This is a genomic window from Paraburkholderia fynbosensis, assembly GCF_902859935.1.
Lineage (GTDB): Bacteria > Pseudomonadota > Gammaproteobacteria > Burkholderiales > Burkholderiaceae > Paraburkholderia > Paraburkholderia fynbosensis.
The window spans coordinates 286,962-385,133 of record NZ_CADIKI010000006.1 but is presented as its reverse complement, the minus strand read 5'-3'; the positions used below and the strand labels follow the sequence as shown (position 1 = coordinate 385,133).

The window sequence follows — 98,172 nt, the reverse complement described above, 5'->3', positions numbered from 1 at the left end:
GATGTTCACGCCGATCTTCGTGATCGCGCGCACGGCCGGCTGGAGTGCGCACATCATCGAGCAGCGTATCGACAACAAGATCATCCGGCCGAGCGCGAATTACACCGGACCCGACGATCTGCCGTTCGTGCCGCTTGCCAAACGCGTCTGACGCAACGGTGCTCGAAAGCGCATCTGTCAGCCGTTGAACGCGTAGCAGCAAATAAAGCAGCAAGGCCGCCGCGCAAGCGTTTCTTCTGCGTCGCGTCCTCTGAGCGTGATGCAATGAAGTTGGGCCTTGGCTTGCCGATACCCCGGGTCAAGGCCGCCTTTTTACGTGGCCGCAGCGGCGGCATAGTCGGCCGCTCGCCCAACGTAGCATGCAACGCATTCGAACGAACGGCCGCAAGCCAGCGAGCTAAACTACAACCATTGCCTGACCGGTCCGCAACCGAAGCGTCACCTGACAAGACGCGGCTGAGCGTGACCGATGCCGCCGTCGTCCCCGGCTCATTACTGTTGGTTCCTAAGCCATGAATACTGCAAACCGCAAACGCCTTCCCGGCACCCAGCTCGATTTCTTCGACACGCGTGCCGCGGTCGACGCGATCCGGCCCGGCGCGTACGACACGCTGCCGTACACGTCGCGCGTGCTGGCCGAAAATCTCGTGCGCCGCTGCGATCCGGCGACGCTCACCGCGTCGCTCGAGCAGATCATTGAGCGCAAGCGCGAGCTGGATTTTCCGTGGTTTCCGGCGCGCGTGGTGTGTCATGACATTCTCGGCCAGACCGCGCTAGTCGACCTCGCCGGCCTGCGCGATGCGATCGCCGCGCAAGGCGGCGACCCGGCGCTGGTCAATCCGGTGGTGCCGACGCAACTCGTGGTCGATCATTCGCTCGCGGTCGAATGCGGCGGTTTCGATCCGGATGCGTTCGCCAAGAACCGCGCGATCGAAGATCGCCGCAATGAAGACCGTTTCGATTTCATCAACTGGACCAAGCGCGCGTTTCAGAATGTCGACGTGATTCCGCCCGGCAACGGCATCCTGCATCAGATCAATCTCGAACGCATGAGCCCGGTCGTGCAGGTGAAAGACGGCGTGGCGTTCCCCGATACGCTGGTCGGCACCGATTCGCATACGCCGATGGTGGACGCGCTCGGCGTGATCGCGATCGGCGTGGGCGGGCTCGAAGCGGAAAGCGTGATGCTCGGCCGCGCGTCGTATATGCGCTTGCCGGATATCGTCGGCGTGGAGCTGACGGGCAAGCCGGGCGAGGGCATTACCGCCACCGACGTGGTGCTGTCGCTGACCGAATTCCTGCGCAAGGAAAAGGTGGTCGGCGCGTACCTCGAATTCTATGGCGAAGGCACGAGCAAGCTGACGCTCGGCGACCGCGCGACCATCGCCAACATGGCGCCCGAATTCGGCGCGACGGCCGCGATGTTCTACATCGACGAGCAGACCATCAAGTATCTGAAGCTCACGGGCCGCGATGATCAACTCGTCGAGCTCGTGCAAGCGTATGCGAAAGAAACCGGCCTGTGGGCCGACACGCTGAAGCACGCCCAGTATGAACGGGTGCTGACGTTCGATCTGTCGAGCGTGGTGCGTACATTGGCCGGGCCGTCGAATCCGCATCGCCGCTTGCCGGTTTCGGAACTGGCGGCGCGCGGCATCAGCGGCAAGGTGGAGAACGAGCCGGGACTGATGCCCGACGGCGCGGTGATCATCGCCGCGATCACCAGCTGCACGAACACCAACAACCCGCGCAACATGATCGCCGCCGGCCTGATCGCGCGCAACGCGAACCGTCGCGGACTGACGCGCAGGCCGTGGGCGAAGACCTCGCTTGCGCCGGGCTCGAAGGCGGTCACGTTGTATCTCGAGGAGGCGGGGCTGCTGCCCGAGCTGGAGAAGCTCGGCTTCGGCGTGGTCGCGTATGCGTGCACATCGTGCAATGGCATGTCGGGTGCCCTTGATCCGATGATCCAGAAAGAAGTGGTCGAGCGCGATCTGTATGCGACCGCCGTGCTGTCGGGCAACCGCAACTTCGACGGCCGCATTCATCCGTACGCGAAGCAGGCGTTTCTCGCCTCGCCGCCGCTGGTCGTCGCGTATGCGATTGCGGGCACGATCCGCTTCGACATCGAGAAAGACGTGCTCGGCATCGACGCCGACGGCCATGCCGTGACGCTGAAGGACATCTGGCCGTCGGATGAAGAGATCGACGCGATCGTCGCGTCGAGCGTGAAGCCGGAGCAGTTCCGCAAGGTGTACGAACCGATGTTCACGGCCTCCGTCGATTCAGGCGAACGAGCCAACCCGCTGTACGACTGGCGCGAGATGAGCACCTACATTCGCCGTCCGCCGTATTGGGAAGGGGCGCTTGCCGGTGAGCGCACGCTCAGGGGCATGCGCCCGCTGGCGGTGCTCGGAGACAACATCACGACGGACCACCTGTCGCCGTCGAACGCGATTCTGCCGGACAGCGCGAGCGGCGAATACCTCGCGAAAATGGGCCTGCCGGAAGAGGACTTCAATTCCTATGCGACTCACCGTGGCGATCATTTGACCGCGCAGCGCGCGACCTTTGCGAACCCGACGCTGAAGAACGAGATGGTGCTCGAGGATGGCAAGGTGAAAGCCGGATCGCTCGCGCGCATCGAGCCCGACGGCAAGGTTACGCGCATGTGGGAAGCGATCGAAACGTATATGGAACGCAAGCAGCCGCTGATCGTGATTGCCGGTGCCGACTACGGGCAGGGTTCGTCGCGCGACTGGGCGGCGAAGGGCGTGCGTCTGGCAGGCGCGGAAGCGATCGTCGCGGAAGGGTTCGAGCGTATTCACCGCACGAACCTCGTAGGCATGGGCGTGTTGCCGCTGGAGTTCAAACCCGGTGTGAACCGCCTCACGCTCGGCATCGACGGCACGGAGACGTTCGACGTGATCGGCGAGCGTAAGCCGCGTGCGGATCTGACGCTGGTGATTCAGCGCAGGGACGGTCAGCGCGTCGAGGTGCCGGTGACGTGCCGGCTCGATACCGCCGAGGAGGTTTCCATCTACGAAGCCGGCGGCGTGTTGCAACGCTTTGCGCAGGACTTTCTCGAGTCGTCGAAGGCGGCGGCTTGAGCGGGTTTATTTGCGTTTGATCGGTTCGATTTGATTGCGTCGCTGGTATCTCCGCAGCACGGCGAAGCAGTGATGAACATAATGCAGCATGGGCGGTGTGGCTTTCTTCTCAGGCCACGCCGCTCGCTCACATCAGGACAGGACATTCATGGCCCATAAACCGCAGATCAAGATTGCGGCCACCTACATGCGTGGCGGCACCAGCAAAGGCGTGTTCTTCCGCCTGCAGGATTTGCCCGAGGCGGCTCAGGTATCCGGCGCCGCGCGCGACGCGCTGCTGATGCGCGTGATCGGCAGCCCCGATCCGTATGGCAAGCAGATCGACGGCATGGGCGGCGCGACGTCGAGCACCAGCAAGACGGTGATCATCGCTAAAAGCAGCCGGCCCGATCACGACGTGGATTACCTGTTCGGCCAGGTATCGATCGACAAAGCCTTCGTCGACTGGAGCGGCAATTGCGGCAATCTTTCCGCCGCCGTCGGGCCGTTCGCGATCAGCGCGGGGCTCGTCGACGCGAGCCGCATTCCGCGCGACGGCGTGGCCGCCGTGCGCATCTGGCAGGCCAACATCGGGAAGACGATCATCGGGCACGTGCCGATGAGCGATGGGGCCGTGCAGGAAACCGGCGAGTTCGAACTCGACGGCGTGACCTTTCCCGCGGCGGAAGTCCCGCTCGAATTCATGGACCCGGCTGCGGAGGAAGAGGGCGCGGGCGGCTCGATGTTCCCCACCGGCAATCTGGTCGACGACCTCGACGTGCCCGGCGTCGGCACGCTCAAGGCGACGATGATCAACGCGGGCATTCCAACCATCTTCGTGGAGGCACACGCGATCGGCTACACGGGCACGGAGTTGCAGGACGCGATCAATAGCGACGAGAAGGCGCTTGCGATGTTCGAAACCATCCGCGCGCACGGCGCGCTGCGCATGGGTCTCATCAAGCATCTCGACGAGATCGCGACGCGGCAGCATACGCCGAAGGTCGCGTTCGTCGCGAAGCCGGCCGATTACGTGGCGTCGAGCGGCAAACGCGTCGGTGCGGGCGACATCGATCTGCTCGTGCGGGCGATGTCGATGGGCAAGCTGCATCACGCGATGATGGGCACGGCGGCGGTAGCGATCGGCACGGCGGCGGCGATTTCGGGCACGCTCGTGAATCTGGCGGCGGGCGGCGGCGAGCGTGAGGCGGTGCGCTTCGGGCATCCGTCGGGCACGCTGCGGGTGGGTGCGCAAGCGAGCCGCCGGGATGGCGAATGGACGGTGACGAAGGCCATGATGAGCCGCAGCGCGCGCGTGTTGATGGAAGGGTGGGTGCGGGTGCCGCAGGAGGGATGAGCCCCGGCTGCCTGGCGTACCGCTCAGGCATGTGATCGCTACACGGTTGCGGAGGGCTCCATGAAAGTCAAAAGAATCGTTGCGAATATCGGCACGCAAGCGGTGGATGATGCAAAGCGTTTTTACCAGCAGATATTCGGCCTCGATCTGCTGATGGATCTTGGCTGGATCGCAACGTACGGGTCTTCCGAAACGATGACTGTGCAGATCAGCTTCGCGTCACAGGGAGGATCGGACACGCCTGTGCCCGATCTGTCGATCGAAGTCGACGATCTAGCCGCCGCGCTCGAACGCGTGAAGGGGGCGGCCATTCCGATCGAGTATGGACCGGTCGACGAACCGTGGGGCGTGCGGCGCTTCTTTGTGCGCGATCCGTTTGGCAAGCTCGTCAATGTGCTTGTGCACGTGTGACATGACGTGCAGTGTGGATCGCGCTGGCCTGTCGTTCACGCTTGCACTGCAGCCGCCGCCGCAAAAGCCCTGAAATTCTCGGGCGTGGCGAAGGCCAGATACTGTTGCTGCATTTCTTCCGTCAGTACTTCGATCATCATGCTGTCTTCGATCCACGATTCGATCACATAGAAGAAGTTGTGACCGCACGTTCGGAGGAATTTGAAGTGTTCGATATACATCAGTGCCGGCCGCCGATGAAAGGACGAGCTTCGCGACATCTCATCGGAGAGCCGGGCGAGCGTTGTCGGCTTAGAGCGGGTGAAGCTTGCCGTTGAGATCCATCGACCACTTCGATCCATCTCCAAACGTGAGGACGCCGTTTATCGCGTCGATATGAGTCGGCTTGCCGACCGGCTCTTTGTCTTTTCCGGCTCCGCCGACCACACGCGCCATGTCGGCGGAAGTCATTTCTTCATGGCGATGCAGTTCATCGATCCTGATTGCTTTCATGACGGTTCTCCTAAGGAAGGTTGCCTGATGAGCACGTTTATCGGTGCTCTCAGGCTGCATCGCATAGGCTGTGCCAATCACGCCTCATGGGCATCCATGCTGGATGAACAAGGGGCGTCGCCATGTTGAACCGGTAGTTCAATGCAAGAGTGGTGTAGCGCACCCAACAGTTGAAAAAATCCGCTGTCGGTGCGCGTGCGACAAGTTAGGGGCTCGAACGATTGCGCGGGCAGATAGGAACACCCGATCGCGTCGTTTTCCGTCTGCCGCCCGGCCCTCCCCCAACCACCCACACTCAATTCACATCCACCAGCACTCTCCCCTGAAACTTCCCGGCGAGCATGTCCGCGGCCGCGTCACGCACTTCAGCCAACGCGACCGTTTTCGACGTAATCCCGTCGAGCACCGACAGGGGCAAATCCCGCACGATCCGCTGCCATGCGTTGATCCGCTCTTTCGACGGCAACATGACCGAGTCCACGCCGATCAGTTTGACGCCGCGCAGAATGAAGGGCATGACGGTGGTCGGCAAATCGGCGCCGCCGGCCAGTCCGCACGCGGCGACGACGCCGCCGTAGTTCATCTCGGCCAGCACGCGCGCGAGCACTTTCGACCCGACCGTGTCGATTGCCGCGGCCCAGCGCTGGGCTTCCAGCGCGCGCGGCGGCTCGGCCCACTCGGGCCCGTCGATCACTTCCTGCGCGCCGAGGCGCTTCACGTAGTCGTGCTTGGCAGGATTGCCCGTGAGGGCGCTGACGTGATACCCGAGCTTGCTCAGGATCGCGACGGCCACGCTCCCCACGCCGCCAGCCGCGCCCGTCACCAGAACCGGGCCGCTTTGCGGCGTGATGCCCGCCGCTTCGAGCGCATTCACGCAGAGCATGCCGGTGAAGCCCGCGGTGCCGATCATCATTGCCTGCCGCGTGCTCAAGCCGGCCGGCAGCGGCACGAGCCAGTCGCCGCGCACGCGCTGGTACTGGCTGTAGCCGCCCCAGTATTTCTCGCCGACGCTCCAGCCGGTGAGCACGACTTTCTGGCCCACGTCGAGATTCGGATTGGCGGTTTCGACCACTGTCCCCGCGAAATCGACACCGGGCACGAGTGGCCATGTTTTGACGATCTTCCCCGTGCCGGTGACCGCGAGCGCGTCCTTGAAGTTGATCGTCGAAAAGTCGATCTTGACGAGCGTGTCCTCGTTGGGCAGCGCGTCGAACGACAGTGTTTCGATCGTGGCCTTGGTCTTCCTGTCTTCTTCGCGAAGCAGCATTGCGTTGAAAGTCTGTACCGACATATGAGTGATCCCCCAGTAGTTCAAAAGGAAAAGATTGTGGTTCGCGACATCAGCGGGCGAAGCGCCGGTCGCGCCATTGGATGGCTTCGCGCATGCCCTGTTCGCGTGCGACCGCCATGAACGCCTTCTTGTCGGGTGAACCGACGGATTCGATCGCGTGGTCGAGATCGAGCGCGTGTTGCAGCGCGGCCTTCATGCCGCGCGCTTCGAAACTGTGATTGATCGCGGCCTTCGTCACGCGCACGAGGTTGGGGTCGATCACCGACATGGTGTGCGCGATCCGCAGCGCTTCGCCGACATGCTCGCCTTCCGGCACGATGCGATTGACGAGCCCCAGTTCGCGCGCGGACTGCGCATCGATACGGTCGAGCCCGGTCAGGATGATTTCCTTTGCCTGTTTCGGGTTGGTCATCCACGGCAGCAGCATCGTGACGATGCCCGCGCCGAACTTCAATTCGGGCTCGCCGAAGATCGCATCGGGTGCGGCGACCGTGATATCGCAGGCTAGCGCGATCTCGAACGCGCCCGCGAGACACGCGCCGTGCACCGCTGCGATGGTCGGCTTCGGCGAATCCCAGAAACGCATGGTGGTGTCGAAATCGCGCGCGAGGATTTCGCGCCACACCGCTTCGCCCTCGGGCCGTGCTTCCATCTGTTCCTTCAGATCGAATCCCGACGAGAACGCTTTGCCCGCGCCGCTGATCACGATCGCCTTGACGCTGTCGTCGGCCTCGGCGAGATCGAGCGCGGCGTTGATCTCCGTGAGCGACAGCTTGCCTAGCGCGTTCAGCCGTTCCGGCCGATTGAGCGTGATGTGCGCGACGTTCTGTTCAGCGGTGTAAAGCAGAGTGGAAAATTGAGTCATTGATCTGTTTTCCTATTGAACGTGACGAGTGAGCGGCACGAGCGTGCCAGTCGCCACCATGCTGCGCAATTCGCGGCGATCCGCTTTGCCAGTGCGGCCGACCGGCAGCGCATCGGCCTCGTAGAAGAAATCGGGAACCTTGTATTTTTCGAGCTTCAGACAAAGAAACGCGCGCAACGCGCCGACGTCCAGCACATTGCCCGAGCAGGGCACGACCAGCGCGTGAATCCGTTCGCCGAGAATGTCGTCGGGCGCGCCTACCGCCATCGCGGCGCCTACGCCTTCGAACATCGTGATGGCCTGCTCGATCTCCATCGGCGTGACCTTGTTGCCGCCGCGCACGATCAATTCCTTCTGACGCCCCATCAATTGCACGTCGCCATCTGCGGTGGTGACCGCCAGGTCGCCGGTGCGGAACCACGTGTGCACGAAGGCAGCGGCAGTGAGTTGCGGCTCGTCGAGATAACCGCGCATCAGATACGGGCTACGCAACTGCAATTCGCCTATCGTGCCGGGCGGCACGCGCGTTTGCGTTTCATCGACGACGCGATATTCGACGTGGCTCGACGGCAAGCCGAGCGACGTCGGCTTCGTGCGCCGATAGTTCGGAAACTGGAAGAAGTCGCAGGTCGAAGTTTCAGTGAGGCCGAAAATGTTGATGAGGTCCGCGTTCGGAAACAGGGTTTCGATCTGAGTGGCGAGCTGTTCGCTTAGCTGTTCGCCGCCGGTGAGAATCTGCCGCAGGTCGGGACATGCGAATGCGTGCGCATTGCGGCTGGCCGTGGGCACCGCCGCAAGCAGCGCGCGCAGCATGGTAGGCACGACGCCGACCCGATGGATGGTCCGCTCGCGCAATTGCGCAAGCAGCAGTGCCGGTTCGAACTTCTGCGGCAACACGAGGGTGCCGCCGCCCAGCAGCGTCAGCAGGCTGACCCAGATGCCGAAACTGAACGTGATGTTCAGTAGCAGCAAGGTGCGCTCGGTCTTGCGGAAGTGGATCATCGCGTCGATCGAGAGCAGCTTCGCGGAGAACGCCTGATGGGTGACCACGACGCCTTTGGGCGCGCCCGTCGAGCCGGATGTGAAGATGATCAGTGCGGCGTCGTCGAGTTGCGCGCGTGGCGCGGGTGCGCTGGCGTTCGCGCCGATGCGTTCGATCGCGTCCTGTTCGCCGCTGAATGCCTGCGGAACGTCGACAGCGAAGCGCGCCTGTGTCCTGTCCAGAATCCGCGCGGTGACGGCCTCAGGCGACGTGCGGTGAATCGGCACCGCGACGCAGCCCGCAAGCCATACACCGAGCAATCCGGCGAAGTCATGCGGCTGATTCGACACCCGCACGTGCACCGGCTCGTTTCTGTCGACGCCGAGCTTGCCGAGCGCGGCCGCGAGCGCCGTCGCGGTGTCGAGCAGGCCCTCGTAGGTGACGGCTGCGCTGGGCGCGTCGATTGCGAGCGCGCCCTGATGCTGGCGGCACGCTGCTGCAATGAGCGCGCCGAGGTTGCCTATGTTGTTCATGATGAGTCGTCTTGAATAGGAGTTCGATTGAACCGGAGGCCGTTCAGAAGCCGGCCGACAGGCCGCTCAATGCCCGAACATGAGCAGCGTTGCGCCCATCACCGCGAACATCACGAAGAAGATGATGACCGTGAAGCCCATGACCCGTCCCATCCCGACACCCGCGATGGCGAGCAGCGGAATGACCCACATCGGCTGGATCATGTCGGCGACGCCCTCGCCAAGCGCGACCGAAATCGCCACCGCGCTTTGCGACACGTGCAGATGTTCGGCGGCGGGTACGACGAACGGCGCCTGCACGATCCAGTGACCGCCCGCGCTCGGCACGAACATGCTGATCAGTGTGGACGACACGAAGCTCCAGAAGGGCAGCGTCTGCGTGGTGGAAAACCCGATGAACCACTGCGCGATCACATCCGCGAGACCGGTGGCCGTCATGATCCCCATGATGCCGCCGTAGATCGGGAACTGCAGCAGGATTGGGCCCGCCACGCGCGCGGCGTTGTTGATTGCGCGCAGATAGGCCTTCGGGGTCCAGTGCGTGACGAGGCCGAGCAGCAGGAAGATCATCACCAGCATGTTCAGGTCCATCGTGAACGCATTGCGCGCCACCTTCAATCCGATATATCCCACCCCCAACGCGACGAGCACGAGATTGAGCAGCCACGCGTTGTCGAGTTTGCCGGCGACCGTTCTGGCTGGCGCTTCGTCGGACTGGACGGTGTCCTCGGCGATCAGGCGCGCCGGGTCGGCAACGATCGACTCATGCTCACGCGGCATCATGATGCGAAACACCACCGGCACGGCGACGGCCAGCACGAGCACCGGAATGTAGTTGAGCGGGGAGAACAGGAAGTCTTTCATCGGCAGCACGTCGCCGGTGACTTTCTCGATCAGGTTCATCGGCGAACCGCGCGTCGCGCTCAAGAGCGCAATCGAACTCGATATGCCGCACACGTAGAAGGACCAGCCCGCGTAAGCGGCGGCGACGAGCCAGGCGAAATCGACGCGAATCCGCTTGGCGATTTCGCGCGCGAACAGCGCCGATACGACGAGGCCGACGGCCCAGTTCAGCATGCCGCCCACCATCGACACGAAAAACGTGAGCGTCATCGCGCCGGCTGCGGTGGTCGGCAACGAGGCGATGCGGCGTAACAGTTTCGATACCGGCTTCGAGGTGGAGAGCGCGTGGCCGGTGACCAGTGTGAGCGCGACGAGAAAAGCGAAGCTGGCGATCTTGAACACGCCGTCGTACCAGCTTGTCAGCACCTCGGGAACCGAGGCTTTCGGCGCGATGGCGAAGGCGAGCGCGCAGGTCAGAACGGTGAGCAGGATCGCGATGACGAACGGGTCGGGCATCACGCGCTCGACGAGGACCACGCACAGCCGGGTGATTCTCTGTAGACCGAAAGACCCTGCCCGGTTGCTGCTGGCGAGCGGGCGCGCATCCGCGTTCAACTTTTCCATGTCGTGTCTCCGTTGTCTTACTCCAGTCCATGCAGTGCAGGCAGGTCCGCTGAAGCCCTGCCCGCCGTCGATGCCGGTTTGTAGACGACCGGTCAGTTAGGATTTATAGCCACTAGTTGACTGGTCGTCTACAAAAAACTATAGTGGCTCGGGTAAGTCCCGATCACGTGACATGACGGGACCATCGAGACAACAATGGCGCGTCGCGCAGGCCGGGCGAAAGAACGGGCCGGAGGAGGCAGGATGGAGGACAGGCTGGATGCTGCGGGCACGGCGAATACGGCGAACGCAGCCGCGATCGCGGCGCGGGCGAATCGCGCCGTGCTGGTGATCGCCGTGGCTCAACTGCTGGGCACATCGCTATGGTTCAGCGCGAATGGCGCGATGCACGACCTGCAGACAGCATGGCAATTGAACGCATCCGGGATCGGCTGGCTGACGAATGCGGTGCAGGCCGGCTTTATCGTCGGCACATTGCTCTCGGCGACGACAGGACTCGCGGACCGTGTCTCTGCCAGCAAGGTATTTGCGGTGTGCGGCGTGCTCGGCGCCACGCTCAACGCGCTGTTTGCGCTCTGCAGCAGCGGACTGGCTTCGGCAATCGGGTTCCGCTTCGGCGTGGGGGTCGCGCTGGCCGGCATCTATCCGCTGGGAATGAAGCTGCTGGTGTCGTGGGACCCGCGCCGTGCCGCGCAAACACTCGCGTTGCTGGTCGCCATGCTGACACTCGGTACGGCATCGGTGCATGCGATACGGGCGTTGTTTGCGACCGTTCCCTGGCAGACCGTGGTGCTGGCGTCGTCGGTGCTCGCGGTGATCGGCGCGCTGCTGGTCTTCGTGCTCGGCGAAGGACCGCACGCGCGACGCGCCGGCAACCGGCGCGCGGGGTTGTCGGCGGGCGTGGGGCAAGTCCTGCGCATCAGCGAGTTTCGCGCGGCCGCGCTCGGCTACTTCGGGCATATGTGGGAGCTGTATGCGTTCTGGACGCTCACGCCGCTGCTGGTGCAGCGGGCTTTCGCAGGCAGCGCGCAGGTGTCCGCAAGTGCCGTCGCGCTCTGGTCGTTTCTGATCATCGCGATCGGCGCGATAGGATGCCTGCTCGGCGGCAGGCTCAGCAAGTCGATCGGCAGCGCGCGCACCGCCGCGCTCGCGTTGACGATATCGGGCACGCTGTGCGCCGTCTACCCGTTGTCGTCGGCGTTGGGTACTGCGGGGCAACTCGCGCTGTTGCTGGTGTGGGGCATCAGCGTGATCGCCGATTCGCCGCAGTTCTCCGCCTTGTCGGTCAAGGCTTGTCCCGCCGATAAGATCGGCGGCGCGCTGACCTTGCAGAACAGCTTTGGCTTTTTCCTGTCGGCGTGTTCGATCCTGTGGTCGACGAGTGCCTATCATTCGCTCGATGCACGGGTCGCCTGGCTGCTGCTGCCCGGCCCGATCATCGGCTTGATCGCGATGAGGCCGCTGCTTCGCAAGCGGCCGCCATGGTGAACGGCATGTGACGTGCTTGCCGACCAGCGCACGCCCAGGCAACGCAAGTACACATTCGCAGACTTCAGCAGTTTCAGCAGTCAATGACGAGAGGACATAAAAATGGCGACCGCAACAACTAGGCGCGACAACGGCCGACGCGCCGAACTGATACGCATCGGCGTAGCCATCCTCACGGAGAAGGGCTTCTACAACTTCTCGCTAGACGAGCTGGTCGCGTTGGCTGGGGTGCCTAAGGGCTCGTTTCACTACTACTTCAATAGCAAGGACGCGTACGCGCTGGAAGTGATCGAGAGCTATGCCGCGTACTTTGCACGCAAGCTCGACCGGCATCTCGGCGACACCACGCTCGATCCGATCAAGCGCATCGAAGCGTTCGCCGAAGACGCGGCCAGCGGCATGGAGCGCTTCGACTTCAAGCGCGGCTGTCTGGTAGGCAATCTCAGTCAGGAACTCGCCGCGCTCGATGAAACGTTTCGCGCGGCGTTGCTGAACGTGATTCAGGACTGGCGCCGGCGCATCCAGGCCTGTCTCGACGAGGCCAAGGAGGCTGGCCAGATTCGCGCGGATGCGGATACGGCGGCGCTCGCCCGGTTCTTCTGGAATGCGTGGGAAGGCGCGGTGTTGTGCTCGAAACTGGAGAAGTCACGCGCGCCGCTGGACGACGCGAGCGAGGCGTTCATCGCACAACTGACATGCGCGGCGAAACGCGTGGAGCACCGGGATTTTTTGAAGTGATGCCCGTGCCGCAGGGTGGTGTCATCATGGACGACAGCACATCGGGCAGCGCACACTTTGCCGCATGCCCCACGCCCAACCCGGCGGCGTCGGGCGTACGCGCCACTTACTTGCTGCTTACTTCCCGCCGTGCTTCGCCTGCCACCGGCGCATGAAGGCGATCTCATCGTGCTGCGCCTTGATGATGTTCTGCGCGAGGCGCTTGATCTCCGGGTCCTTGCCGTATTTCAACTCCACCTGCGCCATTTCGATCGCCCCCTGATGATGCGGAATCATGTGGGCGACGAAGTCCTTGTCGGCGTCCCCCACATAATCGGGGGCGCTCATGTCCTGCATCATTTTGTCGTCGGCGGCCTTGAACGCTTGCGTCGATTCGCCTGAATCCGCATGCTCCGAGCCGGACATGTGCATGCCGTGCATCGCGGGCGCTTGCTGCGCGTGGACCGGCATGGCCGCCACGGCGAACGTCAAGCCGCTGAACAAACAAAGAGCACGAAATGCGCGAAGGTTTTTCATAGTGGGATGTCCGTTGGTAAGGAGTGTCTCGAGTGATCTGCTGCCGGGAAGCGAAAGTTTAACCAGGCGCCGTGTGTTCCCGCAGGCATGCCGTTCAATTACCTGGAGAGGGATGAAAACCCGCCACCTCGATCATCTTGATGAGCCGCTGCCGGGACAGCGTCGAGATGACCTCGACGCGCTTGAGGGCGACGTCGAAGTCGAGCTCCGCGGCAGGGTCGAGACGGGTGACGGCGCGGCTGATTGCATTGGCGCATCCACCACACGCCATGTCGGGGATTGAAAATTCCATTTCCTGCTCCTGTCAGAAACCAGGCTCAAGCGTGGACCTTCCCACTGCGGTAAGGTCAAGCCCCTCTGACGAATGCCAGACGCCGAGCCGCGCAATCCAACCGACGGCGTGAAAGCTGTCAGCGAGCCAGTTCGATCGAGCAAGCGTCGGTGTGAGCGCGCCCGCGGCGCCTGCCGCATCAGACCGGGGCGCCGTGCGCGTCTGGTTCCTTGCAAGACTGCGCTACGGTGCTAACCGTGTCGTGGCGCAGCGCGCACATTTTATTTCACGGAATTTTTATACCGTCCCCAGCAATCGTTTCGCGGCCTTTATGGCGATGTCCCTAGAGTGGGCGACTGGCGTTTTGCCGTAAAGAAAGCAACGGATTTTGCTGGAGGCGGTATGGCATTCGATCAGACGAAGGGAAACGTGCGCGTCGAAGCGCGCGTGTTTCCCGCTCCGGGTCAGCGGTTCAAAGGCGCACTGCGCGTCGCGGTCACCCGGCGCGACAAGCAGATTCAGCGGATCACCGAACGCGGTTGCGGCCGCCCGGTGCGCAGCTTGGCAGCGGCGATGACGCTGGCCGAGCTCGAAGCTCGCCGCTTGCTGGGACTCGGCCTGTCATGAGACCGTCGTCGAGATCCATCATGAAGTTTCGTGGGCTGTGCAAGGTCGTCGCCATTGCCTTCGTCACCAATCAGGTGCTCACGACCATCTTCACCTATGCCGCGCAGCAGCTCGACTCGGCGCTGCCGCATGACACGATCTGGCTGTTCAGTTGCGTGACGTCGGGACTGGTGACGCTCTGGCTGCAAGCCGATGCGCGGCGCGCGTTCAGTTTCGCGCGCGAGAAGGGGTTCGTGAAAAAGAGCGGCGAAAAAAGCGGCGGGGCGGGGCAGCAGGTGCAAATCGCCGAAGACTGTCCGAAACGCTGGCTGGTGATCCTGCATATCGAGTTGAATCCTGCTGCGATGCAGACGTAGGCAGGCTGAGCAGAGCAGAGCGTCGGCAAGTGCAGGCCTATAATAAAAAGCCGCGTCGCGGGCTCACGACTCGCGAATCAGCCGGGCTGGAGAGTCCGCTGCCCGCCAACCGTACCGCTACTGCAAAGAGGCCGACAGCATGTATATCGCCATGAACCGCTTCAAAGTGACGCCTGGGTCCGAGGCCGCCTTCGAACATCTGTGGACGTCTCGTGACACACATCTGAAAGAGGTTCCGGGCTTCGTGGAATTTCATCTGCTGAGGGGACCGCAGAAGGAAGATCACGTTCTGTATTCCAGCCATACGATCTGGCGCGACCACGCGGCGTTCGAAGCGTGGACGAAATCGGAAGCCTTTCGCGCCGCGCATCGGAGCGCGGGCAACGAAAACCGCGTGCTCTATCTCGGGCACCCGGAATTCGAGGGCTTCGAAGTTATCCAGACAGTGAAGTAGTCGCTTTCAGGCAGTGTCCCGCATTGCACTCGCTATGGTCTCGGGAGTGGGCGGGACGTCGGCCTGGCCCAGGTTTAATTCAGCGCGTCATTTCACCCAGCACGGGGAACGTCTCCGCTGCCGTCAAGCAACCCGCACCAATCTCCGCTTCGACCGGACGGACGCGATCCAAACGCCCTTGCGTCCCAGCACGATTTCGCTCGCTGCGCGTCCGCCTGAGAGTCGCGCGGACGCGCCATTTTCTCCTTTTGACATTGCTTGACGGCCGGTTTTCAAGGCTATCTGGATAATCTGGTCCGGCGCGAAGGTTCGAGCAACGTCCCGGCTGAACCGGCCACACCTACTTTTTTCAATAGATCGCATTACTTATCGAGTGGGGATAGCCGTGAAAATCACGGATTGCCGCGCGCCTGCCTGATGGCGCGCCGTTACCGTTCGGCGCGAGCGTATACGAGGGCCCGACTCGGCGGTCGCGGGCAATTCGAACCAGTGGCTGGTCGGGGCGTCGTCGAGCATGACGCGCATTGCGCTGTGCGCGCAGTGGATTTCGGCGGGCACGATGGGTGCGGGCACGGTAAACGGAATCGCGACGTTCACGATGAGCTACCAGTGAACGCGTTGCGTAGGGAGCCTATGCGCGTGTGCCGACGCGCAAATCGTGCATACGGTATTCTTTTACGACTCGAACGGCGAGTGGGTGCTTGTTGCGAGGCAAGCACCGAGCGTTGCACGCCACGCCACCGAAGCGTGCTTGCAAAGCGCGTGCGTCATGTAAGGCAGGCACGTCGCTCACCAGGCCCACGCAGCCCGACAAAGCTCACGAAAGGAAACAAACATGAAAGCCGTCAAGATCGGTTCGCCTGCCAGCGTGGCGAACCTCCAGGTGGTCGATCTCCCCGATCCCGGTCAACCCGCGGCGGGCCAGATTCGCGTGCGCATTCACGCGAATTCGTTGAACTTCCACGACTTTGGCGTGGTGAACGGCAACCTGCCTGCTGAAGCGGGCCGCATTCCGATGGCGGACGGCGCGGGCGTCGTCGAAGCAGTCGGCGAGGGCGTCAGCGGCTTCAACGCGGGCGATCACGTCGTGTCGTGCTTCTTCCCATTCTGGGAAAACGGCCCGCCGGCAATCGCCGATTTCTCGACCACGCCTGGCGACGGCGTCGATGGTTACGCACGCGAAGTCGTCGTCCTGCCAAGCCGCTACTTCACGCACGCGCCGCGCGGCTACAGTCACGCCGAAGCCGCCACGCTGACCACGGCCGGGCTGACCGCGTGGCGCGCGCTGGTCGTCGACGGGCAGTTGAAGGCGGGCAGCACAGTGCTCGTACTCGGCACGGGCGGCGTGTCGATCTTCGGCTTGCAGATCGCCAAGGCGATGGGCGCGTCGGTGATCGCGACGTCGTCATCGGAGGCGAAACTGGCAAAGCTGCGCGAGCTCGGGGCGGAACACACGATCAACTATCGCGACAATCCCGAGTGGGGCAAGCAGGTTCGTCAGTTGACGGGCGGGCGCGGTGTCGATCACGTGATCGAAGTGGGCGGTCCGGGCACTTTGCCGCAATCGATCACCGCTTGCCGGATCGGCGGCCATATTGCGCTGATCGGCGTGTTGACCGGACGCGCGGGCCCGGTGCCGACGGCGGCGTTGATGGCGAGGCAGCAGCGTTTGCAGGGGTTGATCGTCGGCAGCCGCCAGGATCAGCTCGACATGATTCGCGCGCTGGAAGTGACGGGCATCAAGCCGGTGATCGACAGCACGTTCACGCTCGACAAGCTCGGTGACGCCTTCAGGCACGAGGAATCGGGCGCTCACTTCGGGAAAATCTGCGTGGCCGTGTGAGTTGTGCACTCGGCAGGCGAGCGTGGCGCGCCAAGGTTCGCGGTGCCACGCCCGCTTCTGCCGCCATTGACATGAGCGGCGGCGCGCAATGCTCCGCTAGCCACACCTCGCAAGCTCGGCGAAGCTGATGCTGGTCGCCTCGCATGCTTGAGTAAAAGCCGCGTCGTAGTTCGTGAAAAAGACGGTGCGGGTTCGGGCCAGCGTCTTGAACAGATCGGCGAGCACGGCGCGTGCGCTCGCATCGAGTCCGGCGACCGGCTCATCTGCAATCACCACGCTGGTTTCGCCAAGCGCGGCTGCCGTCAGGAAAAACTTCTTGCGGCTGCCGAACGACATCTGCTCGAAGCGCTTGTCGAGATGTGGTGTGAGACCGAAGCGATCGGCCAGATCGAGCGTGTCGCTCCCGACAGTCGTCTTTCTCTCCGACGCCACATAGCTCAGGTACTCGCGGCCAGTTCGGTCCGGCGAGGGCATGCAATCTTCAGGTACATACGTGAGCACGCCCTTCGCGGCGAGCGGCGCACTGCGCAGCGAATGGCCACCGAGCCACACTTCGCCAGCGTCGGCTACCAGCGTGCCGGCGAGGATGCCGAGCAGGGTCGATTTGCCGGTGCCAGATTCATCGTTTAACGCGATGCATCCCGACGCGACGTCGTAATGCAGGTCCTCGAAGATGACGCGTTCGCTGTACTGCTTGCTGAGGTGGTCGAATCGAAGCATGAGTTGGAGCGTGGGTCGGCGCGGCAAGGGCGCGTCGATGAGGTTGGCGGGTCGGCGTCGCGCCAGTGTAGCAGCGCCACGCGCGCCGATGCGCCCAGGTGTCGCGCTTGAATTCCCGCATCGGATCGTGAAGGCGATACCGGCGCTCGGTCATCAAGTTACGCGATGGCGCGCCGTTAATGACAGGAAACGACGGGAGACCGAAAGCGAGACCCGTAGTGTGCCCCCTTGCCACGCCTTTTTTTCCTTTAATCCTCAACGAACCCGCCGACCGCCACTCATGCATACTGCCGCCGGCACCCAGGCCCCGCCCTCCCGCGCCGAACTCCGGCGCATCATCATCGCGATCGTGATCGGCAACGGCTTCGTTGCTTATGACTTCACCGTCTATAGCTTTTCGGCCGTGATGATCGGCAAGCTGTTCTTCCCGTCGAGCAGTCCCGCGGCGTCGCTGTTGCTGTCGCTCGCCACCTTCGGCGCGGGCTTCGTGATGCGCCCACTCGGCGCGCTGATGATCGGCCACATCGCCGACAGCCGCGGCCGCAAGGCCGGTCTCACGGTATCGCTCGCACTGATGACGTTCGGCACGTGGCTAACCGCGTGCCTGCCGGGCTATGCGTCGATCGGTCCGGCGGCGACCGCGCTGATGGTGCTCGCGCGGCTGATGCAGGGGCTCGCGGCGGGCGGCGAGATCGGCCCCGCATCGGCCTCGCTGATGGAGTCGGCGGGTGACCGGCAGCGCTGCTTCATGGTGAGCTGGCGCGGCGCGAGCCAGGGCGCGGCCGCATTCGCCGCCGCGCTGGTCGGCGCGAGCACCACGGCGTTGCTGTCGCCCGCGGCGATGCTCGACTGGGGGTGGCGCGTCCCGTTCGCGCTGGGCGGCCTGATCGGCCCGGTCGGCTGGTATCTGCGACGCCGCATGCCGGCGGCCGTGCCGCGCCAGCGCGTGCGGCTCGACCCGCGGCGGCTGTTCGCGGAGCACCGGCGAGCACTCGTCTGCGGCATGCTGATGATGGCTGCGCCGTCGGTGGGTATCTACATCACCGTGTTCTACATGCCGGCCTACCTGGTTCGTACGCTGCATCGGCCGCCGGCGATCAGTTTGCTGACGGCCTGCCTGTCGGGCCTCGTGATTCTCGTGGTGACGCCGCTGGTCGCACGCGCGGCCGACCGGTTCGCGAGCCGCAAGACCTTGCAATACGCGTCGCTGTGGGCGTCGCTGCTGGCGGCGTGGCTCGCGTTCCGTGCACTGACCCACGGCGCGGGCGACCTCGCCGCGCTCGTCATCATCACCGCGTACGTGGCGCTGGCCGTCAACAACGCGGGCGCGGGTTCGGTGCTGATGATGGAGGCGTTCCCGGCGCAGCGGCGCGCGGCCGGGCTGTCGCTGATCTACAGCAGCGGCGTGGTTTTGTTCGGCGGCTTTTCGCCGTTTCTCGTCACATGGCTGATCGAGCGCACGGGCGATCCGATGATTCCGGCCTGGTATCTGATGGGCGCGACCGTGCTGACGCTGATCGCGCTGAAATCGTTTCCGGAGCAGGCGGCGCCCCTTGCCCGCGCCGACAGCCGCGCGGCCCGGCCATCCGTCTGAGCGCTACGCCGGCTGATGACGCTGCAGGTCCAGCGCGCGCACACGCATGTCCTGCGGGCTCATGTCGAAGGCGCGGCGAAACGCGCGGGTGAAATCGGACGCGCTGTTGAAGCCGAGTCCGTAGGCAATTTCCACGACGTGCCGATGCGGAAACCGGACCAGTTCGTCCGCCGCTTCCCGCAACCGGCGATGGCGGATATAGGCGCCGAGGCCGCCTTCATGCTCGAACCAGCGGTAGATCGTCGCGCGTTTCAGTTGCAGCGCCGCGACCACGCTGGTCGGCGTGAGGTCGGGCTGATGCAGGTTGGCTTCGACGTGACGGCGCACCCGTCCCATCAACGCGGCCTGCAGCGCGGCACGGTCCGTGCCGCTCAGATGCGCCGCCTTGCGAAAAGCCGCGAGCAGCAACTGCGCGCCGGTGTGCAGCGCCTCGATGGCGGCGGCCGGTTCGAGCGAGGGGATTTCGCGGGCGACCGCCGCGAGATGCTCGAGCACGACGCCCGCCAGCGGCGCCTCTTTCCGAACGATGCGGCCGTGAATCCCTGCGCCGTCGCGCCAGTCCTCGTCGACGAGCGCGGCCGGCACGAACAGGCTGAGTAGCCGGCTCTCGGGGCGTTCGGCGCGAAACGGCTGGTTCAGATCGAACGCGACGATGCCCTGCACCGAGCCCGGATCGCTGCGCTTCTTGCGCATGCCCGTCACGTGGCCGACTTCTCCGTCGAGAAAGAGCTGGAATACGTAATCGCGCCGCGTGTCGGTGGACACGCGGGCTACCGAGCGTTCCAGCAGCATCGGATCGGTGCGGCAGTCCGTCAACACCATCCCGCCGACCGCATAGAGGTCGATTTCACCGCGAAAGCCCCGCGTAAGTTGCTCCTTCGACGGCGGCGCGTCGACCACGTGCCCCACGCGCTGACGCCAGGCGAGGAATTGCTCGTCTGGCGCGAGTCCGCGCGTGCTGAAACGGCTCGTCGAAATGATCGAGCGAGAATCGGCGGCGGCAGCCGCGGCCAAGTGGGGCGGCAGTGAACGCTGGTTCATGAATCGGTTGGGGCGGCCAGCTAACGGTGGTTAACAGCGGTTAACAGCGGTTCCGGCGACGGGACGGCGGCAAGAGCCGATCAACGAATATTTTCTCGCCCGAGCGTCAAATATTGAGACAGATGGTAAAGCGTAACAAAAAAGCTGCGATATCGTCGCACGATTAGATTGCAGGTCGGTTTCGCCGACGGCGCCGCAGATTGGCTGGCTGACGCCCCGCACCGGAATCGCAACTGCGCAGACAAGCGCCGGCCCGTCGGGTACGGCGCAATGGGCGGCGTCCACGCTTTGCCAGCAGGCAAGACACGGGGTATGAACGATGAGCGGCACGATCAAGCAAGCGACCGCGCAACGCGGCGGGCGGCGTCCGGCCAATCTGGTGGACAGCCAGTTGGAACATCTTGAGAACATGGTCGAGTACGTCACGCGCGGGGGCGCGGTGCCATTGCAGCATGGATTCGACCACGAGTATTGGGAGAAACGCGTCCGGGCGCTCGAAGAGACGCATGAACTGATTGCGAGCCAGCGACAGCGGATCGCCAGACTGCTGGAAAGGCTGGCGAGCGAAGCGCGGACCGGGCTGAAGCGGCGTACGGCCGCCTGAGCCGGCTAAGGGATGGAGTGCGAGGGCCGACGTCGCAAAGCAGAGGAGAACCCTATCGATGCGGGCTAGCGTCGATCATAAAAATCGTAGGACCTGAGAGAAAGTGGCGATGATGCGAACGCGCCCACAGAGGCGCGTCGCTCATCTGCCCTGACCTGAAAGACAACTGGCCGCGTGATCCATGCGGTTCGCCGGGTGGCCCGGGTCGCGGGCGTATCGTCGACGTCAATAAAGTTACCCTCCGCTGTTTGCCGCCGAAGGCGCGCCGCGCTTCGTCTCGCGAGTATCGTTCGCAATAGGCCGGTGCCCTCGCGTAAAGAAAACGGGGCATCATGGCCTACCGCTTATTTTAAAGGGCATTCAAAAAAACTCAGACCAAAGTAACTCTGACCGCTTTAATTGGGGTGCGGTTAAATATAGCTATTCAAACCACGCAGATAATTTAACGCTGATAAACTGTGCGCCGGAGCAGTGCGGTAATGCCTCTCAAATCTTCGCCCCGTCTCGTCCATTCCGGCGACGCAAAACCCCGGAATGACGGCAGAAACAGGCCTTTTCCGTGATTCGGAAGACGCAATCACCCGACATACTGTCACTGGTGAATGCGGCAAAAAGGGACGCATGCCTGGTTCTCCTTTTCTTCCACGCACGCGCGGTGTTTATCGCTTCAGCCGATTTTCCCGCCACTCTCCACCTCCCTGATTTTGACAAGTATTGGGGCTTGCCTTTCGAGCCCGTTTTTGGAAGTGACTTATGAAGCCGGGAAACAATTCGCTTGAGAAACGACGCACACGCAAGATCACCGTCGCGGTGATGGCAGTGCTCATCGCGGTATTGCTCGCGTTGGGCTTCTGGCATTCCCGACAGCGCGCGGCGCAGGCGGCGCCGGCACTGACCGGCGTGGCGAGCCAGATGCGCCAGGATCCGTCCGCATGGACGCACGAAGAGAAAGACGCGTCGGAGATGCTGCGCGATATTCACGACGCCAGGGTAGCCGCGATCGGCGTGAGCCCAAGCGCGATCCTCGTGTCGACCCGTGACGGCGCGAAATATTTCGTCACCGACCACAACGCGACGTTCTCGCACGCGTTGCTGCTCGGCGAACCCAAATCCGCCGAGGCGACGCCGTATCAACTCGTGTGGCTGCCCGATGCGGACATCCGCACCGACGGCGCGCGCCTGACGCAGGCGTTGGACGACGTGCGCGACGCCATCAGCGTGCTGTTGCCGCTGTTGCTGATCGGCGGCATGGTGTGGTTCATGCGGCGCGAAATGAAGGGCGGCGCGAAGCTGCTGAGCGAAACGCCCGCGCTGCGCTTCGACGACGTGATCGGCGCGGGTGAAGCGAAAGCCGCGCTCGCCGACATTCGCGGCTATCTGTCCGACCCGAAACAGTTCACGTCGATGGGCGTGCGCGCGCCGTGCGGCATTTTGATGGTGGGCGGCCCGGGCGTCGGCAAGACGCGGCTCGCGCAGGCGCTGGCCGGCGAGTGCGGCGCGAGCTTCATTTCGATTACCGGCAGCTACTTCAGCGCGAAGTACTACGGCGTCGGCATCCAGAAGGTCAAGCATCTGTTCGAACTGGCGCGCAAGAATGCGCCCACGGTGATCTTCATCGACGAAGCAGACGGTCTCGCGAAACGCACGGATACCGGCGGCGGCCCCGTCGAAGCCGAGAGCAACCGGATCATCAATCAGTTGCTGGCGGAAATGGACGGCTTCGCGTCGAACGAAGGGGTCATCATCGTCGCTGCGACCAACCATCCCGACAATCTCGACGAGGCATTGCGCCGGCCAGGCCGGTTCGATCGCACCGTGCAGGTTCGTTTGCCCGATCGCGAAGACCGCGCCAAGATTTTCCGCTTCTACGCGGATAAGCTGAAGTCGAAGTCCGCAAATATCGACTATGACCAGCTCGCGCGGCTGACCACGGGCCTCTCGCCGGCCACGGTCGCGATGGTGGTGAACCAGGCGGGGCTGGTCGCGCGCAAAGCCGGCGATACGGAAATCGCCGCGAAGCATTTCATGGAAGCGATCAAGATTGCGCGTATCGGCGACGTGAGCGGCGCCGAGCGCGCGCTCAGCGAAGACGAACGCACGCGCATCGCGGTGCATGAAGCGGGACATGGACTGGTTGCCGCGCTGCTAGGCACCGGCGTGCTGGAAGAGGTGACGATTCTGCCGCGCGGCGGCGCGTTGGGCGTCGCGCTCATCACCAAGGCGCAGGACAAGCATCTGTACCGTGAGACCGAAATCCGCAACGAGATCCAGGTACTGCTCGGCGGGCGTAACGCGGAAATTCTGACGTTCTCCGAAGCATCGAGCGGCGCCGCATCGGATTTGCAGGAGGCGTCGCGGATCAGCCTCGACATGGTGTCGAAGTTCGGCTTCAACAGCGACGGCGATCTGTTCAGCCTCGCGGCGCTGCCGTCGCAGTACGCGGGCTTGCAGATGAAGAGCGCAATCGAGCATGCGAACGTACTGCTCAAGGAATTGAACGAGCTTTGCTACAACCTGCTGCATGCGTACGAGCCGGTGCTGCGCGCGATCGCCGACGAACTGCTGGACCATGAAACCGTCCCTGGCGAAACGGTCTACCGGTTGATCAAGGAACACAAGAGCACGCTCAAGATCGTGCACGAGCCGGCCGCGGCTTGAGCGTGAACGCCGCCTGCTGAACGCGGCTTCAATGTCGACGGGCGCGCAAGCGCGGACCTGTACACTCTTGACGGCTGAGCGCTTGCTGCCTCGAACCTGGTCTTTCGAGCGTCGTCGCTCGCTACGCGAAGTCGGACGGTCCGGGGTCAGGCACGCCCGGCGTGTCGGTATCGCCTAACGGGGAGTCGTCGCCTTCATCTTTTTCCGGCACGGGGTCCTCGCCCTTGTGCGGCAACGGCTGATCGACGCCGGGTTCGACCGGCGTCGGAATCGCATCTCCAATCGGTTTGGACACTTCGGTGGGCGGGCTGCCCGGGTCTTCGTCGGCCCGCCGCTCGTGCTCGTCATGCTCGTTCGGGACATTTGCGGTGTTTGCCACGACGCTCTCCGGTTGATGAGATTGAACGATATGCCGCAAGCCGCGTTCCACGACCCGGATGACGTCTCGACGTCGGGCTCTACGCGGCGCGAACGCTCATGCAGCGTCGGAGGCAGTGCTGTCCTCGCGCGGCGCGCGCTCATTGGGGGGCTTCAACGCAGAGGGCGGTTGCGCCGCAACCGGGCGCGCCGCGTGCGCGGGAGACTTGCGCCGCGTCTTCAATCGGAGAATCGGCTCCTCGAGCAGCCGCCAGGACAGCACCGCTATCGCCAGCGAGATTGCAAACGACGCTGCAATGCCCGCCGCGTGCGCCCACATCGGCACCGTGCCGCCGAAAAACGCCGCGGCGTGATGGTTGCGGCTCAGATCGGGAATCAGATTGTGATAGAGGTAAAAGCCATAGCTGATGCGTCCGAAGCTCACCAGCCAGCCCGTTTCGAGCATACCGATGACAACCGCATTGCGGCAGCACGCAATCGAGCCGACCAGCGCCGCGATGCACACGCCATACACCGCGCTGATGACGGTGAACAACATCGGGTTGTCCAGTTCGCTCCACCGCGGCTCGGTCGCGCACAAGCCCACGAGGGCGAGACTCAAAGCGAACAGTGTCATGCCGCGTCCGAGCCAGGCCCGCAGGGCGCTTTGCTCGCGGGCGATCATCAGACCGCTGATCCCACCCAATGCCAGCAGCCAGAAATTGGTCAACGGATGCGTGTAGATCGTGATCTCGTCCCACTGCGCGGCGCGCATCGCCAGCAGGGAAATCAGTCCGAGCACGACGATCGTCCAGCACACCGCGCGATGCCGGCGCACGGCAACCAGCAGCAATAGCGGCGCCACCACGAGATAAAACTGCTCCTCGATCGCGAGACTCCACAAATGCGAGTAGCGCCCCGGCCAGTAACGCAACACCGAACCGATCCAGAAGTTCGAGAGGTACGCGAAATGAAACGGCATACCGCTCGCGAGTTCGGGGCTCGCAAGACCGAACGCCATCAGTACGGACATCACCACCAGCATCAGGTAGTAGATCGGAAAGATGCGTAGGGTCCGGCGAAACAGAAAGCGCCTGAGTTCGGCGCCGAACCGGCTGGCACCTGCTTCGATGCGCACGCGTTGCGAGGAAAGAATGCCGATGATCAAAAAGCCGCTCAGCGCGAAGAAGATCCATACACCGAGATGCCCGATCTCGCCGATGTCTCCAAACAGCCGGTGCTGAAAAAATACCATCAGCACTGCGATGGCGCGCAATCCGTCGAAGCCGGCAATTTTATTGTTCATGTGGTTGTCTTCCAGAGCGAAGGCGTGCGCGGCGCGCAGCCGTTCAGGGCGGTAGTGGAAGGACCGGTGTGCCCGGCGACGGCGAAGCCTGGCCGCGGCGAAAAGAGGGCGTCGTCATGACGCCTGGCGAGCCGGCCGTTCGAGGTTCGGCTGGCAACGTGTCCGGTCCACATGAGTGGCCGCCGCCGGAAGAGGGCATCGCGCAACTGACGCGCGAGCGCCGGCGGGCAAGCATGCAACCATCGTACGATGAAAAAAAACGAAAAAAATCGTAGCGCGCGTTCGGCGATTTTTTTTCCGCGGTCATGACCGGTCATACGCACGAGTTGCGCGCGAAACCCGCAAAACTTGCCGCGAACCGAAGACGCGATGCCTCAGTATTACCGCACGCCGACAGCGCGATTTCAGATTGCCGTCTTGAGCAACGCAATGAAAGGCCCGGTGTCGGCGCGCGTTGGCAGCGCGCACGAGGCTCGCCGGACGAATTGTTGTCATGATGTTCCGCCGAAGGGCGGCGGCTCATGGATCATTGCTCATGGCCGCTTTTCCCGGCGCGCCGCTCGCGCCATTCCCCGAGAGCCTGAATGGACATTCGTCGCGGCCGTTCCGAAGCAAGTCCCGCGAGGGGGCGCTCGATCGAAGTGGATTTCTTCTGCGGCGTCGTGCTGATCGTCATCGTGCTGGACCACATTCCAGGCAGCACGTTGACGCACCTGATGTTGCATGTGTACGCGTTGTGCGACTCCGCGGAAGTGTTCGTGTTCGTCGGCGGCTATGCGTCGGCTGCCGGGGTCGCCGCCGGCGCGCTGCTTTCGCTCGCGGCGCGAGCGGTATGTGCCTCGCCCTCCGGCGAGCCGCTCGCGATGCGTTGCGCGGAATTCGCGGGCGCCGTGCTGTCTCCTGAACTCATTGCGTTGCCGACTGCCGGCGCGCAGATCGAATCCGCGGCCATGGTGCACGCGACCGCGCCCGGCAATCAGCAGGGCGGCGAGTATTGCCGCATCACCGGGCGTATCGAGGGGTCTTGGCGCACTCGACAATTGGGTGACACGCTGGTTGCCGCCCGAGACCTTGACGGCGACCGACATCGCCGCGGCGACCAATGCACGCTCACGGCCTTTGTGCCGCTATCCGCTGTTTGCGCGCTACCTCGGCAAAGGCAATGTGAATCTTGCGGGCAGCTTCCAGTGTGCCTTGAGATGAAAGGGCTGCAGGCCTGGCGGCGTGCAGGCTGCGGCCGGATAGAGTGATTTGCAAAACCTGCCGTTGGGTTGAAAGGCTGACAAGTCGGCCCGATGCCCTCGGGTCGCCGCAAGCTTGCCGCAGAAAACAGAAAGGCGACGGCGCCACCATCGGCGTCGTCGCCTGTTCGAAGTGAGCGGATGAGCAAGGCGGTTGCGCTGCCTCGCTACCGCTTCGGCCACGGCTTACTGGCCTTTCTGCATCGTGCCGCCGCCACTGTTCATGTCGTTCGTGCCGGTGCCGCTGCGCGTGCCCTGGTTCATACCGTTGTTCATGCCACTATTCGAGCGGTTCATCGACGGGCTATTGGGCGTTGCACCCGTGCCGGTGCCGACGCCGCCACCGGTGCCGGTCACGCCCGGCGAGCCATAGCCCGAATTGTTCGGGTTCTTCATCGAGCCTGCGCCGACGCCGGGTGTGGCAGTCCCGCCCGCGCCGCCCGTGGTGCCGCCGCCCGCGCCTATGCCGTTACCGCCGCCTGCACCGGCGCCGGCGCCGCCGCCCGCCCCGCCACCGCCCGCCCCGCCACCGCCCCCCGCTTGCGCGTAGGCGCCGCCCGACAGTGCCATCACGAGCACCGAAGCGAAAATCGTCCTGGTCATGGGTTTCATGATTACCTCCAGAGAATCGGGTTGATATCACGCAAGCGTCCTCGCTTACATGAATCAAACGCGCAAGCGGTGTGCCTCAGTCGGCGTGCGAAAGACGAGGCCGCAACACGCTGGCCGCTTCTTTTTGGGCCGCGCTACGCGCATGCGGCGTGCCCGCGCGAAGCGCTCGACGCAGGACTGCCTCTCGCCAGATCAATACGGAACCCGAACTATCTTGCAGTGCAGCGAAGCGGCGGCTCGGCCTCGCCAGGCTGCTTCGTCGCACGGCATGGAACGCCACGATGGCCGCACGCTTTTCCGACGCCGCCCCCCGGCGCGCTGCACGCTTTCGCACTTTCCATTACATTGCGGGTGCGGTCGAATATATGCACCGCTCCTTCCAATCCCATCACGGTGTCTGCCATCCTCGAATCCATGCAGCCAATCGTCTCGGTCACGAATCTGTCGAAAACCTATGCCAGCGGTTTTCACGCACTCAAAAACATCAACCTGGCCATCGACCGCGGAGAAATTTTTGCCTTGCTCGGGCCGAACGGCGCGGGCAAAACGACCCTCATCAGCATCATCTGCGGCATCGTCAACGCAAGCGAAGGGAGGGTGACGGTGGACGGCCGCGACATCGCGACGGACTATCGCGGCGCGCGTTCGCTGATCGGCCTCGTGCCGCAGGAGTTGACCACCGACTCGTTCGAAACCGTCTGGGCGACCGTCTCGTTCAGCCGCGGGCTGTTTGGCAAGCCGAAGAACCCCGCCTACATCGAGAAGGTGTTGCGCGACCTGTCGCTATGGGAAAAGCGTGACAGCAAGATCATCACGCTGTCGGGCGGCATGAAGCGTCGCGTGCTGATCGCCAAGGCGCTTTCGCACGAACCGCGCGTGCTGTTCCTCGACGAACCGACCGCCGGCGTGGACGTCGAGTTGCGGCGCGACATGTGGAAGCTGGTGCGCTCGCTCGCCGAAAGCGGCGTGACGATCATCCTCACCACGCACTACATCGACGAAGCGGAGGAGATGGCCGACCGCATCGGCGTGATCAACGCGGGCGAGATCATGCTGGTCGAAGAGAAAACGGAACTGATGCGCAAGCTCGGCAAGAAGCAGCTGACGCTGCAACTGGAGAGCCCGCTCGCGCACGTGCCGGCGTCGCTGGCCGGTTACGCGCTGGCGGTCGCGAAAGACGGCAACGAACTGATCTACACATACGAAGGCGAGGGCGGCCGCACCGACATCATCGCGCTGCTCAAAGCGCTCGATGACGCCGGCATCCGCTTCAAGGACCTGCATACCACGCAGAGTTCGCTCGAAGACATCTTTGTCAGTCTGCTCCGAGGTGACCAATGAATATCTACGCGATGCGCGCAATCTACAAGTTCGAGATGGCGCGCACCTGGCGCACGCTGATGCAAAGCATCATCGCGCCGGTGATCTCGACTTCGCTTTATTTTGTCGTGTTCGGCTCGGCCATCGGCTCGCGCATCAAGGAAGTGGACGGCATCAGTTACGGCGCGTTCATCGTGCCGGGGCTGATCATGCTGTCGCTGTTGTCGCAAAGCATTTCGAACGCATCGTTCGGGATTTACTTCCCGCGTTTTACCGGCACGATCTACGAGTTGCTGTCGGCGCCGGTGTCGTATCTGGAGATCGTCGTGAGCTATGTGGGCGCGGCGGCCACCAAGTCGATCCTGCTCGGCCTGATCATTCTCGCGACCGCGGGACTGTTCGTGCCGTTGCAAATCCAGCACCCGTTGTGGATGGTGCTGTTTCTGGTGCTGACGGCGGTCACGTTCAGTCTGCTTGGGTTCATCATCGGCATATGGGCGGATGGCTTCGAGAAGCTGCAGATCGTGCCGTTGCTGATCGTCACGCCGCTGACCTTCCTTGGCGGCACCTTTTATTCGGTCAACATTCTGCCACCGTTCTGGCGTGTCGTGACGCTGTTCAATCCGATCGTCTATCTGGTCAGCGGTTTTCGCTGGAGCTTCTTCGGTCTCGCCGATGTGAACGTCGAGTTGAGCCTCGGCATGACGGTGCTGTTTCTCCTGGTGTTCCTCCTGATCGTCCATTGGATCTTCAGGACCGGCTACCGGCTCAAGAGCTGATCGACGTGGCGTGCGAGACTGGCCGGCAACTTCACCACGGAGCCGATAGCCAACATGTCCGTCGATTTGAGTCTGATTGAGCGCAGCGCGTGCGATGTCGTCGAGTTGCTGCGCGAGGAAGCGGTGAGTCCGCATGATCTGCTCGACACGCTGGCCGTGCAAGTGGCGCGCATCGAGCCGCGGGTCAATGCGCTGCCCACGCTGTGCTTCGAGCGCGCGCACGCGCATGCCGACTGCACAACCGTGCGATGCGCTCGGCGCAGCGCACACGTGCCGAACTGTTCCACAAGATGAACGCGCTGCTGCAACGCTACGATGTGCTGATCTGTCCGGCGTCGATCGTGCTGCCGTTTCCGGTCGAAGCACGCGACATACGCGAAGCCGCCGGCCAGCACTTCGGCACCTACATCGACTGGCTGGCGATCACCTATGCGTTGACGCTCACCGGCATGCCGGTCATTGCGATTCCGTGCGGGATGAGCGCGAGCGGTCTGCCGGTGGGGATACAGATCGTCGGCAAGGTGCGTGGTGAGGCGGCGTTGCTGTCGGCGGCGCGCGCGATCGAGGAGATCATCGGTACGTGGGCGACCGGTAAGCCGGAAGTCCACTGAACGTTCGGCGGACGGGCAGGCGAGAGGCTCATGCCGCCTGCTGCCCGAACGAGATAACGGCGTGACGGCATTCGCCGCCACGCCGTTAGCAGTCCACTAAGACACATACGCCTGCGCGACGTTGATCAACTGCACGCGATTACGCACGTTGAACAACTGCCGCAACCGGCGCAGGTGATAGTCGACGTTATGCGGCGACAATCCGAGGAAATAGGCGATTTCCTTATCCCGCTGACCCTGCACCACCGCCTTCAGCACCGCGTGCTGCAACTCGCTCAACGCGACGCGCTGCTGCTGCGCGGGCGCAATACCGATCACGGTCTTCGCATGCGTCCAGATGAATTCGTGAATCGAGTGTGCGAACATCAACGTTTCGGCGACGATCGATTCGGTCATCCAGCGCGGGTTGCCGACCTCCGAGTTGAAGCACAGGCTCGCGCTCAGCTCCGGCTCGGGCAGCGGCATCTGCGTGAGAATCCCGCTCTTGCGGCCGGTCGCCTCCAGCAGGTCGATCAGCCCGCCCAGGCGCTCGCTGCGCATTTGCGCGCGCGGCAGACCGGCGCGCATGTCGACGGTGTTCCATAGAAACGGCAGGCCGGTCGGCGACGCGAGCGCGACGCGCGGGTCCAGCTCGAAATAGCGCTCGCGGAAGTAGCGTGTGAGCCAGGTCTGCGACTCGTAGCTGGTCAGCGCAAACATCGTCTTGTGATGCGACGACGTGCGCGTGGCCGTATAGCTGAACGAGTCGAAGCCAAGCTGCCTGATGCGCCGCCGCACGAATTCGATGCGGTCCTGCGCACTGCCGAACCGCCCCAGCGGACTTATGAACGGCGCGGCTCGCCGCGCGGCGGGCAGGGGCGTGCCGATCTCCTCCTCGGTGAAGAGGGTGAGAAAGCCATTGGGCGCCGCAGCGTTGGCGGCGCGGGACGATGCTCTCGATCCTTCAGCCGCGTGGACTGATTTCACGGCTTGCCGCGCGGCGGCCGGGTAGGCCGGGTGTGCGGAAGCCGCTGACTTGTATGCTGCCGACGCTTGCCCGGCTTCACCTTGCGGCGGGCCGGCCAGCCAGTGCGGCAGCGTATCGCATTCGTGTTCCATGAAACGGTAGCTCCGGCGTTCGAAACGCGTGAAAGACGACAACCTGAATGATTAGCTATTTCCAGAAATTACGGTAGCCGGTTCCTTGCTATCATTTTCGCGATCTTGCGCTGACTCTTGTGCTGACAGCGGACCGGCAACGCGGGTATGGCGGGCTTTCTCCTTGCATACGGCACCTCCTTGGAAATGGATGTGATGGCACGAATTCCGAAGCTGACAACGACGCTCGCCTACGACCGCTACATGGCTGGCCAGAGACTGGTGTCGAGCGTGGACCGCCCGTGGCGTCACCTCGTCTTGCGCTCCTATCTCGAACCGGTCGAGCAGGAACTGCTCGAAGCGCCAGGCCTGCAGGACCTCACGCTGATGACACTCGCGAGCGGCGCCGAGCATCTCGAACGCAATCTGAACGGACGCTGGGAGCGCGCCGACCTGCGCGTGGGCGACGTCTGGTTCGTGCCGTCCTCGCCGATTTCGTGGCGCTGGCGCTCGATCGGCGACGAGCCGCTGTCCACCGTGCACTTGCACATCGAGCGTGGCCTCATCGACAGCGTCGCCGAACAGATGGAACTCGGCGGCTCACCCGAACTGTCGCTGGGCGACGCGATGCGTTTTCGCGATCCGTTGATCGCCACGATGCTCGGCGCGTTGCATCGCGCTGCCGCTGATCCGTCCGACTCGCGTCTCTACGTCGACGCGCTGGCTCACGCGCTCGCCGCGCATCTGTTGCAGCATTATTCGCGCGGCCGTCCCGCCCCCGGCCGGCTGCCGATACAACCCGAACGGCTGGTGCCGCGCCGGATTCGCCGTGTGACCGACTACATTCGCGCCAATCTGGCCTCCGATCTGAGCATCGGCGAACTGGCCGGGCAGGCCGGGCTAAGCAGTTTTCATTTTGCGCGAGTGTTTCGCCGCGAGGCCGGCGAGACACCCCATCAGTTCGTCACGCGCTTGCGGCTCGAGGAAGCGGCGCGGCAGCTGCGCGCCACCGATCAGACCGTGTTGCAGATTGCGATTGCGGTTGGTTTCGAGAGTGCCAGTCATTTCTCCGTGCAGTTCAAGCGTGGCTATGGCGTGACACCGCGCGCCTACCGGCTGCGCGGCTGAGGTACAGATACCGCGGGATAGCGCGGCGTGACGCGGGCGGCGCTCAGCGAGGCGGCAGATCGGGTTGAGGCGGCCATTGGCGGTGGACGGCGGCGGCAAGCCTGGCCGCGTTCGGCGCCCGCGACGCGTTTATCTCGTCATATGTCTCGTCTGCGGCGCTGGCCGTTGCCGCCGCTTGCACCGGTTTTATCATGCGGCGCCGCGCTGGTGACGACGTGCTGCGCTACGATTCACGGCCAGCCGCGCGGATTCATCGCGAGGCGTTAGCGAGGTTCATGCGAACCAAGGCCTCTGGTGGGAATCACGCGCAATGCGCAGTGTGCTTCGCATTGCGTGGCTTGCAAACTACGAACTTTCGTGGCGACAGGCTGGCAAGACCTGGCATGACGATGCCGTGCGCATTTTCCACGCGCTGGCCACGGCGCGGCAGTTGCAGGTCTAACTGGCCTGACCGGCGCGCAAGCAACTGTACCTGTCGAAGCCTTGCACCGGACGACAGAATGGTGCGCGCTCGGCCTCGCCAGCCAACCCTCCCGGTCAACCCCTCACAACGGATACCTTGCGATGACCCGACTCCGAATCACCTCCTGCGGCCATGAGTTCATCGCCGAAACCCATCCTGATGCGCCGCACACGGTGGCCGCGTTCCTCAAGCTGCTGCCGTATCGCCAGAAGATCATTCACGTGCGCTGGAGCGGCGAAGGCTGTTGGGTTCCGCTCGGCGATTTCAAGCTGGAGAACGACAGCGTGGCGGTGGGCTTCGAGAACCACACGAGCCACCCGTCGGTCGGCGACATCCTGTTCTACCCGGGCGGCTACAGCGAGACCGAGATCATCCTCGCGTACGGTTCGTGTTGCTTCGCGAGCAAGCTGGGGCAGCTGGCGGGCAATCACTTCCTGACTATCGTCGAAGGCCGCGACAAGCTGCGCGAACTCGGCACCAAGGTGCTGTGGGAAGGGGCGCAGGAAGTGCTGTTCGAGAAGATCTGAAACGGGCGCGCGGCCCGTCCATCTTGAACCCTGGTTAATTTTCGTCCGCCAGATCGCGCATACTGGAGGCGCGGGAGCGGCCGGCCGAGCGCTCACGATCTGCCTCGCGAGCGCGGTTTGCAGCCACTGTGGTCGCGTTGCGCAGGGAGCGGCACACCTATTTTTCGCCGCGCTGCGGCACCAGGTCTCCTAGATGACAGACTCGCACGTACCCCCGTTGACTGCCTTCGCCGCCCAGTTGCGCTCGCAACAGGTCGATCTGACCGAACGCTGGATGAAGGCCGTCTTTCGCGATGCCGAACTGACCGAATCCGACCGGCTGACCTACGAACAACTGGCCGATCACATCCCCAACATCCTCGACGAAATCTGCAGCGTGCTGGAGAACCAGAACCTCGACCACGTGGAGGATGCAATCGAGCGCGACGCACGCCTGCACGGCAAAACGCGCTGGACGCAGGGCTACCGGATCGACGAACTGGTGCGCGAGCTCGATCTGTTCCGGCAGATGCTGGCGGGCGCGATCGTCGAATTCAGCGAAGCGCGGCCGTCTTTCACGCGGCGTCACGAGGAGCGCGCGCGGCATTTCATCGACGAGGCCGTCAGCTTTGTCACGCTGACGTCGATCCGCGAAGTCGTCAGCGAGCGCGACCGGACGATCGACGACTACACCGGCCGGCTCGAACGCGCGAATCACGAACTGACGCTCAAGCAGCGGCTGGTCGGCGATCTGCATGAGTCGCGCATGCAGATCACGCGCAGCGTCGTGCACGATCTGCGCAACTTCCTCAATGTGTTTTCGATGGCGCTGCAACTGATCAGCCGCGCGCCAGCGAGGATCGACACCGCGCTTGCGCTGGCGAACCGCCAGGCCGCCGACATGAAAGCGCTCGTGGATGAACTGGTCGAATACTCGGTTGTCCTCGGCGACAGCAGTCCGCTGGTGCTGGAGCATTTCGCGCTGCGCGAGCTGTTCGACGAACTGGTGAGCGCGTGCGCGCCCGTGATCGAAGCGAAAGGGCTGCGCCTTCAGAGCGCGTTCGACGGCGCGCTGGACGAGGTCGTGTCCAACCGGCTGAAGCTCAAGCAGATCGCGCTCAACCTGCTGACCAACGCGGCGAAATACACGAAGGCCGGTCAGATCGAATTGACGATGATCGCCACGCAGGGCGAGCACTGGCGTCTGCGTGTGTCGGATACCGGCGTGGGAATCGGCGCGTCCGATCGGGAGCGCGTGTTCAAGGAATTCGAGCGCGCCACCGACGACGACATTCCGGGCGTCGGCCTGGGTCTCGCGATCGTCAAGGAATTGTGCCGGGTGCTCGAGGGCGACATTCGTTTCGATTCCCGGGAAGGCGAGGGGACCATTTTCGAGATCACCTTTCCGATGCGCTTGCAGGCGCCGGGTGCCTGAAGCGGTCGCTGGCGCTTTTCCTTCCGTTGCCCTGTGCCGGGTCCGATGACCTAGGTCCATCTTTTTACTCTGAGACGAATTCAGAGCGCGTCCTAAAGCGACCTAAGAACACAAAGCTCAAATTAAGAAATGTGGCAGCTTTCATCTTAGTACCGCTATGCCGTTTTTCTTAATTGAGCTAAAAAGTTCTCTTTTAAGAGTAGTCGTATTTCCCAATCCGATTCTGTCGAAGACACTGACCACTTCGCTTTTGCCGGCCAAGTGGAAGCGCGCTGCATTCCTGAGTCATGGCGTGTTCAGACTCATTGCTTAGGATGGCGTAGGAAAAATCTTGGCGAGTGAGTCTCGATAAAAAGATTGGGAGCCATGTTGAACAAGACATATCAAATCGTATGGAACAGAACCACCCGCACCTATGTCGCCGCCTCCGAGGTCGCCAGGCGGCGAGGCGCGTCCGGCGTCTCGGTGTGCCGGGCGCTGACGGCCGCCTGTGCTGGTCTTTTGGGCGCGCTGACGTTGTCGCAGGCGGCCCGCGCCGACGATTGCACGCCGCAGACGCAGGGTTGCATCAACCTCGCGCAGGCGTCGACGACGCAAGTGGCAAGCCCGGCCAGCCCGGCTGCCACTGACGCGGCGATGTCCGCGGAAACCGCTGCCGCGATCAACAACGCCAGCGTGTTCGCCGGCACGCCGGCGGACGTGGGCGGCAGCGCAGCAAGTCAGCCGATCATGATGCTGGCGGCGGCGACCCCCACGCCGGTGACCGATTACATCTCCGTGAGCCCCAATGTCGTTCAGGGGAGCAGCACCAGCGCATCGAACGCGCTGAACGCGATGGCGATCGGCCCCGTGGCCGCGGCAACCGGCATCAATGCGCTGGCCGTCGGCGGGGGCTCGGCGGCCGGGAGCGACGGCTCGACCGCGGTCGGCTCCTCGGCGGGCGCGCTGTCGGTGAATTCGACGGTCGTCGGCGCGGGAGCGACGGTCGGCGCACTGTCGGACAACTCCATCGCGCTCGGCTACAACGCCCGTTCGAGCGGGCTCAACAGCGCGTCGATCGGCGGGCTCGCGAGCGCGACGTCGGTCGGCGCGGTGGCGATCGGCTATAACTCGTTCGTCCGGCAGACGGCGACGAACGGGCTGGCCATGGGCTCCGGTGCGACGGCCACCGCGGCGGATGCGGTGGCGTTGGGCGCGGGCTCGATGGCGGATCGCGCAAACGTGGTCTCGGTGGGCAACGGTACGCTGAACCGGCAGATCGGCTATCTCGCGGCCGGCACCCAGGCCACCGACGCGGTCAACGTCGGCCAGCTCGCCGGCGTGGCTGCGGCGCTCGGCGGCGGCGCGTCGATCGACTCGAACGGCGCGGTGCTCGCGCCGTCCTACACGGTGGGCGGTGCGACTTATCATGACGTTGGCGCGGCACTGGCTGCGGCCGCGTCGGACGGCGTGAGCGCGAGCGCCGATGCCTTGCGCTACGACACGGCGGCGCACGACATCGCGACGCTCGGCAATCGGGACACGGCCGTCAAGCTCACCCATATCGCGGACGGCACGCTCAGCGCCGACAGTTCCGATGCCGTGACCGGCGCGCAGTTGTATGGCGTCGATCAGGCGGTCACGCAAAATTCGACGGCTATTACCAACATCACCAACAACGTCAGCAATATCGCCGACGGGACCTTGGGCCTGCTCCGGCAGGATCCGGTCTCGCGCGATCTGAGCGTCGCGAAGGACACGGAAGGCGTGCATGTCGACTTCACGGGCCAGAGCGGCCCGCGCGAGCTGCTCGGCGTCGCAGCGGGGACGACGGCGGGCTCCGCGGTCAATCTAGGGCAACTCGGTCCGGTCGTCGAGTCGCTCGGAGGCGGCGCAACGGTCAATCCGGACGGCACGATCCAGAAGCCGGTCTACAGCATCGGTGGAACCACGTATGGCGACGTCGGCGCGGCGCTCGCGGCAGCCGTCGCGACAAGTGTGGGCGCGGGCGCCGATGCGCTCCAGTACGACTCGGCGGCGCATGACAAGGTCACGCTGGGCAACCCGCCCGTGCCGGTCCAGCTCACCAACGTGCGCGCGGCCAGTCTCGCCGCCGATAGCTCGGACGCCGTCAACGGCGGGCAGCTGTTCAGCACGAATGAAGCCGTCGCGCAGAACACCGGCAGCATCACGAACCTCGACCAGCGCACCACGACGATCGAAGGGGACGTGAGCAACATCACGAACCAGATCACGAACGGCGAGATCGGTCTCATCCAGCAGGATCAGGCGTCGCGCGACCTCAGCGTGGCCAAAGACACGGACGGCGCCCGCGTCGATTTCACCGGCACGGCCGGCGCGCGAGAACTGACCGGCATTGCGGCGGGCACGGCGGATTCGTCGGCGGTCAATCTCGGCCAGGTCAGACCGATGGTGGCCGCGTTGGGCGGCGGCGCGCAGATCAACGCGGACGGATCGGTGAGCGGCCCCACGTATCACGTGCAGGGCGGCACACAGGCCAACGTCGGCGATGCGCTCGGCTCGCTCGACAGCGGACTCGCCACGTTGCAGCAGAACATGGCGACGGGCGGCATCGGCATGGTTACGCAAGATGCGGCGACCCGCGTGATCAACGTCGGCGCGGCGACCGATGGTTCGCTGATCAACATGGCCGGCACGGCGGGCAACCGGGTCGTCACCGGTGTGGCGGCGGGTGCGGTCGGTCCGTCGAGCACCGATGCGCTCAACGGTGCTCAACTGTATTCGCAGGCGGCGAGCACGGCGGTGGCGCTCGGCGGCGGGGCGACGGTCAATCCGGACGGCACGATGACCGCGCCGTCATATAAGGTGGGCGGTACGGTCGTGAACAATGTCGGCAGCGCGCTGACCAATCTCGATGGCCGCGTGACGCAGAACAGCACGGATATCGCCGGTTTGCAGAGCACCCTCGTCAACCTCAACGGTGCGGTCGCGAATGCGGTTCAATACGACAGCTCGGCCCACGACAAGCTCACGCTCGGCGGCACGGCTGCCAATGCGCCGAAGGTGCAGTTGACCAATCTGAAGGATGGCGAACTATCGGCCACCAGTAGCGACGCCGTGACTGGCGCGCAACTCTGGAGTACGAACCAGCAACTCGGCAGCCTCAATCAGGTCATCAACAATATTCAGACGACTGGCGACACGTACGTATCCGTCAACAGTTCCGGCAATGCGGCGCAGGCGATCGGCAATGGGTCAGTCGCGATCGGCGGCGGCGCGAAGGCATCGGCGCCGAACTCGGTGGCGATCGGCGAGGGCTCGGTGGCCGATCAGACGGGCACGGTGTCGGTGGGCTCGGCCGGCAACGAGCGCCGCATCACCAACGTCGCGGCGGGCCAGGCGCCTGCCGACGCCGTGAACATGCAGCAGTTCCAGGGCGGCATGAACGAGGTCGCGCGCAATGCGTATTCAGGCACCGCGTCGGCTATCGCGCTGTCCATGGTTCCGGAGGTCGATGCAACGAAGAACCTCGCGCTGGGTGTCGCGACGGCTGGCTACAAGGGATATCAGGCGGTGGCGGTGGCCTTGTCCGCGCGCGTCACGTCGAATCTGAAGGTGAAAGTCGGCGCGGGCGTCAGTTCCGCTACGACGACAGTCGGCGCCGGCGCATCGTACCAGTGGTAAGGGGAAGGACTTGCGACGCGCCTCGCCGGCGCGTGTCGATACGCAGCGACGTGAATGGGCGCATGGCGGGACGCCGCGATGCGCCCATTCACGCGCTTCGCCGACACCCCGCCGCCTGAGCGGCCGGGGTGCCGCCAGGGTGCTACTTGAACAGCTTCATCGCCTGCGAGATCGTATTGACCACGCCCCATGCCAGCGGCAGCGTCACGTACAGCCAGAAGATGGCGAGCTTCGCCTTGCTGGTCTGAGGTACGGTTTGAGTGTGAGCGGTCGACATGCGGATCTCCTTAAGCGCCCTTGGCGAGTTGTGCGTCGGTCATGTGGTGCTTGTCGTCCACACGCTTGACCAGCAGGTTGCAGACAAAGCCGATCACCAGCAGCACGACCATGATATGAATGGTCATCGTGTAGGCATCGGCTTTCGCGACGCCATTCGCGACTTCATACGCGCGGATGTAGTTCACGAGCACCGGACCGGCGATGCCCGCGGCGGCCCACGCCGTCAGCAGACGGCCGTGAATGCCGCCGACGAAGGCCGTGCCGAACATGTCCGCGAGGTACGCGGGCACCGTCGCGAAACCGCCGCCATACATCGACAGGATCACGCAGTAGGCGAGCACGAACAGCGCGATCTGGCCGGAAGCCGCGAAACCCGGCACGAGGTAGTACAGCACCGCGCCGAGCGCGAAGAAGATGAAGTAGGTGTTCTTGCGGCCGATCCAGTCCGATGCCGAGGCCCACACGAAACGGCCGCCCATGTTGAACAGCGACAAAAGGCCGACGAAGCCGGCTGCCGCAGCGGCCGTCACCGTGTTCTTGAAGCTTTCCTGGATCATCACCGAGGCCTGACCGAGAATGCCGATGCCCGCCGTCACGTTGAGGAACAGCACCAGCCAGATCAGATAGAACTGCGGCGTCTTCAATGCCTGGTCGATGTGCACGTGGTTACGCGAAATCATCTTGTTCTGACTCGTCGCGGGCGGCGTCCAGCCGGCCGGTTTCCAGTCGGGGGCCGGCACGCGGATCGCGAGTGCGCCGATCGACATAGAGATGAAGTACGCGATGCCGAGCACGACGAAGGTCTCGGCCACGCCGACGCTGGTCGCGCTGCGGAAGTGGTTCATCAACGCCACCGACAGCGGCGCAGCGATCATCGCGCCGCCGCCGAAGCCCATGATCGCCATGCCGGTCGCCATGCCGCGGCGGTCCGGGAACCAGCGGATCAGCGTCGATACCGGCGACACATAACCGAGCCCGAGCCCGATTCCGCCGATCACGCCATAGCCGAGATACAACAGCGCGATCTGATGCAGGTACACGCCGAGTGCGGAGACGAGGAAGCCACCGCCGAAGCAGCAGGCGGCGGTAAACATCGTGCGGCGGGGGCCGACGTGTTCGAGCCATTTGCCGGCAAAGGCCGCCGACAAGCCGAGGAACACGATCGCCAGCGAAAAGATCCAGCCGAGCGCGGTCAGCGACCAGTCATCGGCGGCCGATTGCGTAATGCCGATGACTTTGGTCAGCGGGCCGTTGAACACGGAGAACGCATACGCCTGGCCGATACACAGATGCACGGCAAGGGCGGCGGGCGGAACCATCCAGCGCGAAAAACCCGGCTTCGCGATGGTGGCCTGTTTCGAAAAGAATGGGGCGGAGCTTGGCTGGCCGCCTGGCTCGGTAATGCTGCTCATCGTCGGTCTCCGGTGAGGAAAGCTTTGTTATCGGCGTTTCATACACAATGCTTGAGGCGGCGCAGTGTAAAGGTTGCGGACTCTCGCGTCATCGATATATGCAATTTATTTTCATGTGACTCGGCCAAATTCATGAGGAATTTTGCTTTGCCGAACGATAGGACGCGACGTTGGCCTTTGCAATATGAGGCGCCAAGACATAAGGCATTATCCTGGTGAAATGCGACGGCAATCTGTCGATGCACGGCAGGGTTCCGCGCAACGGCGGCCGAGGGCGCGAAAGCAAACGGGCCGGCGGTGGCAGCTGCGCCACGCCGGCCCGTTGTTCCGGGCGATTACGGATTGCCGGGTATCAGGCGACGCCGCGCCCCGTCTTCATTCTGGCCGCCACGAGCACCGAGATCAGGCAGCCGATCGCCAGATACGCGGCCACCGGATGCCACGAGCCGCCAGCGAAGCTGACCAGCGCCACCGCGATGAACGGCGCGAAGCCGCCGCCGACCACGCTCGCCACCTGATACCCGACACCCGCGCCGCTATAGCGGTACTCGGTGCCGAACAGTTCGGTGAACATCGGTTGCTGCACGCTCACCACCATGTCGTGCGCAATGTTCGCGAGCATCACCGCGAAGACTACGATCCACACCGTCGAGCGCGCGTCGAGTGCGAGGAAGAACGGCACCGCGCTGAACATGCCGACCAGCGCGCCGATGATGTACACGCGGCGGCGGCCGAAGCGGTCCGCCAGCAACGCAAAGCACGGAATCGTCACGCAGCTCACCGCGCCGACCAACAGGCCGATCGTCAGAAAGAATTCGCGCGGCATGTGCAGATTCGCCGTCGAGTAGTTCAGGGCGAACGCCGTCACAATGTACATCGTGAACAGCTCGGCAAGACGCAGCGCGATGATCAGCAGGAACGCCTTCGGATGCCGCAGCAGCGCTTCGACGATCGGCAGCCGAGCGCGGCGCTCGCCGCGCTCACGCACTTTTTCGACGAACTCCTTCGACTCTTCCATGCTCGAGCGGATCCACAGCGCGATCAGCACGAGCACCACGCTGAAGAGAAACGGCAAACGCCAGCCCCAGCTCAGGAACGACGCGTTGTCCATCGAACGGCTGATCAGCGCCACGAGGCCGGTCGACAGCACGAGGCCCACGCCATAGCCGACCTGCACGCCGCTGCTGTAGAACGCCTTCTTCTTTTCCGGCGCGCTTTCGACTGCCATCAACGCCGCGCCGCCCCATTCGCCGCCGACCGCGAAGCCCTGAATCGCGCGCAAGCTCACGAGCAGCACAGGCGCCCACCAGCCGATCGTCGAAAAGGCCGGCAGCAGCCCGATTGCCGCGGTTGACAGACCCATCATCATCACCGTGAAGACCAGCATGCGCTTGCGGCCGAGGCGGTCGCCGTAGTGGCCGAACACGAAGCCGCCGAGCGGACGGAACAGGAAGCCGACGCCGAAGGTCGCGAACGCCGCGAGCGTGCCCATCGCCGGGCTGACTTTTGGGAAGAATTCGGCGTTGAACACCAGCGCCGCGACGATGCCATACAGCAGAAAGTCGTACCAGTCGACCACGGCGCCGACGAAACTGCCGAGCGCCGCCTTGCGCGCATGGCTGCGTGCTAGCTGGTGATCGGCCATCGTGGCTGTCGGGAGGGTGGTGCTCATTGTCGTTGTCTCCTTGACATGCTCGGATTGCTGAGTGCGATCGGGCGGGGCGGCAGGGCCGCCGTCGATCCGCTCAGAATGTCCCGAAGGTTAATGATGCGAAGCGGACCTCACAATCCGCACGGAGGTGGAACTGCGCGATCATCGGACGCGCGTGCGCGCATAGCGCGCGTTTCGCGCGTTTACACGGAGCGTCGGCGCAGGATTGTGTGCCCGGATCGAAGCGGCCAGCCGGCAAACCGGCCGGGTGGACACGTGCTAACGTGATGAATACGAGCGTTACGTGAAAACAACATATCTTGATATACTACATACCGAATATTGAAAAATGCGGCGATGCAGCATATGATTGAGTCATTCGTTCACTCAATCGTCTGGAGTTGCAAATGCAGTTCGTGTCTCTTTTGCTGTTCGCCATTGCTGTCGTGGGTTTGGGCGCCTCCGCCACCGTTCTGTTGACCGACTGGATTCCGCAATCGGTCGCGAACCTTGCATCGCAACACGGCCGCTTCATCGGCTTGGGCGAGCAACCACGCGAGGCGACGTCGTATCGCGCGCATGTTCAATCCGAGGCGATGAATGTCGTCAGAACTTCAAACTGAAACAGTGGCAACACCGCTGACCTTGTCGTTGCAGCCGATCGGCGCGAGCGCGAGCTTGCGTGATCAGGCGTACGCGATGCTGCGCCAGGCGATCGCCGACGCGGATATATACCAGAATCGCGAAGAAATCCGCCTCGACGAGCGCGTGCTGAGCGAATCGCTCGGCGTGAGCCGCACGCCGGTGCGCGAAGCGATGACACTACTCGAGCAGGAAGGCTTTCTTCGCATGGTGCCGCGGCGCGGTATTTATATCGTGCGCAAGAGCAAGCGCGAAATCGTCGAGATGATCCAGATGTGGGCAGCGCTCGAAAGCATGGCAGCGCGGCTTGCCACGCTGCACGCCACGGACGAGGAAATCGCCCGTTTGCGTCACATGTTCGACAATTTCCGCGACGCGACGCCGGCCGAGCATATCGCCGAGTATTCGGACGCCAACATCGCGTTTCACCAGGCGATCGTCGAGTTGTCGAAGTCGCAGATCATTCTGGACACAATCAAGAACATCTTCATCCACGTGCGGGCGATCCGTCGCATGACGATTTCGCAGAGCGACCGCGCGTCGCGCTCGATCGTCGATCATCTGCGGATCATCGAGGCGCTGGAACAACGTGATACCGAGCTGGCCGAGCGGCTCGTGCGTCAGCACTCGCTGGATCTCGCGGCGTTCGTCGAGGCGAATTGCGATTTTCTGGATTGATGGTGTGAGCGGTTGATCGGCGTTGCCGACGACAAGGCCTGCGGTGTGCAAACACCGCAGGCCTTTTTGTTTGTGCGCTGCTCCCGGCACAGGGATAACCCATGCTTGACGACATCAGAAATATGGTATGTGATATATCAACGTTTTCGAATCAGCAATAGGCCAAGTCAGTATTTTCCCGAGCGGTAGTGAACACTGCTAGCGTCTTTTCACTGCAAAGCCTTGACCGGCAAGGCGCTACAGCAAGTGTTTCGTCGCACGCACATCTTGAAATTGGCCTTGATCGAAGTTGATATATCACATACCGTATGTGACAGGCCTGAACCGGCCTTAGGCGCTAGAGCAAAGACACAGGAGACCGCCATGTCTGCAGGTGTTTCATCGCTGAATCCGATGGTGGGCAGCACGACGGCCGACGACACGCACAGGCAGAAGACGCGCAATGCTGGTGTCATCGCGGGCGGACACCGGTTCGCCGACATGCTCGGCGGCCAAGGCGAGGAAGTGCGCGATCCCGCGCAGATCGCCGGCGCGTGGCAGCGCGCTCGCGAAGCGAATCATCGTACCGGCCGTTCGGCGGTCGTCAATGTCTGGGTCGCCCCGCGCGAGCACGCGCCGGGCACGAAGAACCAGAGCATGTACAAGTAAATCGCAAGGCCTTCTGGAGACATGACATGGGCAAAGCACTCGACGGTGTACGCATTCTCGATTTCACGCATGTGCAATCGGGACCGACCTGCACGCAATTGCTGGCATGGTTCGGCGCGGATGTGATCAAGGTGGAGCGGGCCGGCGCAGGCGACATCACGCGCGAGCAGTTGCGCGATATTCCCGACGTGGACAGCCTGTATTTCACGATGCTCAACCACAACAAGCGTTCGGTCACGATCGATACGAAGAACCCTGAAGGCAAACTGGTGCTCGAAGCGCTGATCCAGAAATGCGACGTGCTGGTCGAGAACTTCGCGCCGGGCGCGCTGGATCGCATGGGCTTCACGTGGGAGCGGATCCAGGAACTGAATCCGCGCATGATCGTCGCGTCGGTAAAGGGCTTCGGTCCTGGACCTTATGAGGACTGCAAGGTCTACGAGAACGTCGCACAGTGTGCGGGCGGTGCGGCGTCGACCACCGGCTTCGACGACGGGCCACCGGTCGTAAGCGGCGCGCAGATCGGCGACAGCGGTACGGGTTTGCATCTGGCGCTCGGCATCGTCACGGCGTTGTATCAGCGCACGCAAACCGGTCGCGGTCAGCGCGTGCTCGCCGCGATGCAGGACGGTGTGCTCAACCTGTGCCGCGTGAAGCTGCGCGATCAGCAGCGGCTCGATCGCACCGGCATCATGAAAGAGTATCCGCAATATCCGAACGGGTCGTTCGGGGAAGCGGTGCCGCGTGCGGGCAATGCGTCGGGTGGCGGTCAGCCGGGCTGGATTCTGAAGTGCAAGGGCTGGGAAACGGACCCGAATGCGTACATCTACTTCATCACGCAAGCGCCGGTGTGGGCGAAGATCTGCAACGTGATCGGCAAGGAAGAGTGGGCGACCCATCCGGACTATGCGACGCCTGCGGCGCGTCTGCCGCACCTGAAAGACATCTTTGCCGAGATCGAGCGCTGGACCATGACCAAGACGAAATTCGAGGCCATGCAGATCCTCAACAAATACGACATCCCGTGCGGGCCGATCCTGTCGATGAAGGAAATCGCCGAGGAGCCGTCGTTGCGCAAAACCGGCACGATCGTCGAAGTGGATCATCCGACGCGCGGCAAGTATCTGACCGTTGGCAATCCTATCAAGCTGTCCGACAGTCCGACCGAGGTCAAACGTTCGCCGCTGCTGGGCGAACATACCGACGAGGTGATGGCCGAACTCGGCTATTCGCCGGAGCAGATCAGCGCGTTGCGCACGGCCGGCGCGATCTGAAGGCGCGGGAGTCGAAGTCAGTCAAGCCAGGCTTGTCCCGGAACGCTCAAGGAGCGAGGTATGGATACGTGGATGCGGTTCATGTCGAACGACGGTGGCATCGTGTTCGGCCGTGTCGAAGGTGGTTATCTGCATGAGTACGAAAGTCTCGAGCAACCGGTGCCGACCGGCGCGGTATTGTCGACGCGCGCGCTGACGCCGCTCGCGCCGTGCGCGCCCGGCAAGGTCATCGCGCTGTGGAACAACTTTCACGCGCTGGCGGCGAAGCTCGACAAACCCGTGCCCACGCATCCGCTTTTTCTGCTGAAACCGGCGGCTTCGGTGATCGGGGCAGGTGAGCCGATCCGGCGGCCCCTAAGTTACGCCGGCAAGATCGCCTACGAAGGCGAGCTGGGCATCGTGATCGGCCGGCGTTGCCGCGACGCTAGTGTGGAGGAGGCCGCCGACGCAATCTTCGGCTACACGCTCGTCAATGACGTGACCGCAGCGGATCTGCTGAACGAGAATCCGCATTTTCCGCAATGGTGCCGCGCGAAAGGCTTCGATACGTTCTGTTGTATCGGGCCGGCGATCGTCTCCGGATTCGCGTGGCAGCAGGCGCATCTCGTGACGAAACTCGACGACGTCGAACGGCAGAACTATCCGCTTGCCGATATGGTTTTCTCGCCCGCGCAGCAAGTGAGTCTGATCTCGCAGGATCTCACGCTCGAACCCGGCGATGTGATCGCGTGCGGCACGTCGGTCGGCGTCGGATCGATCAAGGATGGCGCGACCGTGTCGATTACGATCGACGGAATCGGCACGCTCAGCAATACGTTGAGCGCCGCGCATGCGGAGCCGGTCGCACCGGTACCGCCGGGCGTTGCGGCGGGCGTGGTCTGACGGTGAGCTGAATCATCGGCCCAGCGTTTTTGCATCGCAACTCGAAGGAGTACGCATGCTGCAGGCGTCTGACAGTACTGCATGGATGAGCGTGTGCTTCTCGCTGGCCGCGGGTCTTGGTGCGGCGCTGATGTCCGTGTTGACGGTTGCGCTTGCCGCGGTCGGGCAACGGCAGCTCGACATGCGGGCGACGCGTCGGCCATATTGGCATGCGGCCGCGTTGGCAGCCGTGTTCACAGGACTGTTCGCCGCGGGAATGGGAGCGAGCGGCGCGGTGGTCGACGCCGCGCTGCTGGGCGCCGCGCTCGGAGCGTGGCTCGTACGCGGCTGCGATCTGACGCGACGGCCGCGTCTCGTCGCGCTCCTCGCCAGCGGTATGGGACTCGCTGTCATGTCGGGCGGCATCGTGCGCTATTTATCGACGGATGCGCGGGAAAGCGCCGAGCGTATCGAACTCTATGCAGCCGTATTCATCGGCGCACTGATCTTCGCGACCTCCGCGATTGCGTTCTGCAAATTACGCGGCGCATTGCAGTTGAATACGATCGCGCGTCCGGGCCACCGCATCGTCAATCTGATCGCGTTGGTGCTTTGCGGATGGCTCGGTTACTGTTTCGCGACCGAGCAGGCGCAGCCGTTCGGACTCGCCGCGCTGCTTGCAATGAGCGCGCTGGCGTGCGCCATGGGCGCGCATCTGATGATCAGCCGCGAGTATGGCGACGGCCACGGCGCAGGGCGCGCGGTGCACGCGCACGCTTTCGCCGCACGTTGCGACGGGGTGGACATGGGCAAGGGAGGGCTGCTCGCGCGCATCGAGTGGCATGGCGGAGAGGAACAGGCGTGGGCACTGCGTGACACGGCGCCGGGCACGATCCGTACGGCGGCGTATCGGCACCGCGCAAGCCGGCATCACAGCGGGCGCACGAACACACGTCAACGCGGGTGCATTCGCCATCGTCCGAGTCATTTCACGGCACGCCATTGAAGATGAGCCACTGCATGAATGCGCGAACTCATCGAATCGCAGATGCGGTGCACGGCGGGACCATGATCCCGCCTGCGTCTTCAAGCGCTGGCGGCCGCGAACTCGCTGTAGTACCGGTCCTTCTTGTGCAGGATCATTTGCGCGAGAAAGTCGGCATCGTAGGCGCGGTGAAGATGACCGTGATAGCGCTCGATGTACGCAGTGATGCGCGCCACTTCGCCGTTGAATTCCCTCAGCAGATCGAGCGTCGCATGATCCCAGCGGAATCGCAGACCGAGGTCGCTGAACGCGGCGTTGTATGCGCTCAGATGGGCGTCGTCAGAAGCGTCCGTGGAAAGACGGACGGCGCGCGTGCTGCTGGTGTGAGACTCAACCGGAGCATGGTTCATGATCGGCCTCCTGGGCTGACAAGTGAGAGAACTCGCTTGCAGCATAGAAGCACCGGTCAATTTGAAATAGTTAAAGTTTTATTGGGTGTCCATAGCCTACTGCTTATACACGCTCAATTCCTTGACGCGGGTGATCTTCTCGATCAGGTTCGCGCCTTCCTCCATGAGGAAGCGTTTGAAGGCGACGGCCACCGGCGGCAGGCGCTTGTTCTTCCGGTGCACGACGTACCAGTTGAGCATGACCGGAAAGCTCTCGACATCGAGCACGACCAGATGACCGAGTTGCAATTCGAGGCTGATCGTATGCGCGGAGAGGAACGCGATGCCCATGCCGGCGATCACTGCCTGCTTGATCGTCTCGGTGCTCTTGATCTCCATGGCGATCTTCAGATTGGAGAGGCGTCCCGCAAAACCTTCCTCCATGGAATTCCACGTGTCCGACCCGCGCTCGCGCACGATGAAGGCTTCGTTCGCGAGCTGACTCATCCGGATGTTGCGTTTCTGCGCGAGCGGATGGGTGGGCGCCGCCACGATGACATACGGGTGGGGTGCAAACGGCTCGTTGGTCGCGTCGGTCTCGTGCGGCGGGCGCACCATGACGGCAAGATCGGTCTGATTGGTCGCGAGTTGATGCAGCAGTTCTTCGCGATTGTGCACGGCCAGATTGAGAACGACGCCGGAATAGCGGCGTGTGAATTCGGCGAGCACGCGCGGAAAGAAGTAGTCGCCCGCGCTGATCACCGCGACATTCAGCTTGCCGCCGGAGACGCCTTTGAGCTGGGACATCGCTTCGTCGACTTCGTGAAATTGCTGGATGATCGCGCGGCTGTAGTGAAGCATTTCGGTGCCAGCCGGCGTCAGATAGATCTTTTTACCGAGCTGTTCGAACAACGGCAGTCCCGCATGTTCTTCGAGCTGCCGGACTTGGGTGGAGACGGCGGGTTGCGTCAGATGCAATTCCTCCGCGGCGCGCGAGAAGCTCAGGTGCCGTGCCACTGTTTCGAAGACCTTCAGTTGCCGCAGAGTCGCATTGCGCATCGTCATGGCCGATGTATAAGCAAATGTGAATCAACATAATAACAAACTTTAATTATTAGTAATTCAGCAATGACCCTAGCATCACTCTGTATAAGAAAGCGAAATTGTCGCTCCGGTGTCCGGGTTAACGCTTGGATGTCAGGCGCGGCGGACGAAGCAGCGTGTCAATGCCCGCGGTTGCCGATTAATTGATCGGAATAAAGAAGTTTTTAAAAATGCGACGAATCAAATCGGGTGTTTTTAAAGAAGTGGATTAGTGAGGCAAATATTAAATCTCCCCGAAAAGCAAGGCCTTTCGGGTTCTAACCATAAGGTGGGACGCATACAGCGAGGCGCGTCCTCCGAAGGCACTCCTTCGGGGCGTCGGCCCGCGGCACCGGACAAATAGCGGAGACAAGGCTCATGGACAATATCACCGAGGAAACAACGACCCGCAGGTTTTTAGGGAATCGTTGGTGGCAGCTCGTGATCGGCATCGCATGCATGGCGCTGGTGGCGAATCTGCAGTACGCATGGACGTTGTTCGTCGCGCCGATGAACGCCAGGCATCATTGGGGCGAAGCGTCCATTCAGCTTGCCTTCACGATTTTCATTTTGACCGAAACGTGGCTCGTGCCGCTAGAAGGTTTGCTGGTCGACAGGTTCGGGCCACGGCCGGTGGTGGCGGTGGGTGCCTTATGCGCGGGTTTGTCGTGGGTCATGAATTCGTATGCGACGACATTGGGCGTACTGTACGCTTCCGCAGTCATTGGCGGCATCGGCGCGGGCGCCGTGTACGGCACGTGTGTCGGCAATGCGCTGAAATGGTTTCCCGACCGACGTGGTCTCGCAGCGGGTCTGACGGCAGCGGGCTTCGGCGCGGGCGCCGCGATTACGGTGATTCCGATTGCCAACATGATTACGCGCTCGGGTTTCGAGCACACGTTCTTCTTCTTCGGCATTTTGCAAGGCGTCAGCATTTTCTTGCTCGCGATGCTGTTGGTCCGGCCGGTGCTGCGTCAGCAAGGGATGCGCAAGAGCAGGTTCGCCGTGTCGAAGGTCGACTTCACGTCGCGCCAGATGATCAAGACGCCGGTGTTCTGGGTGATCTATGTGTCGTTCGTGGCGGTTGCCGCAGGCGGGCTGATGGCGACGGCGCAAATCGGCCCGATCGCGAGAGACTGGGGGCTCGCCCGCATTCCGATGTCGTTCCTCGGACTGACGTTGCCGCTGCTCACCGCCACGCTTTCGATCGACAACATCCTCAATGGCTTGACACGTCCGTTGTGCGGTTTCATCTCCGACAAGATCGGCCGCGAAAATACGATGTTCGTGATCTTCATCGGCGAGGGCCTCGCGCTGCTCGGCTTGATGCAGTTCGGCACCAATCCGTATGCGTTCATGGTTTTCGCCGGACTGATCTTTCTGTTCTGGGGTGAAATCTTCTCGATCTTTCCGGCAATCTGCGCCGATACTTTCGGCAGCAAGTACGCGACGGCGAACGCGGGTACCCTGTACACCGCGAAGGGCACGGCGTCTTTGCTCGTGCCGATCGCATCGCTACTGGCGGCCGCGGGCGGCTGGAATCTCGTCTTTATCGTTTCCGCGGTCATTACGATTGCCGCGGGCATCTCGGCGAAATTCATCCTTGCACCGATGCGCTCGCGCTGGATCGAGTCGCACGACGAGCCTCAAGGCGCGCTGGCGGTCGCGGGCAACGGCAATGCTTCGCGTCTCAGCCACTGGCCCGAACAGGGCGGGGAATAGCATGAACTGTCCGCACCCGGCGCAGACGTTATGAACGTTTCGTTGCAGCAGCTCAAGGTGTTCGTTGCCGTCGCGCGTGAGCGGAGTTTCACGCGCGCGGCACGCGAGTTCGATCTGACGCAATCGGCGGTGAGCCGCTGTGTGCGTGAGCTTGAAGATGCCGTTGAATTGAAACTGTTCGATCGCACCACACGCCAGGTTGAACTGACCAATGCGGGCGCGAGCCTCGAACGTCGGATTGGCCGGCTGCTCGACGAGATCGAACTGACCTTGCTCGAAGAGCGCGCCGCGTACGACGGACACACCGGTGTCGTGGTGCTGGCGAGCAATCCGGTGTTGTCGTCGAGTTGCGTCGCGCAGGCGCTTGCACGTTGTGCATCGGCGTTCCCCGGGTTGATCGTATCCGTCAGGGATCAGCCGCAAAGTGCTGTGCTCGCGAGTGTGGAGCAGGGCGAAGTGGACTTCGGCCTCGTGTCATTGGCCCAGCCGTTCGACAATGAATTGCTGCATGCGCAGGCGATCTTCAGGACGCCGCTGCATGCGGTGATTCCTCCCACCCATCCATTGGCCCGGCATGACAGCGTTGCATGGCACGCATTGCAGCAGTGCTCGCTGATCACGCTGAATGCGGACACGGGCGTGCACGCGGCGCTTGAACGCGCCTTCAGCGCGCATGAATTGAAGCGACGCCCGCTGCAGGAGTTCGGCCATGTGGCGGCCGTGTCGCGCATGGTCGAACTGGGCCTCGGCGTCGGCGTGTTGCCTGTCGACGCCCATTGGCCAGGGCCGACGGTATCGCTGGTGAGCCGGCCCTTGGTGCCCGAGGTGAGCGTGACTACCTTCCTGGTGCATCGCCGGAACCGCTCTTTACGACCTAACGCCGCGGCGGCCTGGACACGGTTCGCCGCGCTGGAGTCTATCGACGCACACGGCGGCGCGGCATCATCATCCGCCTCGCAAGCGGTCACAGGGCCGGTGGCTGCGCCGCGCCGCGCCGTTTTGCACGAGCCCTAGCGTCACAGTCGCGATGGCCGGCATTGCTCCCCAAACGATCCGGCAGCGATCAGCCGCACCACACTATCCATTCAAGGAGCTTTATGATGGAAACTGAAACCGACCTCAGGCGCCATGATTTGCTAATCGACGGCAAGCGTTTACCGCCGGGTACAGGCGAGTATTCCGTCGACATCAATCCGGCCACCGAAGAGCCCATTGCGCGCGTGGCGCAGGGCAGCGCCGCCGACGTGGATACGGCGGTGCACGCCGCACGCGCTGCGCTGAAAGTGTGGAATTCGATTCGTGCGGCCGAGCGTGGCCGCATTCTGATGCGTCTCGCCGGCCTGATGCGCGCCAACCTCGAGGAGATCGCCGCGCTCGAAAGTCTCGACGCCGGCAAGCCGATTGCCTCGGTGATGCGCCAGGACATTCCGGCTGCGATCGATACGCTCGAATATTACGCAGGCTGGTGCGACAAGATCAACGGTCAGGTGGTGCCGACGCGGCCCGATGCGTTGACTTACACGTTGCGCGAGCCGGTCGGCGTGGTCGCTGCGATCGTGCCGTGGAATTTCCCGCTGATGATCGGCATGTGGAAGATCGCGCCGGCGCTCGCGTGTGGTTGCACGCTGATCGTCAAGCCCGCGGAGATAACACCGCTCACCGCGTTGCGCATCGGCGAGCTTGCGCTCGAAGCGGGCGTGCCGCCCGGTGTGCTCAATATCGTCACCGGCAAAGGACGGGTGGTCGGCGATGCGCTGGTGGCGCACCCGGGTGTCGACAAGGTGACCTTCACGGGCTCGCCGTCAGTCGGGCGCGGCATTCTGCAAGGCGCGGCCGGCAATTTCAAGCGCGTCACGCTCGAACTCGGCGGCAAGTCGGCGAATCTGATTTTCCCCGATGCAAATCTCGACAATGCGGTGCGCGCCGCAGCATCGGGGATTTTCTTCAATACCGGTCAGGTGTGTTCGGCGGGCTCGCGCATTCTCGCGCATCGCGACGTGTACGAGGAAGTGGTCGAGCGTCTCAGCGCGCGTGCGAAGTCGATCAAGGTCGGTGATCCGTCGGCGCGCGAAACGTCGATGGGTCCGCTCATCTCCGCCGCGCAGATGAAGACCGTGTTGGGGTACGTCGACGCGGGGCAGGCCGAAGGTGCGTCGCTCGTGACGGGCGGCGCGAGAATCGGCGAGCGCGGTTTCTTCGTCGAACCGACGGTGTTCGCCAACGTCGAGCACGAAATGCGCATTTCGCAGGAGGAGATTTTCGGGCCGGTAGCCAGCGTGATTCGTTTCAACGACGAGGCCGATGCGCTCAGGATTGCCAATGGTACGGCGTATAGCCTCGCGGCCGGTGTATGGAGCGCAGACATTGGGCGGGTGCATCGGGTGGCGCGGGACCTGAAAGCGGGCACCGTGTGGATCAACACCTATGGCTATACCGACGTGCGGCTGCCGTGGGGCGGGTCCGGCGATTCAGGCTTCGGCCGCGAACACGGCGACGTCGCGATCGAGAACTTCACCGAGCCGAAGGCGGTGTGGCTGGCGCTCGATCAATAGCGTTCTAGGGAAGTAAAAGAAGGATCGAACGCCTGGTGCGTTCGATCCTTCTTTCATTGCGGCGGCAAAGAGATGAAAAGACCGCGACGTTCGATCAGTTGCCCTGCAATGCCATGCGCTCGCGCAGTTTGATCAGTGCCAGCACCACGTCGATAGTAGGCGTGGGTTCGGCGACGAGACGTCCCATCTCTTGCACGACCGTCAACAATGGATCGATTTCCATCGGACGGCGATTCTCCAGATCGACCAGCGTCGACGTCTTATGCGCGCCGACCGCGCCCGCACCGTCGATCCGCTTTTCCACATCGACGCGAAAGTGCACGCCGAACTGATCGGCAATCCGCTTGGCTTCGAGCATCATTGTGCGGGATACCGCGCGTGTGCCCGGGTCGCTGGTGAGCACGTCGAGCGTGGCGTGCGTCAATGCGCTGATCGGATTGAAGCACAGATTGCCCCACAGCTTGAGCCAGATTTCGTCGCGGATGTTGTCGCGAATCGGTGCTTCGAAACCCGCCGCCTGCATGATGTCGTGCAGTTGCTGAATGCGCGGCGTGCGCTCGCCGCTCGGCTCGCCGATTGGGAATTTCTTGCCGTACACATGTTTGATCACGCCCGGTTCGACGATCTCCGCAGCGGGATACAGCACACAACCGATCGCCCGCTCGGGGCCGAGCTTCGTCCATTGAGCGCCGTCGGGGTCGACGCTTGCGAGGCGCGTGCCGGCGAAGCGTCCGCCATGCTGATAGAAGTACCAATAGGGAATGCCATTGACGCCGGTGACGATCGCCGTGTGTTTGCCGAGCAGAGGCTGCATGGAGTCGACCACGCTAGGCAACGAATGCGCCTTTAGCGTGACGATCACGAAGTCTTGCACGCCGAGTTCGCGTGGGTCGGACGTACAGCGAACCGGTGCGCTGAATGTCTCGCCGTCCATGATCAGACGCGCGCCATGCTCGCGCATGGCCGCCAGATGCGCCCCGCGCGCGATGAAACTCACGTCCGCGCCTGCGCGTGCGAGTTGCACGCCCATCAGGCCGCCAATCGCCCCCGCTCCAAAGATGCAGATCTTCATGATGCCGCTCCAGTGACTATGAGAAGTCGATCGCCCGTCGCGTAGCCAACGGGTCACTGTTCGAGGATAAGGGGGTACGACGAATGCAGATAGTTAAAGTTTCTGGACCGATGCATTAGGTATCGGTTATGGAAGGACGACGCGGTCGGCGCGACATGGGCGAGTTTGCCGGACGTAGGCTTTCGTGCGGTGGCGACGTTCTACACGCGCAGCATGACAGAGCCGGGCGTGCACGGTTCATATTCACACTTCACGCTCTTCTCACCAACAAAAAACTTACCCCGATCGCCGCCAGAAACCCGCCGCAAAAGCGATTAAACCATCGCCTGACCCGTGCCCGCACCAACCATTTCCCGAGATACATCCCGGCCCACGAATAGAACGCAATCGCTACCCATTCGAGCACCAGAAAACTCGCGCCGAGCACCGCGAACTGCGGCACGATCGGCCTTGCAACATCGACGAACTGCGGCAGAAACGCCGTGAAGACCAGAATCGCCTTCGGATTGCCGGCCGCGACGAGAAACTCACGCCATGCAATTCGACCGAGCGACGCTTCCTGCGGTTGCGACGTATCGATGGTGGGCGCATCGCTGCGCCACAGTTGAATGGCAAGCCAGATCAGATACCCTGCGCCAGCCAGTTTGATCGCAAGAAAGAACCATTCCGACGCGTGCAGCACGACTGCAAGACCGGTTGCGGCGAGTACCAGCATCATCGCGAACGCAACCAGCCGGCCGGTGCCGCCGACGAACGCCTTCAGGAATCCATGACGCGCCGCTACATTGATCGACAACAGATTGTTGGGCCCGGGCGCGAGGTTGATAGCGAAGCAGGCGGGCAAGAAGAACAGCCAGGCGGTGATGGACATGATGGCTCGCGCGATGAACGGGAGATTGCGGGGAATCGCGCGGCGGGATGGCCAATCATGGCCGCCGGGGCCGGCGCGCGACCCGTGGTTCATGAAATTGTAGCGAAACTCGCCCGCACCCCGTACCGACGCCTTTATTTCACCGCTTTGACAAATCCGGGATCGCTAATCAACGAGTCGACGCTCAGCTTTACGGTATCTTCGATCGCGACCGTACTACTGGTGAATTTCGGCGACTTCTGTTTGACCGTTTTGACGGTCGCGAACACGATTTGACGGGTGGCCGAGTCGGTGACCACGTAGCGCATCTTCAGCGTCCAGAACGCCGGGGAGCGCACATCGTCGACGGTGAACATCTCGATGCTGCCACTCAGCACCCGCTTGCGATCGTTGAGACGAAACCCCGCGACTTGCAAACTGTTCGCCACGCCGTTGCGCACGGTTTCGTTAATGTCGTCCTTGAGCACGATGCCGGTCATTGCAGTGTTCTCGATGCGGTTCGGCGAAACGCGTCCGCTGCGAGCGGGCACGTAGGCGAACTCGCGGGCAGGGGCGACGCTGAGCGATCCGGTGGAATGCGCGGCCGCGCGCGGCGCACTGCTATTCAGGCCGAACCACGACCATGAGCACGCCGATAGCATCAACGGCAGCGCAATGATGCCGCAACCCTTGAGCAGGGTCGTGCTCAACGTTGAACTCATGGCACTGGCTAGGCGCGGCAGAGACGGGCTCCGTCGCGGCAATTCAGGCGCTGTGCTGGAAAAAGCGGCGGTCGAGGTCAGAGGCGTTGCCCTTTTAATGGAGACATCCCGGTAGAGAACAGCATGGTAACAGTGAGCCGACGTCTGAGCCCTTCCGGGTGACACGGTTCACGCTCCCTGTCGTATTGGCACGAATCTGTTCATCATACAGAGCCGTTTTTTTAATAGACACCGCGTCATTAAAGCGTTGTCATATTTTTACCTTTTACGTGCGGTGCAATCCCGTTTTCCTGTTTGCGTTTTCGCAAAGGAGAGCAGGACGGTTGGACTATCAAAGGAAACCCGCTTTTCCCTGAGTCATATTCGTCAGCACTCGCTGAGCCTCTTCGAGCTTGTTGACGGGTAACCGGATCGTCATCTTCACCAGCATGCCATATGCGCTATCTACAAGCGTATATTCCTCGGCTTCGATCCATCGGCGAACTTTGGCTTCATCGGCATAACTCACTTCGACGATCAACGAAACCTGAGCAATCCTCTCGATTCGCGGCGCATCCAGCAGGGCGGATGCGATTGCATCGGTGTAGGCGCGCACAAGACCGCCGGCGCCGAGTTTCACGCCGCCGTAATAGCGCACGACGGCCGCCAGCACGCCGTCCAGATCGTGATGCCGCAGTACTTCGAGAATCGGCCTTCCCGCGGTCCCGGACGGTTCGCCGTCGTCGGACATGCCGGACTGGCCGCCGGCCAGCAACGCCCAGCACACATGCGTCGCGGCAGGATGTTCGCGGCGCAGCCGCCGTAGCTCGGCCATTGCGGCATCGCGGTCGGCAACCGGTATTGCATAGGCAATGAATCGGCTCTTGCGAATCTCGAGTTCCGCGCTCAGCGCTGCAGGCAAGGTATAGGTGGGCACGGCAAAGACTTCAGTGGATGAACAGGTACGAGCCGCACGCAGCTCGGTGCTCGCCATGGTAACGGATCGCCGGCGTACTACCCATGAGGACCTTTGGCTTGGCCGCGACCCAGCACGTGCGCGCCGCAAAAGATCGAATGCTCGCATTCGTCTACAATTGCCCGCTGAACGCGCGCCAGTTCGCTGAGTCCGTCGCGTCGACAAGGAGACGATATGCTTGACCTATCCACGTTGGGGACTTTCGTTGCAGTCGTGCTCGGGCTCTTCCTCATTCCGGGCCCGGCGGTGCTGCTGGTGTTGACGCGCACCGTGCATGGCGGGCGCAAGGCCGGCATTCTCACCGGTCTCGGTATCGCGGCCGGCGATTTCATTCACACGCTGGGCGCTGCGGTCGGCCTTTCCGCGTTGCTGATGACTTCCGCGCTCGCGTTCAATGCGGTGAAATATGTCGGCGCGGCCTATCTCGTCTATCTGGGCATTCGTGCGCTGCGCGAGAAGCAGGCGAGCGCGCATTTGCCGGTGGTCGCGCCGGTATCGGGATCGAAAGCGTTCTTTCAGGCGATTCCCGCCGAAGTATTGAATCCCAAGACCGCGCTGTTTTTTCTCGCGTTTCTGCCGCAGTTCGTGCGCCCCGAACACGGTTCCACCTTTCTCCAGTTCACCATGCTGGGACTGATCTTCGTCGGCATGAGCGCGCTGTATACCACGCTGATCGTGTTGACCATTCGGCCGCTGGGCAAATTCGTCAAGCGGTTGACGTGGCTGGCACGCTGGCAGAACAAGATCATCGGTGTGCTGTTCATTTCGCTCGGCCTGCGCGTGGCTGCGCAGACGCGCTGATCGATCCGCGCGCCTGTTTAGTTTCGTCGTGTATGAAGAGCGTTTGGGCTAGATGTTGCGGCGCTGCCTTCGCAGACGGCCTTCGCGCGCATATTCCATCTGGCCTTGCGTGCGAACGGCGATCTTGTCCCGTTCGGCGCGGCTTACTTGCCGCGTGTCGTCGATGTCGCCGACCCGCAGCACTTCCTGCGCGACTCTGATGCGCAGCGTCATTAACGGTTCGCCGCGTTCGACCAATGTGCGATCCGTGGCGCGCACTTGCTGAACGCCGCTATCGATCAGGTCGCGCAACTCCAGCAGCGTGAGCCGTTGCCGCTGAATCTCGAGGATCAGCCGTTGGACGGCCCGCTCGTCGCGCGTGCGCCACCAGGTGCGCAACTCCGCGAGCGTGGGAGGATCGAAAGGTGGAAGACGCATTGCTCAGACAAATACTGTATATATGTACAGTATACCTCGCCTTTTCGAGGCCGCACGGCATACAGCGGCGGCTTTGCCCCAACTCTTGCGAGTGGTTTTAGTGAGGCCAGCCCAACGTGAGCAGAATCGACGACGACACGGCGATGATGAAGAGACAGGCGGCGGTGAGCATGTCGTACGGATAGTTCATTACGGACCGTCAACGTCGTATGTACGGGGAGGCTCATCATAGGCAGAACCGCCACTCGCGACTGTTAAGCATTGCAAGGTGTAGTCCGTCGGCGGCAATGAGTGAGCATGCTTGATACCGGAGGCAACATGAATGACGCTGTGTCTTCTTCGACAACTTCCTTCGCCCCGGAGATCGAGTTCTGGTTCGACTTCGGCAGCAATTACAGTTACCTGAGCGTCATGCGCATCGAGGCGCTGGCAGCCGCGCATGGCGTGCGGATCCGTTGGCGGCCGTTCTTGCTGGGGCCCGTGTTTCGCGACTTGGGGTTCACCAACTCGCCATTCGTGTTGCAGAAGGAGAAGGGTGCATACGTCTGGAAGGACATGGAGCGGCAATGCCGTAAATACGGTATCCCGTTCATGCGGCCAGGCACCTTCCCACGTGCGGCGCTGCTGGCGATGCGCGTGGCGCTACTGGGCGCGGATCGGCAATGGATGGCTGCCTACTGCCGCAAGATCATGCAACTGAATTTCGCCGACGACCGCGACATCGGCTCAGCAGAGGTAGTGAGCGAAGCACTCGAGGAACTCGGCTTGCCAGCTCAGCAGATCATCGCCGACTCGCAAGGCGACGCCAACAAACTGCGCTTGCGCGAACAGACCGAAACGGCCGCGGCTAGGGGGATATTCGGCGCCCCGACGTTTTTCGTCGGCGAAGAAATGTTCTGGGGCAATGACAGGCTGGACGACGCGCTGGAGTACTGCGATTCGACGGGTACAGCGCAATGAGGGAGGGAGCGCGACAGCGCCTATTCGTTGCCTTGCTGGCAGAAGCGACGGCCGGGAACGTGTGAGACGACGGCCTGAGCGATTTCGAGCGGTGTACTTTCGGCGGGCACGACCCGGCGGCTCGATTCGGGCGTGTGCTTCATGGTCCATTCGACGAGGCGGTACGAACGTCCCCAAGGCGGCTGCAACGGGTCGGAGACTCTGCAGGTGTGGATCTGGCTGACCCATTCAATGCCCGGCATGGCGCGCAAATGCTCGAATACTGTTTTTTCAACCATGGTTTGACTCCTTCTGCCGGGCATGCAGCCCGTCTTTTGGCGCGTCGTCGACACCCTTAAGAAAAAAGACCGCCGATATTCTGGCGGCTTAACAGGGGATGGTGTGCGCATGGTTGCAGGGAAGAATTAAGCGAAACTTAAGAGGCGCATCGGCGCCCGCGCCGTGATCTCGCCCTCAAGACCTCGCCGGATCGGCCGTTATTAGAGCGGTTGGGGCCGCCATCCCCGCTTCGCCTTCGCGCTCGCATCCTGATAACGTGACGAATCTCGCCCAAACGCCGCTCTCCGACCGCCTTCGCTCGCTAGTCGATACCGTGCAACACAACGAGCGCACGTTGCGCCGCTTCCAGAATGTCGAGTTGCGGTTGATCGGCGCGCAGGATTTCGGCGCGTTTCTCGACACCCTGTTCAGCCATTTGCCGCAGGAATTCTCGCTAGCGAGTGTGACGCTATGGCTTGATGCCCGCGCGCCGATGCTGCTCGACCTGATCGAGCCCGTCGCGTTGCGCGCGCTCGATCATGCGAATCTGAAGACCTCGCGCGAAGGCGGGCTCGCTGCGCGAGACCTGTGCGAGGAAGGCCGGCCGTGGCTCGGCAAGCCGGGTGAACTGAGCGACATGGTGCGCCAAGCGTTCTTCGGCGCTGCACCACCGCCGGCGAGCGCGATCATGCTGCCGCTTGCCGCGGGCGACACCGTCAGCGGTTATCTGTGCCTTGGCAGCGACGACCCCGCGCGTTTCGGCGACGGCATGGCCACGGACATTCTGGAGCGCTTCGCGAGCATCGTGACGGCGAGTCTCGACAACGTCGCGCATCGCGAGCGACTCAAGCAGCTCGGCATGACCGACTCGCTGACCGGCCTCGCCAATCGCCGCTATTTCGACGAACGGTTGCGTGAGGAACTGATGCGCGCGGTCCGTTATGGCGTGCCGGTGGCATGTCTTTTCATCGATATCGACAGTTTCAAACGCATCAACGACACCTACGGCCATCAGACCGGCGACCGCGCATTGGCGGTGGTGGCGGCGTGTGTGCGGCAGCAGGTGCGGCTGGGCGATACCGTCGCGCGTTATGGCGGCGAAGAGTTCGCCGCGCTGCTGCAAGGCGACCGGTCCGATGCGCTCGCCGTCGCCGAGCGCGTGCGGCTGGCGGTCGAACGGCTGGATCTGCACGACGATCATGGGCAGCGCATCGCATTGACCGTGTCGATTGGCGTGGCGGCGCGCAGGGTTGGCGGGACGGCGGCCGAGGCCGTTTCGCTTGGGCGCGAAATGATCGAGGAAGCCGATCGTGCGATGTTCCAGGCCAAACGCAATGGCCGCAATCGCATCGAGGCGCTGGGCAAGCTGGCCGGCGATCAGGCGGGACACTGAGTTTGCCGCTCATTCGCCCTCAGTGTGCGGCGCACAACGTCTCACGCTCTGCGTATGAAAAGCCGTGAAAAAGCATTCACGTCTCGCGTGAGACTCTTTGCGTTGCCGGTTGCACGAACGAGTAACCGGCGACGCACATCACATCAGCGGTTCGTTTACCGACGCGTCCTGCGGGAATGCGCCGAAGTGGTTCGGCTCATAGTTCGATGTGCCGCCGAGATTGCCGTCGGTGCGCATGCCGCCGTCGCGGTGATGGTGTTCAGGTTCGGCGTGCGCGGTGCGTTCACCCGGAATCTGATGGTGGTTGATGCCGAGGCGATGCGATGCGTATCGCCGTACGAGAAGAGGCGCCCCTGCAACAGACGATCCGGCGAGAAGCCCATGCCCGGCACGATATTGGCCGGCGTGAACGCGGCCAGCTCGACGTCCGCAAAATAATTCTCCGGATTCCTGTTCAATTCGAGCGCGCCGGCGTCGATCAGCGGATAGTCCTTGTGCGACTACACCTTGACGATGTCGAACGCATTTTCCTGGCGCGCATACGCTTCGGCCAGCGGCATGATCTGGACGCAAGAGCGCCATTGCGGAAGTTCTTCTTTTCGATCTGTTCGAACAGATCGCGCTGTGCGCTTTCACGGTCACGGCCAACCAGTTCGCTGGCCTCGGCATTCGTATAGTTTTCGACACGCTACTTCGACTTGAAGTGGAACTTCACGTAGAAGCGCTCGTTCTACGCGTTGATCAGCGAGAACGTATACGGACCGAAGCCGTGCATCTGCCGGTAGTTCTTCGGAATGCCGTGGTCACTCATCAGGATCGTGACCTGATGCAGCGTTTCCGGATTGCGCGACCAGAAGTCCCGCAACGTGTTCGCATCGCGCAGATTGTTCTTCGGATGGCGCGCTGCCGTCGCGATCCGTGCGCAACGTTGCAGCGGATGCCAGATCCTCCGGTGCGACGCGCAGTCTAGCAAGGTTGATCGTGTATTGCCGTGTCCATAGCCGCGAATTGATGTGAGGTCGGCCCGGCGATGCAGCAGGAAGCATGGTCGATGCGGCCGAGGCGTCAAACGCCCGGCGCATCCGGCGGCACGCCCAGCAACTGCAGTGCGCCGCCGGTTACCTCGCTGAACACCGGCCCAGCCACCGTTCCGCCATAGAACGCCTTGCCCGCCGGGTCGTCGATCATGACCGCGACGATCAGCCTTGGATCGCTCATCGGCGCCATGCCGACGAACAGCGCGCGATAGCGGTTCTTCGCATACGTCGCGCCGACCTGTTTGCGGGCCGTGCCGGTCTTGCCGCCGATCCGGTAGCCGGCCACCGCCGCCGCCCGTCCCGTGCCGCCTTCGCCGGTGGCCATCTCCAGCATCGTGCGGATCGCCCGCGCCGTGGCCGGCTTCGTCACGGCGAGCTCGGCGTCCACGGAGGGTGCGGCGGCATGCGCGCCGTTGCGCAACAGACTGACGCGTTGCATCGTGCCGTCGCCCGCATACGCGGTGTAGATCTGCGCCATCTGCAGCAGCGAGGCGGACAGCCCGTAGCCGTACGCCATGGTCGCCTGTTCGATCGGACGCCAGCGTTTGTATGGGCGAACCTTGCCGGACGCCACGCCCGGAAAGGTCAGCTCGGGTCTCAGGCCGAGCCCGTATTGCTGATACTTGGTCCAGATCGTCTCCGCCGGCAGATTCAGCGCGAGCTTGGCGAGCGCGATATTGCTCGACTTCTGCACCGCTTCGGAGACGGTCATGACGCCGTGATTCGAAGTGTCGTGAATCACGGCCGGGCCGATCTTGTACCAGCCGGGGGCCGTGTCGATCATGCTTTGCGGCCGCACCTTGCCCTCGTCGATCGACAGGGCGACGACCAGCGGCTTGATCGTCGATCCGGGTTCGAAGGTGTCGACCACCGCGCGGTTGCGCAGTTGCCGGCCGGTCAGGCGGGCACGGTCGTTCGGATCGAAGCTCGGATAGTTGGCGAGCGCGAGAATCTCGCCGTTGCGCGCGTCGAGCACCACGACGCTGCCGGCTTCCGCGTGATGCTTCGCAATCGCTTCCTTCAGTTGTCCGTAGGCGAGTTGCTGGATGCGCCGGTCGATCGTCAGATGGATGGTCTCGCCGTTGCGCGCCGGCACCAGCGGCCGGGTCTCGGACACCACGCGGCCGAGCCGGTCGCGGATCACTTCGCGCTGGCCTGGCACGCCGAGCAGGTGCTCGTTGGCGGCCAGCTCGACGCCTTCCTGGCCGTTGTCCTCGATGTCCGTGAAGCCGACCACGTGCGCTGCCGATTCGCCTTCGGGATAAAAGCGCTTCGAATCGGCAATCTGCGTGATGCCGGCGAGGCCCATGCGGGACAGTTGCGCGGCGGTGTCGGCATCCACCTGGCGCTTGAGCAGGACGAAACTTTTGTCGCCGTTCAGACGCCGGCGCAATTCCGCGAGCGGCAGGTCGAGCAGCTTCGCCAGCGGCACGGCGGCGGTTTCATCGACCTGTCTGGGGGTCGCCCAAATCTCGTACGTGGCGAGGCTCACGGCGAGCATCGAGCCATTGCGATCGACGATCCGTCCGCGCGTCGCGTCGAGTTCGATGGTGCGCTGATAGCGCTTTTGTCCCTGGTCGATATAGAAATCCCGGTTCACCACCTGCACCCACAATGCGCGGCCCGCCAGCGCCGCGAACGCGCCGAACACCAGCAGGACGATGAACTTCGAGCGCCAGGCGGGCAGGCGCGTGGCCAGCAATGGGTTCTTCGCGACGGGCGCGTAGGGGTCATGCGACTGCGATTTTTTCTTCTGGATCATGGGTTGCGGATAATGAACTCGAGAACGCGATTAGCTTGCGCCGCCCGAATCGGCGGCGATCGACACTTTGAGATGCCAATGGAGGTGCTCGGCCGGCATGCGCATCGCGAAGACTGCGGGCAGCATCAGGATCGACGCCGATCCCGCGCGATACGGCACGCCTGCCGTGACCACGACTGCTTCGATTGTAATGAGAACGTAATCGGTATGCGAGGTCCACGCAAGGGGAGAGTGACCGGGCAGGACGTTGCGCACCGTGCCGCCGCCGAGCGTGGTGACGGTGCCGACGGAGCGTAGAGCGAAGCGCTCCATACCGCGGCGCATGCCCATCAGCACGCCGGACATTGGCTTCGGCGGCGATCGCAAGCACGTGGAGGACGGCGCAGCAGGATAATGGCGAACCTTGAGGGAGCGCGTTTGGGAGCCGCTTCGTCGGCGATGGGCGCCGTGGGGCACGCGTTCTTAAACGGCGATTATCGTAAGCGTGTCGTCAATCTGAGAGCGAGTTAAGCCGAATTCGGTGATGCCTCATTCGGCTGGAGTTCGCTGCGTTTTCGAGCGCGGTAGGCGTTGGCAGAACGCGACGCAATGCGCTACGCGAGACAACCGCTCGTACGGTCATAAAAAAACCGCGTGGATTTGAAAAATCCGCGCGGCTGGCTCGTTCGATTGATGCGTCGACTCCGACGCGGCGTGTTAAAGGGGCGCTCTCCGCCTGTCGAGCGCCTTCTTTTTTATGAATTTCTGATGCTGCTTTGCCATATGCACGTGGCGAGCGCCAAGCGTGTCACCCTCGCCAACCCTAAGCCCTCAACCCGGCAACGCGAAGCTGGAAATCGCCTCGCGCAGCACCCCCACTTGATCCTTCAGCGAATGAGCCGCGGCCGCGGCCTGCTCGACGAGCGCCGCGTTCTGTTGCGTGACCTGGTCCATCTCGCCGACCGCGCGATTGACCTGCTCGATGCCCGCGCTCTGTTCGCGCGAAGCATGGCTGATCTCCTCGAGAATTTCGTTCACGCGACGCACCGAGTGCACGATCTCGCCCATCGTCGAGCCCGCGTTGGCGACTTGCGACGCGCCGGTTTCGACCGTATTCGTCGAGGTTTCGATCAGCGCCTTGATCTCCTTGGCCGCCGTCGCCGAGCGCTGCGCGAGGCTGCGCACTTCGGCGGCGACCACCGCGAAGCCGCGTCCCTGTTCGCCCGCGCGAGCCGCTTCGACGGCCGCGTTGAGCGCAAGGATATTGGTCTGGAACGCGATGCCGTCGATCACCCCAATGATGTCGCCGATCTGCCGCGAGCTGGCGGTGATCTCGCCCATCGTGCGGACCACGTCGTCGACCACGCGGCTGCCGCGCGTGGCCACGTCCGCCGCCTGGCCGGCGAGCTGCGCGGCTTGCATTGCGCTGTCCGCGTTCTGCTTCACGTTGACAGTCATCTGATCCATGCTCGAGGCCGTTTGGACGAGCGCCGCGGCCTGTTCCTCGGTGCGTTGCGAGAGGTCGGTATTGCCGGCGGCAATTTCTGTCGCGCCGATGTTGATGTTCTCGGTGCCCAGACGCACGCGCGACACCGTATCGACGAGACCGGCCTGCATGGTTTGCAGCGCATGCAGCAGGCTGCCGTTGTCGTGCGGGCCGACCGGTACGCGCGTGGCGAGATTGCCTTGCGCCATCAGTTGCGCATGTTCGACAGCCACTTCGAGATCGCCGCCGAGCGAGCGGCGGATGCTGCGCAACACCAGTAGCATGACGGCCGTGGCAATGGCGCCCAACGTCACGGTGATCGCGAGCCAGCGCAGCAGATTCGCGTAGAACGCGCTCTGCACGTCGTCCATGTACATGCCGGTGACGAGATACCAGTCCCACGGCGCGAAATGCATCGAGTAGCTCGTTTTGGCGACCGGCTGCTCGCTGCCGGGCTTGGCCCACAGATAGTCGACGAAGCCACCGCCATCGTGATTACCCGCGTTGACGATCGCGACGAACAGGTGGTTGCCCGCCGGGTCGGCGAACTGCGCGAGGTTCTTGCCGACCAGTTCCTGTTTGAACGGATGCATCAGCATGACCGGCTGCGAATCGTTGACGGAGATGTAGCCGTCCTTGCCATAACGCATGGCCGCCAGCATCTCGAGCGCCTGCTTTTTGGCGTCGGGTTCAGAAAGGCTGTGCTGCTGGGCTAGCGAATAGTAGTGGGCGACGATGTGGTTGCCCTGGTCGATCAGCGCGGTCAATTGATCGCGGCGGTCCGAGATCATCGACGCGCGGTTCTGCCATGCGCCGAAGCCGCCGATCAGGATCAGGCCGATCCACAGCACGGCGATCATCGACGCCAGTTTTTTGTTCAGAGTCATAGCAATGAGTGTGGCTTTTGCAGGTGGTCGGGCGAAGTTGAATTTGCTTGTAGCGATTCGCTTGTCGCTGACGGTGTTTACGGCGCAACACGGTGTGCTCCGCAGGCAGGGGAAACCCGTTGTTTTGTGACGTTATTCGTCTGATTTATAAGCCGTGTGCCTTGCTCCGGCCGTAGTTCTGAATGCGCGATCCGCGGCCGCTTTAATCTGGATCTTCCGATTTTCCGGCGCGTTTTTTATTCAAGCATGCTTAATGTAATTGACGGTTTGCGAACGAGATTATGTCGATTAATTGGCTTGTTAATGACGGCGATAAAAAAGACCGGTCGCTATGGCCATTAAATGACGCAGGAAGGCATGGAATAGGCTGGCTTGGCACCAATCCCACGCCCAGCGTGCGAACGCGTCAAACCGCCACAAAACGCCAATTAAATCCAAAACGCGCTGCAGTATGGCGGCAAATGCAAAAAACGACACATTTTTCCACTTAGCCCCAACGCAGGAAAACCCGCTGTCTTGGAAGAGACGAATAAATAAAAATTCCGCTATAGTCGCCATTTTCCAGTCGCCAGCCGGGCAAAAAGAGCACCAATAAGCCCGCTATCAGGAGTAGAAAATGAACGCCCGCCAACCCGCCTTCGTCTCCGTATCCCGCAGCGCACGTCTGCGCCAGATGCTTCTTAGCAACGAACTCGAATTCATGATGGAGGCCCATAACGGCCTGTCAGCGCGCATCGTCCGTGAAGCCGGCTTCAAGGCGATCTGGGGTTCGGGTCTTGCGATTTCCGCGCAATATGGCGTGCGCGACAACAACGAAGCAAGCTGGACGCAAGTTGTCGACACCCTCGAATTCATGGCCGACGCGAGCGACCTGCCGATCCTGCTCGACGGCGACACCGGCTACGGCAACTTCAACAACGTGCGCCGCCTCGTGCGCAAGCTCGAACAGCGCGGCATCGCCGGCGTCTGTATCGAAGACAAGCAATTCCCGAAGACCAACAGCTTCATCAACGGCGAAGCGCAGCCGCTCGCCGACATGGACGAGTTCTGCGGCAAGATCAAAGCCGGCAAGGACTCGCAGTCCGACGAAAATTTCTCGATCGTCGCGCGCGTCGAAGCGCTGATCGCGGGCTGGGGCATGGACGAGGCGCTGCGTCGCGCGGAAGCCTACCGGCAAGCCGGCGCGGACGCGATCCTGATTCACAGCAAGCTCTCGCGTCCCGATGAAATTCTCGAATTCGCGCGCGAATGGGCCGGGCGCGGTCCGCTCGTAATCGTGCCGACGAAGTACTACAGCACGCCGACCGAAGTGTTCCGCGAAGCGGGCATCAGCACCGTGATCTGGGCGAATCATCTGATCCGCTCGGCGACCTCGGCGATGCAGGCCGTGGCGAAGGAAATTCATTCGAGCCAGACACTCGTGAACGTCGAAGACAGCATTGCCGCCGTCAACGAAATTTTCCGTTTGCAGGACGCCGACGAATATTCCGAAGCCGAAGACCGCTATCTGTCGAGCGGCCGCGCGGCCGGCGCCGCCGTCGTGCTCGCCGCGAGCCGCGGCAAGGGCCTCGAAGCCGTCACCGAAGACCGGCCGAAAGTCATGCTGCCGATCGCGGGCAAGCCGCTGCTGCGCTGGCTCGTCGACTCGTTCAAGAAACAGGGCGTCAACGACATCACCGTGGTCGGCGGTTATCGCGCCGATGCGATCGAGACGGCGGGCATCAAGCTCGTCGTCAACGAACAGCATGAGCAAACTGGCGAACTCGCGTCGCTCGCGTGCGCGCTCGACAAGCTGAGCGGCGACACGGTCGTCTCGTACGGCGATCTGCTGTTCCGCAGCTACATCCTGCGCGACCTCGTGGAAAGCGAAGCCGCGTTCAGCGTGGTGGTGGATTCGTCGCTGACCGACACGGAAAACGCAAGCGTGCGCGATTTCGCGTGGTGCTCGGCGGCCGACGATCGCGGCCTGTTCGGTAACAAGGTCGTGCTGCGCCATGTGTCGAGCGGACAGAACGCATCGGCGGAGATTGCCGCGCAAGCGCCGCATGGCCGCTGGGTCGGTCTGCTGAACGTGCGCGGCGCAGGCCGCGAGCGTCTGCAGGCGGTGATGAGCGAGTTGCAAGCACGCGCCGATTTCGCTTCGCTCGATATGCCCGCGCTGCTCAACGCGCTGATCGAAGCGGGTGAATCGATCGAGGTGCAATACGTACACGGCCACTGGCGCGGCGTGAACGATCTCGACGACTTCCGCCGCGCGGGCGACTTCGCGCATGCGCAAGCGCCGTTCGCGGCGGCGGCCGGCAACCCCGGGCAAAGTGCGGCGAAGCGCGCCACGAATGGAGCCGCGCAATGATCGAGGCAGCACAGTTCGTCGAGGCGGCACGCGATCGCGGCTTCGACTGGTACGCAGGGGTGCCGTGCTCGTATCTGACGCCCTTCATCAACTACGTGTTGCAGGACGAGTCGTTGCATTACCTGTCGGCGGCCAACGAAGGCGATGCGGTCGCGCTGATCGCGGGCGTCACGCTGGGTGCGAAGAACGGCCGGCGCGGCATCACGATGATGCAGAACTCAGGGCTCGGCAACGCCGTGAGCCCGTTGACTTCGCTCACGTGGACCTTCCGTCTGCCGCAATTGCTGATCGTCACATGGCGCGGCCAGCCGGGTGTCGCCGACGAACCGCAGCACGCGCTGATGGGTCCGGTCACGCCCGCGATGCTCGACACGATGGAGATTCCCTGGGAGACCTTCCCGACCGAGGCCGACGCGATCGGCCCGGCGCTGGATCGCGCGATCGCGCACATGGATGAAACCGGCCGCCCGTATGCGCTCGTGATGCAGAAGGGCAGCGTGGCGCCGTACGCGCTGAAAGACGGCGGCGCGAGTGCGCGCCGTGCGCCGGTGGTGCCGCGCTCGCAGTGCCATGACGTCGCGGCGGGCGAACTGGCTTCGCGTCACGACGCGTTGCAGAAGGTCATCGCGCACACGCCACTTGAATCGACAGTCGTACTCGCGTCGACCGGATTTTGCGGCCGCGAACTCTATGCGATCGACGACCGGCCGAACCAGTTGTACATGGTCGGCTCGATGGGCTGCGTGACGCCGTTCGCGCTCGGGCTCGCGCTCGCGCGTCCCGATTTGCACGTGGTCGCGCTCGACGGCGACGGCGCCGCGCTGATGCGCATGGGCGCGTTCGCCACGCTCGGCGCTTACGGTCCGGGCAATCTCACGCACGTGCTGCTCGACAACGGCGCGCACGACTCGACCGGCGGCCAGGCGACGGTGTCGTCGCAAGTGTCGTTCGCGGGCGTGGCCGCGGCGTGCGGTTATGCGTCGGCGGTGGAAAGCGACGACGCCGCGGTGCTCGACCAGGTGTTCGACGCGCCGCCGCTCGACGGCCCGCGCTTCGTGCGCCTCGCGATTCGCCGCGGCACGCCGGACGGCCTGCCGCGTCCCACCATCACCCCGCCCGATGTGAAGACGCGCCTGATGCGCCACATCGGCGCCGCTTGAAGTCACAGTAAAAGGAGCGCCCATGCTGCTGCTCAATCCCGGCCCGGTGACGCTCACCGAACGTGTTCGCCATAGCCTGTTGCAGACGGATCTGTGCCATCGCGAAAGCGAGTTTTTCGACTTGCAGGAAGAGGCCCGCACGCGGCTCGTCGATCTGTACGGTCTCGATGCGAGCGAATGGCAGGCGGTGTTGATGACCGGCTCCGGCACGGCTGCCGTCGAAAGCATGACCGCCGCGCTGGTGCCGCAAAACGGCAAGCTGCTGGTGGTGGAAAACGGCGTGTACGGTGAGCGCATTTCGCAGATCGCCACGCAATACGGCATCGCGCATGAATCGCTGAAGCACGACTGGATGCACGCGCCGGATCTCGCGAAGATCGCCGAACGCCTCGATGCGGACAAGGCGTTCACGCACGTGGCGGTGATTCATCACGAAACGACCACGGGCCGTCTGAACGACCTCGCGTCGCTCGGCGCGCTGTGCCGCGCACGCGGTTTGCGTCTGTTGGTGGACGGCGTGAGCAGCTTCGGCGCCGAAGCGATCGATTTCGCCGATGCCAGTCTCGACGCGGTCGCGGCCACCGCGAACAAGTGTCTGCACGGGGTACCGGGCGCGTCGTTCGTGCTGGTGCGGCGCGCGGCGCTCGCGCAGGGGGCGAGCCGCACGTACTACCTCGATCTCGGGCGGCTCGCGCGTTTGCAGGACCAGCGCAACACGCCGTTCACGCCGTCGGTTCACGCGTACTACGCGCTCGTCGAAGCGCTGCGCGAACTCGCCGACGAAGGCGGCTGGCGCGCGCGTCATGCACGTTATGCGGCGCTTGCCGAACGGGCGCGGGCGGGGCTCGCCGAGCGGGGCATCGGCAGCGTGTTGCCGGCGGAGCAATCGTCGGTGGTGCTGCGCGCGTACCAGTTGCCGGATGGCGTCACATATCCGCAATTGCACGACGCGCTGAAGGCGCGCGGCTTCGTCATCTACGCGGGCCAAGGCGGCTTGTCGGCCGAACTGTTCCGCATTTCGACGATGGGCAATATCCACGCCGGCGACATCGACCGTTTGCTGCAGGGCTTCACCGAACTCACGCGTTGATTGAGGTGCCGCAGCGCAGCGTGCGGCGGCTTTGCACCGCCCCGCGCGCTGCGCTGCCATGCGCTGCTGCGGTCACACCGGATCCTTGTCAGGCGGCCCGTCGGGCCGCTGCGGCTCCTCCACGTGATGACCGGGCGACGGCGGCACCAGCGGGTCGGCTTCCGGGTCGCGGTTCGGATCGGCATTCGGGTCGGGAATCGGACTGGTATGCATGTCGTAGCTCATCGCATCACCCTGTAGTTGAAACGCATGCGGTTCCGGCGCTTCGGACAATCCGCGCATCGGACCGATGCCGGCAATCCTCTTCAAGCGTAGGCGTTTTTGCTGCGCACCGCGCGTCTCACCGTCGTCACTTTCTCGCGCGACGGCCTACGCTGAGCTGCCAATAACGCTCGGTGGCGAAGACGTCGTCGTAATTGCCCGCGCCGAATGCGCGCAACTGGCTGGCGTACGCATTGACCGCCTCGCGTTTGAGTTGCGCGCGGCGCTGGACGTCGATCGTATGCGCCGCACTCGGAAGCGCCGGCGTCGCCACGATGCCGCGCTGCGCGAGATCGGCGAGGCGCGCCTGCACGACGCCGGGCGTGCGCCGGTGAATCGCTTCCTCGTAGCCGAACCAGACCAGATGCGACAGCCGCGGCAGGATTTCGCAGCAGGCTTCGAAGACCCGCACGTGATCGTCGTGATAGAGGCCGAGCGGCATCAGCAGCGTATTCGCGGTGCTGCGATAAATGATTTCTTCGAGCATCGCGGCCATCCGGCTGATCGACGGCGAGTCGGCATACTGGCTGTCGCGAAACGGCATGCGCAGCGGAATCGCGTCGAGCACCTCGAGCGCGCGGTTGTCCTCCAGCGTGCGCTCGTGCACGGCTTCGTAGGCATTCGCAAAACCCGACTTCTGATCCCATTCGGTATGCATCTCGTGCTCCGGCGGCGCGGCGAATACCGTGCAAACCGAGGCGTCGGGGTGAGCGGCGAGCAATGCGCCGCAGCTGAAGACGGCGTCGTCGAAATGGGGCGAGACGATGAACAGGCGTGGGCTGGTTTCGCTCATTGGGGCGGTAGGGTTGGGCGCGGGCGGCCGGCTAACGCGTAAGCCAGAGCTCTCAAGGCCGGTCCGCGCGGAAAACATGGGCTCACATCAGCTTAGGCGGAATCGATGCGACTTGCGCGGCGGTTGTGGGGCCGCAAGTGGTGTGCCTGGATTTGGCTGGCTGAGCGGGCTGTGTTTCGCGGGCTCCCGTAGAGGCTCACCGGTTGCCCAGTACGGCTCCTGAATTTGCTCACCGTTGGTTCGGGTGGCGACGGATCTTCGTCGGTGGGTCGGTGGATAAGGCGCTAAGCGTCCGGCATGCTCGGGCAACTACCCGCCCTCCACCGCCAGCGCCGCTGCCCGGCTGAATGCCGCCACGATGTTCTCCACGATGTCCGCGCGCAAGCGCGTGTCTGCCGTTCTCAGCGCATATGCCGGATGCCACGTCGGCACGATCAGGCGTCCACGATGGGCAATCGTCTGCCCGACATATTCGGACAGATTGACGTGCGCGCCGGTCAGCGCTTTCAGCGCGGTCGCGCCAAGCGTCACGATTACGCGCGGCGCGACGCGCGTCAGTTCCTGTTCGAGCCAGTGCTGGCAAGCTTCGACCTCGCGGCGCTCCGGGGTGCGGTGGATTCGCTGCTGGTCGAACGTTTCCCACTTGTAGTGTTTGACGGCATAGGTCAGATACAGCGCCGTGCGGTCGAGACCGGCGCGCGCGAGCACCGCGTCCAGCAGTTGGCCGGCGGGTCCGGTAAAGGGTTCGCCGTGCTGATTTTCATGTTCGCCGGGCTGTTCGCCGACGGCCATGATCGTCGCGTGAGCCGGCCCGGCACCGGCGACGGCCTGCTTCGCGTTGCGCCACAGCGCGCAACGCCGGCACGCGGCGAGCGGGCCAACCGTCTCACGCAGGGGCGGCGTAAGCGCTGAATACTCGAGCGGCGGCGTCTCCGGCACAGTGACCGCGGTGGCTTGCGCGCCGAGACGGCTGCGCATGCGCGCGAGGTGCGCGGGCAGCGGCGGACCGGCGGGCGGCGCGCGCCAGTAGGAGAGCCTCGCCGGGGTCGGCAGCGCATTGACGACGCTCGCGTAGTAGGCGAGCCAGAGGGCTTCGGTGGGCTCGCTGGTGGCGGCTTCACCTGCCATGACGTCGGGCGGCACAGCGTGCGCGGCCGGCTGGTTTTCTTCCGTTGCGGACCGGTCGATACGCAACAGCATGCCGTTCCAGAACACCGCGCCGTGCGGAGTGGCCAGCATCCACGTGGAGTCGCCCATGGGTCGGGCGAACCTTGCGGCGGTGCGCTTTAGCAGATCGTGCTGCGGCTCGTACCAGCCGACGAATTCGGGCAAGCCCATGGAGGGGTCACGCCGTCTGAAGCGCGTGAAGCTCAGCAGCTCTTCGGTTTCGTGTTCGATCGACTGCACGCGCAGCGCGAGTTGCGCGCCGTCGGGGTCGGCCGGATCGACGACGTGGCGCTCGCCGCGCGTCCAGCGCCACAGCACGCGATAAAGCAGAGACCAGCGATCCGGCGCGCGGAAGCAGGACGCCGTCTGCAATTGGGCGAGGAGATCGCGGGCGATGGCCGGAGCCGTGAGGGGAGGGACGGTGGTCAGGCCCTCGGGGACGGCGGTATCTGCGATTCTCTGGCGGGCGGACCCGGCAGATTCCACGCAACCCGCTGCATCCGCCCTATTCGCCACGCCGGGAAGCCGCGCATCTCGCCCAGCCTCCGACTCGTCTTCTCCGGCCATCTCGCCTTCAACCTCGACCCACTCGATCGACCCCGGCTCGATACCCTGACGCAGCAGTTCCCGCGCCGCGCGGCGCCATGCGGCAAAAGACGGTTCGATCGGAATGCGCTTCATGCGGACGCGCCATGCGGCCAAAATACTGTATGGATATACAGTATGCGCCCAACTCCGCGCCGGGATCAAGCCCGCACCGCTAGCGGCACCTGCACGCCGCCCATTCACCGCTAGACGTTGCGCAAATCCTCCGGTGTGTCCACATCCCGCAAAATCCCCGGGTCGTCGACCTCCACCTTCGTCACCCTCTGCGACATCAGCAAGGATTTCGCGCCGGTGTCGCCATTGAGCGCCAGCAGCGCCTCACGATGCTCGATGCCGAAGCCGACCGGATGCCCGCGCTGTCCCTGATAAAACGGCGCGACCAAGGATGCGCCCTTGTCGAGCGTGATTGCCACGGTCTCGATGGTCGAGGTGGCGATGCGCGGCATGTCCGCGAGTGCGACGATCCAGCCCTCGGCGTCGTCGCTCGCTTCGATGCCGGCGGCGAGGCTCGCGCCCATGCCGCGTTCGGCGTTGGACGCGAATACCACGTCGCAGCCGGCGTCGTTCAAGAGGCGCGCGAGGGCGTCCGAACCCGGCCGCACCACGGCCAGCACCCGCGTCACGACGTGTAGCAGTCGATGCGCGGCTTCGTGAGCGACCGGCGTGCCATCGGGCATCCGGGCAAGGAGTTTGTTGTGCAGGCCGTCCGGATCGAAGCGCGAACCGAAACCGGCGGCGAGCAACACGCCAGTGGCGAGCGAGGCGTAGGCCATGGACGGGCACCGGTGGAGAGAATGAGGCCGATTGTGCGATGCAACGCGGTCGCAGGCAAGCGCCAATGTGGATGCATGGCGCCTGGCTGCGCCGCTTGCAGGCGGACGTGAAGCGCGGCGCCGCGTTATTGTGGTGCGGCGCGATTGTCGTCGCAGCGAAGGGACGATTGACGAGCGCGGCTCAGCCCGCGTATCGGCGAAACTCAACCCGAGGCGCATGCCCGCCGTCACAACCAACCGGCGCCCCCCGCTGCCGCTCGCAAACAATCAGCCCATTCCCATCACCTTGTCCAACGTGAGCGGCAAATCCCGCACCCGTACCCCGGTCGCGTGATACACCGCGTTCGCGATTGCCGCCGGCACCCCCGTAATGCCGATCTCGCCTATCCCGCGCACGCCGAGCGAGTTGATATACGGATCGGGCCGATCGATGAATGTGATATCGAGCGCGCCGATATCCGCATTCACCGGCACGTGGTACTCCGCGAGATTCGCATTGGTGAAGCGTCCAAAGCGCGTGTCCACCGTGGACTCTTCCTGCAGCGCCGCGCCGATGCCCCACACGATGCCGCCGATCATCTGGCTGTGCGCAGTCTTGTGATTGAGCACGCGGCCCACGTCGTACACCGCGACCACCCGCGGCACGCGAATCGTCCCGAGTTCTGCGTCGACATGTACCTCGACGAACACCGCCCCGAACGAGTGAAACGAATACTTCTGCTTCTCGTCGCCGGGCTTGACCGTCGAGGTCGCCTCGATCGGCTTGCCGCCCGAGCGCGCGATGATGGCCGCGGCCGGATCGCGTTTGCCCGGCTGCGAGCGGCTTACCACCCAGCCGTTATCCACGGTGATGTCGTCGGGCGCGATACCGTGTACCGGCGAAGCCGGGTCCGCCAGCGCCAGCGCGATCAACTGGCTGCGCGCCTGGCTGGCCGCTTCGCGCACAGCGGGCGACACGCTCGCCGCCGACTGCGAGCCGCCCGATACGGGCGCGCGCGGCAGCGTCGAATCGCCGAGCGCGAAGTGGATGTTCTCCGGCTCGAAGCCGAGCGTGTCGGCGGCCACCTGGGTCATCACCGTGTAAGTGCCGGTGCCGATGTCCTGCGTGCCGGACGCGACCATCGCCGTGCCGTCCGGCAGAATCCTTGCGATGGCCGCCGCTTCGCTGCGGTTGGCCGGATAGGTCGCGGTCGCCATGCCCATGCCGATCAGCGTGCGGCCCGCGCGCATCGAGCGTGGCGCGGCGCTTCTGCGCGACCAGCCGAATTTCTCCGCGCCGATCTGATAGCACTCGCGCAAGGACTTGCCCGACCACGGCTTGTTGTCCTGGGGATCGGCCTCCGCGTAATTCTTGATGCGCAGCGCCAGCGGGTCCATTTTCAATGCGGCCGCGAGTTCGTCCATCGCCGATTCGAGCGCGAACGAACCCGTGGTTTCGCCTGGCGCGCGCATGAAGGTCGGCGTGCCGAGATTGAGCGGCACGAGGCGATGCGTCGTCACCTGGTTGGGCACCGCGTACAGCATTCGCGTGACCATGCAGCAGGTCTCGGTCCAGTCTTCGATCGTCGAGGTGTTGGAGAAGCTGTCGTGACGCATGGCGGTGAGCGTGCCGTCGTGCCGGGCGGCGATCGTGAAGTGCTGCTCGGTGTGCGGACGCGCGCCGACCGGCCCGAACATCTGCGGCCGTTCGAGCACGAGGCGCACCGGACGCCCCGTCTGTTTCGCTGCCATCGCGCACAACGACACATGCGACCACGACGAGCCCTTGCAGCCAAAGCCGCCGCCGATGAACGGCGAGATCACACGTACGTCGCCGGGCGCGATGCCGAATACCTTGGCCACCGCTTGCGCCGCGTTGCTCACGCCTTGGGTCGAATCGTAGAGCGTGAGTTGCGGTCCGTCCCAGCGCGCCATCGTGGCGTGCGGCTCCATCGGATTGTGATGCTCGATGGGCGTGGTGTACGTCGCGCTCACATGGACCGCGCCGCTTTGCATGCCGTCTTCAAAGCTGCCGCGTTGCGTGTCGGTCTGGCGGCCTTGCGGTTTGTCCGGCGCGTGCGCGTTCGGTTTGGCCTGCGCGAAGTCCAAGGTCGCGGCACTCGCCTGATAGACGATGCGCAATTGACGCGCGGCGTCGGTCGCATGTTCGAGCGTGTCGGCGACCACCACCGCGACCGGCTCGTTGCTGTAGTGAACCTGGTTGTCCTGCAGCAGCGACAGCCGCCTGCCAGCGGGGGGCGCGAGCGCGGGCCTGCCGCCGTTCGGCAGACGCGGCGCGTTCTGATACGTCATCACGAGCAGCACGCCGGGCAGCGCCTGCGCGCGGCTTGCGTCGATCGACGCGATCGTGCCGCTCGCAATCGTGCTGGTGACGAGCACCGCATGCGCGAGACGCGCTTCGGGGAAGTCGGCGGCATAGCGTGCTTCGCCGGTGACTTTGAGCAGACCGTCGACGCGGTCGACCGGCTGACCGATCAGATTCATGCGACACCTCCCGCGCGGCCCGCGGCCTGGTTGACTGCGCGCACGATCGCGCGTTGCGCGAGCCGCACCTTGAAACGGTTGTCTTGCTGCGGACGTGCGTCCCTCAACGCGGCGGCGGCGGCGTTGTTCAACGTCGCCTGCGTGAGCGGCTGAGCGTTGAGCATCTGTTCGGCGACGCTCGCGCGCCACGGCTTGTGCGCGACGCCGCCGAGCGCGATGCGCGCGGTCCTCACGCGCTCGCCGTCCATTTGCAAAGCGGCGGCCACCGACACCAGCGCGAATGCGTAACTGGCGCGGTCACGCACTTTCAGATAATGCGAATGTGCGCTGAAGAGCGGCGGCGGCAGATCGACCGCGGTAATCAGTTCGCCGGGCTGCAACGTGGTATCGATGTCGGGTCGCTCGGCGGGCAGGCGGTGGAAGTCGGCGAACGCGATAGTGCGTTCGCCGTTGGGACCGCTCACGCGCACGACGGCTTCGAGCGCCGCCAGCGCCACGCTCATATCCGAAGGATTCACCGCGATGCATTGAGCACTCGCGCCGAGAATCGCATGCGTGCGATTGTGGCCGCCGAGCGCCGCGCAGCCGCTGCCGGGCATGCGCTTGTTGCATTGTGTGAAGGCCGTGTCGTAGAAGTAGCCGCAGCGCGTACGTTGCAGCAGATTGCCGCCGACTGTCGCCATATTGCGCAACTGCGACGACGCGCCCGCGAGCAGCGCTTTCGACAGCAACGGGTATTGCTCGCGCACCAGCGCGTGGTTCGCCGCATCGCTGTTGCGCACCAGTGCGCCGATGCGGATGCCGCCGTCGGGCAGCGTCGTCACCGTATCGAGTCCGCTGATGTGCGTGATATCGATGAGCCGCATCGGTCTCGCGACACCGCCCTTCATCAGATCGAGCAGATTCGTGCCGCCGCCGATGAAGACCGCGCCCGGTTGCTGAACCGCGCGCACTGCGCTGGCGACGTCGCCAGCGCGTTCGTAAGAGATTGCATCCATGCTGGTCGCTCCGTCAGGCGGTGCCGGGTTGGGGGGCGCCGGTCGAGCCACCGCCGTCATGCACTGCGCGCACCGCAGCCACGATGTTCGCGTAGGCGCCGCAGCGGCAGATGTTGCCGCTCATCCGTTCGCGGATTTCTTCGTCGGACAGTTGGGCGGGACGGCTGCGGACATCGGCGGTCACGGTGCTCGCGGTGCCGTTGCGAAATTCGTTCAGCAGAGCCGTCGCGGAACACAACTGCCCCGGTGTACAGTAGCCGCACTGGAACGCATCGTGTTCGATGAACGCGCGCTGCATCGGACTCAATGCGCCGTTGGCCGCGAGTCCTTCCACGGTGGTGATGTTTTCGCCTTCGTGCATCACGGCGAGCGTCAGACACGAATTGATGCGGCGGCCCTCGACGAGCACCGTGCAGGCGCCGCACTGACCCCGGTCACAGCCTTTTTTCGTGCCCATCAGGTCTGCGTATTCGCGCAGCGCGTCGAGCAGGGTGACGCGCGGTTCGAGTTGCAGCGTATAGGCGCGGCCGTTGACGGTCAGCGTGACCCGGCGCGGCGGCACGGCCTGGTTGAGTTGCGCCGGCGGCGCGGCCGGCGTTTGGGTTTGCGCGCGCAGATGCGGCGCCGCGCCGACCGTCGCGGCAGCGGCGGCCGATTGCAGAAAGCGGCGGCGTGCGGGTTGCTGTGGAGTGGCGTCTGAAGCGCCTGAATCCTGACAATCGTTATGCGTGGACATGACGTTCTGTTGACTCCATTGAAAGGTCAATGCAGGCTAGCGATGCATCGGTATCCGAAGCGTCGCGTTCCAACGAAGCTGACGCCGCAAGTTCGGTGCCGTTGCAGCTACAACGGTATTAGAAAATGACGGAGACAGCAAAGATGATTCACGCGTTGCGTCGCCTATGCGTACTTCGGCTGTCGTGATGATGGCGCGGGAGCATTCGGCGCGGCGGATCATCGGCTGGCGACCGCCGATGCGAGCTACGCGGGCGCCGCATGTCTACGTGCTCTGTGGACCAGCGGCGCGCTGAGCGGCAGTGTCGACGCCATTCGCATGAATGCGAATCTGCACGGCAAGCCGACGATTATGGTGCAGGGCCGCGCGGATGCGCTGGTGCAGATCAATCACGCGTCGCGGCCGTACTTCGGGATGAATCAGCTAACCGAGGGCGGCGCGAGCAAGCTGTCGTTCTACGAAGTGACGAATGCTCAGCACTTCGACGCGTTTCTCAGCGTGGCCGGTTTCGATACGCGCTTCGTGCCGCTGCATTACTACAATCTGCAGGCGCTCAATCTGATGTGGAGTCATCTGAAGAGCGGCACGCCGCTGCCGCCATCGCAGGTGATTAACACGGTACCGCGTGGCGGCGTGGCTGGTGCAGCGCCCCCGCTGAGCGCGGTGAATTTGCCGGCGATTGCGGTGAGCCCGGGAAGCAACGCGATCACCGCGGCGGGCGGGGCGGTGAACCTGCCGAATTGAGGGGTGCATGTTTCGGGTGCGATGGCGTTGCGCGCGGCTTCGCTTATTGCATCCGTGCAGGTACAGCCGATGCTACCGCTGAACAGAGGTAGTTCATTCACAGCGACTGTCGACAGGAGAGTTCATGCAGTTCGACTACAGGCATTTCCACATCGACTGCCGCGCACGCCATGCGGAAGACGGCGCCTACTACGCGAGAGCGAGAATCACGCGCGTGCCGCAAAAAAAAGAACACGTGCAGTCGCATGATTCCGGCGACATCGATTCCTTCGCCAACGAAGCCGATGCCATTGCATGCGCGAGGTCGTGGGCGATCGAATGGTGCGACGTCGCGGCAGAACGAAGCGCGTGACAGGAAGGACCGGCCTAGGGAGAACACACCGTGGCGAAGCTTCGAATTGCGACGTTCAACATCAACGGCATCCGTTCGCGATTGCCTGCACTGCTGCAATGGCTGGAGCGTGAAGCGCCGGACATCGTGTGTCTGCAGGAACTCAAGGCGGTCGACAGCGCGTTTCCCGTCGAGCAATTGCGCGACGCGGGCTACGGTGCCATCTGGCAAGGACAGAGCGCATGGAACGGCGTGGCGATTCTGTCGAAGGGCGATGCGCCGCTCGAGAACCGCCGCGGCCTGCCCGGCTTCGAGGACGACACGCACAGCCGTTATCTGGAGGCGGCAACTGGCGGCGTGCTGGTGGCTTGCCTGTATCTGCCGAACGGCAATCCGCAACCGGGCCCCAAGTTCGACTACAAGCTCGCGTGGTTCGATCACTTCATCACGCATGCAGCGAAGCTGTTCAAGAGCGGCCATCCGGTGGTGCTGGCGGGCGACTTCAACGTCGTGCCCACCGACGAGGACATCTATAACCCCCGTTCATGGCTGAAGGACGCGCTGTTGCAACCGGAGAGCCGCGAACGTTATCGGCGGCTGCTCGCGCAGGGCTGGACCGACGCGCTACGCACGCACTTCGGCGACGAACGGGTCTACACGTTCTGGGATTATTTTCGCCGTCATTGGGATACGAACTCGGGCTTGCGAATCGACCACCTGTTGTTGAGCGCGGATCTTGCTCCGCGTTTGCGCGATGCGGGCGTCGACCGCTGGGTGCGCGGCGAACCGCACGCAAGCGATCACGCACCGACCTGGGTGGAACTGGAGATGGGTAGCGGACGCAAGAAGAAGGGCGGGTCGTGACGAGGGGCGAGTAGTTCCGAGGCCACACCAATCCACGCAGCTGGCCGCGAGACAACGCTCGGGAGCAACGCGCGCGACTCGCAGAACCGACGCATAGATACGCTTCAAAAGGCGGGGCGATTCAAAGCGGCGCCTCCACGCGGATCAGGCGATCCCCTTGCAGGCAGATCGCCGTCACGCCAGTCCAGCCGTGCTTACCGGCTACCGGCGATAGTCGCGATTCCCGGCGCCATGCGACCAGATCGCACCGGCGACAAATCCGGCGAGCGCGACCACCGCGAGGGTGGTAAAGGGGCTTTCGGCCGTTGTGTCGCGCACCAGACTCGTCGTGCTCGCGCAAAGTTGCTGCGCCTTGCCGCTGAGTTCCTTAGCCTTGCCGGCCAGTTCCGTACTAGCGTCGCCGATCGCGTCGCCGACCGCGCCCTGAACCTTGCCCGCAACTTCCTTTACTGCGCCTTCCGCTGAATTGGTGTCCATACGAATGTGCTCCCATTGTCATATTTACGTGCGAGCGCGCTGCAATTGCAACGGCGTCACACACAAGGGTCGCGTAGGCCGCCCCGCACCGCAGGCAGCTTACGTCCAGCGAACAGCGCGCAAAAAGCGCGCCCGCACCGCAAACGAATGGGGGCAGCGGAATGAGGGTCAGCGTCGCCGCCGGGAATTGATGCCGACGAACGCCGCCATCAACATTAGAAAGCCGCCGAACAGCAGCGCGGCATTGACCATCACATGCCTGATGCCGAGTTCGTCGACGTTGATGAAAGGGTAGGGATAGAAGTCCGACAGACTGCCGCGCCAGAACGTGACGCCTAGATACGTCAGCGGATAGATCAGCCACAACAGACAGTGGCGCCACCGCAAATGAAAACGCGGCACGAACAGCACCCAGTAGAGCGCGGTGAGCATCGGCAGCACACTATGCAGCGATTCGGTGAGCAGCCGTCTGAGCGGCGCGGGCGACCACCAGCCGCGCAACAGCAGGTTATATGCAATCCCGACGAAGACCATGTACACGACCACCGCCGTCACGACGGTGGGCTGCCGGAAAAAACGTACGAGCGGCGCGCGATGCTTGCGCAACGCCACGCAGGTAAAGCAGATCGCGCACGCGAGCACCGTCAGATTGGTGAGGTAGCTGCTCATGCGGGCGAGGCCGTCGAACACGGTCAGCCCGCGGGCGAGCGTGCGGTCGATCGTGACGTTGGCTTGCGCGACGAGCGCGATCCAGCTAATCGCGGCGATCACCGCGGCCAATGTCACCGACGAAACGCTGGGCGTATGCAGCGGAAGCTCGGGCTCCCGCTGCTGATGAGGGATAGGGCGCATGCGTGCGATTTTATACACGCTTTGCAGCGGTGTTGAAGAACCCGCCCGGCGCGGCCGCATCGCTCGCAGCCACGCTAATAAATACCGGGTAAAAATTGACGGTGTGCTGCGTTGCCAGGCGCCGCGCACCTCATACCGCTGGCGCGACGCAGGCAGTGCCGGCGGCGACAATCCGGTCCGCCGAAGCGCGCAGGAATGTCAGAAACTCTGAGGCCGGCAATGGCCGGCTCAACAGGAAGCCTTGCACCTGATCGCAGGCCAGTTCGCTGAGCGCGTGAAATTGCGACTCCGTCTCGACACCTTCCGCGACGACCTCGATCCGCAACGCGCGCGCGAGCGCCACGACAGCCGACAGCAACGCGCCGCCGCGCTCGCCGCCGGCGTCGAGCTCGCGCATGAAGGAGCCGTCGATCTTGATCTGGTCGAACCTGAAGCGCTGCAGATAGCCGAGGCTCGAATAGCCGGTGCCAAAATCGTCGACAGCGACGGTGTAGCCGTGCGACTGCAAGGTTTCGATCGTGCGACTCGCCTTCTCGACGTTCTGCATGGCCGCCGTTTCCGTGATCTCGAACATCAGGCGGCACGGATCGACGCCGGCCGCGCCAAGCAGCGCATCGATGCGCGCCACCAGGTCCGGCACGTTGAACTGCATCGGCGAGAGATTCACCGCGACGGAAATCGCAGGCAGCCCTTGCGCGTCCCATAGCACGATATTGCGGCAAACCTCACGCAGCACCCAGTCGCCAATGTCGACGATCAGGCCGGAGCGCTCCGCGAGCGGGATGAATTCGAGCGGAGCAATCTCGCCGAGTTCGGGATGGCGCCAGCGGATCAGCGCTTCGACACCGGTCACCGATTGCGATGCGACGCGGAACTTCGGCTGGAACGACACGCTGAGTTCACCGTCGCTCAACGCCCGGTGCAGGTCGCGTTGAAGGATCAGCGACTTGAGCGCAGTCTGGTTCATGTGCGGCTCGAACACGCAGAACGTGTTGCGCCCGCTTTGTTTGGCGGCGTACATCGCGGCGTCCGCGCAATGCAGCAGTTCGTCGGCATTGCCGCCGTCGCGAGGATGGAACGCGATGCCGATGCTTGCACTCACGCGCAGCGGCAAGCCGTCGACGACGATCTCCTCGCTCAACCGCCGCAGCACGCCAGCGGCGGTGGCCTCGGCGGACGACGCCTCGGCCACGATCACGAATTCGTCCCCGCCGAGCCGGGCGACCATGTCCGTCTGATGCAAGTCCTGGCGCAAACGCTCGGCACACACCTGCAACAGGTCGTCGCCGACGCCGTGGCCGAGCGAGTCGTTGATCGCCTTGAAGCCGTCGAGGTCGATGAAGAGCACGGCGAACGATGCTTCACCGCGCGCGCAGCCGGCGACCGCCCGTGCGATGCGCAGCGAAAGTTGCTGGCGGTTCGGCAAATTCGTCAGCGCGTCGTGCGTTCCGAGATAGTGCAGTTGCCGGTTCGCGCGCTTCAGCGAGACGGACAGGCTGCCCGTGTGGAAGCCGAGCAAGGCGAGCGTGCCGACCAGCACGATGAACGACGTCGCGCTGACGATCAGCGCGAGCCGGTTCGCGTCGAGCTTATCGCCGGACAGGCAAAGGCTGCCGGCGGAGAAGTTGGCCGCGCTCATGCCGAAATAGTGCATGCCGGTGATCGCGATCGCCATGGCGAAGGCCGCGCCGAGCCGCTTGACCACGCGGTTCTGCACGCCCGATGTGCGCAGCGTGAACGCGAGCCAGAGCGCGGTGATCGACGCGGCAATCGCCACGCCCACCGAAACCACAACTCGCCACGGCGTGTATTCGATGGCCGGCGACATCTGCATCGCCTGCATGCCGGTGAAGTGCATGGCGGCCACGCCGGCGCCCATGATCGTCCCGGCGGCGCACAGACGCCGCTGGGACAGCGCGCCACGGCTCGCGGTGGCCAGCGCGATCAGCGACACGCCGATTGCGAGAATCAGCGACGCGGCGGTGATGCCGAGGTCGTAGCCGATCGCCACCGGCAGCGTGAAGGCGAGCATGCCGATGAAATGCATCGACCAGATGCCTAGGCCCATCGACAATGCGCCGCCGGCAAGCCAGAGCGGCCGCCATTTCGCGCTGGCGAGCGCGTTCAGGCCGGCGGACAGCTCCACGGCCGTATAGGACGCGAGAAATGCCACTACCAGCGACAGCCAGACCAGCAGCGGGTTATAGATACCAGTCATCGGCCCTCTCTCTTGTTTCGTAGCAGCCTCTTGCGACTGCTTCTTTTTTTTGCCGCGTGCCGGATCGGCGCGGGCGGCACGCTCTCTATCGTGCTATCGACAATTCCGCGGACAACTTTATGCTTGCTACGATATGACGGACTGCATCGACATCGGCTCTGCCAATGCCGCGCAGTGTCCCGCGAATCACGGCGCCCGTGATCGCACAACGGCTGCGGGCTTTCCCCAAGGGTCGCGCAAGGAGACCGATGCATGTCCTATGCCGCAGATGTTTAGGCCGAAATCGTCGTTGCTGGATCGCACCACTGGCTGCGATGGCCCCATTCGTCGTAGATAATCCGGTGGACGTGCAGCCGGTTGGACCCACGCGAGCGGGAAGCCGAAACCGCGCCCTTTGCACGTCCCGCGCGGCAAGCGACACGATCCACAGGCGACAAGGAGACGTGATGAACCATGTTCCGCCGGTATCAGATGCTGCACCTGTACGTCGCCGCAACGCGCTCACCGCGTTGCTCCCCATTGCCGCCGCCGCCGTCCTGTGCTGCGTCACACCACCGCCTGCGCGAGCGGCGGGCGTGCTGCCGGCCGGTGGGCACTTCGCCCGCGGAACCGGATCGATCGGCGGCAGCGGCGCCACCTTGACGATCAACCAGACCTCCGGCCGCGGCGTGATCGACTGGGACAGCTTTTCGATTGGCGGCAAAAACCATGTCGTATTCGCCAACGCCGGGGGCGCCACGCTCAATCGGGTGACGGGCGGCTCGCAGTCGGCGATTCTCGGCACGCTCACCGCAAGCGGCAGCGTCTACTTGATCAATCCGCAGGGCGTCCTTGTCGGACCGAAGGGCGTGATCTCCACCAACGGACGCTTTGTCGCCTCGACGCTCGACGCGGACAGCGCCGCCTTCATGAACGGCGGACCGCTGACGTTCTCCGGACACGCCAATGCGGGCATCGTCAATCTCGGCAAGATTGCGTCCAGCGGCGGCGACGTCTTTCTCATCGCACGCAGCGAGGTGGTCAACAGCGGCACCGTCAGCGCGCCGAACGGGACGGCCGAACTGGCCGTCGCGCAGCAGGTGTTGCTGCAGGATTCTGCGTCGGGCAAGCAGGTGTTCGTGCAGGCGGGCACGGGCGGCACGCTGCAGAACAACGGCGTGATTCGGGCCGCTCAGGTCAACCTGCAAGCGATGGACGGCAACATCTACGCGCTCGCCGGCAAGCACGAAGCCATTCGTGCGACCGGCACCACCACGCGCGACGGCCACGTCTGGCTGGTCGCCGGACATGGCGAGGTACGGCCCGGCGGCTCGATCGAGGCGGCCGGCGGCACTGTCGACATGAGTGCGGACACCGTCACCTTCCCCGCTGGCGGCACCTCGGTGAAGGCCGGGCAATGGAACATGTCGACAGCGGGCTTCACGGTCGACGACAACGCGGCGCGCGCGCTTTCCACGAGCCTCGGCAGAGGTACGTCAGTCGAGTTGCAAACGACGGGCGCAAACGGCAACAGCGGCGAACTCGACGTGAATTCGGGGATCACCTGGCAGGGAGGCGCGTCGCTGACGCTCGCCGCGTATCGCACGCTGACGGTCGGCCAGGGCGCGACCATCGGCAATCGGGGCGGCGGCAACCTGACCTTGCGAGCCGATGCAGCGAGCCTCGATAACGGCGGCGCAGTCGTCAACCACGGCGTCATCGACTGGTCGCGCAGCACCGGGATCGTCGATGCGCTTTACGACATGAACGGCAGCTACAGCGCGGGTACGGTGCTTGCCAATCCGGCGTGGACCAGCGCGCCGGGCAGCGGCCAGATCACACAGATCACCGCGTACAAGCTCATCAACAACGTCACCGACCTCGAAAACATGGCGCAAGATCTCGCGGGCAACTACGCGCTTGGCAAGGACGTCGACGCGGCGGGCGTGGCGCTCACGCCGATCGGCAACCACACGACGCCGTTCACGGGCCAGTTCGACGGCATGTGGCATAGCGTGCTCAACGCCAACGTCCAGATCGCCGATTTCAGTCACGACTACTCGGCTGGGTTGTTCGGCGTGGTCGGACTGGCAGGCGTGTTGCGCGACGTGGGCGTGGAGAACGGGTCGGTCGGCACGAGCGTTCTCGGCAGCGGCATCCTGGCCGGCGTCAACCAGGGCTTGATCACAGCGGCGCACACCACGGGCGTGGCCTCGGAGCCGACCCAGGAAGGCACCGCGTTCGGCGGCCTGGTGGGGCGCAACGAGAACACTATCGAACGCTCCTGGAGCAGTGCTTTGGTATCGGGCTCTGACGCGAATGGCGGGCTCGTAGGGTACAACCTGGGCTCCATCACGCAGTCGTATGCGACGGGCAGCGTCAGTCCGACCTATTCGACGGGCTTCGGCGGCGGGCTGGCTGGCATCAACGATGGGTCGATCAGCCAGTCGTTCGCCACCGGCGCGGTTCAGACACGCCTGATGCCGACGCACGGCGTGATCGGGTTCGGCTCCGGCACGCTCGCGCCGGACGTGTACTGGAACAAGGAAACGACGGGCCAGGCTCTGAGCGGCGGAACACTGCCGCCGTCGAACGGGCTCACCACCGCGCAGATGAGCACCCCCGCCAGCTTCGCCGGTTACGACATGGGCCCGAACGGCGTATGGGCGATGCCAACCGGTGCGACCCACCCCGTGCTGCGCTGGCAGCTTGCGCACTAGCCGGCTCGGATCGTCCGGCGCCGAACCGGCGCGCGTATCGCGACGCGCGCTCGGGCCGCTGCATCTCACGCTGATCGCGCTAGGCGTCGCGGCTGCTGTTCGGTGTTCGCCGGCGTCGGCGCAGGCGTGGCGGGATGTCGCGCCGCAGCCGGCCCCGCCGACGCCGCGCAGCGCGCCGCCCCAGCAGACTCCGGAAGCCGGCGCGCAGTCCGCGCAGATCGCCGTGGGAAGGCTCGAAGGACTGGTCTTCGAGCCCGCTGGAACCAATGTGGCAGCGCAGTCGCCGGCGCCTTCGCCTGCGCCGCAGCGCATCGCAGCCATCGATCTGCCGGTGCTCGACGCCTCGTTTCTCGACACTTTCGACGCGGACCTCGACAGGCCGCTGAGCTTCGCACGTCTTGCCGAGATCCGCCGCGCGGTTGTCGAGCACTATCGCGCGGCGGGCAAGCCGCTGGTGGACGTCTACGTGCCCGAGCAGGACGTGAGCTCGGGCATCGTGCATATCGCGGTCGCCGAATTCCGGCTGGGCCAGGTTCGCGCTCGCGGCAACCGCTACTTTTCCGATGCGCTGCTCGAGCGCGAAATGCCGCTCGAACCCGGCGGGCCGATCCTGCAATCGGCGGTGTCGGCGGGGCTTGCCGTGCTCAACGCGAACCCGTACCGGCGCGTGGACGCGGTCTTCACGCCCGGCGATGCGGCGAACTCGACCGACGTCATCCTGGAGACCGAAGACCGCCTGCCGTTGCGCGTGAACGCGGGTTACGACAACGCCGGCGTGCCCGACCTCGGCCGCGATCGCTTCTTCGCGGGCTTCGGCTACGGGAACCTGTTCGGACTCGATCAGCAGATCGCGTATCAATTCACCGCCAGCAACGATTTCTTCAGCGGCAATCCGGATATCGAAGGGCGCCCGAACCGCGCGCGCTTCATGGCGCATGCGCTGAACTACGTCGCACCACTGCCGTGGGGCGACAGCATCGAACTGTTCGGGGTCTACGCGCAAAGCACGCCGCGATTGCCCGACAGTTATGGGCAGACCGGCATCTCCGCGCAGATGAGCGCGCGCTACGATTGGCGTTTGCCCGGCACGATCGATATGGCGCAGCAGATCCAGTTCGGCTACGACTTCAAGCGCAGCAACAACGATCTGGAATTCGGCGGCTTTCAGGTGTTCAACTCGAACACCCACATCCATCAGTTCCTGTTGACTTACGACATCAGCAAGCCGACTGACGCGGGAAGCGCGCACGCATCCGCGACACTCGTCGGCAGTCCGGGCGCACTGGCAAGCGAGAACGACGACGCCGCGTTCAATGCCGCGCGGCAAGGCGCAACCGCGCGCTACATGTATCTGCAACTGGCGGCGCTGCGCAACTTCGCGCTCGGCGCCGGCTTCACGCTGAGCGCAAGCGGCGCGTTCCAGTGGACGCCGAACACCCTGTTGCCCAGCGAGGAAATGGGCCTCGGCGGCGAGTCCAGCGTGCGCGGGTACACGCCGTACGTCGCGCTCGGCGATCGCGGCTGGAACGTACAGACCGAATTGCGCGCGCCCGGACTGCCGTTCGGCACGAGCAGCGCGATCGTTCAGGCTTTCGTCTTTTTCGATGCCGGGCACGTCTGGAATCGCATCGATCAGCCTGCGGAAACCAGTAGCGGCACGCTCTCCAGCGTCGGCGCGGGCGTGCGCTTCCAGTGGTCGCGGTTCGTCGACTTTCGCTGCACGTACGGTGTGCCGCTGCGCGCGCCGACGCCGGGTGGATCGAAAGCGCCCATGGTGCTGCTGTATGTTTCGATCGGCAGCTGATTTGCGAGGCGGCGGCCCGCGTGCGCGCGATTCGCCCATACGTTGCAGCTTTCGCCGACTCGCGGCACAGACGCAAATATCCTACAAAAAGGTGCGAATCCACGAGATTTTCGCCGCCGACGTCGCGGCCGTTGCGACGGCGCCTGCTATTCTGAATGCTCTGCACGCCGCGATTCGCGCGGCCCCGGTCGGCTTAGCGGGTCGTGGCGACTGTTCCGCCCTCGCGCGGAAGGAGGACCTGTGAGACCTCCGTTTGCCATTCGGCCGATGCGGCGCATCGCGCTTCTCATCAGTATCCCGCTCGCCGGATTTTCCTGCCGAAAGGCGGCCGTTTTGTCGCTGGAGCCGGGATGTTGACACGCAACGGCACCGCATTGCTCGTCGCGCAACCCGGCTCGACTCGCGGGGTGATCGACTGGAACAGCTTCTCGATCGGCAAGCGCAACTCCGTCATGTTCGACAACGGCTCCGGCGCGACGCTCAATCGCGTGACGGCCGGCTCGCCTTCGGCGATTCTCGGCAGCCTGAATGCGACAGGCAGCGTGTATCTGATCAATTCGCAAGGGATCGTCGTGGGACCGTCGGGCGTCGTCAGCACGGGCGGCCGGTTCGTCGCGACCACGCTCGATCTGCGCAACGACGCTTTCGCGAATGGCGATGATGCATTGACGCTGTCGGGCAAGTCGAATGCGAGCGTGATCAACCTGGGCAGAATCAGCTCCAGCGGCGGCGATGTGTTCCTGATCGCGCGACATCGTCCCTTCCTTGCGCGCCTTCAGCATTTCGTAAAGCGAGGCGATCAGTTCGAGATATTTTTCGCCCATGAGTTCGTCCACGATGACCGACGCGCTCGCCGCAGATGAACAGCGCGCCCGCCCGCTTCACGCATCGATTCGCGCTTCTCTCAACGTAACGAAGCGCAACTGTTTTTGCCGCGCCGCATCGATCACCCTGGGAAGCACCGCAAGAATCAGCGGCGTGCCTTCGCTCGTGAGTGCGGCATTGCCGTCGTGCAGCAGCAGAATGTCGCGCGCCGCGAGACCGTTGAGCAGCCGTCGCGCGACCACGCCGGGATCGCGCTCGCGTGTATCGTAGCCGCGCCGCGTCCATGCCGCCAGCCGCAAATCGAGCTGGCGCAGCACGGGTTCGAGAAAGATGTTGCGCAAGCCCGCCGGGGCGCGGAAAAACATCGGCCGCTCGCCGCACACCGCTTCGAGCGTGCGTTGCGCGGCGTCGATCTCACGCGTGAGCGCGCCTGGCAACGTCACGGAAAAGGTGTGCACGTGTACCTGCGAATGATTTTCGAGCGCATGGCCTCGCGCGACGATCTCGCGGGCGAGCGCCGGATAGCGCTGCACGTTCGCGCCGATGCAGAAGAACGTGGCGCGCACGCCGAACGTGTCGAGCAGATCGAGCACTTGCGGGGTGACGACGGGATCGGGGCCGTCGTCGATGGTCAGGGCGATGGCGTCCGCGTTGCGCGCGCCGGCTGGCAGGCGCGTCCAGTTCGGACCCAGCAGCGAAGTGCGCGGCAGCAGGCCGGTCACCGTGAAAATGGCGTGGTTCACGACGATCGCGGCGAGCCACCAGAGCCACGCGGCGGGCGCCAGCAGCCAGCCGGCCAGCACGATGACGTGCCATGCGGCGGTCGCGGCAAGCATCGCGGGATAGCCGGTTAGCGGCCAGCGGCGCGGCGGCGCGGGCGCGGGCTCGCCGCCGTGCGACGTCGTGGAGAATTCGTTCATCAAAGCGTGCTTCCTGTCTGCCTTCTTCCGTCCGCGAAGGCCATGAAATCCTGCGCATCACGCGTAGCCGCGAAAGATACCATTGATGCGCGTCGCGGCGCGCGGGTGTCAGGAATGGTTGCAAATGAAAGCACGATGAAAGACGAGGCGGCGCAGTGGGGGGTGTTTGTGATCGGCAATCCGCTGCTGTATCGTGCCGGGGCAGGAGCGCTTGCGTGTTCGCCGTGAGCGCGCGCGGTTGTGAGCATCGAGGTCGACAGGAGACGCACAGTGACGGAAACAGAAGTCAGAAAGATCGCGCTGGTAACTGGCGCAGGCAGCGGCATCGGACGCGCATGTGCGCTCAGGCTGCTCGAACACGGTTATAACGTCGTGCTGGCCGGGCGCCGCCACGCGGCGCTCGATGCGGTGGCGCAGGAAGCACAGCACCTGAACGGCGAAGCGCTCGCCGTCGCCTGCGACGTGACGGATGCCGCCAGCGTCGCGGCGCTGTTCGATCAGATCCGGGAGCGTTTCGGCCGGCTCGACGTGCTGTTCAACAACGCGGGACGCAACGGCTCGCCCGTTGATATCGATCAACTCGATATCGACGAATGGCGCTCCATTGTCGACACCAATCTCACCGGCGTGTTCCTCTGCACGCGGGCCGCCTTCGGCCTGATGAAAACGCAGAGCCCGCGTGGCGGCCGCATCATCAACAATGGCTCGATTTCCGCGCATGCGCCGCGGCCGAACAGCGTGGGCTATACGGCCACCAAACACGCGATCACCGGCCTCACGAAAGCCGTGTCGCTCGATGGCCGTCAGTACGACATCGTGTGCGGGCAGATCGACATCGGCAATGCGGAAACCGAAATGGCCGCGCGGATGGCGCGCGGCGTGCGGCAAGCCAACGGTGAGATCGCCGTCGAGCCGCTGATGGACGTGCGGCACGTCGCCGACGCGGTGCTGCACATGGCCGAGTTGCCGTTGTCGGCGAACGTGCAGTTCATGACCATCATGGCGAGCAAGATGCCGTTCGTCGGCCGGGGCTGAGCGTGCGCGCGCGGCGACAGCGCGCTATGCGGGATCGACTTATACTGGGCGCTTCCTGTCTTTCACGGAACGCGATTCGCCGTGCCCCGAGCCACACCCAGCGACGACCCGCAGCCGTTGCCGCCTGAGCAGCCCGACCTCGACGACTGTTGTCATAGCGGCTGCAGTCCCTGTATTTTCGATCTCTACGACGAAGCGCTCGCGCGCTATCGGATCGCGCTCGCCGAGTGGCAGGCGCGGCATGCGACACCGACGCGGCAAACCAGGCCGCGCCCGCCTCGTTGAGCGGCATGCGAGGTTTCACATCCAGGCCGCACTCTTTCCCGTGCTCCGTCATGACCGATCTTCAGCCCGCGCCTCTCGAACGCTTGCCTGACTCGCACACGCTCGACGACCTGCATCGCTTCATGCAGCGTTATCCGCGCCTGTTCGTGCTGACCGGCGCGGGCATCAGCACCGACTCGGGCATCCCCGGCTATCGCGACGACAACGGCGAGTGGAAGCGCTCGCCGCCGATCACGCTGCAGGAGTTCCTCGGCACGCTCGCGATGCGTCAGCGCTACTGGGCGCGCAGCATGGTCGGTTGGCCGGTGGTCGCGCGGGCGCAGCCGAACGCCGCGCATACCGCGCTGGCCCGGCTCGAAGCGGCGGGCCGCGTGCCGACGCTGGTGACGCAGAATGTCGACGGCCTGCATCAGCGCGCGGGCAGCAGCGCGGTGATCGAACTGCATGGCGGCATCGACGGCGTGACGTGTCTGGATTGCGGGACGCAGCATGCGCGCGCGTCGATCCAAGAGACGCTGGAAGCGAACAATCCCGCGCTGCTGGACGTGACCGCCGAAACCGCCGCCGATGGCGACGCGCATCTCGAATGGCACGATCTCGGCGGCTTCCGCATTCCGGCGTGCCCGAACTGTGGTGGTCTGCTGAAGCCGGCCGTGGTGTTCTTCGGCGAAAGCGTGCCGAAGGAGCGCGTCGAAGCGGCCTCGCATGCGCTCGATGCGGCGGACGCGGTGCTGGTGGCCGGCTCGTCGCTGATGGTGTATTCCGGTTATCGCTTCTGCGTGTGGGCGCAAAGGCAGGGCAAGCCGATCGCCGCGATCAATCTGGGGCGCACGCGCGCCGATCCGTTGCTGTCGTTGAAGCTCGCCGCGCCTTGCGGGGATACGCTGAGCGCGCTGGCCGGCCGGCTGGCGCTGGATTGAGCCGGGGGGGCGTTCGAAGATCGGCAGCGCGCAGCGTGATTCGCGCATGGGATGCCCCCACAAGCCGCTTCGCTTCTGCCGCCCGCGTGTTGCTCGAATGACAAACGCAACTCGAAAGGAAACGCCGATGTTGACCACGATCGAACAGCTCGAAGCGCTCTACGGCCAGCCGCACGAGCGCGCGCTGCGCAAGGAGATCGCGTACGTCAATGAAGACTATCGCGCGTTCATCGAAGTCGCGCCGTTCGCCGTGCTGGCCACGGCCGGCCCGAACGGCCTCGACTGTTCGCCGCGCGGCGACGCGCCGGGCTTCGTGCGGATCGTCGACGAACGCACGCTCGCGTTGCCGGATCGCATCGGCAACAATCGCCTCGACAGTCTGCGCAATATCATCGTCGAGCCGCGGCTGGCGTTGCTGTTCATCGTTCCCGGCGTCGGCGAAAGTTTGCGCGTGAATGGCCGCGGACGGATTACCAGCGACCCCGAATGGCTGGACAGTTTCGCCGTCGAAGGTAAACTGCCGCGCACCGTGCTGCTGATCGACGTCGACTCGGTATATTTTCACTGCTCGAAGGCGCTCGCGCGTTCGAAACTGTGGGACCCGGCGCGGCACGTCGAACGCTCGCAGCTGCCGAGCGCGGGCGAGATTCATCGGCGCCTGAACGGCGCCGGCTTCGACGCCGCCACCTACGACCGCGAGCTCGCAGAACGCGTGCGCACGACCCTCTATTGACACACAAGCCACCCATGACTGATTCCCACCCGGCGCTGCGGCAACGTTCGCCTTCCGCGGAGCGCAATCGCGAACCGATCCTCGCCGTGCTGCGCGACGCGCTGCCCGCCACCGGCCGCGTGCTTGAAATCGCGAGTGGCACGGGCCAGCACGCGATGTGCTTCGCGGGCGCACTACCCGGGCTGGACTGGCAGCCGAGCGACGCCGACGCCGGCGCGCGCGCGTCGATTGCCGCTTGGATCGCGCACGAGGGTCTGCGCAACGTGCGCGCGCCGCTCGCTCTGGACGTGCACCAGCCGGACTGGGGCGTGGATGCTGCGCTCGACGCGGTGGTCTGCATCAACATGATTCACATCTCGCCGTGGAGCGCGGCGGAGGCGTTGTTCGCGGGCGCGAGCCGTCGTCTCGTCGATGGCGGTGTACTGTATCTGTATGGTCCGTACAAACGCGGGGGTGCGCATACGGCGCCGAGCAACGAAGCGTTCGATCAGCAATTGCGCAGCCGCGACCCCGAGTGGGGCGTGCGCGACATGGAAACGGTGATCGCGCTCGGTGCGTCGGTGGGGCTCGTGTGCGACGAGCCGATCGCGATGCCCGCCAATAATTTCAGCCTGGTGTTCAGGAAACGCCCGGGCGCGGCGCAGGTCTGACGAACGTCGGATTCGGCCGCGGCGCGACTCGGGCACACGGTTGTTTCGCGGGCGAAAACCGGCCTGCTTCATCAGTCACCGCGACGTGGCGGCGCGCATCGAGGCGTCATGAAGGCTGCCACGAAGCGAATCATGAAGCGGCGTCGGGCCGGCCGCATGCAGTGGAAAACACCGCCTGTTGCCCGCCAACGAGCGGCAAGTGCGCATTTCTTTTATCCTTTCACCCTCGACGCCGCGCCGACCTTCCTTCCGGCGCGGCGTCACGACATTTTTGGACTCTGGAGAATTCACATGGGCAAACAGGCAATCGGCGTGGTGGGGCTGGCGGTCATGGGCCGCAATCTGGCGCTCAACATCGAGAGCCGCGGCCACGCGGTGTCGGTGTACAACCGTAGCCGCGAGAAAACCGACGAACTCATCGCCGAATATCCGGACAAGAAGCTGGTGCCGGCCTTCACGCTGGAAGACTTCGTGGAGTCGCTGGAAAAGCCGCGCCGTATTCTGCTGATGGTCAAGGCTGGCGAGGGCACCGACGCCACCATTGCCTCGCTCAAGCCGCTGCTCGACAAGGGCGACATTCTGATCGACGGCGGCAACACGCATTTCACCGACACCATCCGCCGCAATCAGGAACTCGCGAAAGCCGGTCTGCATTTCATCGGCACCGGCGTGTCCGGCGGTGAGGAAGGCGCGCTCAAAGGCCCGTCGATCATGCCGGGCGGCCAGCGCGAAGCGTACGACCTGGTCGCCCCGATCCTCACCGAGATCGCCGCGAAGGCGCCGGATGGCGAGCCGTGCGTCGCGTACATGGGTCCGGACGGCGCGGGCCACTTCGTGAAGATGGTGCACAACGGTATCGAATACGGCGACATGCAGCTGATTGCCGAAAGCTATGCGGTGCTCAAGCAGGTCGTCGGCTTGTCGAACGAAGAGCTGGGCAAGGTCTACACCGAGTGGAATCAGGGCGAGCTCGACAGCTATCTGATCGAAATCACCTCGAAGATCTTTAGCAAGAAGGACGAGGAAACCGGCAAGGATCTGGTCGACGTGATTCTCGACCGCGCCGCTCAAAAGGGCACCGGCAAGTGGACCAGCCAGAACGCGCTCGACCTCGGCGCGCCGCTGCCGCTGATCACCGAAGCCGTGTTCGCGCGCGTGCTGTCGTCGCTGAAGGATCAGCGCGTGGCCGCGAGCAAGGTGCTGGAGGGGCCGCAGGCGAAGCCGCTCGAAGGTGGCAAGCGTGACGAGTTCATCGAAGCGGTGCGCCGGGCGCTGTACTTGAGCAAGGTGATTTCGTACGCGCAAGGCTTCGCGCAACTGCGCGCGGCATCGGAAGAGTACAAGTGGGACCTCGATTTCGGCACGATCGCGAAGATTTTCCGCGCCGGCTGCATCATCCGCGCCCGTTTCCTGCAGAAGATCACGGACGCCTATTCGAAGGACAAAGCGATCGCGAATCTGCTGCTCGATCCGTACTTCCGCGACATCGCGAAGAACTATCAGTCGGCGTTGCGCGAGGTCGTGGTGGCCGCGATCAATGCGGGTGTGCCGGTGCCGGCTTTCGCGTCGGCGGTGGCGTACTTCGACGCCTATCGCTCAGAACGCCTGCCGGCGAACCTCGTGCAGGCGCAGCGCGACTTCTTCGGCGCGCATACGTTCGAGCGCACCGACAAGCCGGGCAGCTTCCACGCGAACTGGAGCTGACGTTCGAATCGCGACCTGCCGCCGTCGTCGCGGCGGCGGGTCGCGTCGTTGTTCAAATTCCGACACCATTATATTGTTGCCGGAATCCGCTGAACGATTTCGCATGATGGTCATTCGTTTCAACACTATTGCAAAAGCGACAACAGAGTTTCGTTGCGTTAGGTATTTACCCTAGGTATCAACCCTCTTAAACTTGTACTCAAGCGCTGCAGGAGAACAACCCCAAAGCGCACTACACAACAAGTTATGGAGGTTTAATCATGAAGACCCTGATCTCTGCAGTTGTCGTCGCCGCCGCTCTGGTTGCTCCTGTCGCATCGTTTGCCCAATCGAATCAGCCGGTGACCCGCGCTCAGGTTCGCGCTGAACTGGTGCAACTCGAAAAGGCCGGCTACAACCCGGCGAACGACAACTTCGCTTACCCGGCGAGCATCCAGGCTGCGCAAGCGCGCGTCGATGCACAAAACGGTACGGCTCAAGCTGCGAACAGCGGCTACGGCGCGCCGATGGCTGGCACTTCGCAAGCCGGCCGTCCGGTGAGCAACACCGACCGTCACTCGGTCTACTTCGGCAACTAAGTTGCGCCGAAGCTGATGAAGGCGCCGCCCGATCGATAAGGCGGCGAGCAATAAAAAACGCCATCCGGTTTGCTGGATGGCGTTTTGTCGTTTACGGCGCTGGGTCAGACTCGGTCGAGGCTCTCAACGCGGCTGTCGGCGATTGGGTCAAGGCGTAACCCGCGGCCAGACAAAGCCATTGCTCCGACCCGCGCGTGTTGCCACCTATGCGTGCCCACAGCGCTCCTACCGTGGCACTAGCGAAGCGAGCGACAGCGCGGGACCTGTAGGCACTGCGTAACCCCTGCTAATGCAACGAACGATGACGGCGGCCTATTTGATCGAAGAGCGCGCGGCTGGGTTCGAGGGCGAGCAGCCAGGATTCGTCGTAGCCGCTCAGGTTGTCCAGCGCCTCGCGCAGCCGCTCGATCGCCAACGCCGGAATCTCGACGCTGGCTTCGACCCCGCTCGACAGCCCCGCGATGCTGGCCAATTGCACCAGGGCGTCGGCGGCTTCGGCCACGTCGGCGGCGAAAACGAGGTGCGTGTTCAGCAACTCGACCAGACCGGGCGACGCAGCAACGTCGTCGACGTTGAGTTGCACAGCCAGAAAGGTGGCTTTGTTCATGCTCCGCTCCTCGCAGGGTCCAGACGTAGACGTAGGGTGTGTTTCGCGCAGCTTGAGGGAGTATAGGCGAGGCCTGAGAGGTTTCAATAATCACACGAATCGGCCAGGTGAGCTGGTGGCGGAAGGCGCCGGTGCTGTCCGACCCGCTCTCCGACCTATAATGGGGCCAGTCGAAAGCCTGCTGCGCCAGCCTGCGCGGCCGCGGTATGCGCGCCAGGAAAGCGCCCGGCGGCGTCCGTTTTCTCTCAACTGCCCTTTGACCATGAAGATCATCCGCAGCAAGAGCTTTACCGCGACGCGTCCTTGGGGCGCGCTCGACATCGCCAGCATGAACGGCATCACCACGCGCCTGCATTGGACCGATCAGCCGTACAAGTGGCACGTCAACGATGGCGAGGAAGTGTTCGCCGTGCTCGATGGCCGCGTCGAGATGCGCTATCGCGAGGACGGCGTCGAGCGCTCGGCGGTGCTGGAAACCGGCGATGTGTTCTACGCGTCGGTGGGCACCGAGCACGTGGCTCATCCGATCGGCGCGGCGCGCATCCTGGTGGTCGAAGCGCAAGGCAGCGTCTGAACGAACTTCCGCAGGTTGAGGCCATGCCCACACCGTCGCCCGTCGGCACGGCGGCATAATGGAGAGTCATTGCCGCGCCGGTGCCGGACGCGGCGGCACGATAAATGCTAGGGCATCGGTTGAATCCGATTGAAACAGGTGTCGAGGAAAATCACATGACAAGACAATGGCAATTGGCGGGGACGCGCTGGCTGACAGTGGCCGCGCTCGGCGTGATGTTCAGCGGCTGTACGTCCATGCCCTGGGAGAGCACACCGTTCTACAGCAGCGCGCCGTCCAGCCCGACCACCCTCGGCACGGTGCCGGTTCCCGCCGGTTTCTACCGGGTCAATGCGGGCGATACGATCGGCGGCATCGCGTCGGCGTATGGCCGCAAGCCGCAGGAGATCGCCGCATGGAACGGTCTCGCGGTCAACTCGCCGGTCACGCCGGGTCAGGTGTTGCGTGTGTCTCCGCCGATGGCCTCCGGCAGCGTCGTTACGCCGCCGGTCGGCGTTGCCCCGGTCGCGCCGGGTGCTGCGCCCGCTGCGCCCACCGCCTCCGCCGGCCCGCAGCAGGGCGTGTTGCAGTGGCCGCTACGCGGGCCGATCCTGAAGGCCTTCGCGCAGGGCAAGTCGAACGGCATCGTGATCGGTGGGCGCCCCGGCGATCCGGTCAAAGCTGCTGCAACCGGCCGTGTGGTCTACGCAGGCTCCGGTATTGAGGCGTATGGTCCGCTCATCATCATCAAGCATGACGACTCGCTGATCACCGCATACGGTCAGAACAGCACGCTGCTCGTCAAGGAAGGTGATGCGGTCGCACAAGGGCAGACCATCGGCGAGGTGGGGATGGACAGCCGCGGCGTCGCGTCGATCCAGTTCGAAGTCCGCTACAACGGGCAGCCCGTCGATCCGCTCAGCTGGCTGCCGAAATCAGGTGGGTGAGCTGTCGCAGCCCGGCTTGGGCGTGGCGCGCTCTGGCACTGCGTCGATGAACGCATAGGCGTGACGCGCAAGCGAGTTGGAAGCATTGCGTGCGGCTACCGGAGCCCGTAGCCGCCGCACTCAACGCATGAAGCGTGCGTGAAGCGTGTGAAGCATGCGGAAACAGCGCTCCTCCCGGTGACGTCCAGGTCCATATCAACGATCGCATCGGATCTGGACAGCGTCCGCCAGCCAGGCCCGCGACGATCATCCGGGAGACATCTCGTGAAGTGGCTCAACATGACCCTGTTCCGGGCTCTCACTCTGGCCAGCTTCACGGGCTATGCGCAGAGCGCCGGTCACATCGGTCCTCAGATCGCGGCGATCGTGGTGAGCGTCAATCAGGTCGATATCGACGCGGGCAAGCTCGCGGAATCGAAGTCTGGCTCGAAGGACGTCGAGGCGTTCGCGCAGCGCATGCTCCCCGAGCATAGGGGCGTCAACAAGGCTGCCGCCGACGCGTGCACAAGCTCGGCGTGACGCCCGAGGATAAGCCTCCGGTCCAAGCCTCAAGCAAGGTGGCGGAACCTCGCTACATTGAAGACCCTCACAGGCATGGCTTTCGATCGGGCGTATATTGATCAAGAAGTGGCCCACCACGAGAGCGTGTTCGATGCGCTCGACAAGACCCTGAGTCCGGTTGCTCACAACGATGAATTGAAAGCGCTTCTCGTCCAGGTGCGGCCGGCGTTTGTCGCGTTCCGGGAGCACGCGAGGCACCTACAGGCGGAACTGGGCAAGAGTGGACGCTGAGATGCCGTGCTGCGGGCACGCTACGAACACTCGCGCGTACGGGCGGCTTGATCCTTGCTGTCGCGTAAGGGGCAGTGCCCGGCGTCAGAACATTATTCCGATGGTCGACCCCGGCACGAATGCCGACTTCGATGGAATGAAAGCAGACGATTGGAATTTCCCGGACAGCGCGGCGGCGCGCTGTGGCCGGTGTTAGCCGGTGCGGTTCGCTATGTGATTAAAGGAGGCGGCAAATGATCAGCGACCCTAAGTATTTGATCGGCGAAAAGATCTTCCCCGCCGGGACCATTCGCTGCATGTTGGCCGTGTCGGTCGGCTTCGTCCTGGCTGCAACCCTGGAAGCGAAAGCGGAAGGGCGAACGATCAGCATCGTATCGGGCACATATGGCCAGAGCTGCGGAGCGCTACACGGTAATGTCACTCGTGAGATGGCGCATCGATGTAACGGCCGGACGACGTGCGAATACTTGCCGCGCGCCCCGCAAAAAGGCCGCTCGACGGGTGCATGTCGCAATGACTTCGTGGCCGAGTGGCGTTGCGACAGTGCGGAGTTCCATACGGCCGCACTCGGTTCCGCAGTG

94 protein-coding genes and 7 pseudogenes (1 of these 101 cut by a window edge) are annotated in these 98,172 nt (G+C 63.8%); 58 read left to right on the top strand and 43 right to left on the bottom strand.

All coding sequences use genetic code 11. From position 1 onward, the window contains the following. The 4 genes from HV770_RS39715 to HV770_RS13130 all read left to right on the top strand — a co-directional run. The coding region (locus HV770_RS39715) for a citrate/2-methylcitrate synthase (protein ID WP_281366217.1) at positions 1–151 on the top strand (151 nt) is incomplete at its 5' end. Positions 152–512: 361 nt separating this feature from the next. Next, positions 513–3,110 carry a Fe/S-dependent 2-methylisocitrate dehydratase AcnD gene (acnD, locus tag HV770_RS13140; RefSeq protein ID WP_175160144.1) on the top strand — a complete coding sequence of 866 codons (2,598 nt, stop codon included), beginning with the start codon at positions 513–515 and terminating at the stop codon, positions 3,108–3,110. Positions 3,111–3,258: 148 nt separating this feature from the next. Further along, on the top strand, positions 3,259–4,446 hold the full coding sequence (prpF, locus tag HV770_RS13135; RefSeq protein WP_175160142.1) for a 2-methylaconitate cis-trans isomerase PrpF: 1,188 nt from the start codon (positions 3,259–3,261) through the stop codon (positions 4,444–4,446). A gap of 60 nt (positions 4,447–4,506) precedes the next feature. Then, entirely contained in the window at positions 4,507–4,857 is a 351-nt protein-coding gene (locus HV770_RS13130) for a VOC family protein (protein WP_175160140.1), read from the top strand. A 35-nt stretch (positions 4,858–4,892) separates the two neighbouring features. On the opposite strand, the gene HV770_RS13125 is transcribed toward HV770_RS13130, so the two are convergent. The 6 genes from HV770_RS13125 to HV770_RS13100 form a co-directional block, all read right to left on the bottom strand. Beyond that, entirely contained in the window at positions 4,893–5,078 is a 186-nt protein-coding gene (locus HV770_RS13125; RefSeq protein WP_175160138.1) for a hypothetical protein, read from the bottom strand. 70 nt (positions 5,079–5,148) lie between these two features. Then, entirely contained in the window at positions 5,149–5,430 is a 282-nt protein-coding gene (locus HV770_RS13120) for a hypothetical protein (protein ID WP_246290886.1), read from the bottom strand. Between the two features lie 214 nt (positions 5,431–5,644). Next, on the bottom strand, positions 5,645–6,640 hold the full coding sequence (locus HV770_RS13115; protein WP_175160134.1) for an MDR family oxidoreductase: 996 nt from the start codon (positions 6,638–6,640) through the stop codon (positions 5,645–5,647). A 49-nt stretch (positions 6,641–6,689) separates the two neighbouring features. Beyond that, complete coding sequence (locus tag HV770_RS13110; protein WP_175160133.1) at positions 6,690–7,505, bottom strand: enoyl-CoA hydratase/isomerase family protein; 816 nt, start codon at positions 7,503–7,505, stop codon at positions 6,690–6,692. Between the two features lie 12 nt (positions 7,506–7,517). Further along, on the bottom strand, positions 7,518–9,020 hold the full coding sequence (locus HV770_RS13105; protein ID WP_175160131.1) for a class I adenylate-forming enzyme family protein: 1,503 nt from the start codon (positions 9,018–9,020) through the stop codon (positions 7,518–7,520). Positions 9,021–9,086: 66 nt separating this feature from the next. Further along, positions 9,087–10,487 carry a short-chain fatty acid transporter gene (locus HV770_RS13100; RefSeq protein WP_175160129.1) on the bottom strand — a complete coding sequence of 467 codons (1,401 nt, stop codon included), beginning with the start codon at positions 10,485–10,487 and terminating at the stop codon, positions 9,087–9,089. 243 nt (positions 10,488–10,730) lie between these two features. On the opposite strand from HV770_RS13100, the gene HV770_RS13095 reads away from it, so the two are divergent. Further along, the gene (locus HV770_RS13095) at positions 10,731–11,975 is read left to right on the top strand and encodes an MFS transporter (RefSeq protein ID WP_175160128.1); all 1,245 of its coding nucleotides are present in this window, start codon (positions 10,731–10,733) and stop codon (positions 11,973–11,975) included. A gap of 102 nt (positions 11,976–12,077) precedes the next feature. After that, positions 12,078–12,713: an acrylate utilization transcriptional regulator AcuR gene (gene acuR / locus HV770_RS13090; protein ID WP_217468596.1), complete on the top strand. Its 636-nt coding sequence runs from the start codon at positions 12,078–12,080 to the stop codon at positions 12,711–12,713. Between the two features lie 117 nt (positions 12,714–12,830). Here acuR and copM read toward each other — a convergent pair whose 3' ends face one another. Both copM and HV770_RS13080 read right to left on the bottom strand, forming a co-directional pair. Further along, positions 12,831–13,229: a CopM family metallochaperone gene (gene copM, locus HV770_RS13085; protein ID WP_175160126.1), complete on the bottom strand. Its 399-nt coding sequence runs from the start codon at positions 13,227–13,229 to the stop codon at positions 12,831–12,833. Positions 13,230–13,323: 94 nt separating this feature from the next. Beyond that, positions 13,324–13,521 carry a heavy-metal-associated domain-containing protein gene (locus tag HV770_RS13080; protein ID WP_175160124.1) on the bottom strand — a complete coding sequence of 66 codons (198 nt, stop codon included), beginning with the start codon at positions 13,519–13,521 and terminating at the stop codon, positions 13,324–13,326. A 381-nt stretch (positions 13,522–13,902) separates the two neighbouring features. Between HV770_RS13080 and HV770_RS13075 the strand changes: the two genes are divergently transcribed. From HV770_RS13075 to HV770_RS13060, 4 genes are all read left to right on the top strand, one after another. Next, on the top strand, positions 13,903–14,127 hold the full coding sequence (locus HV770_RS13075; protein ID WP_175160122.1) for a hypothetical protein: 225 nt from the start codon (positions 13,903–13,905) through the stop codon (positions 14,125–14,127). 20 nt (positions 14,128–14,147) lie between these two features. Beyond that, positions 14,148–14,483: a hypothetical protein gene (locus HV770_RS13070; RefSeq protein ID WP_175160120.1), complete on the top strand. Its 336-nt coding sequence runs from the start codon at positions 14,148–14,150 to the stop codon at positions 14,481–14,483. 139 nt (positions 14,484–14,622) lie between these two features. Then, complete coding sequence (gene hmuQ, locus HV770_RS13065; protein WP_121320886.1) at positions 14,623–14,937, top strand: heme-degrading protein HmuQ; 315 nt, start codon at positions 14,623–14,625, stop codon at positions 14,935–14,937. 835 nt (positions 14,938–15,772) lie between these two features. After that, entirely contained in the window at positions 15,773–16,780 is a 1,008-nt protein-coding gene (locus HV770_RS13060) for a zinc-dependent alcohol dehydrogenase family protein (protein ID WP_175160119.1), read from the top strand. Positions 16,781–16,876: 96 nt separating this feature from the next. On the opposite strand, the gene HV770_RS13055 is transcribed toward HV770_RS13060, so the two are convergent. After that, positions 16,877–17,500: an ABC transporter ATP-binding protein gene (locus HV770_RS13055; RefSeq protein ID WP_175160117.1), complete on the bottom strand. Its 624-nt coding sequence runs from the start codon at positions 17,498–17,500 to the stop codon at positions 16,877–16,879. 280 nt (positions 17,501–17,780) lie between these two features. On the opposite strand from HV770_RS13055, the gene HV770_RS13050 reads away from it, so the two are divergent. Further along, entirely contained in the window at positions 17,781–19,094 is a 1,314-nt protein-coding gene (locus HV770_RS13050; protein WP_175160115.1) for an MFS transporter, read from the top strand. 3 nt (positions 19,095–19,097) lie between these two features. On the opposite strand, the gene HV770_RS13045 is transcribed toward HV770_RS13050, so the two are convergent. Continuing rightward, entirely contained in the window at positions 19,098–20,135 is a 1,038-nt protein-coding gene (locus HV770_RS13045) for a helix-turn-helix domain-containing protein (protein WP_175160113.1), read from the bottom strand. A 319-nt stretch (positions 20,136–20,454) separates the two neighbouring features. Between HV770_RS13045 and HV770_RS13040 the strand changes: the two genes are divergently transcribed. Beyond that, positions 20,455–20,739, top strand: coding sequence for a hypothetical protein (locus HV770_RS13040; RefSeq protein WP_175160111.1), 285 nt, complete (start codon positions 20,455–20,457; stop codon positions 20,737–20,739). 753 nt (positions 20,740–21,492) lie between these two features. Continuing rightward, positions 21,493–23,397, top strand: coding sequence for an ATP-dependent metallopeptidase FtsH/Yme1/Tma family protein (locus HV770_RS13035; RefSeq protein WP_175160109.1), 1,905 nt, complete (start codon positions 21,493–21,495; stop codon positions 23,395–23,397). A gap of 121 nt (positions 23,398–23,518) precedes the next feature. On the opposite strand, the gene HV770_RS13030 is transcribed toward HV770_RS13035, so the two are convergent. Then, positions 23,519–23,776 carry a hypothetical protein gene (locus HV770_RS13030; RefSeq protein WP_175160107.1) on the bottom strand — a complete coding sequence of 86 codons (258 nt, stop codon included), beginning with the start codon at positions 23,774–23,776 and terminating at the stop codon, positions 23,519–23,521. A gap of 96 nt (positions 23,777–23,872) precedes the next feature. Further along, positions 23,873–25,060 carry an acyltransferase family protein gene (locus HV770_RS13025; RefSeq protein WP_175160105.1) on the bottom strand — a complete coding sequence of 396 codons (1,188 nt, stop codon included), beginning with the start codon at positions 25,058–25,060 and terminating at the stop codon, positions 23,873–23,875. 584 nt (positions 25,061–25,644) lie between these two features. Between HV770_RS13025 and opgC the strand changes: the two are divergent. The 3 genes and pseudogenes from opgC to HV770_RS39710 all read left to right on the top strand — a co-directional run. Further along, positions 25,645–25,860, top strand: a pseudogene (gene opgC, locus HV770_RS38600) (OpgC domain-containing protein); the annotation flags it as partial. A gap of 6 nt (positions 25,861–25,866) precedes the next feature. Beyond that, positions 25,867–26,082, top strand: a pseudogene (locus HV770_RS13020) (tannase/feruloyl esterase family alpha/beta hydrolase); the annotation flags it as partial. A 22-nt stretch (positions 26,083–26,104) separates the two neighbouring features. After that, positions 26,105–26,263, top strand: a complete 159-nt coding sequence (locus HV770_RS39710; protein WP_425497407.1) for a tannase/feruloyl esterase family alpha/beta hydrolase — start codon at positions 26,105–26,107, stop codon at positions 26,261–26,263. Positions 26,264–26,487: 224 nt separating this feature from the next. Here the strand turns inward: HV770_RS39710 and HV770_RS13010 are convergent, their stop codons facing one another. Further along, positions 26,488–26,913, bottom strand: a complete 426-nt coding sequence (locus HV770_RS13010; protein WP_175160104.1) for a hypothetical protein — start codon at positions 26,911–26,913, stop codon at positions 26,488–26,490. Between the two features lie 414 nt (positions 26,914–27,327). Here HV770_RS13010 and HV770_RS13005 point away from each other — a divergent pair, with 414 nt between their 5' ends. Genes HV770_RS13005 through HV770_RS12990 form a run of 4 tightly spaced genes read left to right on the top strand, consistent with a single transcriptional unit; the run spans position 27,328 to position 29,623 of the window. Next, positions 27,328–28,254 (top strand): ABC transporter ATP-binding protein, encoded by a 927-nt coding sequence (locus HV770_RS13005; RefSeq protein ID WP_175160103.1) that lies wholly within the window; start codon positions 27,328–27,330, stop codon positions 28,252–28,254. Further along, positions 28,251–29,012 (top strand): ABC transporter permease, encoded by a 762-nt coding sequence (locus HV770_RS13000; RefSeq protein WP_175160102.1) that lies wholly within the window; start codon positions 28,251–28,253, stop codon positions 29,010–29,012. The genes HV770_RS13005 and HV770_RS13000 overlap by 4 nt, the downstream gene beginning before the upstream one ends. A 54-nt stretch (positions 29,013–29,066) precedes the next feature. After that, positions 29,067–29,306 carry a hypothetical protein gene (locus tag HV770_RS12995; RefSeq protein ID WP_175159629.1) on the top strand — a complete coding sequence of 80 codons (240 nt, stop codon included), beginning with the start codon at positions 29,067–29,069 and terminating at the stop codon, positions 29,304–29,306. Further along, a complete protein-coding gene (locus HV770_RS12990) occupies positions 29,303–29,623 on the top strand; it encodes an amidase family protein (protein ID WP_246290883.1) in 321 nt (106 codons plus the stop codon). Before HV770_RS12995 ends, HV770_RS12990 begins: the two co-directional genes overlap by 4 nt. Before the next feature lie 96 nt (positions 29,624–29,719). On the opposite strand, the gene HV770_RS12985 is transcribed toward HV770_RS12990, so the two are convergent. Beyond that, complete coding sequence (locus tag HV770_RS12985) at positions 29,720–30,721, bottom strand: helix-turn-helix transcriptional regulator (RefSeq protein WP_175160101.1); 1,002 nt, start codon at positions 30,719–30,721, stop codon at positions 29,720–29,722. A 195-nt stretch (positions 30,722–30,916) separates the two neighbouring features. On the opposite strand from HV770_RS12985, the gene HV770_RS12980 reads away from it, so the two are divergent. The 5 genes from HV770_RS12980 to HV770_RS12965 all read left to right on the top strand — a co-directional run bounded on the left by HV770_RS12980 (position 30,917) and on the right by HV770_RS12965 (position 37,877). Next, positions 30,917–31,828 (top strand): helix-turn-helix domain-containing protein, encoded by a 912-nt coding sequence (locus tag HV770_RS12980; RefSeq protein WP_175160100.1) that lies wholly within the window; start codon positions 30,917–30,919, stop codon positions 31,826–31,828. A gap of 310 nt (positions 31,829–32,138) precedes the next feature. Continuing rightward, entirely contained in the window at positions 32,139–32,270 is a 132-nt protein-coding gene (locus HV770_RS39420; RefSeq protein WP_281366216.1) for a hypothetical protein, read from the top strand. Between the two features lie 122 nt (positions 32,271–32,392). Continuing rightward, positions 32,393–32,818, top strand: coding sequence for a DUF3830 family protein (locus tag HV770_RS12975; protein ID WP_175160099.1), 426 nt, complete (start codon positions 32,393–32,395; stop codon positions 32,816–32,818). 193 nt (positions 32,819–33,011) lie between these two features. After that, on the top strand, positions 33,012–34,232 hold the full coding sequence (locus tag HV770_RS12970; RefSeq protein WP_175160098.1) for a sensor histidine kinase: 1,221 nt from the start codon (positions 33,012–33,014) through the stop codon (positions 34,230–34,232). Positions 34,233–34,598: 366 nt separating this feature from the next. Next, positions 34,599–37,877 carry a YadA-like family protein gene (locus HV770_RS12965; protein WP_175160096.1) on the top strand — a complete coding sequence of 1,093 codons (3,279 nt, stop codon included), beginning with the start codon at positions 34,599–34,601 and terminating at the stop codon, positions 37,875–37,877. 142 nt (positions 37,878–38,019) lie between these two features. Here the strand turns inward: HV770_RS12965 and HV770_RS12960 are convergent, their stop codons facing one another. The 3 genes from HV770_RS12960 to shiA all read right to left on the bottom strand — a co-directional run bounded on the left by HV770_RS12960 (position 38,020) and on the right by shiA (position 41,240). Beyond that, positions 38,020–38,154, bottom strand: a complete 135-nt coding sequence (locus HV770_RS12960) for an MFS transporter small subunit (RefSeq protein WP_121320923.1) — start codon at positions 38,152–38,154, stop codon at positions 38,020–38,022. A 10-nt stretch (positions 38,155–38,164) separates the two neighbouring features. After that, positions 38,165–39,568 carry an L-lactate MFS transporter gene (locus HV770_RS12955; protein WP_175160094.1) on the bottom strand — a complete coding sequence of 468 codons (1,404 nt, stop codon included), beginning with the start codon at positions 39,566–39,568 and terminating at the stop codon, positions 38,165–38,167. Between the two features lie 352 nt (positions 39,569–39,920). Then, the gene (gene shiA, locus HV770_RS12950; RefSeq protein WP_175160092.1) at positions 39,921–41,240 is read right to left on the bottom strand and encodes a shikimate transporter; all 1,320 of its coding nucleotides are present in this window, start codon (positions 41,238–41,240) and stop codon (positions 39,921–39,923) included. Between the two features lie 386 nt (positions 41,241–41,626). Between shiA and HV770_RS12945 the strand changes: the two genes are divergently transcribed. From HV770_RS12945 to HV770_RS12920, 6 genes are all read left to right on the top strand, one after another. After that, complete coding sequence (locus HV770_RS12945; RefSeq protein WP_175160091.1) at positions 41,627–41,842, top strand: hypothetical protein; 216 nt, start codon at positions 41,627–41,629, stop codon at positions 41,840–41,842. After that, a complete protein-coding gene (locus HV770_RS12940) occupies positions 41,820–42,539 on the top strand; it encodes a GntR family transcriptional regulator (protein WP_175147851.1) in 720 nt (239 codons plus the stop codon). Before HV770_RS12945 ends, HV770_RS12940 begins: the two co-directional genes overlap by 23 nt. Before the next feature lie 363 nt (positions 42,540–42,902). Continuing rightward, positions 42,903–43,187 (top strand): hypothetical protein, encoded by a 285-nt coding sequence (locus tag HV770_RS39705; RefSeq protein WP_425497408.1) that lies wholly within the window; start codon positions 42,903–42,905, stop codon positions 43,185–43,187. Between the two features lie 26 nt (positions 43,188–43,213). Next, the gene (gene frc / locus HV770_RS12930) at positions 43,214–44,461 is read left to right on the top strand and encodes a formyl-CoA transferase (RefSeq protein WP_175160089.1); all 1,248 of its coding nucleotides are present in this window, start codon (positions 43,214–43,216) and stop codon (positions 44,459–44,461) included. A 60-nt stretch (positions 44,462–44,521) separates the two neighbouring features. Next, entirely contained in the window at positions 44,522–45,343 is an 822-nt protein-coding gene (locus HV770_RS12925; RefSeq protein ID WP_175160087.1) for a fumarylacetoacetate hydrolase family protein, read from the top strand. 55 nt (positions 45,344–45,398) lie between these two features. Next, positions 45,399–46,328 carry an NAD(P)(+) transhydrogenase (Re/Si-specific) subunit beta gene (locus HV770_RS12920; RefSeq protein ID WP_175160085.1) on the top strand — a complete coding sequence of 310 codons (930 nt, stop codon included), beginning with the start codon at positions 45,399–45,401 and terminating at the stop codon, positions 46,326–46,328. Between the two features lie 80 nt (positions 46,329–46,408). Here the strand turns inward: HV770_RS12920 and HV770_RS12915 are convergent, their stop codons facing one another. Beyond that, entirely contained in the window at positions 46,409–46,717 is a 309-nt protein-coding gene (locus tag HV770_RS12915) for an HAD family hydrolase (protein WP_175160083.1), read from the bottom strand. Positions 46,718–46,813: 96 nt separating this feature from the next. Then, a complete protein-coding gene (locus HV770_RS12910; protein ID WP_175160082.1) occupies positions 46,814–47,761 on the bottom strand; it encodes a LysR family transcriptional regulator in 948 nt (315 codons plus the stop codon). Between the two features lie 396 nt (positions 47,762–48,157). On the opposite strand from HV770_RS12910, the gene oxlT reads away from it, so the two are divergent. The 3 genes from oxlT to HV770_RS12895 all read left to right on the top strand — a co-directional run bounded on the left by oxlT (position 48,158) and on the right by HV770_RS12895 (position 52,053). Continuing rightward, positions 48,158–49,501, top strand: coding sequence for an oxalate/formate MFS antiporter (gene oxlT, locus HV770_RS12905; protein WP_175160080.1), 1,344 nt, complete (start codon positions 48,158–48,160; stop codon positions 49,499–49,501). A gap of 30 nt (positions 49,502–49,531) precedes the next feature. Next, on the top strand, positions 49,532–50,515 hold the full coding sequence (locus HV770_RS12900) for a LysR family transcriptional regulator (RefSeq protein WP_175160078.1): 984 nt from the start codon (positions 49,532–49,534) through the stop codon (positions 50,513–50,515). Between the two features lie 86 nt (positions 50,516–50,601). Continuing rightward, positions 50,602–52,053, top strand: a complete 1,452-nt coding sequence (locus tag HV770_RS12895; protein WP_175160186.1) for an aldehyde dehydrogenase family protein — start codon at positions 50,602–50,604, stop codon at positions 52,051–52,053. A gap of 94 nt (positions 52,054–52,147) precedes the next feature. Here HV770_RS12895 and HV770_RS12890 read toward each other — a convergent pair whose 3' ends face one another. The 4 genes from HV770_RS12890 to HV770_RS12875 form a co-directional block, all read right to left on the bottom strand. Further along, on the bottom strand, positions 52,148–53,125 hold the full coding sequence (locus HV770_RS12890; protein WP_175160075.1) for a 2-dehydropantoate 2-reductase: 978 nt from the start codon (positions 53,123–53,125) through the stop codon (positions 52,148–52,150). 250 nt (positions 53,126–53,375) lie between these two features. Next, complete coding sequence (locus tag HV770_RS12885; RefSeq protein ID WP_175160074.1) at positions 53,376–53,996, bottom strand: LysE family translocator; 621 nt, start codon at positions 53,994–53,996, stop codon at positions 53,376–53,378. Positions 53,997–54,130: 134 nt separating this feature from the next. Then, positions 54,131–54,673 (bottom strand): hypothetical protein, encoded by a 543-nt coding sequence (locus HV770_RS12880; protein WP_175160185.1) that lies wholly within the window; start codon positions 54,671–54,673, stop codon positions 54,131–54,133. A 355-nt stretch (positions 54,674–55,028) separates the two neighbouring features. Next, positions 55,029–55,670, bottom strand: coding sequence for an IMPACT family protein (locus HV770_RS12875; protein ID WP_246290896.1), 642 nt, complete (start codon positions 55,668–55,670; stop codon positions 55,029–55,031). A 156-nt stretch (positions 55,671–55,826) separates the two neighbouring features. On the opposite strand from HV770_RS12875, the gene HV770_RS12870 reads away from it, so the two are divergent. Continuing rightward, a complete protein-coding gene (locus tag HV770_RS12870) occupies positions 55,827–56,453 on the top strand; it encodes a LysE family translocator (RefSeq protein ID WP_175160072.1) in 627 nt (208 codons plus the stop codon). A gap of 48 nt (positions 56,454–56,501) precedes the next feature. Here HV770_RS12870 and HV770_RS12865 read toward each other — a convergent pair whose 3' ends face one another. Then, entirely contained in the window at positions 56,502–56,870 is a 369-nt protein-coding gene (locus tag HV770_RS12865) for a hypothetical protein (protein WP_175160071.1), read from the bottom strand. A gap of 318 nt (positions 56,871–57,188) precedes the next feature. On the opposite strand from HV770_RS12865, the gene HV770_RS12860 reads away from it, so the two are divergent. Further along, positions 57,189–57,830: a 2-hydroxychromene-2-carboxylate isomerase gene (locus HV770_RS12860; protein WP_175160069.1), complete on the top strand. Its 642-nt coding sequence runs from the start codon at positions 57,189–57,191 to the stop codon at positions 57,828–57,830. 20 nt (positions 57,831–57,850) lie between these two features. On the opposite strand, the gene HV770_RS12855 is transcribed toward HV770_RS12860, so the two are convergent. Beyond that, positions 57,851–58,108 carry a DUF2866 domain-containing protein gene (locus HV770_RS12855; RefSeq protein WP_175160068.1) on the bottom strand — a complete coding sequence of 86 codons (258 nt, stop codon included), beginning with the start codon at positions 58,106–58,108 and terminating at the stop codon, positions 57,851–57,853. 257 nt (positions 58,109–58,365) lie between these two features. On the opposite strand from HV770_RS12855, the gene HV770_RS12850 reads away from it, so the two are divergent. Then, on the top strand, positions 58,366–59,481 hold the full coding sequence (locus HV770_RS12850) for a GGDEF domain-containing protein (protein ID WP_175160066.1): 1,116 nt from the start codon (positions 58,366–58,368) through the stop codon (positions 59,479–59,481). Positions 59,482–59,798: 317 nt separating this feature from the next. On the opposite strand, the pseudogene HV770_RS40035 reads toward HV770_RS12850, so the two are convergent. From HV770_RS40035 to HV770_RS12825, 6 genes and pseudogenes are all read right to left on the bottom strand, one after another. After that, a pseudogene (locus HV770_RS40035) lies at positions 59,799–59,939 on the bottom strand (catalase); the annotation flags it as partial. A gap of 272 nt (positions 59,940–60,211) precedes the next feature. Further along, complete coding sequence (locus tag HV770_RS40030) at positions 60,212–60,454, bottom strand: catalase (RefSeq protein ID WP_484555940.1); 243 nt, start codon at positions 60,452–60,454, stop codon at positions 60,212–60,214. 92 nt (positions 60,455–60,546) lie between these two features. Further along, complete coding sequence (locus HV770_RS12840) at positions 60,547–62,280, bottom strand: peptidoglycan D,D-transpeptidase FtsI family protein (protein ID WP_175160064.1); 1,734 nt, start codon at positions 62,278–62,280, stop codon at positions 60,547–60,549. 177 nt (positions 62,281–62,457) lie between these two features. Next, positions 62,458–62,650, bottom strand: a pseudogene (locus HV770_RS38595) (TRIC cation channel family protein); the annotation flags it as partial. Between the two features lie 440 nt (positions 62,651–63,090). Beyond that, complete coding sequence (locus tag HV770_RS12830) at positions 63,091–64,632, bottom strand: methyl-accepting chemotaxis protein (RefSeq protein ID WP_175160060.1); 1,542 nt, start codon at positions 64,630–64,632, stop codon at positions 63,091–63,093. Positions 64,633–64,932: 300 nt separating this feature from the next. Then, positions 64,933–65,190 (bottom strand): hypothetical protein, encoded by a 258-nt coding sequence (locus tag HV770_RS12825; RefSeq protein WP_175160058.1) that lies wholly within the window; start codon positions 65,188–65,190, stop codon positions 64,933–64,935. A 58-nt stretch (positions 65,191–65,248) separates the two neighbouring features. Between HV770_RS12825 and aepX the strand changes: the two genes are divergently transcribed. The 3 genes from aepX to HV770_RS12810 are packed head-to-tail and all read left to right on the top strand — an operon-like array spanning position 65,249 to position 69,235. After that, positions 65,249–66,985 carry a phosphoenolpyruvate mutase gene (gene aepX / locus HV770_RS12820; protein WP_175160056.1) on the top strand — a complete coding sequence of 579 codons (1,737 nt, stop codon included), beginning with the start codon at positions 65,249–65,251 and terminating at the stop codon, positions 66,983–66,985. Continuing rightward, positions 66,982–68,145 (top strand): phosphonopyruvate decarboxylase, encoded by a 1,164-nt coding sequence (gene aepY / locus HV770_RS12815; protein ID WP_175160054.1) that lies wholly within the window; start codon positions 66,982–66,984, stop codon positions 68,143–68,145. Before aepX ends, aepY begins: the two co-directional genes overlap by 4 nt. A 22-nt stretch (positions 68,146–68,167) precedes the next feature. After that, positions 68,168–69,235: a 2-aminoethylphosphonate aminotransferase gene (locus HV770_RS12810; protein ID WP_175160052.1), complete on the top strand. Its 1,068-nt coding sequence runs from the start codon at positions 68,168–68,170 to the stop codon at positions 69,233–69,235. A 72-nt stretch (positions 69,236–69,307) separates the two neighbouring features. On the opposite strand, the gene HV770_RS12805 is transcribed toward HV770_RS12810, so the two are convergent. The 7 genes from HV770_RS12805 to HV770_RS12775 all read right to left on the bottom strand — a co-directional run bounded on the left by HV770_RS12805 (position 69,308) and on the right by HV770_RS12775 (position 77,053). Next, the gene (locus tag HV770_RS12805; RefSeq protein ID WP_147440755.1) at positions 69,308–69,544 is read right to left on the bottom strand and encodes a hypothetical protein; all 237 of its coding nucleotides are present in this window, start codon (positions 69,542–69,544) and stop codon (positions 69,308–69,310) included. Positions 69,545–69,584: 40 nt separating this feature from the next. Next, a complete protein-coding gene (locus tag HV770_RS12800; RefSeq protein WP_175160049.1) occupies positions 69,585–70,289 on the bottom strand; it encodes a PIG-L deacetylase family protein in 705 nt (234 codons plus the stop codon). Positions 70,290–70,598: 309 nt separating this feature from the next. Continuing rightward, positions 70,599–72,137 carry a UdgX family uracil-DNA binding protein gene (locus HV770_RS12795; RefSeq protein ID WP_175160048.1) on the bottom strand — a complete coding sequence of 513 codons (1,539 nt, stop codon included), beginning with the start codon at positions 72,135–72,137 and terminating at the stop codon, positions 70,599–70,601. A gap of 110 nt (positions 72,138–72,247) precedes the next feature. Next, entirely contained in the window at positions 72,248–72,835 is a 588-nt protein-coding gene (locus tag HV770_RS12790; RefSeq protein ID WP_175160046.1) for a nucleotidyltransferase family protein, read from the bottom strand. 267 nt (positions 72,836–73,102) lie between these two features. After that, the gene (locus tag HV770_RS12785) at positions 73,103–75,319 is read right to left on the bottom strand and encodes a xanthine dehydrogenase family protein molybdopterin-binding subunit (protein ID WP_175160045.1); all 2,217 of its coding nucleotides are present in this window, start codon (positions 75,317–75,319) and stop codon (positions 73,103–73,105) included. Next, positions 75,316–76,317: an FAD binding domain-containing protein gene (locus tag HV770_RS12780; protein WP_175160044.1), complete on the bottom strand. Its 1,002-nt coding sequence runs from the start codon at positions 76,315–76,317 to the stop codon at positions 75,316–75,318. Before HV770_RS12780 ends, HV770_RS12785 begins: the two co-directional genes overlap by 4 nt. A gap of 13 nt (positions 76,318–76,330) precedes the next feature. Then, positions 76,331–77,053, bottom strand: a complete 723-nt coding sequence (locus HV770_RS12775) for a 2Fe-2S iron-sulfur cluster-binding protein (protein WP_175160043.1) — start codon at positions 77,051–77,053, stop codon at positions 76,331–76,333. Between the two features lie 195 nt (positions 77,054–77,248). On the opposite strand from HV770_RS12775, the pseudogene HV770_RS12770 reads away from it, so the two are divergent. The 3 genes and pseudogenes from HV770_RS12770 to HV770_RS12760 all read left to right on the top strand — a co-directional run. Continuing rightward, positions 77,249–77,797 (top strand): annotated as a pseudogene (locus HV770_RS12770) (3-hydroxybutyrate oligomer hydrolase family protein); the annotation flags it as partial. Positions 77,798–77,921: 124 nt separating this feature from the next. Continuing rightward, entirely contained in the window at positions 77,922–78,149 is a 228-nt protein-coding gene (locus tag HV770_RS12765) for a hypothetical protein (RefSeq protein ID WP_175160042.1), read from the top strand. A gap of 30 nt (positions 78,150–78,179) precedes the next feature. Then, positions 78,180–78,992, top strand: a complete 813-nt coding sequence (locus HV770_RS12760; protein WP_175160041.1) for an exodeoxyribonuclease III — start codon at positions 78,180–78,182, stop codon at positions 78,990–78,992. A 201-nt stretch (positions 78,993–79,193) separates the two neighbouring features. On the opposite strand, the gene HV770_RS12755 is transcribed toward HV770_RS12760, so the two are convergent. The 3 genes from HV770_RS12755 to HV770_RS12745 all read right to left on the bottom strand — a co-directional run bounded on the left by HV770_RS12755 (position 79,194) and on the right by HV770_RS12745 (position 82,539). Continuing rightward, positions 79,194–79,469, bottom strand: a complete 276-nt coding sequence (locus HV770_RS12755; RefSeq protein ID WP_175160040.1) for a CsbD family protein — start codon at positions 79,467–79,469, stop codon at positions 79,194–79,196. A gap of 168 nt (positions 79,470–79,637) precedes the next feature. Beyond that, complete coding sequence (locus HV770_RS12750) at positions 79,638–80,321, bottom strand: Pr6Pr family membrane protein (protein WP_175160038.1); 684 nt, start codon at positions 80,319–80,321, stop codon at positions 79,638–79,640. A 130-nt stretch (positions 80,322–80,451) separates the two neighbouring features. Next, positions 80,452–82,539, bottom strand: a complete 2,088-nt coding sequence (locus HV770_RS12745; RefSeq protein ID WP_175160036.1) for a putative bifunctional diguanylate cyclase/phosphodiesterase — start codon at positions 82,537–82,539, stop codon at positions 80,452–80,454. A gap of 446 nt (positions 82,540–82,985) precedes the next feature. Between HV770_RS12745 and HV770_RS12740 the strand changes: the two genes are divergently transcribed. The 3 genes and pseudogenes from HV770_RS12740 to HV770_RS12730 all read left to right on the top strand — a co-directional run. Beyond that, positions 82,986–85,238, top strand: coding sequence for a two-partner secretion domain-containing protein (locus HV770_RS12740; protein WP_175160034.1), 2,253 nt, complete (start codon positions 82,986–82,988; stop codon positions 85,236–85,238). Between the two features lie 70 nt (positions 85,239–85,308). Next, entirely contained in the window at positions 85,309–87,042 is a 1,734-nt protein-coding gene (locus tag HV770_RS12735) for a ShlB/FhaC/HecB family hemolysin secretion/activation protein (protein ID WP_175160181.1), read from the top strand. A gap of 267 nt (positions 87,043–87,309) precedes the next feature. After that, positions 87,310–87,794: pseudogene (locus tag HV770_RS12730) on the top strand (two-partner secretion domain-containing protein); the annotation flags it as partial. Between the two features lie 129 nt (positions 87,795–87,923). Here HV770_RS12730 and HV770_RS12725 read toward each other — a convergent pair. After that, a complete protein-coding gene (locus HV770_RS12725; RefSeq protein ID WP_175160032.1) occupies positions 87,924–88,787 on the bottom strand; it encodes a polysaccharide deacetylase family protein in 864 nt (287 codons plus the stop codon). 42 nt (positions 88,788–88,829) lie between these two features. Between HV770_RS12725 and HV770_RS12720 the strand changes: the two genes are divergently transcribed. The 8 genes from HV770_RS12720 (at position 88,830) to HV770_RS12685 (ending at position 94,692) form a co-directional block, all read left to right on the top strand. Next, on the top strand, positions 88,830–89,015 hold the full coding sequence (locus HV770_RS12720) for a hypothetical protein (protein ID WP_175160031.1): 186 nt from the start codon (positions 88,830–88,832) through the stop codon (positions 89,013–89,015). A 42-nt stretch (positions 89,016–89,057) separates the two neighbouring features. Beyond that, complete coding sequence (locus tag HV770_RS12715) at positions 89,058–89,822, top strand: SDR family oxidoreductase (protein ID WP_175160030.1); 765 nt, start codon at positions 89,058–89,060, stop codon at positions 89,820–89,822. Positions 89,823–89,903: 81 nt separating this feature from the next. Beyond that, positions 89,904–90,107 carry an oxidoreductase-like domain-containing protein gene (locus HV770_RS12710; RefSeq protein ID WP_175160029.1) on the top strand — a complete coding sequence of 68 codons (204 nt, stop codon included), beginning with the start codon at positions 89,904–89,906 and terminating at the stop codon, positions 90,105–90,107. A 50-nt stretch (positions 90,108–90,157) separates the two neighbouring features. After that, positions 90,158–91,027 carry an NAD-dependent protein deacetylase gene (locus HV770_RS12705; RefSeq protein WP_175160028.1) on the top strand — a complete coding sequence of 290 codons (870 nt, stop codon included), beginning with the start codon at positions 90,158–90,160 and terminating at the stop codon, positions 91,025–91,027. A 127-nt stretch (positions 91,028–91,154) separates the two neighbouring features. Beyond that, the gene (locus tag HV770_RS12700) at positions 91,155–91,760 is read left to right on the top strand and encodes a pyridoxamine 5'-phosphate oxidase family protein (protein WP_175160027.1); all 606 of its coding nucleotides are present in this window, start codon (positions 91,155–91,157) and stop codon (positions 91,758–91,760) included. Positions 91,761–91,774: 14 nt separating this feature from the next. Next, the gene (locus HV770_RS12695; protein ID WP_175160026.1) at positions 91,775–92,410 is read left to right on the top strand and encodes a DUF938 domain-containing protein; all 636 of its coding nucleotides are present in this window, start codon (positions 91,775–91,777) and stop codon (positions 92,408–92,410) included. 291 nt (positions 92,411–92,701) lie between these two features. Beyond that, a complete protein-coding gene (gene gndA, locus HV770_RS12690) occupies positions 92,702–94,114 on the top strand; it encodes an NADP-dependent phosphogluconate dehydrogenase (RefSeq protein WP_175160024.1) in 1,413 nt (470 codons plus the stop codon). A 260-nt stretch (positions 94,115–94,374) separates the two neighbouring features. Continuing rightward, the gene (locus HV770_RS12685; RefSeq protein ID WP_175160023.1) at positions 94,375–94,692 is read left to right on the top strand and encodes a DUF4148 domain-containing protein; all 318 of its coding nucleotides are present in this window, start codon (positions 94,375–94,377) and stop codon (positions 94,690–94,692) included. Between the two features lie 286 nt (positions 94,693–94,978). Here the strand turns inward: HV770_RS12685 and HV770_RS12680 are convergent, their stop codons facing one another. Beyond that, the gene (locus HV770_RS12680) at positions 94,979–95,299 is read right to left on the bottom strand and encodes a hypothetical protein (RefSeq protein ID WP_175160021.1); all 321 of its coding nucleotides are present in this window, start codon (positions 95,297–95,299) and stop codon (positions 94,979–94,981) included. A gap of 262 nt (positions 95,300–95,561) precedes the next feature. Here HV770_RS12680 and HV770_RS12675 point away from each other — a divergent pair, with 262 nt between their 5' ends. From HV770_RS12675 to HV770_RS12660, 4 genes and pseudogenes are all read left to right on the top strand, one after another. Beyond that, complete coding sequence (locus HV770_RS12675) at positions 95,562–95,873, top strand: cupin domain-containing protein (RefSeq protein WP_168662846.1); 312 nt, start codon at positions 95,562–95,564, stop codon at positions 95,871–95,873. A gap of 155 nt (positions 95,874–96,028) precedes the next feature. Then, entirely contained in the window at positions 96,029–96,799 is a 771-nt protein-coding gene (locus tag HV770_RS12670) for a peptidoglycan DD-metalloendopeptidase family protein (RefSeq protein WP_175160019.1), read from the top strand. Between the two features lie 279 nt (positions 96,800–97,078). Continuing rightward, positions 97,079–97,591, top strand: a pseudogene (locus tag HV770_RS12665) (DUF4142 domain-containing protein). 233 nt (positions 97,592–97,824) lie between these two features. Further along, positions 97,825–98,172 carry the 5' portion of a hypothetical protein gene (locus tag HV770_RS12660; protein ID WP_175160017.1) on the top strand. It continues 57 nt past the right edge of the window, so only the first 348 of its 405 coding nucleotides appear in the window; it begins with the start codon at positions 97,825–97,827; its stop codon lies off the right edge, out of view.

What these genes read in the sequence shown, in the direction of transcription:
- acnD (WP_175160144.1), top strand. Translation starts at nt 513, where the DNA reads ATGAATACTGCAAACCGCAAACGCCTTCCCGGCACCCAGCTCGATTTC.
- prpF (WP_175160142.1), top strand. Translation starts at nt 3,259, where the DNA reads ATGGCCCATAAACCGCAGATCAAGATTGCGGCCACCTACATGCGTGGC.
- HV770_RS13130 (WP_175160140.1), top strand. Translation starts at nt 4,507, where the DNA reads ATGAAAGTCAAAAGAATCGTTGCGAATATCGGCACGCAAGCGGTGGAT.
- HV770_RS13125 (WP_175160138.1), bottom strand. Translation starts at nt 5,078, where the DNA reads ATGTATATCGAACACTTCAAATTCCTCCGAACGTGCGGTCACAACTTC.
- HV770_RS13115 (WP_175160134.1), bottom strand. Translation starts at nt 6,640, where the DNA reads ATGTCGGTACAGACTTTCAACGCAATGCTGCTTCGCGAAGAAGACAGG.
- HV770_RS13110 (WP_175160133.1), bottom strand. Translation starts at nt 7,505, where the DNA reads ATGACTCAATTTTCCACTCTGCTTTACACCGCTGAACAGAACGTCGCG.
- HV770_RS13105 (WP_175160131.1), bottom strand. Translation starts at nt 9,020, where the DNA reads ATGAACAACATAGGCAACCTCGGCGCGCTCATTGCAGCAGCGTGCCGC.
- HV770_RS13100 (WP_175160129.1), bottom strand. Translation starts at nt 10,487, where the DNA reads ATGGAAAAGTTGAACGCGGATGCGCGCCCGCTCGCCAGCAGCAACCGG.
- HV770_RS13095 (WP_175160128.1), top strand. Translation starts at nt 10,731, where the DNA reads ATGGAGGACAGGCTGGATGCTGCGGGCACGGCGAATACGGCGAACGCA.
- acuR (WP_217468596.1), top strand. Translation starts at nt 12,078, where the DNA reads ATGGCGACCGCAACAACTAGGCGCGACAACGGCCGACGCGCCGAACTG.
- copM (WP_175160126.1), bottom strand. Translation starts at nt 13,229, where the DNA reads ATGAAAAACCTTCGCGCATTTCGTGCTCTTTGTTTGTTCAGCGGCTTG.
- HV770_RS13080 (WP_175160124.1), bottom strand. Translation starts at nt 13,521, where the DNA reads ATGGAATTTTCAATCCCCGACATGGCGTGTGGTGGATGCGCCAATGCA.
- HV770_RS13075 (WP_175160122.1), top strand. Translation starts at nt 13,903, where the DNA reads ATGGCATTCGATCAGACGAAGGGAAACGTGCGCGTCGAAGCGCGCGTG.
- HV770_RS13070 (WP_175160120.1), top strand. Translation starts at nt 14,148, where the DNA reads ATGAAGTTTCGTGGGCTGTGCAAGGTCGTCGCCATTGCCTTCGTCACC.
- hmuQ (WP_121320886.1), top strand. Translation starts at nt 14,623, where the DNA reads ATGTATATCGCCATGAACCGCTTCAAAGTGACGCCTGGGTCCGAGGCC.
- HV770_RS13060 (WP_175160119.1), top strand. Translation starts at nt 15,773, where the DNA reads ATGAAAGCCGTCAAGATCGGTTCGCCTGCCAGCGTGGCGAACCTCCAG.
- HV770_RS13055 (WP_175160117.1), bottom strand. Translation starts at nt 17,500, where the DNA reads ATGCTTCGATTCGACCACCTCAGCAAGCAGTACAGCGAACGCGTCATC.
- HV770_RS13050 (WP_175160115.1), top strand. Translation starts at nt 17,781, where the DNA reads ATGCATACTGCCGCCGGCACCCAGGCCCCGCCCTCCCGCGCCGAACTC.
- HV770_RS13045 (WP_175160113.1), bottom strand. Translation starts at nt 20,135, where the DNA reads ATGAACCAGCGTTCACTGCCGCCCCACTTGGCCGCGGCTGCCGCCGCC.
- HV770_RS13040 (WP_175160111.1), top strand. Translation starts at nt 20,455, where the DNA reads ATGAGCGGCACGATCAAGCAAGCGACCGCGCAACGCGGCGGGCGGCGT.
- HV770_RS13035 (WP_175160109.1), top strand. Translation starts at nt 21,493, where the DNA reads ATGAAGCCGGGAAACAATTCGCTTGAGAAACGACGCACACGCAAGATC.
- HV770_RS13025 (WP_175160105.1), bottom strand. Translation starts at nt 25,060, where the DNA reads ATGAACAATAAAATTGCCGGCTTCGACGGATTGCGCGCCATCGCAGTG.
- HV770_RS13010 (WP_175160104.1), bottom strand. Translation starts at nt 26,913, where the DNA reads ATGAAACCCATGACCAGGACGATTTTCGCTTCGGTGCTCGTGATGGCA.
- HV770_RS13005 (WP_175160103.1), top strand. Translation starts at nt 27,328, where the DNA reads ATGCAGCCAATCGTCTCGGTCACGAATCTGTCGAAAACCTATGCCAGC.
- HV770_RS13000 (WP_175160102.1), top strand. Translation starts at nt 28,251, where the DNA reads ATGAATATCTACGCGATGCGCGCAATCTACAAGTTCGAGATGGCGCGC.
- HV770_RS12995 (WP_175159629.1), top strand. Translation starts at nt 29,067, where the DNA reads ATGTCCGTCGATTTGAGTCTGATTGAGCGCAGCGCGTGCGATGTCGTC.
- HV770_RS12990 (WP_246290883.1), top strand. Translation starts at nt 29,303, where the DNA reads ATGAACGCGCTGCTGCAACGCTACGATGTGCTGATCTGTCCGGCGTCG.
- HV770_RS12985 (WP_175160101.1), bottom strand. Translation starts at nt 30,721, where the DNA reads ATGGAACACGAATGCGATACGCTGCCGCACTGGCTGGCCGGCCCGCCG.
- HV770_RS12980 (WP_175160100.1), top strand. Translation starts at nt 30,917, where the DNA reads ATGGCACGAATTCCGAAGCTGACAACGACGCTCGCCTACGACCGCTAC.
- HV770_RS39420 (WP_281366216.1), top strand. Translation starts at nt 32,139, where the DNA reads ATGCGCAGTGTGCTTCGCATTGCGTGGCTTGCAAACTACGAACTTTCG.
- HV770_RS12975 (WP_175160099.1), top strand. Translation starts at nt 32,393, where the DNA reads ATGACCCGACTCCGAATCACCTCCTGCGGCCATGAGTTCATCGCCGAA.
- HV770_RS12970 (WP_175160098.1), top strand. Translation starts at nt 33,012, where the DNA reads ATGACAGACTCGCACGTACCCCCGTTGACTGCCTTCGCCGCCCAGTTG.
- HV770_RS12965 (WP_175160096.1), top strand. Translation starts at nt 34,599, where the DNA reads ATGTTGAACAAGACATATCAAATCGTATGGAACAGAACCACCCGCACC.
- HV770_RS12960 (WP_121320923.1), bottom strand. Translation starts at nt 38,154, where the DNA reads ATGTCGACCGCTCACACTCAAACCGTACCTCAGACCAGCAAGGCGAAG.
- HV770_RS12955 (WP_175160094.1), bottom strand. Translation starts at nt 39,568, where the DNA reads ATGAGCAGCATTACCGAGCCAGGCGGCCAGCCAAGCTCCGCCCCATTC.
- shiA (WP_175160092.1), bottom strand. Translation starts at nt 41,240, where the DNA reads ATGAGCACCACCCTCCCGACAGCCACGATGGCCGATCACCAGCTAGCA.
- HV770_RS12945 (WP_175160091.1), top strand. Translation starts at nt 41,627, where the DNA reads ATGCAGTTCGTGTCTCTTTTGCTGTTCGCCATTGCTGTCGTGGGTTTG.
- HV770_RS12940 (WP_175147851.1), top strand. Translation starts at nt 41,820, where the DNA reads ATGTCGTCAGAACTTCAAACTGAAACAGTGGCAACACCGCTGACCTTG.
- HV770_RS39705 (WP_425497408.1), top strand. Translation starts at nt 42,903, where the DNA reads ATGTCTGCAGGTGTTTCATCGCTGAATCCGATGGTGGGCAGCACGACG.
- frc (WP_175160089.1), top strand. Translation starts at nt 43,214, where the DNA reads ATGGGCAAAGCACTCGACGGTGTACGCATTCTCGATTTCACGCATGTG.
- HV770_RS12925 (WP_175160087.1), top strand. Translation starts at nt 44,522, where the DNA reads ATGGATACGTGGATGCGGTTCATGTCGAACGACGGTGGCATCGTGTTC.
- HV770_RS12920 (WP_175160085.1), top strand. Translation starts at nt 45,399, where the DNA reads ATGCTGCAGGCGTCTGACAGTACTGCATGGATGAGCGTGTGCTTCTCG.
- HV770_RS12915 (WP_175160083.1), bottom strand. Translation starts at nt 46,717, where the DNA reads ATGAACCATGCTCCGGTTGAGTCTCACACCAGCAGCACGCGCGCCGTC.
- HV770_RS12910 (WP_175160082.1), bottom strand. Translation starts at nt 47,761, where the DNA reads ATGACGATGCGCAATGCGACTCTGCGGCAACTGAAGGTCTTCGAAACA.
- oxlT (WP_175160080.1), top strand. Translation starts at nt 48,158, where the DNA reads ATGGACAATATCACCGAGGAAACAACGACCCGCAGGTTTTTAGGGAAT.
- HV770_RS12900 (WP_175160078.1), top strand. Translation starts at nt 49,532, where the DNA reads ATGAACGTTTCGTTGCAGCAGCTCAAGGTGTTCGTTGCCGTCGCGCGT.
- HV770_RS12895 (WP_175160186.1), top strand. Translation starts at nt 50,602, where the DNA reads ATGGAAACTGAAACCGACCTCAGGCGCCATGATTTGCTAATCGACGGC.
- HV770_RS12890 (WP_175160075.1), bottom strand. Translation starts at nt 53,125, where the DNA reads ATGAAGATCTGCATCTTTGGAGCGGGGGCGATTGGCGGCCTGATGGGC.
- HV770_RS12885 (WP_175160074.1), bottom strand. Translation starts at nt 53,996, where the DNA reads ATGTCCATCACCGCCTGGCTGTTCTTCTTGCCCGCCTGCTTCGCTATC.
- HV770_RS12875 (WP_246290896.1), bottom strand. Translation starts at nt 55,670, where the DNA reads ATGGCGAGCACCGAGCTGCGTGCGGCTCGTACCTGTTCATCCACTGAA.
- HV770_RS12870 (WP_175160072.1), top strand. Translation starts at nt 55,827, where the DNA reads ATGCTTGACCTATCCACGTTGGGGACTTTCGTTGCAGTCGTGCTCGGG.
- HV770_RS12865 (WP_175160071.1), bottom strand. Translation starts at nt 56,870, where the DNA reads ATGCGTCTTCCACCTTTCGATCCTCCCACGCTCGCGGAGTTGCGCACC.
- HV770_RS12860 (WP_175160069.1), top strand. Translation starts at nt 57,189, where the DNA reads ATGAATGACGCTGTGTCTTCTTCGACAACTTCCTTCGCCCCGGAGATC.
- HV770_RS12855 (WP_175160068.1), bottom strand. Translation starts at nt 58,108, where the DNA reads ATGGTTGAAAAAACAGTATTCGAGCATTTGCGCGCCATGCCGGGCATT.
- HV770_RS12840 (WP_175160064.1), bottom strand. Translation starts at nt 62,280, where the DNA reads ATGATCCAGAAGAAAAAATCGCAGTCGCATGACCCCTACGCGCCCGTC.
- HV770_RS12830 (WP_175160060.1), bottom strand. Translation starts at nt 64,632, where the DNA reads ATGACTCTGAACAAAAAACTGGCGTCGATGATCGCCGTGCTGTGGATC.
- HV770_RS12825 (WP_175160058.1), bottom strand. Translation starts at nt 65,190, where the DNA reads ATGGCGACTATAGCGGAATTTTTATTTATTCGTCTCTTCCAAGACAGC.
- aepX (WP_175160056.1), top strand. Translation starts at nt 65,249, where the DNA reads ATGAACGCCCGCCAACCCGCCTTCGTCTCCGTATCCCGCAGCGCACGT.
- aepY (WP_175160054.1), top strand. Translation starts at nt 66,982, where the DNA reads ATGATCGAGGCAGCACAGTTCGTCGAGGCGGCACGCGATCGCGGCTTC.
- HV770_RS12810 (WP_175160052.1), top strand. Translation starts at nt 68,168, where the DNA reads ATGCTGCTGCTCAATCCCGGCCCGGTGACGCTCACCGAACGTGTTCGC.
- HV770_RS12800 (WP_175160049.1), bottom strand. Translation starts at nt 70,289, where the DNA reads ATGAGCGAAACCAGCCCACGCCTGTTCATCGTCTCGCCCCATTTCGAC.
- HV770_RS12795 (WP_175160048.1), bottom strand. Translation starts at nt 72,137, where the DNA reads ATGAAGCGCATTCCGATCGAACCGTCTTTTGCCGCATGGCGCCGCGCG.
- HV770_RS12790 (WP_175160046.1), bottom strand. Translation starts at nt 72,835, where the DNA reads ATGGCCTACGCCTCGCTCGCCACTGGCGTGTTGCTCGCCGCCGGTTTC.
- HV770_RS12785 (WP_175160045.1), bottom strand. Translation starts at nt 75,319, where the DNA reads ATGAATCTGATCGGTCAGCCGGTCGACCGCGTCGACGGTCTGCTCAAA.
- HV770_RS12780 (WP_175160044.1), bottom strand. Translation starts at nt 76,317, where the DNA reads ATGGATGCAATCTCTTACGAACGCGCTGGCGACGTCGCCAGCGCAGTG.
- HV770_RS12775 (WP_175160043.1), bottom strand. Translation starts at nt 77,053, where the DNA reads ATGTCCACGCATAACGATTGTCAGGATTCAGGCGCTTCAGACGCCACT.
- HV770_RS12765 (WP_175160042.1), top strand. Translation starts at nt 77,922, where the DNA reads ATGCAGTTCGACTACAGGCATTTCCACATCGACTGCCGCGCACGCCAT.
- HV770_RS12755 (WP_175160040.1), bottom strand. Translation starts at nt 79,469, where the DNA reads ATGGACACCAATTCAGCGGAAGGCGCAGTAAAGGAAGTTGCGGGCAAG.
- HV770_RS12750 (WP_175160038.1), bottom strand. Translation starts at nt 80,321, where the DNA reads ATGCGCCCTATCCCTCATCAGCAGCGGGAGCCCGAGCTTCCGCTGCAT.
- HV770_RS12745 (WP_175160036.1), bottom strand. Translation starts at nt 82,539, where the DNA reads ATGACTGGTATCTATAACCCGCTGCTGGTCTGGCTGTCGCTGGTAGTG.
- HV770_RS12740 (WP_175160034.1), top strand. Translation starts at nt 82,986, where the DNA reads ATGAACCATGTTCCGCCGGTATCAGATGCTGCACCTGTACGTCGCCGC.
- HV770_RS12725 (WP_175160032.1), bottom strand. Translation starts at nt 88,787, where the DNA reads ATGAACGAATTCTCCACGACGTCGCACGGCGGCGAGCCCGCGCCCGCG.
- HV770_RS12720 (WP_175160031.1), top strand. Translation starts at nt 88,830, where the DNA reads ATGAAATCCTGCGCATCACGCGTAGCCGCGAAAGATACCATTGATGCG.
- HV770_RS12705 (WP_175160028.1), top strand. Translation starts at nt 90,158, where the DNA reads ATGACCGATCTTCAGCCCGCGCCTCTCGAACGCTTGCCTGACTCGCAC.
- HV770_RS12700 (WP_175160027.1), top strand. Translation starts at nt 91,155, where the DNA reads ATGTTGACCACGATCGAACAGCTCGAAGCGCTCTACGGCCAGCCGCAC.
- HV770_RS12695 (WP_175160026.1), top strand. Translation starts at nt 91,775, where the DNA reads ATGACTGATTCCCACCCGGCGCTGCGGCAACGTTCGCCTTCCGCGGAG.
- gndA (WP_175160024.1), top strand. Translation starts at nt 92,702, where the DNA reads ATGGGCAAACAGGCAATCGGCGTGGTGGGGCTGGCGGTCATGGGCCGC.
- HV770_RS12685 (WP_175160023.1), top strand. Translation starts at nt 94,375, where the DNA reads ATGAAGACCCTGATCTCTGCAGTTGTCGTCGCCGCCGCTCTGGTTGCT.
- HV770_RS12680 (WP_175160021.1), bottom strand. Translation starts at nt 95,299, where the DNA reads ATGAACAAAGCCACCTTTCTGGCTGTGCAACTCAACGTCGACGACGTT.
- HV770_RS12675 (WP_168662846.1), top strand. Translation starts at nt 95,562, where the DNA reads ATGAAGATCATCCGCAGCAAGAGCTTTACCGCGACGCGTCCTTGGGGC.
- HV770_RS12670 (WP_175160019.1), top strand. Translation starts at nt 96,029, where the DNA reads ATGACAAGACAATGGCAATTGGCGGGGACGCGCTGGCTGACAGTGGCC.